This window comes from Dietzia alimentaria 72 (assembly GCF_000226215.1).
In the GTDB taxonomy this organism is placed as follows: Bacteria; Actinomycetota; Actinomycetes; order Mycobacteriales; family Mycobacteriaceae; genus Dietzia; species Dietzia alimentaria.
The window spans coordinates 56,528-171,870 of the sequence record NZ_AGFF01000024.1 but is presented as its reverse complement, the minus strand read 5'-3'; the positions used below and the strand labels follow the sequence as shown (position 1 = coordinate 171,870).

At 67.4% G+C, this 115,343-nt stretch carries 104 protein-coding genes, 3 tRNA genes, 1 other RNA gene and 1 pseudogene (2 of these 109 running past the window's edge); 75 read left to right on the top strand and 34 right to left on the bottom strand.

The genetic code is table 11. The features are described 5' to 3' along the window. Window positions 1-748, top strand: partial view of an NAD(P)H-quinone dehydrogenase gene (locus ON04_RS12880; protein ID WP_010542039.1) — the 3' portion only. The gene continues 659 nt to the left of window position 1, outside the view; 748 of the gene's 1,407 nt are visible here — the last part of the coding sequence; its start codon lies beyond the left edge, outside the window; it ends in the stop codon at window positions 746-748. 37 nt (window positions 749-785) lie between these two features. On the opposite strand, the gene glpK is transcribed toward ON04_RS12880, so the two are convergent. Then, entirely contained in the window at window positions 786-2,345 is a 1,560-nt protein-coding gene (gene glpK / locus ON04_RS12875) for a glycerol kinase GlpK (protein ID WP_010542038.1), read from the bottom strand. A gap of 80 nt (window positions 2,346-2,425) precedes the next feature. Between glpK and ON04_RS12870 the strand changes: the two genes are divergently transcribed. Continuing rightward, window positions 2,426-4,210, top strand: coding sequence for a glycerol-3-phosphate dehydrogenase/oxidase (locus tag ON04_RS12870; RefSeq protein WP_010542037.1), 1,785 nt, complete (start codon window positions 2,426-2,428; stop codon window positions 4,208-4,210). Between the two features lie 123 nt (window positions 4,211-4,333). On the opposite strand, the gene ON04_RS12865 is transcribed toward ON04_RS12870, so the two are convergent. The 5 genes from ON04_RS12865 to ON04_RS12845 all read right to left on the bottom strand — a co-directional run bounded on the left by ON04_RS12865 (window position 4,334) and on the right by ON04_RS12845 (window position 9,525). Next, window positions 4,334-6,121 carry an acetyl/propionyl/methylcrotonyl-CoA carboxylase subunit alpha gene (locus ON04_RS12865; protein WP_010542036.1) on the bottom strand — a complete coding sequence of 596 codons (1,788 nt, stop codon included), beginning with the start codon at window positions 6,119-6,121 and terminating at the stop codon, window positions 4,334-4,336. 185 nt (window positions 6,122-6,306) lie between these two features. Beyond that, on the bottom strand, window positions 6,307-6,987 hold the full coding sequence (locus ON04_RS12860; RefSeq protein WP_010542035.1) for a Maf family protein: 681 nt from the start codon (window positions 6,985-6,987) through the stop codon (window positions 6,307-6,309). A 21-nt stretch (window positions 6,988-7,008) separates the two neighbouring features. Continuing rightward, a complete protein-coding gene (locus ON04_RS12855) occupies window positions 7,009-7,410 on the bottom strand; it encodes a cupin domain-containing protein (protein WP_010542034.1) in 402 nt (133 codons plus the stop codon). Window positions 7,411-7,621: 211 nt separating this feature from the next. After that, the gene (locus ON04_RS12850; protein ID WP_010542033.1) at window positions 7,622-7,879 is read right to left on the bottom strand and encodes an acyl-CoA carboxylase subunit epsilon; all 258 of its coding nucleotides are present in this window, start codon (window positions 7,877-7,879) and stop codon (window positions 7,622-7,624) included. Continuing rightward, complete coding sequence (locus tag ON04_RS12845) at window positions 7,876-9,525, bottom strand: acyl-CoA carboxylase subunit beta (RefSeq protein ID WP_010542032.1); 1,650 nt, start codon at window positions 9,523-9,525, stop codon at window positions 7,876-7,878. The genes ON04_RS12850 and ON04_RS12845 overlap by 4 nt, the downstream gene beginning before the upstream one ends. A gap of 76 nt (window positions 9,526-9,601) precedes the next feature. Here ON04_RS12845 and ON04_RS12840 point away from each other — a divergent pair, with 76 nt between their 5' ends. The 5 genes from ON04_RS12840 to ON04_RS12820 all read left to right on the top strand — a co-directional run bounded on the left by ON04_RS12840 (window position 9,602) and on the right by ON04_RS12820 (window position 14,299). After that, window positions 9,602-10,510 (top strand): biotin--[acetyl-CoA-carboxylase] ligase, encoded by a 909-nt coding sequence (locus ON04_RS12840; protein WP_050815353.1) that lies wholly within the window; start codon window positions 9,602-9,604, stop codon window positions 10,508-10,510. Between the two features lie 3 nt (window positions 10,511-10,513). Then, window positions 10,514-11,077 (top strand): PH domain-containing protein, encoded by a 564-nt coding sequence (locus ON04_RS12835; protein ID WP_010542030.1) that lies wholly within the window; start codon window positions 10,514-10,516, stop codon window positions 11,075-11,077. 22 nt (window positions 11,078-11,099) lie between these two features. Beyond that, window positions 11,100-12,386 (top strand): 5-(carboxyamino)imidazole ribonucleotide synthase, encoded by a 1,287-nt coding sequence (locus tag ON04_RS12830; protein ID WP_010542029.1) that lies wholly within the window; start codon window positions 11,100-11,102, stop codon window positions 12,384-12,386. Window positions 12,387-12,415: 29 nt separating this feature from the next. Next, window positions 12,416-12,928, top strand: a complete 513-nt coding sequence (purE, locus tag ON04_RS12825; protein ID WP_029458400.1) for a 5-(carboxyamino)imidazole ribonucleotide mutase — start codon at window positions 12,416-12,418, stop codon at window positions 12,926-12,928. A gap of 201 nt (window positions 12,929-13,129) precedes the next feature. After that, window positions 13,130-14,299: an acyl-CoA dehydrogenase family protein gene (locus tag ON04_RS12820; protein ID WP_010542027.1), complete on the top strand. Its 1,170-nt coding sequence runs from the start codon at window positions 13,130-13,132 to the stop codon at window positions 14,297-14,299. Window positions 14,300-14,303: 4 nt separating this feature from the next. On the opposite strand, the gene ON04_RS12815 is transcribed toward ON04_RS12820, so the two are convergent. Together ON04_RS12815 and ON04_RS12810 are read right to left on the bottom strand one after the other, a co-directional pair. Beyond that, complete coding sequence (locus tag ON04_RS12815) at window positions 14,304-14,993, bottom strand: TIGR03089 family protein (protein ID WP_010542026.1); 690 nt, start codon at window positions 14,991-14,993, stop codon at window positions 14,304-14,306. Window positions 14,994-15,020: 27 nt separating this feature from the next. Next, entirely contained in the window at window positions 15,021-16,580 is a 1,560-nt protein-coding gene (locus tag ON04_RS12810; RefSeq protein ID WP_029458398.1) for an LCP family protein, read from the bottom strand. 178 nt (window positions 16,581-16,758) lie between these two features. Here ON04_RS12810 and ON04_RS12805 point away from each other — a divergent pair, with 178 nt between their 5' ends. Then, a complete protein-coding gene (locus ON04_RS12805; RefSeq protein ID WP_010542024.1) occupies window positions 16,759-17,637 on the top strand; it encodes a glycosyltransferase family 2 protein in 879 nt (292 codons plus the stop codon). A 90-nt stretch (window positions 17,638-17,727) separates the two neighbouring features. Then, complete coding sequence (gene manB / locus ON04_RS12800) at window positions 17,728-18,843, top strand: mannose-1-phosphate guanylyltransferase (RefSeq protein WP_010542023.1); 1,116 nt, start codon at window positions 17,728-17,730, stop codon at window positions 18,841-18,843. Here manB and ON04_RS12795 read toward each other — a convergent pair. Continuing rightward, a complete protein-coding gene (locus ON04_RS12795; RefSeq protein ID WP_010542022.1) occupies window positions 18,825-20,249 on the bottom strand; it encodes a coenzyme F420-0:L-glutamate ligase in 1,425 nt (474 codons plus the stop codon). The genes manB and ON04_RS12795 overlap by 19 nt on opposite strands. Beyond that, window positions 20,246-21,337 carry a 2-phospho-L-lactate transferase gene (cofD, locus tag ON04_RS12790; RefSeq protein WP_010542021.1) on the bottom strand — a complete coding sequence of 364 codons (1,092 nt, stop codon included), beginning with the start codon at window positions 21,335-21,337 and terminating at the stop codon, window positions 20,246-20,248. Before cofD ends, ON04_RS12795 begins: the two co-directional genes overlap by 4 nt. Before the next feature lie 237 nt (window positions 21,338-21,574). On the opposite strand from cofD, the gene ON04_RS12785 reads away from it, so the two are divergent. Then, window positions 21,575-21,886, top strand: coding sequence for a WhiB family transcriptional regulator (locus ON04_RS12785; protein ID WP_029458394.1), 312 nt, complete (start codon window positions 21,575-21,577; stop codon window positions 21,884-21,886). A gap of 134 nt (window positions 21,887-22,020) precedes the next feature. On the opposite strand, the gene ON04_RS12780 is transcribed toward ON04_RS12785, so the two are convergent. Next, window positions 22,021-22,518 carry a metallopeptidase family protein gene (locus ON04_RS12780; RefSeq protein ID WP_050815363.1) on the bottom strand — a complete coding sequence of 166 codons (498 nt, stop codon included), beginning with the start codon at window positions 22,516-22,518 and terminating at the stop codon, window positions 22,021-22,023. Between the two features lie 139 nt (window positions 22,519-22,657). Here ON04_RS12780 and ON04_RS12775 point away from each other — a divergent pair, with 139 nt between their 5' ends. From ON04_RS12775 to secA, 12 genes are all read left to right on the top strand, one after another. Beyond that, the gene (locus tag ON04_RS12775) at window positions 22,658-23,185 is read left to right on the top strand and encodes a DUF3499 domain-containing protein (RefSeq protein WP_420795350.1); all 528 of its coding nucleotides are present in this window, start codon (window positions 22,658-22,660) and stop codon (window positions 23,183-23,185) included. 91 nt (window positions 23,186-23,276) lie between these two features. Next, window positions 23,277-24,653, top strand: a complete 1,377-nt coding sequence (locus ON04_RS12770; protein WP_010542017.1) for a phosphomannomutase/phosphoglucomutase — start codon at window positions 23,277-23,279, stop codon at window positions 24,651-24,653. Next, on the top strand, window positions 24,646-25,740 hold the full coding sequence (locus ON04_RS12765; RefSeq protein WP_010542016.1) for a hypothetical protein: 1,095 nt from the start codon (window positions 24,646-24,648) through the stop codon (window positions 25,738-25,740). The genes ON04_RS12770 and ON04_RS12765 overlap by 8 nt, the downstream gene beginning before the upstream one ends. A gap of 4 nt (window positions 25,741-25,744) precedes the next feature. Then, entirely contained in the window at window positions 25,745-26,965 is a 1,221-nt protein-coding gene (manA, locus tag ON04_RS12760) for a mannose-6-phosphate isomerase, class I (protein ID WP_010542015.1), read from the top strand. An 83-nt stretch (window positions 26,966-27,048) separates the two neighbouring features. Next, window positions 27,049-28,515: an adenosylhomocysteinase gene (ahcY, locus tag ON04_RS12755; RefSeq protein WP_010542014.1), complete on the top strand. Its 1,467-nt coding sequence runs from the start codon at window positions 27,049-27,051 to the stop codon at window positions 28,513-28,515. A gap of 9 nt (window positions 28,516-28,524) precedes the next feature. After that, window positions 28,525-29,163 (top strand): dTMP kinase, encoded by a 639-nt coding sequence (locus ON04_RS12750; protein ID WP_010542013.1) that lies wholly within the window; start codon window positions 28,525-28,527, stop codon window positions 29,161-29,163. A gap of 137 nt (window positions 29,164-29,300) precedes the next feature. Beyond that, window positions 29,301-29,981 carry an MtrAB system response regulator MtrA gene (mtrA, locus tag ON04_RS12745; protein ID WP_010542012.1) on the top strand — a complete coding sequence of 227 codons (681 nt, stop codon included), beginning with the start codon at window positions 29,301-29,303 and terminating at the stop codon, window positions 29,979-29,981. Then, window positions 29,978-31,705, top strand: a complete 1,728-nt coding sequence (mtrB, locus tag ON04_RS12740; protein WP_010542011.1) for an MtrAB system histidine kinase MtrB — start codon at window positions 29,978-29,980, stop codon at window positions 31,703-31,705. Before mtrA ends, mtrB begins: the two co-directional genes overlap by 4 nt. Beyond that, the gene (locus ON04_RS12735; protein WP_010542010.1) at window positions 31,702-33,438 is read left to right on the top strand and encodes an LpqB family beta-propeller domain-containing protein; all 1,737 of its coding nucleotides are present in this window, start codon (window positions 31,702-31,704) and stop codon (window positions 33,436-33,438) included. The genes mtrB and ON04_RS12735 overlap by 4 nt, the downstream gene beginning before the upstream one ends. A 4-nt stretch (window positions 33,439-33,442) precedes the next feature. Further along, window positions 33,443-34,213 (top strand): ComF family protein, encoded by a 771-nt coding sequence (locus ON04_RS12730; RefSeq protein WP_238529326.1) that lies wholly within the window; start codon window positions 33,443-33,445, stop codon window positions 34,211-34,213. A 225-nt stretch (window positions 34,214-34,438) separates the two neighbouring features. Beyond that, the gene (gene hpf, locus ON04_RS12725; RefSeq protein WP_010542008.1) at window positions 34,439-35,140 is read left to right on the top strand and encodes a ribosome hibernation-promoting factor, HPF/YfiA family; all 702 of its coding nucleotides are present in this window, start codon (window positions 34,439-34,441) and stop codon (window positions 35,138-35,140) included. 161 nt (window positions 35,141-35,301) lie between these two features. After that, complete coding sequence (gene secA, locus ON04_RS12720) at window positions 35,302-38,073, top strand: preprotein translocase subunit SecA (protein ID WP_029458390.1); 2,772 nt, start codon at window positions 35,302-35,304, stop codon at window positions 38,071-38,073. A 32-nt stretch (window positions 38,074-38,105) separates the two neighbouring features. Here the strand turns inward: secA and ON04_RS12715 are convergent, their stop codons facing one another. After that, on the bottom strand, window positions 38,106-38,648 hold the full coding sequence (locus ON04_RS12715; protein WP_193350631.1) for an Rv3235 family protein: 543 nt from the start codon (window positions 38,646-38,648) through the stop codon (window positions 38,106-38,108). Window positions 38,649-38,777: 129 nt separating this feature from the next. Here ON04_RS12715 and ON04_RS12710 point away from each other — a divergent pair, with 129 nt between their 5' ends. From ON04_RS12710 to ON04_RS12695, 4 genes are all read left to right on the top strand, one after another. Beyond that, entirely contained in the window at window positions 38,778-39,188 is a 411-nt protein-coding gene (locus tag ON04_RS12710; protein WP_010542005.1) for an HAD family hydrolase, read from the top strand. A gap of 3 nt (window positions 39,189-39,191) precedes the next feature. Beyond that, window positions 39,192-40,589, top strand: coding sequence for a wax ester/triacylglycerol synthase family O-acyltransferase (locus ON04_RS12705; RefSeq protein WP_010542004.1), 1,398 nt, complete (start codon window positions 39,192-39,194; stop codon window positions 40,587-40,589). 31 nt (window positions 40,590-40,620) lie between these two features. Then, a complete protein-coding gene (locus ON04_RS12700; protein ID WP_010542003.1) occupies window positions 40,621-41,142 on the top strand; it encodes a DUF6912 family protein in 522 nt (173 codons plus the stop codon). 161 nt (window positions 41,143-41,303) lie between these two features. Next, entirely contained in the window at window positions 41,304-42,422 is a 1,119-nt protein-coding gene (locus ON04_RS12695) for a ferredoxin reductase (RefSeq protein WP_010542002.1), read from the top strand. A gap of 10 nt (window positions 42,423-42,432) precedes the next feature. Here ON04_RS12695 and rsgA read toward each other — a convergent pair whose 3' ends face one another. Both rsgA and aroA read right to left on the bottom strand, forming a co-directional pair. Then, window positions 42,433-43,482 (bottom strand): ribosome small subunit-dependent GTPase A, encoded by a 1,050-nt coding sequence (gene rsgA / locus ON04_RS12690; protein WP_010542001.1) that lies wholly within the window; start codon window positions 43,480-43,482, stop codon window positions 42,433-42,435. Window positions 43,483-43,491: 9 nt separating this feature from the next. Beyond that, entirely contained in the window at window positions 43,492-44,811 is a 1,320-nt protein-coding gene (gene aroA / locus ON04_RS12685; protein ID WP_033444292.1) for a 3-phosphoshikimate 1-carboxyvinyltransferase, read from the bottom strand. Window positions 44,812-44,843: 32 nt separating this feature from the next. On the opposite strand from aroA, the gene ON04_RS12680 reads away from it, so the two are divergent. Then, window positions 44,844-45,647 carry an SOS response-associated peptidase gene (locus ON04_RS12680; RefSeq protein ID WP_238529325.1) on the top strand — a complete coding sequence of 268 codons (804 nt, stop codon included), beginning with the start codon at window positions 44,844-44,846 and terminating at the stop codon, window positions 45,645-45,647. 22 nt (window positions 45,648-45,669) lie between these two features. Here the strand turns inward: ON04_RS12680 and ON04_RS12675 are convergent, their stop codons facing one another. Further along, the gene (locus tag ON04_RS12675) at window positions 45,670-46,125 is read right to left on the bottom strand and encodes an aminoacyl-tRNA deacylase (RefSeq protein WP_010541998.1); all 456 of its coding nucleotides are present in this window, start codon (window positions 46,123-46,125) and stop codon (window positions 45,670-45,672) included. Window positions 46,126-46,328: 203 nt separating this feature from the next. Here ON04_RS12675 and ON04_RS12670 point away from each other — a divergent pair, with 203 nt between their 5' ends. Then, complete coding sequence (locus ON04_RS12670) at window positions 46,329-47,006, top strand: sigma-70 family RNA polymerase sigma factor (protein WP_010541997.1); 678 nt, start codon at window positions 46,329-46,331, stop codon at window positions 47,004-47,006. Further along, the gene (locus ON04_RS12665) at window positions 47,003-47,329 is read left to right on the top strand and encodes a zf-HC2 domain-containing protein (RefSeq protein WP_010541996.1); all 327 of its coding nucleotides are present in this window, start codon (window positions 47,003-47,005) and stop codon (window positions 47,327-47,329) included. The genes ON04_RS12670 and ON04_RS12665 overlap by 4 nt, the downstream gene beginning before the upstream one ends. A 93-nt stretch (window positions 47,330-47,422) precedes the next feature. Here ON04_RS12665 and ON04_RS17355 read toward each other — a convergent pair whose 3' ends face one another. Beyond that, window positions 47,423-47,497 carry a 50S ribosomal protein bL37 gene (locus ON04_RS17355; RefSeq protein ID WP_141564791.1) on the bottom strand — a complete coding sequence of 25 codons (75 nt, stop codon included), beginning with the start codon at window positions 47,495-47,497 and terminating at the stop codon, window positions 47,423-47,425. Window positions 47,498-47,601: 104 nt separating this feature from the next. Between ON04_RS17355 and ON04_RS12660 the strand changes: the two genes are divergently transcribed. Continuing rightward, the gene (locus tag ON04_RS12660; protein WP_010541995.1) at window positions 47,602-47,817 is read left to right on the top strand and encodes a biotin/lipoyl-binding carrier protein; all 216 of its coding nucleotides are present in this window, start codon (window positions 47,602-47,604) and stop codon (window positions 47,815-47,817) included. A gap of 87 nt (window positions 47,818-47,904) precedes the next feature. On the opposite strand, the gene ON04_RS12655 is transcribed toward ON04_RS12660, so the two are convergent. Then, window positions 47,905-48,153 carry a WhiB family transcriptional regulator gene (locus ON04_RS12655; protein WP_010541994.1) on the bottom strand — a complete coding sequence of 83 codons (249 nt, stop codon included), beginning with the start codon at window positions 48,151-48,153 and terminating at the stop codon, window positions 47,905-47,907. A 446-nt stretch (window positions 48,154-48,599) separates the two neighbouring features. Between ON04_RS12655 and ON04_RS12650 the strand changes: the two genes are divergently transcribed. Then, window positions 48,600-48,962, top strand: coding sequence for a hypothetical protein (locus ON04_RS12650; RefSeq protein ID WP_029458385.1), 363 nt, complete (start codon window positions 48,600-48,602; stop codon window positions 48,960-48,962). A gap of 22 nt (window positions 48,963-48,984) precedes the next feature. Here the strand turns inward: ON04_RS12650 and ON04_RS12645 are convergent, their stop codons facing one another. Then, window positions 48,985-50,280, bottom strand: coding sequence for an Rv3212 family protein (locus ON04_RS12645; RefSeq protein WP_010541992.1), 1,296 nt, complete (start codon window positions 50,278-50,280; stop codon window positions 48,985-48,987). A gap of 29 nt (window positions 50,281-50,309) precedes the next feature. After that, window positions 50,310-51,929, bottom strand: a complete 1,620-nt coding sequence (locus ON04_RS12640; RefSeq protein ID WP_010541991.1) for a DEAD/DEAH box helicase — start codon at window positions 51,927-51,929, stop codon at window positions 50,310-50,312. Between the two features lie 205 nt (window positions 51,930-52,134). On the opposite strand from ON04_RS12640, the gene ON04_RS12635 reads away from it, so the two are divergent. After that, window positions 52,135-52,362 carry a DUF3107 domain-containing protein gene (locus ON04_RS12635; protein WP_010541990.1) on the top strand — a complete coding sequence of 76 codons (228 nt, stop codon included), beginning with the start codon at window positions 52,135-52,137 and terminating at the stop codon, window positions 52,360-52,362. Between the two features lie 28 nt (window positions 52,363-52,390). Here ON04_RS12635 and ON04_RS12630 read toward each other — a convergent pair whose 3' ends face one another. Then, on the bottom strand, window positions 52,391-53,065 hold the full coding sequence (locus ON04_RS12630; protein WP_010541989.1) for a TetR/AcrR family transcriptional regulator: 675 nt from the start codon (window positions 53,063-53,065) through the stop codon (window positions 52,391-52,393). Window positions 53,066-53,211: 146 nt separating this feature from the next. On the opposite strand from ON04_RS12630, the gene ON04_RS12625 reads away from it, so the two are divergent. The 8 genes from ON04_RS12625 to nudC all read left to right on the top strand — a co-directional run bounded on the left by ON04_RS12625 (window position 53,212) and on the right by nudC (window position 66,542). Further along, window positions 53,212-54,285, top strand: a complete 1,074-nt coding sequence (locus tag ON04_RS12625; protein WP_010541988.1) for a DUF3152 domain-containing protein — start codon at window positions 53,212-53,214, stop codon at window positions 54,283-54,285. Between the two features lie 5 nt (window positions 54,286-54,290). Beyond that, window positions 54,291-55,505 (top strand): ThiF family adenylyltransferase, encoded by a 1,215-nt coding sequence (locus tag ON04_RS12620; RefSeq protein ID WP_010541987.1) that lies wholly within the window; start codon window positions 54,291-54,293, stop codon window positions 55,503-55,505. A gap of 35 nt (window positions 55,506-55,540) precedes the next feature. After that, a complete protein-coding gene (locus ON04_RS12615; protein WP_033444316.1) occupies window positions 55,541-56,422 on the top strand; it encodes a TIGR02569 family protein in 882 nt (293 codons plus the stop codon). Then, the gene (locus ON04_RS12610; protein ID WP_010541985.1) at window positions 56,419-57,654 is read left to right on the top strand and encodes an MFS transporter; all 1,236 of its coding nucleotides are present in this window, start codon (window positions 56,419-56,421) and stop codon (window positions 57,652-57,654) included. The genes ON04_RS12615 and ON04_RS12610 overlap by 4 nt, the downstream gene beginning before the upstream one ends. Window positions 57,655-57,700: 46 nt before the next feature. After that, entirely contained in the window at window positions 57,701-61,060 is a 3,360-nt protein-coding gene (locus tag ON04_RS12605) for an ATP-dependent DNA helicase (protein ID WP_238529324.1), read from the top strand. Beyond that, window positions 61,057-64,344: an ATP-dependent DNA helicase gene (locus ON04_RS12600; RefSeq protein ID WP_010541983.1), complete on the top strand. Its 3,288-nt coding sequence runs from the start codon at window positions 61,057-61,059 to the stop codon at window positions 64,342-64,344. Before ON04_RS12605 ends, ON04_RS12600 begins: the two co-directional genes overlap by 4 nt. 107 nt (window positions 64,345-64,451) lie before the next feature. Beyond that, complete coding sequence (locus ON04_RS12595) at window positions 64,452-65,531, top strand: potassium channel family protein (protein ID WP_010541982.1); 1,080 nt, start codon at window positions 64,452-64,454, stop codon at window positions 65,529-65,531. A gap of 84 nt (window positions 65,532-65,615) precedes the next feature. Next, window positions 65,616-66,542, top strand: a complete 927-nt coding sequence (nudC, locus tag ON04_RS12590; RefSeq protein ID WP_010541981.1) for an NAD(+) diphosphatase — start codon at window positions 65,616-65,618, stop codon at window positions 66,540-66,542. A 9-nt stretch (window positions 66,543-66,551) separates the two neighbouring features. Here the strand turns inward: nudC and ON04_RS12585 are convergent, their stop codons facing one another. Beyond that, the gene (locus ON04_RS12585) at window positions 66,552-66,827 is read right to left on the bottom strand and encodes a mycoredoxin (RefSeq protein ID WP_029458384.1); all 276 of its coding nucleotides are present in this window, start codon (window positions 66,825-66,827) and stop codon (window positions 66,552-66,554) included. A 188-nt stretch (window positions 66,828-67,015) separates the two neighbouring features. Between ON04_RS12585 and ON04_RS12580 the strand changes: the two genes are divergently transcribed. Then, a complete protein-coding gene (locus tag ON04_RS12580) occupies window positions 67,016-69,094 on the top strand; it encodes an ATP-dependent DNA helicase UvrD2 (RefSeq protein ID WP_029458383.1) in 2,079 nt (692 codons plus the stop codon). 13 nt (window positions 69,095-69,107) lie between these two features. Here the strand turns inward: ON04_RS12580 and ON04_RS12575 are convergent, their stop codons facing one another. Then, a complete protein-coding gene (locus tag ON04_RS12575) occupies window positions 69,108-70,424 on the bottom strand; it encodes an ABC1 kinase family protein (RefSeq protein WP_010541978.1) in 1,317 nt (438 codons plus the stop codon). Between the two features lie 8 nt (window positions 70,425-70,432). Then, window positions 70,433-71,410, bottom strand: coding sequence for a hypothetical protein (locus tag ON04_RS12570; RefSeq protein WP_010541977.1), 978 nt, complete (start codon window positions 71,408-71,410; stop codon window positions 70,433-70,435). Window positions 71,411-71,524: 114 nt separating this feature from the next. Between ON04_RS12570 and ON04_RS12565 the strand changes: the two genes are divergently transcribed. Next, entirely contained in the window at window positions 71,525-72,193 is a 669-nt protein-coding gene (locus tag ON04_RS12565; protein ID WP_238529323.1) for a M48 metallopeptidase family protein, read from the top strand. 29 nt (window positions 72,194-72,222) lie between these two features. Here the strand turns inward: ON04_RS12565 and ON04_RS12560 are convergent, their stop codons facing one another. Next, window positions 72,223-73,605, bottom strand: coding sequence for a zinc-dependent metalloprotease (locus ON04_RS12560; RefSeq protein WP_010541975.1), 1,383 nt, complete (start codon window positions 73,603-73,605; stop codon window positions 72,223-72,225). A 79-nt stretch (window positions 73,606-73,684) separates the two neighbouring features. Here ON04_RS12560 and ON04_RS12555 point away from each other — a divergent pair, with 79 nt between their 5' ends. From ON04_RS12555 to ON04_RS12535, 5 genes are all read left to right on the top strand, one after another. After that, window positions 73,685-74,746, top strand: a complete 1,062-nt coding sequence (locus tag ON04_RS12555; RefSeq protein ID WP_010541974.1) for a YlbL family protein — start codon at window positions 73,685-73,687, stop codon at window positions 74,744-74,746. A 66-nt stretch (window positions 74,747-74,812) separates the two neighbouring features. Next, complete coding sequence (locus ON04_RS12550; protein ID WP_010541973.1) at window positions 74,813-77,881, top strand: UPF0182 family protein; 3,069 nt, start codon at window positions 74,813-74,815, stop codon at window positions 77,879-77,881. Between the two features lie 208 nt (window positions 77,882-78,089). Next, a tRNA-Met gene (locus ON04_RS12545) sits at window positions 78,090-78,166 on the top strand. Window positions 78,167-78,386: 220 nt separating this feature from the next. Then, a tRNA-Met gene (locus tag ON04_RS12540) sits at window positions 78,387-78,460 on the top strand. Between the two features lie 416 nt (window positions 78,461-78,876). Further along, window positions 78,877-80,091 carry an NAD(P)-binding domain-containing protein gene (locus ON04_RS12535; protein WP_010541972.1) on the top strand — a complete coding sequence of 405 codons (1,215 nt, stop codon included), beginning with the start codon at window positions 78,877-78,879 and terminating at the stop codon, window positions 80,089-80,091. 43 nt (window positions 80,092-80,134) lie between these two features. Here ON04_RS12535 and ON04_RS12530 read toward each other — a convergent pair whose 3' ends face one another. Continuing rightward, on the bottom strand, window positions 80,135-81,262 hold the full coding sequence (locus tag ON04_RS12530) for an acyl-CoA dehydrogenase family protein (RefSeq protein ID WP_050815358.1): 1,128 nt from the start codon (window positions 81,260-81,262) through the stop codon (window positions 80,135-80,137). A gap of 165 nt (window positions 81,263-81,427) precedes the next feature. Here ON04_RS12530 and ON04_RS12525 point away from each other — a divergent pair, with 165 nt between their 5' ends. Both ON04_RS12525 and ON04_RS12520 read left to right on the top strand, forming a co-directional pair. Further along, window positions 81,428-82,042: a TetR/AcrR family transcriptional regulator gene (locus ON04_RS12525; protein WP_010541970.1), complete on the top strand. Its 615-nt coding sequence runs from the start codon at window positions 81,428-81,430 to the stop codon at window positions 82,040-82,042. A 114-nt stretch (window positions 82,043-82,156) separates the two neighbouring features. Continuing rightward, on the top strand, window positions 82,157-82,867 hold the full coding sequence (locus ON04_RS12520) for a chymotrypsin family serine protease (protein WP_010541969.1): 711 nt from the start codon (window positions 82,157-82,159) through the stop codon (window positions 82,865-82,867). 81 nt (window positions 82,868-82,948) lie between these two features. On the opposite strand, the gene ON04_RS12515 is transcribed toward ON04_RS12520, so the two are convergent. The 3 genes from ON04_RS12515 to ON04_RS12505 form a co-directional block, all read right to left on the bottom strand. Then, window positions 82,949-84,154, bottom strand: coding sequence for an acyl-CoA dehydrogenase family protein (locus ON04_RS12515; protein ID WP_010541968.1), 1,206 nt, complete (start codon window positions 84,152-84,154; stop codon window positions 82,949-82,951). 52 nt (window positions 84,155-84,206) lie between these two features. Next, window positions 84,207-85,613, bottom strand: coding sequence for an acyl-CoA dehydrogenase family protein (locus ON04_RS12510; protein WP_033444290.1), 1,407 nt, complete (start codon window positions 85,611-85,613; stop codon window positions 84,207-84,209). Window positions 85,614-85,734: 121 nt separating this feature from the next. Beyond that, window positions 85,735-86,541 (bottom strand): inositol monophosphatase family protein, encoded by an 807-nt coding sequence (locus tag ON04_RS12505; protein WP_010541966.1) that lies wholly within the window; start codon window positions 86,539-86,541, stop codon window positions 85,735-85,737. 163 nt (window positions 86,542-86,704) lie between these two features. On the opposite strand from ON04_RS12505, the gene prfB reads away from it, so the two are divergent. From prfB to ON04_RS12450, 12 genes and pseudogenes are all read left to right on the top strand, one after another. Continuing rightward, complete coding sequence (prfB, locus tag ON04_RS12500; protein ID WP_010541965.1) at window positions 86,705-87,814, top strand: peptide chain release factor 2; 1,110 nt, start codon at window positions 86,705-86,707, stop codon at window positions 87,812-87,814. Next, window positions 87,811-88,707, top strand: coding sequence for a mechanosensitive ion channel family protein (locus ON04_RS12495; protein ID WP_010541964.1), 897 nt, complete (start codon window positions 87,811-87,813; stop codon window positions 88,705-88,707). Before prfB ends, ON04_RS12495 begins: the two co-directional genes overlap by 4 nt. After that, on the top strand, window positions 88,707-89,315 hold the full coding sequence (locus tag ON04_RS12490; RefSeq protein WP_010541963.1) for a hypothetical protein: 609 nt from the start codon (window positions 88,707-88,709) through the stop codon (window positions 89,313-89,315). The genes ON04_RS12495 and ON04_RS12490 overlap by 1 nt, the downstream gene beginning before the upstream one ends. Before the next feature lie 184 nt (window positions 89,316-89,499). Next, window positions 89,500-90,561, top strand: a pseudogene (locus tag ON04_RS15780) (AMP-binding protein); the annotation flags it as partial. Beyond that, window positions 90,535-90,981 (top strand): class I adenylate-forming enzyme family protein, encoded by a 447-nt coding sequence (locus tag ON04_RS17120; RefSeq protein WP_337998994.1) that lies wholly within the window; start codon window positions 90,535-90,537, stop codon window positions 90,979-90,981. The pseudogene ON04_RS15780 and the gene ON04_RS17120, both read left to right, overlap by 27 nt. 49 nt (window positions 90,982-91,030) lie before the next feature. Beyond that, complete coding sequence (ftsE, locus tag ON04_RS12480) at window positions 91,031-91,720, top strand: cell division ATP-binding protein FtsE (protein WP_010541962.1); 690 nt, start codon at window positions 91,031-91,033, stop codon at window positions 91,718-91,720. Beyond that, window positions 91,720-92,622: a permease-like cell division protein FtsX gene (gene ftsX, locus ON04_RS12475; protein ID WP_010541961.1), complete on the top strand. Its 903-nt coding sequence runs from the start codon at window positions 91,720-91,722 to the stop codon at window positions 92,620-92,622. Before ftsE ends, ftsX begins: the two co-directional genes overlap by 1 nt. 59 nt (window positions 92,623-92,681) lie before the next feature. Continuing rightward, a complete protein-coding gene (gene smpB / locus ON04_RS12470; RefSeq protein WP_010541960.1) occupies window positions 92,682-93,191 on the top strand; it encodes an SsrA-binding protein SmpB in 510 nt (169 codons plus the stop codon). Then, window positions 93,188-94,036 (top strand): EamA family transporter, encoded by an 849-nt coding sequence (locus ON04_RS12465; protein ID WP_010541959.1) that lies wholly within the window; start codon window positions 93,188-93,190, stop codon window positions 94,034-94,036. Before smpB ends, ON04_RS12465 begins: the two co-directional genes overlap by 4 nt. A gap of 84 nt (window positions 94,037-94,120) precedes the next feature. Then, window positions 94,121-94,494: a transfer-messenger RNA gene (ssrA, locus tag ON04_RS16310) on the top strand. 184 nt (window positions 94,495-94,678) lie between these two features. Then, window positions 94,679-94,751: transfer RNA gene (locus ON04_RS12460), tRNA-Ala, on the top strand. Window positions 94,752-95,225: 474 nt separating this feature from the next. Beyond that, window positions 95,226-96,125, top strand: coding sequence for a serine hydrolase domain-containing protein (locus ON04_RS12450; RefSeq protein ID WP_010541958.1), 900 nt, complete (start codon window positions 95,226-95,228; stop codon window positions 96,123-96,125). A 7-nt stretch (window positions 96,126-96,132) separates the two neighbouring features. Here ON04_RS12450 and nadE read toward each other — a convergent pair whose 3' ends face one another. Next, a complete protein-coding gene (nadE, locus tag ON04_RS12445; RefSeq protein WP_029458375.1) occupies window positions 96,133-96,999 on the bottom strand; it encodes an ammonia-dependent NAD(+) synthetase in 867 nt (288 codons plus the stop codon). Window positions 97,000-97,212: 213 nt separating this feature from the next. Here nadE and ykgO point away from each other — a divergent pair, with 213 nt between their 5' ends. The 5 genes from ykgO (at window position 97,213) to nrdF (ending at window position 101,953) form a co-directional block, all read left to right on the top strand. After that, on the top strand, window positions 97,213-97,335 hold the full coding sequence (gene ykgO, locus ON04_RS12440) for a type B 50S ribosomal protein L36 (RefSeq protein ID WP_010541956.1): 123 nt from the start codon (window positions 97,213-97,215) through the stop codon (window positions 97,333-97,335). 671 nt (window positions 97,336-98,006) lie between these two features. Further along, on the top strand, window positions 98,007-98,237 hold the full coding sequence (gene nrdH, locus ON04_RS12435) for a glutaredoxin-like protein NrdH (RefSeq protein WP_010541955.1): 231 nt from the start codon (window positions 98,007-98,009) through the stop codon (window positions 98,235-98,237). A gap of 50 nt (window positions 98,238-98,287) precedes the next feature. Beyond that, entirely contained in the window at window positions 98,288-98,734 is a 447-nt protein-coding gene (gene nrdI, locus ON04_RS12430) for a class Ib ribonucleoside-diphosphate reductase assembly flavoprotein NrdI (protein ID WP_010541954.1), read from the top strand. A 20-nt stretch (window positions 98,735-98,754) separates the two neighbouring features. Continuing rightward, the gene (gene nrdE / locus ON04_RS12425) at window positions 98,755-100,881 is read left to right on the top strand and encodes a class 1b ribonucleoside-diphosphate reductase subunit alpha (RefSeq protein ID WP_141564783.1); all 2,127 of its coding nucleotides are present in this window, start codon (window positions 98,755-98,757) and stop codon (window positions 100,879-100,881) included. A gap of 55 nt (window positions 100,882-100,936) precedes the next feature. After that, window positions 100,937-101,953 (top strand): class 1b ribonucleoside-diphosphate reductase subunit beta, encoded by a 1,017-nt coding sequence (gene nrdF / locus ON04_RS12420; RefSeq protein WP_010541952.1) that lies wholly within the window; start codon window positions 100,937-100,939, stop codon window positions 101,951-101,953. 103 nt (window positions 101,954-102,056) lie between these two features. On the opposite strand, the gene ON04_RS12415 is transcribed toward nrdF, so the two are convergent. Continuing rightward, complete coding sequence (locus tag ON04_RS12415; RefSeq protein WP_238529322.1) at window positions 102,057-103,181, bottom strand: TroA family protein; 1,125 nt, start codon at window positions 103,179-103,181, stop codon at window positions 102,057-102,059. Between the two features lie 252 nt (window positions 103,182-103,433). Here ON04_RS12415 and ctaD point away from each other — a divergent pair, with 252 nt between their 5' ends. The 3 genes from ctaD to ON04_RS12400 all read left to right on the top strand — a co-directional run bounded on the left by ctaD (window position 103,434) and on the right by ON04_RS12400 (window position 107,331). Beyond that, window positions 103,434-105,194 (top strand): aa3-type cytochrome oxidase subunit I, encoded by a 1,761-nt coding sequence (ctaD, locus tag ON04_RS12410; RefSeq protein ID WP_010541950.1) that lies wholly within the window; start codon window positions 103,434-103,436, stop codon window positions 105,192-105,194. Window positions 105,195-105,334: 140 nt separating this feature from the next. Continuing rightward, entirely contained in the window at window positions 105,335-106,564 is a 1,230-nt protein-coding gene (gene serB, locus ON04_RS12405) for a phosphoserine phosphatase SerB (protein ID WP_010541949.1), read from the top strand. Then, entirely contained in the window at window positions 106,561-107,331 is a 771-nt protein-coding gene (locus tag ON04_RS12400) for an aminoacyl-tRNA hydrolase (protein WP_010541948.1), read from the top strand. Before serB ends, ON04_RS12400 begins: the two co-directional genes overlap by 4 nt. Before the next feature lie 20 nt (window positions 107,332-107,351). Here ON04_RS12400 and ON04_RS12395 read toward each other — a convergent pair whose 3' ends face one another. From ON04_RS12395 to ON04_RS12380, 4 genes are all read right to left on the bottom strand, one after another. After that, the gene (locus ON04_RS12395) at window positions 107,352-109,460 is read right to left on the bottom strand and encodes an ATP-dependent DNA helicase (RefSeq protein ID WP_010541947.1); all 2,109 of its coding nucleotides are present in this window, start codon (window positions 109,458-109,460) and stop codon (window positions 107,352-107,354) included. A gap of 73 nt (window positions 109,461-109,533) precedes the next feature. Then, entirely contained in the window at window positions 109,534-109,893 is a 360-nt protein-coding gene (locus tag ON04_RS12390; protein ID WP_033444309.1) for a DUF2752 domain-containing protein, read from the bottom strand. Window positions 109,894-110,012: 119 nt separating this feature from the next. Continuing rightward, on the bottom strand, window positions 110,013-110,360 hold the full coding sequence (locus tag ON04_RS12385) for a CD225/dispanin family protein (protein WP_029458369.1): 348 nt from the start codon (window positions 110,358-110,360) through the stop codon (window positions 110,013-110,015). Window positions 110,361-110,545: 185 nt separating this feature from the next. After that, window positions 110,546-111,895, bottom strand: a complete 1,350-nt coding sequence (locus tag ON04_RS12380; RefSeq protein WP_010541944.1) for a nicotinate phosphoribosyltransferase — start codon at window positions 111,893-111,895, stop codon at window positions 110,546-110,548. 52 nt (window positions 111,896-111,947) lie between these two features. Here ON04_RS12380 and clpS point away from each other — a divergent pair, with 52 nt between their 5' ends. The 6 genes from clpS to rph all read left to right on the top strand — a co-directional run. Beyond that, a complete protein-coding gene (gene clpS, locus ON04_RS12375) occupies window positions 111,948-112,292 on the top strand; it encodes an ATP-dependent Clp protease adapter ClpS (protein WP_420795349.1) in 345 nt (114 codons plus the stop codon). 4 nt (window positions 112,293-112,296) lie between these two features. Next, entirely contained in the window at window positions 112,297-112,947 is a 651-nt protein-coding gene (locus ON04_RS12370; protein ID WP_010541942.1) for a DUF2017 domain-containing protein, read from the top strand. A 10-nt stretch (window positions 112,948-112,957) separates the two neighbouring features. Then, the gene (locus ON04_RS12365; protein ID WP_010541941.1) at window positions 112,958-113,641 is read left to right on the top strand and encodes a rhomboid family intramembrane serine protease; all 684 of its coding nucleotides are present in this window, start codon (window positions 112,958-112,960) and stop codon (window positions 113,639-113,641) included. Continuing rightward, window positions 113,638-114,444 carry a glutamate racemase gene (gene murI, locus ON04_RS12360; RefSeq protein WP_010541940.1) on the top strand — a complete coding sequence of 269 codons (807 nt, stop codon included), beginning with the start codon at window positions 113,638-113,640 and terminating at the stop codon, window positions 114,442-114,444. Before ON04_RS12365 ends, murI begins: the two co-directional genes overlap by 4 nt. 76 nt (window positions 114,445-114,520) lie before the next feature. Then, entirely contained in the window at window positions 114,521-115,300 is a 780-nt protein-coding gene (locus ON04_RS12355; protein ID WP_010541939.1) for an MBL fold metallo-hydrolase, read from the top strand. 38 nt (window positions 115,301-115,338) lie between these two features. Then, window positions 115,339-115,343 carry the beginning of a ribonuclease PH gene (gene rph / locus ON04_RS12350; RefSeq protein WP_029458364.1) on the top strand. It continues 766 nt past the right edge of the window, so the window shows 5 of its 771 coding nt (coding positions 1-5); the start codon lies at window positions 115,339-115,341; the stop codon falls past the right edge of the window.

Genomic DNA, 115,343 nt, shown 5'->3' with positions numbered 1-115,343 from the left:
CGACGCCGCGCTGGTGCTGGAGGAGGCGCTCAGCGAACGCGGCGTCTCCCTGGTCAAGCACGCGCGCGCGGACGCAGTGGAGCATCATCAGGACGGAATCATCGTCCGGCTCGGGGACGGCCGCACGGTCACGGGCTCGCACGCACTGATCTGTGTGGGTTCGGTACCCAACACCGACGGCCTGGGTCTGCAGAGCGCCGGCGTCGAACTGCAGCGCAGCGGCCACATCAAGGTTGACCGCGTCTCCCGTTCCACCGCCCCCGGCATCTACGCCGCCGGTGACTGCACGGACCTGTTCCCCCTGGCCTCCGTGGCCGCCATGCAGGGACGCATCGCGATGTACCACGCGCTCGGTGAGGGCGTCAGTCCCATCAAACTGCGTACTGTCGCCTCCGCGGTGTTCACCCGCCCGGAGATCGCCACGGTAGGTATCTCCCACGCGCAGATCGAGTCCGGGGAGGTACCGGCCCGTGTCGAGGTGATGCCACTGGCCGGTAATCCGCGGGCCAAGATGCGCAGCTTGCGCCGCGGTTTCGTCAAACTGTTCTGTCGTCCCGCCTCAGGCGTGGTGATCGGTGGCGTGGTGGTGGCGCCCACCGCGTCGGAACTCATCCTGCCGATCTCGGTCGCGGTGCGTAACCAGCTCACGGTGGCCGACCTCGCGGGCTCGTTCTCCGTCTATCCGTCGATGACGGGCACGATCACCGAGGCGGCCCGCCAGCTCATCCGCCACGACGACCTCGACTGACCCGAAGCGCTCTCTCGGGGCGCATGCAGCTCGCCGGTCATCCCTCCGCGTCGGCCCAGCCCAGGGTTCGCTCGACCGCCGCGTTCCACCGACCCAGCAGTCGCTCACGCTCGGCCTCGGGCATCTGCGGCGTCCAGCGCCGGTCCTCCCGCCACAGCTCACGCAGCCGGTCCGCGGAATCCCATTGACCCACTGCCAGGCCGGCCGCGAACGCGGCCCCCAGCGCTGTGGTCTCAGTGACCTCGGGTCGAACCACGTCGATCCCCAGGATGTCGGCCTGGAACTGCATGAGGAAATCGTTGACGACCATGCCGCCATCTACTCGCAGCGACTCCGCCGCCTCACCCGCGTCAGCTGCCATCGCATCGGTCATTTCGCGGGTCTGGAATGCTGTGGCCTCGAGAGCCGCCCTGGCCAGGTGGGCCCGGGTGTGGAAGCGGGTCAGGCCCACCATCACGCCCCTGGCATCCGGCCGCCAACGCGGTGCGAGCAGTCCGGAGAACGCGGGCACCAGGTAGCAGTCCCCGTTGTCCTCGATAGACCGCGCCAACTCCTCGGTCTCGTCCGCTCGCGAGATCACCCCGAGGTTGTCCCGTAGCCACTGCACCAGCGACCCGGCCACGGCCACCGAACCCTCCAGTGCGTACACGGGGTCCTGTCCCTCGAGCTGGTAGCAGACCGTGGTGAGCAGTCCGTTCTCGCTGAACTGCGGGGTCGTACCAGTGTTGACCAGCAGGAATGCGCCCGTCCCGTAGGTGTTCTTGGCTTCGCCGGGCTGGAAGCAGGTCTGCCCGAACATCGCCGCCTGCTGATCGCCAAGGATCCCGGCAATGGGCGTGCCACCGAACATGCGGCGCTCGGTGACCCGGCCCAGCACCCCGGACGAGGGGACGATCTCCGGCAGCATGGCCCGCGGCACGCCGATCTCGTGACACAACTCGTCACTCCACTCCATCGACCGCAGATCCATCAGCAGAGTGCGCGAGGCGTTGGTGACGTCGGTGACGTGAAGAGCGCCCTCGCCGTCGTTCCCACCTCGGCGCCCCCCGGTGAGGTTCCACACCAGCCAGGAATCGATGGTGCCGGCCAACAGTTCGCCGGCCTGGGCCCGCTCTGTGCCGCGCTCACCACGGGAGTCCAGATGCTGGAGGATCCACCGGATCTTGGGGCCGGAGAAATAGGTCGACAGGGGCAGTCCGGTGATATCGCGGAACCGGTTGTCGCCGTCGGGGTGGTCCGAGGCCAGGCGGGCGCAGATCCCGGAGGTGCGGGTGTCCTGCCAGACAATAGCGTTGTACACCGGCTCGCCGGTCGCCCTGTCCCACACCACCACCGTCTCGCGCTGGTTGGTGATGCCGATCGCCGTGACCAGCGCGGGCTCTAGATCCACGTGCCCGGCGACCTGGGCCATGGCGGTGCGCACGTTCTCCCAGATCTCCAAGGGGTCGTGTTCCACCCACCCCGCCCGCGGCAGGATCTGGCGATGCTCGACCTGCGCGGTCGCCGCGGGGACAGGGAGGCCGTCGTGGTCGAAGAGAATGGCCCGTGACGATGCGGTGCCCTGATCGATCGCCAGAATGTATGTGTTGCGACTCACACGGCCAAGCTTACGTCCGCCCGGGCGTAGAGTCGGGCCCGACCGGCCGGAAAACCGACACGGCCGCGAAGGGAGCACCCATGCCCACGATCAGGTCCCGTTCAGTCCTGGGCCCGGAGCGCCGCGCACAGGCGTGGCGGCGGTTGTCCGAGGACACGTTCGACGTCGTGATCGTGGGCGGGGGCGTGGTGGGTACGGGGAGCGCCCTGGACGCCGCGACCCGCGGCCTCAACGTCGCAGTGGTCGAGGCCCGTGACTTCGCCGCGGGTACCTCGTCCCGCAGCTCCAAGATGTTCCACGGGGGCCTGCGCTACCTCGAACAACTCGATTTCGGTCTGGTGGCAGAGGCCCTGCACGAGCGCGAGCTGAGCATGACGCGGCTTGCTCCGCACCTGGTGACACCGCTCAAGTTCCTGTTCCCGCTCACGCGACGATTCTGGGAGCGTCCCTACATGGCCGCCGGCTTCGTCTTGTACGACGTCATGGGTGGCGCGAAAAGCGTTCCTCCGCAGAAGCACTACAGCCGCGCCGGTGCCCACCGCATCGCCCCGGGGCTCCGTGAAGGCGCTGTGGTGGGCGGGATCCGCTATTGGGACACCCTTGTGGACGACGCCCGGCATACCCTCACCCTGGCCCGCACCGCCGCCCACCACGGCGCGGTGGTGGCCAATTCGACGCAGGTGATCGGTTACCTCCGCGACGGTGACCGGGTAACGGGGGTGCGGGTCCGTGACGCCGAAACCGGGCTCGAGACCGACGTCCGGGCCGCGGTTGTTCTCAACGCCGCCGGCGTGTGGACCGACCACCTCCAGAAGATGCTCGGGGAGGAGGGCGGATTCACCGTTCGCGCGTCCAAGGGCGTCCACATCGTGGTGGACCGGGACAAGGTGGACTCCGAGGCGGCGCTCATCCTGCGCACCGAGAAATCCGTCCTCTTTGTTATCCCGTGGGGTGAGTACTGGATTATCGGCACCACGGACACCGACTGGCAGCTCGACCTCGCCCACCCGGCGGCGACCGGCGCGGATATCGACTACATCCTCGGCCACGTGAACTCGGTCCTCACAGAGCCGATCGGCCGTGAGGACGTTCGCGGTGTCTACGCCGGACTGCGTCCTCTGCTCTCGGGCGGGGCCGATACCACCGCCAAGCTCTCCCGCGAGCACGCCGTGATGACCGTGGCGCCCGGAGCAGTGGTAGTGGCGGGTGGGAAGTACACCACCTATCGGGTGATGGCAGCCGATGCCGTGGACGCGGCCGTCGCCGAACTGGGGGAGCGGGCCGCGGGTGTACCGTCCTCGACAACCGAACGCATCCCGCTGCTCGGGGCCGACGGCTATCCGGGAATGGTCAACCGGGCCGACAGGATCGCCGATCACTACGAGGTCCGCGAGGAGCAGGTCCTGCACCTGCTGGGGCGGTACGGCACGCTCACCGAGGACGTGCTCGAGCTCGCCGCCGGTCGTCCGGACCTGCTGGAGACGCTGGGGGGAGCCGACGGCTACCTGCGCGTGGAGGTCGTCTATGCCGCGGTCGCCGAGGCAGCCCTCCATCTCGAGGACGTCCTGGTCCGCCGCACAAGGATCTCCATGGAGTATCAGCACGGCGGTGTCGACTGCGCCCGCGAGGTCGCCGACCTCATGGCGGAGATTCTCGATTGGGACGCGGACCGTGTCGCGCGGGAGGTGGAACTGTTCGAGCGGCGGATCGACGCCGAGAAGGCGAGCCAGGTCACCGAGTCCGACGACGAGGCGGACGGATTCCTTCGACGTGTGCCGGATGTCCGGCAATTCCTGGCGGAAGCGGCGTTTGACCCCGCGCGAGCGCAGCCGGTGGTCGACAGTTCCGCGGCCCGGGGCCACTGACGACCCCGCACGGCCGCGGCGGGCCGGAACCATGTCGTCGTCCCGCGTGCCCCTTCATATGCGGGAGGGCCCCGGCGACCTCATGGTCACCGGGGCCCTCCCGTACCTGCTGTCAGGAACAGGTCACTTGATCTCGCAGAGCACCGTGCCCTGGGTGACGGCGGCGCCGGCATCGACGGCGAGGTCGGTGATCACACCGTCCTTGTGCGCGGTGACCGGGTTCTCCATCTTCATGGCCTCGAGTACGGCGACCATGTCGCCTGCCTTGACCTCCTGGCCCTCCTCGACGGCGACCTTGACGACGGTGCCCTGCATGGGGGCCGAGACGGCGTCACCGGATGCGGCCGCACCGGCGGCGCCGCCACGGGTGCGGGACTTAGCCTTGCGACGGACCGTGCCGCCGTCGTGCGAACCGCCGAAGGCGAGGTCGCCGGGCAGGGAGACCTCGACGCGACGTCCGTCCACCTCCACGACGACCTTCTTGCGCTCGACGGGCTCGTCGTCGTCAGCGGGTGCGCCGGTCGGGGTCCACGGCTCGAGCGGGTTGTCCCACTCCTCCTCGATCCACTTGGTGTAAACGTCAAAGTTCTTGCCGTTACCGACAAATGCGGGGTTGGTGACGATATGCGCGTGGAACGGCAGGACCGTGGCCATGCCCTCGATCTTGTACTCGGCGAGCGCGCGGGCCGAACGGGCGAGCGCCTGGTCGCGATCCTCGCCCCAGACGATCAGCTTGGCGAGCATCGAGTCGAACTGGCCGCCGATGGTGTCGCCCTGCTCGACACCGGACTCCATGCGGACGCCCGGGCCGTTCGGCTCGCGGTACCCGGTGATGGTGCCGGGGGCGGGCAGGAAGCCGCGGCCGGCGTCCTCGCCGTTGATGCGGAACTCGAACGCGTGGCCGCGCGGGGTCGGGTCCTCGGTGAACTCCAGGACCTCGCCCTCGGCGATCTTGAACTGCTGGAGGACGAGGTCGATGCCGGCGGTCTCTTCGGTGATGGGGTGCTCCACCTGGAGGCGGGTGTTGACCTCGAGGAACGAGATCGTGTCGCCCTGGACCATGTACTCGACGGTGCCGGCGCCGTAGTAGCCAGCCTCCTTGCAGATGGCCTTGGCGGAGTCGTGAATTCGCTTGCGCTGATCGTCGGTCAGGAACGGCGCGGGGGCCTCCTCGACCAGCTTCTGGAAGCGGCGCTGCAGGGTGCAGTCGCGAGTACCGGCGACGATCACGTTGCCGTGCTGGTCGGCGAGGACCTGGGCCTCGACGTGGCGGGCCTTGTCGAGGTACTGCTCGACAAAGCACTCGCCGCGACCGAAGGCGGCCACGGCCTCACGAGTGGCCGACTCGAAGAGCTCGGCGACCTCGTCCATCTTGTGGGCGACCTTCATGCCGCGGCCACCGCCACCGAAGGCGGCCTTGATCGCGATGGGCAGGCCGTACTCCTCGGCAAACTTGACGACCTCGGAGGCGTCCGAGACCGGGTCCTTGGTGCCGGCGGCCATCGGAGCGTTCACACGCTCGGCAATGTGGCGGGCGGTGACCTTGTCACCCAGGTCGCGGATGGCCTGCGGCGGCGGGCCGATCCAGATCAGTCCGGCATCGATGACGGCCTGCGCGAAGTCGGCGTTCTCGGACAGGAATCCGTAACCGGGGTGCACGGCGTCAGCACCGGACTTGGCGGCGGCGTCCAGGATCTTGTCAAAGACGAGGTACGACTCCGCGGACGTGGTGCCGCCCAAGGCGAAGGCCTCGTCGGCCAGCTTGACGAACAGTGCGTCGGCGTCGGGCTCGGCGTATACGGCCACGCTGGCCAGACCGGCATCCTTCGCCGCGCGGATCACTCGGACGGCGATCTCGCCGCGGTTGGCGACGAGGACCTTGGTGATGTGAGAGCTGGCATGACTGGGCACTCAGGGCCTCCTGGTGATGGACGTCTTGACGACGGTGTCCCCGATGGGCCCACCGATATTCTTCAGCAGTCTAATGAGAGGCACCCCTCATGTGTGCTGTTGGGGGTCCAAGGGCTGGTCCGCGGGGGCGGATCGGCGGGGGCGGCATCCCTCTGACCTGCAGCGCGCCCGAGAATGCGAAATTTTCACGGACGCAATTCAGGCCGCCACACGCGGTGGGCGTGCATTCCAGCGCCGGCGAGGAGGCGCCGGAGGAGAGGCAGACTGAGACCGATGACACTCGACGGGTCGCCGTCGATCCTGTCGATGAACCAGCCACCGAGGGATTCGATGGTGAAGGCGCCCGCGCACTCGAGCGGTTCCCCTGTGCGCAAATACACGTCGAGGTCCGCATCCGACGGGGCACCGAAGTGGACGGTCGTGTCCGAGGTGTCCGATTCCACGCTGGTGACCCTGGGTGGGCCGTCGCCGGTGAGGTCCGCGACGATCAGCGAGTGGCCGGTCAGCAGCACGCCGTGCCGGCCGCGCATCCGCTTCCAGCGCTCCATGGCCCGCTCGTAGGTGTGTGGCTTGCCCTCGAGCTGGCCGTCGACGAGCAACATCGAATCGCATCCCACGAGCGCGAGGGTGTCGGCGCCGGTCGCGCGGGCATCCGCGGCTAAAGAGTCCCCTTCGCGTTCGAGGACGTCGTGCGCCTTGGCTCTCGCCAGCTCCTCGACCACCCGGACGTGTGGGGTTTCCGCCGGCAGCGAGGCACGGAGTGCGTCCTCGTCGACTCGCGGGTGACGGACCAGCGGGTCCACCCCCGCCTGCTCGAGGATCCGGAGGCGGGACGGGGAGGCCGAGGCGAGGACGAACGCGATCATGTACTCAGCGTAGCCACGAGCTCAGCTGCGGGGCAGCAGCATCGTGACGGTCAACGTGGTGGGTTCGAGTGCTCGTACCCAGTGCCGCAACTTCGCCGTCAGATGCAGGATCTCACCGGTCTGTAATTCGAGCGTGCGGTCGGGCAGTCCGAACTCCACACGACCCCTGAGTAACTGGATGAGAACGGGGTGGAACGCCGCATGGTCGGGCAGTTCCTGACCCTCGCCGAACTCGAACGAGACGATCTTGGTGGTCTCGTCCTCGTGGACGATCGACGCCCCCGGACGCTTGGCGGAGGGCTCGACCCGGCCGATGACGTCGGTGTGGTGGGTCGCCTCGCCTTGGTCGGTCCCGGCGCGTCGCCCGTGATCTCGGTCCTCGCTACCGGGATCCCGGTCGGAGGTCGTGTGTGCCTGGCTCATGGGGGCCTCCTCGGTACGGGCTGTCCCGGACAGCCTAGTGAGCTGCGGCCGCCGAGCCGGAAGCGACCGATGGCTCGGCCCCGCCTAGGACAACGACAGCCGCCCCTGGCCCTGCTCTCCGGCGCGCGCATCGGCGGGGGCTGGAGTGCAGGGCCAGAGGCGGCTGTGGGGTGGTGCTAGACCGCTCGGGGGTGGTGCGAATCTGCTCGTGTCAGTACTGCCGGCGGTTGAGGAACGAACTCGGGTTGTAACCGAACGGCGGGCGCAGGCGGTCCTCGTAGGAACCCCAGTCATTCTTGATGCCTGTCCGACGCTCGCCCTGGTGGGCCGCGTTGCCCTGTGCCGTGGCGAAGACGGCCGACAGGATTCCCACCTCGGTCGGAGTGGGGTTGCCGCCTTCGATACGGAAGAACGGCGCCGTGGGCTTCTCCGTCCCGCCCGTGGACTCAGAGTTCTGCTCGGCGGTCACAGCGGGATGTTCCCGTGCTTCTTGGCCGGCACCTCGACGACCTTCCGGTCCAGAAGGCGAAGGGCCTGCGATACCTGCAGTCGGGTGTGCGAGGGCGGAATCACCGCGTCGACGTAACCACGCTCGGCGGCGACGTAGGGGTTGACGAGCGTGTCCTCGTACTCGGCCTGCAGCTTGAGACGCAGGGCGTCCACGTCCTCGCCGTTGGCGGCGGCTTCCTTGAGCTGCGGCCGGTAGACGAACCCGACGGCACCGGAGGCACCCATGACGGCGATCTCCGCGGTCGGCCAGGCGAGGTTGATGTCCGCACCCATGTGCTTGGAGCCCATGACGTCGTACGCGCCGCCGTACGCCTTGCGGGTGATGACGGTGACCTTGCCGACGGTGGCCTCACCGTAGGCGTACAGCAGCTTCGCGCCGCGACGGATGATGCCGTCGAACTCCTGGCCGGTGCCGGGCAGGAAGCCCGGGACGTCGACCAGGGTGAGGATCGGGATGTTGAACGCGTCGCAGGTGCGGACGAAGCGGGCGGCCTTCTCGGAGGCCTTGATGTCGAGGCAGCCGGCGAACTGGGTGGGCTGGTTGGCCACCACGCCGACACTGCGACCCTCGATCCGGCCGTAGCCGACGATCACGTTCATGGCGTACTGGCCCTGGATCTCCAGGAACTCACCGTCGTCGACGATGTGGGCGATGACCTCATGCATGTCGTACGGGCTGTTGGACGAGTCCGGGATGATGGTGTCGAGTTCGTGGTCCTCGAGTGTGAGGTTGTCCTCGATCGCTCCCTCCGCGATCGGGAACGGGAAGCGCGGAGCCTCAGCCCGGTTGTTACTGGGGAGGTAGGAAAGCAGATCCTTGACGAAGTCCAGGGCATCCTGTTCGTCGGAGGCGGTGTAGTGCGACACGCCCGATTTGGTCATGTGCGTATTGGCGCCGCCCAGTTCTTCCTGGGTGACCTCCTCGCCGGTGACCGTCTTGATGACGTCCGGTCCGGTGACGAACATCTGCGAGGTCTTGTCGACCATCACGGTGAAGTCGGTGAGGGCGGGGGAGTAGACGTGGCCTCCGGCCGACGGGCCCATGACCAGCGAGACCTGCGGGATGACGCCGGAGGAGAGCACGTTGCGGTGGAAGATCTCGCCGTAGAGGCCGAGCGAGACCACGCCCTCCTGAATGCGGGCGCCGGCGCCGTGGTTGATGCCGATCATCGGCCGGCCTGTCTTGAGGGCCAGGTCCATCACCTTGACGATCTTCTCGCCGTAGACCTCACCCAACGATCCACCGAAGACGGTGGCGTCCTGCGAGAAGATGCAGACGCTGCGACCGTCGATGGTGCCGTAGCCGGTGATCACGCCGTCACCCAGCGGACGACGCTCGGCGAGCCCGAAGGTGGTGGCGCGGTGTCGTGCGAGCGCGTCGATCTCGACGAACGAACCCGGATCGAGGAGATTCTCGATCCGTTCGCGGGCCGTCATCAGGCCCTTTTCGTGGGTCCGGTCGATCGCGGCCTGTCCCATCGGGGCGCGGGCCTCGTCGAGGCGGCGACGCAGTTCGGACAGCTTCCCGGCGGTCGTGTGGATGTCGGGTGTCGCGGAGTCCGTCTGGACGTCGACGCCGACATCCGGTTCTGAGGCAGTCGTCATGTTGCAAGACTCTAACGACTCTTCCCGCGTCGTGGCGATGTGACCCGGCGTACTCCCCCGACGTCGACCCCGCCAGATGTCGGGCCAGCGACCTACTCTGGACCTCGTGCACGCAGATCACGGAACCGATTTCCCGCCCGGGCTGGACGCCGAAGCGCTTCGTCACGCGCTGGTGGGAGCCTCGGGCGCGCCGTACACCTCGCTCGAGGTGGTGGACGAGATCGGCTCCACCAACGCGGAATTGATGGCGCGGGCGGCCGGGGGAGCGCCGGATCGGAGCGTTCTGCTGGCGGAATACCAGGCTGCCGGCCGCGGAAGGCTCGGGCGCTTATGGACGGCGCCACCGCGCACCCAGGTTGCATTGAGCGTCCTGCTTCGCCCGGGCGCCGTCTCGCCGACGCTCTTCGGGTGGTTGCCCCTGGCGACGGGGCTGGCGGTGCGTGACGGTCTCCGCGCGGCCGGCGGAGTGGACGCCACCCTCAAGTGGCCCAACGACGTCCTGGTCGGGGGGCGGAAGATAGCGGGGATCCTCGCCGAGATGACCACGGTCCCGGGGGGCGGGGATTTCTCGGTGCGACTGCCCGCCGTGGTGGTGGGCGTGGGGATCAACGTCTTGCTTACCGCAGAGCAACTGCCGGTGCCGCACGCCACCTCACTGGCACTCAGCGGTGGATCTGTAGACCGGGAAGCGGTGGCCCGTGCGGTGCTCGAATCTCTGGCCCTGCGCCACCAGCAGTGGCGGGAGTGCGAACGGGGGAGCGGATCAACGGTTTCCGACGAGTTGATGGCGGCGTACACCCGGTCCTGTTCCACCATCGGCGCCGATGTACGCGTCGAACTCCCCGGAGACATCGTGCGTACCGGGCGCGCCGACAGGATCGATCGGGAGGGCCGTCTCGTCGTCGTCGACACCGACGGCGAGTTCGCCGTGGCCGCGGGCGACGTCACCCACATCCGTGGCGCCGGCGGCCGCTGGGGCGGCTGAACGGTGGGGTTCGTCAGGTCGGTCCTCGCCCCGGGCGAGGCGCTCATCGTCCACACCCACCCGCACTGGCGGCGGCTGGTGCGGCCCGCGTTGGTCGGGATCATCGGGGCCGGCCTGGCCGGGATCGCCGGTGGGTTCATCGAGGTCCAGGTGGTGCACCCGGGCGACCGCACGGCCACCTGGAGCATGGTGGCGGGCCTGTACACACTCATCGTGCTGCGATTCGGGGTCTGGCCGGCAGTGCGCTGGGCCCGCACCGACCTGGTGGTGACCGACGAACGTGTCCTCTACCGTCCCGCGGGCTCCACTCGGAGATGTGTGGACGTGCCGCTACGACGGATAAGCGCCGTCCGGTTCCGCCACACGCTCGCCGACCGCGCGCTGGGCACGGGTTGCCTCATACTCGAGCTCGGGCACCTGCCACCGGTGGAGATCGATCACGTACCCGAGGTGGCTCGCGTGCACGCCGCCGTCTACGACGAACTGCTTCGACTGCCGCCCCCGCCGCCTCCCGCCCCGCTGTCGCCGGCGCCCCGCTTTCGCTGGGGCCTCCCGGGGCGTAGGTGAGGACACCGTCAGACGTGAGAACATGGACGGCGTGAACGACGACTCGCGCATTCGCCGCAATCCCCTCGGTACGCCCGTCGTGGCGATGATCGGTGGGGGACAACTCGCCCGTATGACCCACCAGGCGGCCGTGGCACTGGGGCAGAGTCTGCGCGTGCTCGCTGCGGACCCTCAGGACCCGGCCGCACAGGTCACACCGGACGTGGTGATTGGTGCTCATGACGACCCCGATGCCGTGCGCACCGCGGCGGAGGGTGCCGATGTCATGACCTTCGACCACGAACACGTGCCACCGCAGATCCTGTTGGAACTTGAGGCGAACGGCGTTGCCGTGCGACCCCGAGCGTCCGCGCTGATCCACGCGCAGGACAAGCTCGTGATGAGACGTGCCCTGGCGGAGATCGGGGCCCCGGTCCCGCCCTTCACCGGCATCGACTCACTGGAGGACGTGCGCCGGTTCCACGGCGAGCAGGAGGGGCGCATCGTCCTCAAATCGGCGCGCGGCGGCTACGACGGCCGCGGTGTGTGGATGCCGGATTCGCTTGAGGAGGCCGAGCGGATCGCCGGGGAACAACTCGCGGCGGGCGTGCCGATGATGGCGGAGGCCCGCGTGCCGTGGACCCGTGAACTGTCCGCGATGGTCGCACGGTCGCCCTACGGACAGGGCGCCGTGTGGCCAGTCGTGGAGACCGTCCAGCGCGACGGCATCTGCGCGGTCGTCGTGGCTCCCGCGACCGGCTTGGACGACGACCTGCGTTCGGCCGTGCAGGCCACCGCGCTGCGGCTCGCCGAGCACCTCGACGTGACCGGCGTTATGGCGGTGGAGTTGTTCGAGGTCATCGGTGCCGACGGCAGGCCCGGGGTGCTGGTCAACGAGCTCGCTATGCGCCCCCATAACTCCGGCCACTGGACCATGGACGGCGCCGTCACCAGCCAGTTCGAGCAACACCTGCGGGCCGTGCTCGATTACCCGCTGGGCTCCACGGTCGCGACGGCACCGGTCACGGTGATGGCCAATGTCCTCGGCGCGCCCGACGCTCCTGCGATGAGCATGGATGAGCGGGTCCACCATCTAGGCGCCCGGTTCCCCCACGCGCGGGTTCACCTCTACGGCAAGTCAGAGCGTCCGGGCCGCAAGCTCGGGCACGTCAACGTCCTCTCTGATCCCGGAGTGGATCCCGACGACTCCGACCGGGTCGCCACCGTCCGCGCTGTGGCCGAACTCGCCGCCCACTGGCTCTCGCACGGTGAGTGGGCCGACGGCTGGGACCCCCACACGGGGGCTGCCGTCGGGGACTACGAACGCTGAGCTAACCCACCACGACGAAAGGCATGAAGATGACCGCGCGACAGGGCGGGCCGCAGGTCGGTCTGATCATGGGTAGCGACTCCGACTGGCCCACCATGGAGGCGGCCGCGGAGGCGCTGGCCGAGTTCGGTGTCACGTTCGAGGTGGGTGTGGTCTCCGCGCACCGCACACCGCAGAAGATGCTCGACTATGCGCGCTCGGCCGCGGGCCGGGGCGTGCGGGTGGTGATCGCCGGGGCAGGCGGCGCCGCGCACCTGCCCGGGATGGTCGCCTCGGCGACGCCGTTGCCGGTCATCGGCGTCCCGGTGCCGCTCAAGTACCTGGACGGGATGGACTCACTTCTGTCGATCGTGCAGATGCCGGCAGGGGTCCCCGTGGCCACCGTGTCGATCGGGGGCGCACGTAACGCCGGACTCCTGGCGGTGCGGATCCTCGCGACGTCCGATCCCGATCTGCTCAAGCGGATGGAGACCTTCCAGGCGGAGCTCGAGGCGATGGTGGAGCGCAAGGATGCCGCGTTGCGGCAGACCCTGCTCGGCTGATCCGGCGGGCCACGTTCCGGGATGCGGAAAGCGTGACTCCGGCGGAGCGGGGAATCCGGTTAACTGTTGGTAACTTGAACGCCTGGGTGCCTACCCGGGGCCGAGCCGACGATAATGGCGTCAACGCGCAGTCATCACGGCGGACGACCCCGGTCCGGCGGCCCGCGCGAACCGCACCCTAATCCCCTTGGAGGCCCGCATATGTCCGGCAACCCCGACTTTGACCTGTACCGCCCGGCGGAGGAGCACGAGGAGCTCCGGGCCGCGATCCGCGCTCTCTCCGAGAAGGAGATCGAGCCGCACGCAGCCGATGTCGATGAGCAGGAGCGGTTCCCGCAGGAGGCTCTCGATGCGCTCAACGCCTCGGGCTTCAACGCCCTGCACGTCCCGGAAGAGTACGGCGGCCAGGGTGCCGACTCGGTAGCGGCCTGCATCGTCATCGAGGAGGTCGCCCGTGTCTGCGGTTCGTCCTCGCTGATCCCCGCGGTCAACAAGCTCGGCACAATGGGCCTGATCCTCTCCGGCGGCGAGGACCTCAAGAAGAAGGTTCTGCCCGAGATCGCCGAGGGCAAGATGGCCTCCTACGCGTTGTCGGAGCGTGAAGCCGGTTCGGACGCCGCCGCGATGCGCACCCGCGCACGTCAGGACGGCGACGACTGGATCCTCAACGGCAACAAGGCGTGGATCACGAACGGCGGCAAGTCCACCTGGTACACCGTGATGGCCGTCACGGACCCGGAGAAGGGTGCCAACGGCATCTCCGCGTTCATGGTGCACGCCGACGACGAGGGCTTCGGCGTCTCGAAGACCGAGAAGAAGCTCGGCATCAAGGGCTCGCCCACCGCGGAGCTGTACTTCGAGGACGTCCGCATTCCGGGTGACCGGATAATCGGCGCGCCGGGCACCGGCTTCAAGACCGCACTGCAGACGCTCGACCACACCCGTCCGACCATCGGTGCGCAGGCTATCGGCATCGCTCAGGGTGCGCTTGACGCAGCGGTGGCCTACACCAAGGAGCGCAAGCAGTTCGGCCGTGCAATCTCCGACTTCCAGAACACGCAGTTCATGCTGGCCGATATGGCCATGAAGGTGCAGGCCGCCCGTTTGATGGTCTACACGGCCGCGGCCAACGCCGAGCGCGGCAGCGCGCCCGGGGGCGAGAAGCTGGGTTTCATGGCGGCAGCGTCCAAAACCTTTGCCTCGGATGTGGCGATGGAGGTCACCACTAACGCGGTGCAGCTCTTCGGCGGTGCCGGTTACACGCGCGACTTCCCCGTTGAGCGAATGATGCGCGACGCCAAGATCACACAGATCTACGAGGGCACCAATCAGGTGTGCCGCATGGTCATGGCCCGGCAGGTCCTGTCCTGACGGTCTAGAGGGTGAGCGTCGTCCGCTCGGTCGCCGCCAGGTCGGCGACCGAGGGGTCGTCCGCGCTGGCACCGGTGACCAGTACCGCCGTGCCTCCGGAGGCGAAGACGCGCGCGAGAACGGACACCACGTCGCCGCGCTGACTGCCTGCCACGAGCGCCCGTCCCGCCAGCGCGGGATCCACGAGGTCCTGAAGGGTCTTCCCGTCGAGCGCGGCGGATCCACCTGTGCCGGAGGGAACGAACGAGTCGGGGTGGATCCGGCATGCCTCGGCGAGATCGGTGACACCGGGTGGCACGTCGACGCCGGCTGACGACAGTGGACGGCCCATGGGGTCGGTGGTCATGAGGAGTGCCTCGACGTCGGTCGAGTGGTGGTCCAACCGGTCGGCGACGGTGACGACGGCAACGGCGTCATCAGCCGGCTCGGTGAGGACCTCGGCCCCGGCCCACCAGGCGCCGGTCAGCACACCGGCGGTGAGCCAGTGGGCGGGCAGGTCGCACACAATCTTGTCGCCGGGCATCACCCCCAGCTCATCGCGGAACATGCCCGCGATCTTGGCCGCCCAGTTGGCGGTCGAAGTCACGGACAATTCGATCCGTGAGGGGGCCGCCTGGTCGTAATGGGTGATCATCGGCGCCCCCGGATCGATCGCGAGGAGCGGTTGGAACACGGTGTCTGCGGCGGTCTTCATTGGATCAGCCTCCGGGGGCGTGGTGGGTCAGTTGACGCAGGGTATGTCCGAGCCGCCCGCGTCGAAGGTGGGACGCTCCGCGATGGACGGCGGCAGCGGCGCGTAGGTGGTGGTGCCGGGGGAGGAGGACTCGCTGGCAATGGCCTCGCCGGTGGGGCCGCTGTAGTCGTCGGCCAGGACCACCCGTACCGATCCCGCAGGAAGGGCCGGATCGACCTGCACCGGCAGTCCGCCGAGCGCATCGGACACCGCCATGGCGTCCGCGTCAGAGGACGAACTGGCGGCGACGTGCGAGGTGTACGCCGCGGCGGGGTCGGTGAGCATGTCCCCCGAGGCGTAGCCGAGTTCCGTGAGTGCCCCGGACACCTGGGCCGCAAGCCCGTCGATCGCGGTGGTGTTGACCACGGATACCGTCACAGACGCCGGGTCGAAGCCTGGAGCGTCCGTGGGCGTCTGGTCAGCGCCCTCGTCCATGCCCTCGGTGCTGGCGAACCCGGCCACAAATTCGGCGACTTGATCGGGGTCCGCTGTCACGATGGACTCGCCCCACTCGGTGAACGAGTCGATGCTGGTCACCGGGATGGTCTCGAAGCGCACGTTGCCGCCGCTGATGTTCTGGAGCTTCATGGCGAAGTCCACGAAGTCCCAGTTCTCGTCGATCACGAAGGAGCGCTTGGCGGCGCCCGCGAGGGCGCTGAGCTTGCCCGGGTCCGAGAGGGTGCCCGCAGAAAGCATCTTCTTGACCAGTTGGGACATGAAGACCTGCTGGCGCACGATGCGGTCGAGGTCGCCCGCCGGCAGGTCGTGGCGCTGGCGAACGAAGCTCAGCGCGTCCGATCCGGACACGGTCTGCTCACCGGCGCGGAACTTCGCCCCGGACAGCGGCTCATCCACTTCGTCGGTCAGACAGACGGGCACGCCGCCCACGGCGTCGGTGAGCAAGACAAAGCCGAGCAGGCCGATCTCGGCGTAGTGGTCGACCTCCACCCCGGTGAGGTCGCGGACCGCGCCGATCAATCCGTTGCGGCCGGACTTGACCGCGTTCCGTTGGTCGTCCTCGGTGATCTCGCCATCGGGGCTCGAGGCCATCGCCCGCTCGAGGTAGGCCTCCTTGTTGGCGGAGTACACGCCGTTGATCTTGCTGCCACCGACCGTGTTGGTCTCCACGTAGACATCTCGAGGGATGGAAATGGCGGTGGCGGAGCTGCCGTCCTCGGGGATCCTGATGAGCAGGATCGTGTCCGTGTTCTCGCCCTCCTCGTCGCCGGTGCGGATGGTGGCCAGCTCTTCCTCGCTGAGCGGGTTGCCCTGGGCGTCGGTGCGGTTGTCGGTGCCCACCAGGAGGATGTCGACGGCACCGTCGAGGCCACCGTCGCCTACGTTGAGGCCGCCGGCCGACGACAGGTCCGAGTTGAGACCGTTGAAGAGTGTCCAACCGATGCCGGTGACCAGGAGACAGAACGCGGAGACGAGCGCCGCGATGATGCGGGCGATCCGGGAGGCCATCGGGCGTGTAGACGGTGCGTGGCGTCGACCCCGTGTCCGGCCGGGGGCGCGACGGGGTGTCGCGGGCTGCTCGGCGCTCATCCACCGTCCTTGTCGTCGAATCTGGGCGGCCGGTCCGCTCCGACGAGGGAGGGGCGAGCCCACGGGGTGCTACCGCCGGGGCGGCCCGCGGGCCTAGAGGACCGCCGATAATGATCCCACGGTACCGCGCCGCGTGCCGGGCGTCGGAATCGGACGCGCGCGTCGTAGGGTGTTTCGCGTGACGACCCGACTCCCCGTCGTGACGGTGACCTACTCGCCGGGCGACCACCTTCGCGCCCTCATCGGATCACTGCCCGCGGCAACCACGCGGCACGTCGGTCTGGTGATGGCGGACAACGGGTCGACCGACGGCGCTCCCGAGGCGGCCGCGGCCGAGCACCGGTTCGTCGAGTTCCTCCCGACCGGCGGGAACCTCGGTTACGGAACAGCCATCAACCGCGCGGTGACCGAGATCTCCGGACGCCCCGATGATTTCGACCAGCGCTACGTCCTGGTGGTCAACCCGGATGTGAGCTTCGAACCGGGATCGATCGACGCGCTGCTGGCAGCCGCCGAGCGATGGCCCCGGGGAGCCGCGTTCGGCCCGCGCATCGCCGAGGCCGACGGGTCGGTGTACCCGTCCGCGCGCGCGATCCCGCGTCTGCGCGCGGGGATCGGCCACGCGGTGCTGGGCCCCGTGTGGCGGGGCAATCCCTGGACAGCGCGGTATCTCGACGACGATGACATGGACTCGGAGAGGGCCGCCGGGTGGCTCTCGGGGTCGTGCCTGCTCCTGCGTCGCGACGCCTTTGACGCCGTCGGCGGGTTCGACGAGCGCTACTTCATGTATCTGGAGGACGTGGACCTGGGCGACCGGCTCGGTCGCGCGGGTTGGCAGAACGTGTACGTCCCTTCGTCGGTGATCCGTCATGACCAGGGGCACGCGGCCAGGACGGTGCCGGAGTTCACGCTGAGGGCGCACCATCGGAGCGCCTACCTGTTCCAGGCGGACAGGCACCCGCACGCATGGCAGGCCCCGATACGCTGGGCCCTCAGAGCGGGTCTCGAGCTCAGGTGCCGTCTCGCGATCCGATCCGCCGAGCGCGCACTGCGCTGAGTCCGGCTGACGAGAAAAGTCCTACCACCGGCCCGACGGTCCGCGCGAGTGTGCGGGTCGGAACGGCCCCTGACAGCGGGAGCGAACAACGTGACCTCGACGACCCCCGACAATGCCGCGAACGGCCACGATCTGCTCGCGGATACCGAAGCGGTGGTGTTGGTGGGGGGCAAGGGCACCCGCCTGCGACCCCTGACCATCTCGGCGCCCAAGCCGATGCTGCCCACCGCGGGACTGCCGTTCCTGACCCACCTGTTGTCCAGGATCCGGGCCGCCGGCATCCGCCGCGTCGTGTTGGGGACGTCCTTCAAGGCGGAGGTCTTCGAGGAGTACTTCGGCGACGGCTCGGACCTGGATCTCGAGCTTTCCTACGTGGTCGAGACCGAGCCCCTGGGCACCGGTGGCGGGATCCGGAACGTGTTGGACCAGCTCACCGCGTCGACGGTCCTGGTGTTCAACGGCGACGTGTTGGGTGGCACCGACCTCCGGCAGGTCATCAATATGCATCACGCCAAGAACGCGGACCTGACCATGCATCTGGTGCGGGTGTCGGATCCTCGAGCCTTCGGTTGTGTGACCACCGACGACGACGGCCGAGTGCAGGAATTCCTGGAGAAGACGCAAGACCCGCCGACGGACCAGATCAATGCCGGCTGCTACGTCTTTCGACGTGAGCTCATCGAGCAGATCCCCGCTGGTGTCCCCGTCTCCGTCGAGCGCGAGACGTTTCCCCAACTGCTGGCCGAGGACAAGCGGGTCTACGGTTTCGTGGACTCGGCGTATTGGCGCGACATGGGCACCCCGGAGGATTTTGTCCGGGGGTCGTCGGATCTGGTGCGCGGGATCGCGCCCTCACCGGCGTTGGAAGGCCACGCGGGGGAGGCCCTGGTGCACGAGGGCGCGGGTATCGGGGCCGGTGCGGTCCTGGTGGGCGGCACGGTCGTCGGTCGGGGTGCCGAGATCGGGGCCGGGGCCCGACTCGACGGTGCGGTCGTGTTCGACGGCGCCCGCATCGAGGCCGGGGCGACGGTCGAGCGGTCGATCGTCGGCTTCGGAGCCGTCATCGGCCACCGCGCACTGGTCCGCGACGGGGTGATCGGCGACGGCGCCGTGGTGGGTGCCCGTTGTGAGCTGCTCCGCGGCGCCCGCGTGTGGCCGGGCGTGGAGATCCCCGACGGCGGGATCCGCTACTCCACCGATATGTAGGCGTCCCCGGCGGACCGGGACGCGCGCGGCGGGACCGGGGCGGCCGGAACCCCCACGGCCACGGCACCCAGTGGCCGCCACGAGCTCGGTAGGTCGAGTTCGCGGCGGGTGGTGTCGGCGGCGAAGATCGTCGAGCCCACCCAGCACGAACCGAGACCGCGCGCGGCGAGGGCCACCAGGAGCGACTGCACCGCGGCACCGCCCGCGACGGTGAACATGGTCTCCTCGCAGGAGTTGCGGCGATCGTCGGGGTAGTCGTGCGCTCCGGCGGCGTCGTCGACGAACGGCAGGATCAACTCCGGGCAGGTGCGCAGCAGGTCGCCTCGGCCCAGCCGTCGACGCAGGACCTCACCGGTGTGTCCGTCGGCCCGCAGATCGCGTTCCCACTCAGTGCGCAGGGCGTCGAGCAGACGCCTCCGCGCGTCACCGGACACCCGGACGAACCGGATCGGCGTGCTGTGGTGCGGCGCCGGCGAGGTCAGGGCGTCGGCGACGGACTCGGCCAGCGCCTCCGCCGGCACGGGCTCGTCGGAGAATATCCGTACGGAGCGGCGCCCGGGAACGGCCTCGCGGCGGCCCTGCGCCAGCGCCTCGACGGTGCCCAGGCGGAAGAGGTCCGACGAGCCGTCCCTGACCAGGTCGCGGGCCCGCCGGGGGACGTCGTTCTCGTCGTCGTCCCGGGCCTCGCCGAGCAACAGGTGGCCCAGGCCCCGCACCACCGCGACCGGCCGGGCACCGAGTTTGCCCTTGACCAGATCTGCGGCTGAGGCGATCTCGTCGGCCACGGCCACGTCGGTGACCAGTAGTTCGTTGCCCTGGCGGTCCACGGCACCGTCGTAGCCCACCGAGACGCGCAGGCCGGCGGCTCCGATCGCCATGTCGATCTGGCCGGTGCGCCACGCCCGACCCATGGTGTCGGTCACGACCACAGCGACGCGCGCACCCGTGAGTTTGTGTAGTTGCCGCACGAGGGCGTCGGCGGAGGCGTCGGGGTCTTCGGGTAGCAGCGCGAGTTCACCGGTCTCCACGTTGGAGCCGTCCACACCCGCGGCGGCCTGCACGATCCCCAACCGGTTCTCGGTGATCAGCGTCCGGTTGACCCGGGCCACAACGCGCACGGATTCGTCGTCGACGAGACGTCGTCGCAGAGCATCGCGCTCAACCGGGTCGGTGGGCGCGGTCACTATCCGCCCCTCTGTCTTGGACAGCACCTTGGAGGTCACCACCACCACGTCGCCGTCGGCGAGACCGTGTGGATCCGCGGTGAGCGCGGCGGCGAGGGATCCCGCTAGATCGTCGCCGGGCCGGAACTCGGGGAGACCATCGGGGGCCCACATCGTCACGTCCGACGGGGCGGCGTGCTCGGCGGTCCAGCGGCGGATCTCGGGGAGTGCGCCGTCGGTCATCCGACGTCCCGGGCGGGAACCGTGAGGCCGGCGAGTCCGATGGCGGCGGCCACCATCTCGGCCGTGGCGTCGGGGTCGGTCATGAGCAGCGGTGCCTCGCGTACGGCGACTCCGTCGATCATGTTGGTGCCGTCGGTGGGGCCGTCGCCGGGGGCGACCAGCCAGCCGTCGAGCAGGCCGGTGCCGGACCGGGCTCCGAAGTGTCGGGCCACGGCGAGCGCGTCGGTCTCCACACCGATCGCGGTGAGGCACGCGTCGGCCATGCCACGCAGGACCGCACCGCCGATCACGGGGCTGACGCCGACCACTGGCGCGGGTGTGGACCGCAGCGCGGCGCGGATACCGGGCACCGCGAGGATCGCCCCGACGGAGACCACAGGGTTGGAAGGGGCGACGACGACGAGGTCGGCCGACGCGATCGCCTCGAGGGCTTCGGGTGTGGGTTTGGCGGAATCTGCCCCGACCTGCACGAAGCCGGTGGCGGGCAACTGGCCCTTGTGTCGCACCCACCACTCCTGGAAGTGGATGGCGCGCGGGCCGGGACCGGAGTCGTCCCCGGCGATCTCCGGGTTGATGGTGGCGGTCGGGGGATCGGTAACGATGACGTGCGTCTCGCAGCGTTCGTCGGTCACGGGCAGCAGGCCGACCCCGGGGGACCAGCGCGTGCACAGGGCGGCGGTGACGTCGGTGAGGCGGTAGCCGGCATCGAGCATCTGCGTGCGGACCAGGTGTGTGGCCAGGTCCTTGTCTCCCAGGCCGAACCAGTCCGGCTGCACGCCGTACGCGGCCAGTTCGTCGCGGGCGTTCCAGGTCTCGTCTGCATGGCCCCAGCCGCGCTCCGGGTCGATCCCGCCGCCGAGCGTGTACATGCAGGTGTCGAGGTCGGGGCAGATGCGGACGCCGTGCATCCATGCGTCGTCGCCCACGTTGACCACCGCGTCGATCTGATGCGGGGAGTCGGCGGTGTTTCGGGTGCCCCCGTTCGCGGCGGCACCGTCCGAGGTGGTGGGGTCGAGCCCGAGAAGGCGGCGGGCGCCGAGAAGGAAGCGGGCGCCACCGACGCCACCGGCCAGAACACAGATCTTCACGGTCCCCAAGAGTAGTGATGAAGGGTGTGGCGCGGCCCGAGAGGCCTACCCCCAGGTGTCGCACGCCACATTTTCCTCAGCGTGTCACGGGCATTCCTGTCATAGGGAAATGCTAGGTATCTTCGATTTCGCTTGACCTGCGCGAGTTGCATGTGTGTAATCACAGGTGTGTCATTCCCAGGGGGGTGGCCCGTTGAGGCCCGGGATGGCCGAGCGACGAGTACGCACTACGAAGGGATGACCGTGGATCGACAGTCACGCACTGTGGCGGGACCGGAACTGGCCTTGGTCGACCTCGGCGCTGGCGCGTTCTTCGACGAGGTCGAGGAGGAGAGCTGGCAGGACCGCGCTCTGTGTGCGCAGACCGATCCGGAGGCGTTCTTCCCGGAAAAGGGTGGCTCGACCCGCGAAGCCAAGAAGATCTGCACCGGTTGCGAGGTCAAGGCCGAATGTCTGGAGTACGCGTTGGCCAACGACGAGCGCTTCGGCATCTGGGGCGGCCTCTCCGAGCGCGAGCGACGTCGCATCAAACGCGAAGCCGTCATGTGACCCGCGGCCGTCCCGCGCGGGCGGCTCAGCGGACCGGGCGGTCTCCAGCCCGTTCCCCGAATCCCCAGACCATCATCTCGCCCAGACTGACCGTCCTTATCCGGGGCGGTCAATGCTCGTCAAAGGGGCCCCGGTCAGTGCTCGTCCGGGCCGGACTCGACCTCCTCAGGGGAGATCTCCAGGTGTTGGGAGACCAACTCAACGAATACGGAATACACCAGATCGCGCAGGTCATCGCCGTCCGGTGCCCGCCGGATGAGGGGCTGACGGAACAGCACAAGCCGGGCTCGTGTGGGCTGTCCGGAACGGTCCACCCCGGCGGGCACGAGGCGCGCGAGTGGGACGTCACCGTCGGCCACGACCTCCTCGGGCCACGTCTCGCCCGGTCGCAGACGCATTCGCGGCACCATGTCCACGGCGAGATCGAGATGCACGAGACGCGAGTGCCAGAACTGGTCGATCTCCGCGAAGGCTTCCAGGGAAGCGGCGTCGAACTCGGCCGAGCGGCTGCGCCAGCGCGGTACCTCCGGCGGGAGGATGGGGCCACGGGGTCCGTGCCCGCGCCGCTCGGCGCGGCGCGAGGTGACGATCCGCGGCCCGCGGCGACCGGGATCACCGGGGAACTCGCGCACGGAGATCCGACTGCCTGCCGCCACGTCGGTCTGACCTGCACCGGGGATCGAGGTCCCTGAGGGCGGCCGTCCTGGAACCGGGGCGATCGGAGTCATGGCGCGAGGATAGCCCCGCTGAGGCAGGCGGCGTCGCACCGGAGTGGGCGGGTCGCGGGGCATTCTCACGGGCGGCGGGCTACGCTGGGGCATCGTGAGTGAGAACCGTCGTTGCTGCCGCCCGGGATGTCCTAATCGTGCGGTGGCCACGCTCACCTATGTATATGCGGATTCAACGGCCGTCATCGGCCCGTTGCCCGCCGTCCGGGAGCCGCATGCGTGGGATCTCTGCGCAGCTCATGCCTTGCGCATCACCGCCCCACGGGGATGGGACATGGTCCGCCATCCGGATATCGACACCTCCGCGCAGGATTCGGACCTGACCGCCCTACTCGACGCCGTAGCCGGGGGCCCCATCGGCGGCCGTAGAACAGGTGCCGCGCTCGTGGACGCCGACCGGTTGCGCCGCCTGGGCGTCTCCGACCCCGGCCCCGTCATGGAACACGCCGCGGCAGACACCTCCACCGGGCGCCCTCACCTTCGAGTCGTGCCGAAATCGCAGGAGAGCGAAGGGCCCGGCGCCGGAGCTTCCGGTGTCCGCAATGGTGATTCGGGTCCCACCGGCCGCTGAACTCACCGGCGAAGATGTCCGCCATGCCACGGGCGCAGGTAGTGTCACGAGAGATCATGACCGACCCCGTCTCACATCCCTGGAGCAGCACGTGGCACGCAGCGCCGAGTCCGTCCGAGCAGTCATCAAGGCCTACGACGTCCGTGGGATCGTCGGTGAACAGATCGACGAGGACTTCGTACGCGAGGTCGGCGCGTCGTTCGCACGCCTCATGCGCTCGGAGGGCGCCGACACCGTGGTGATCGGCCACGACATGCGCGACTCCTCTCCGCCGCTGTCGGCGGCGTTCGCCGAGGGCGTCACCGCACAGGGTCTGGACGTGGTCACGATTGGTCTGGCGTCCACCGATCAGCTCTATTTCGCCTCGGGTCTGCTCGATTGCCCAGGCGCCATGTTCACCGCCAGCCACAACCCGGCCCAGTACAACGGCATCAAACTGTGCCGCGCCGGGGCGAAACCGGTGGGCCAGGAGTCCGGACTGCAGGTGATCGCAGACGAAGTCGCCGGGGGGGTCCCCGAGCACCCGGGGACGGCCGGAACGGCCACCGAGCGCGACGTCCTCACCGGATACGGCGAGTATCTGCGCGAGCTGGTGGACCTGTCTGACATCCGTCCGCTCAAGGTGGCTGTGGACGCCGGCAACGGCATGGGTGGGCACACGGTCCCCGCGGTTCTCGGTGAACTCCCGCTGGAGATCGTGCCCCTGTACTTCGAGCTCGACGGCACCTTCCCCAATCACGAGGCGAACCCACTGGAGCCGGCCAACCTCGTTGACCTGCAGGCGCTCGTCCGGGAGAGCGGGGCCGACATCGGTCTGGCGTTCGACGGCGACGCCGACCGGTGCTTCGTGGTCGACGAGCGAGGCGAGCCCGTGGCGCCGTCGGCCATCACCGCACTGGTGGCCGAGCGTGAACTGGCCAAGGAGCCGGGAGCCTCAATCATCTATAACCTCATCACCTCCCGGTCCGTGCCGGAGCTCGTCGAGGAGAAGGGTGGGGTCGCCCTCCGCACGCGCGTGGGCCACAGCTTCATCAAGGCGCAGATGGCGGACACCGGTGCCATCTTCGGCGGCGAGCACTCCGCCCACTATTACTTCCGTGACTTCTGGGGTGCCGACTCGGGCATGCTCGCGGCGATGCACGTGCTCGGCGCGCTCGGCGGACAGGATGGCACGCTGTCGCAGTTGATGGACCAGTACACCCGCTACGCCGCGTCCGGCGAGATCAACTCCACCCTGGACTCGGCCGACGCGCAGGCCGACCGCGTGGAGGCCGTATTGACGGCGTTCACGGACCGCAGTGACTCCATCGACCGCCTTGACGGCGTGACGGTGGACCTGGGCGGCGGATCGTGGTTCAACCTCCGGGCCTCGAACACCGAGCCGCTGCTGCGCCTCAACGTCGAGGCCCCGACAAAGCAGGACGTCGACGAGATCGTCGACGAGGTCCTCTCGATCGTCCGTGCCTGATTTGTTTAGCGAGGCTACGGCTGGCCGGGTCGATCTGGACGACGCGGATGCCCTCCGCGCCGCCGACGCGACCGGGGCACTCCTTCACGCGTCCATGGCGGGAGCACAGCTGCGTGCCGTCGCCACGGCCGCCGGCGCGGGAGTCCTCGACTCACTCACGGGATTTCGCCCGCGCGTGATGGTGTGGGTGACCGGTCGTTCGACGAGGGCCCGACAAGCCGCCGCGGTGGTCTCGGCGCTGATGGAGTCCGTGGACGGTCCCGCCGCCCCGCCCCTGGTGCTCTCCCACACACTTCCGTCATGGGTCGGCGCTCTTGACGTCGTACTGGTGTCGGGTGACGACGCCGGTGATCCGGCACTGTCCAGGGCGATCGATGCGGCGGCCGGTAGAGGTTCGGCCGTGATCGTGGACGTCCCCCGGGAGGGGCCCGTCGGCGAGTCCGGTCGAGGCCTCGCCTCGTGGCTCGAGCCCCTTCCGTATCTGCCACCGCACCGCGGAGTGCTCCGTCACCTCGCTTCCGGGATGGCGGTGTTGTCCGCACTGGGAGTTCGTGGTCTGGATGTGGGCCGGGCCGCCGACGCCGTGGACCTGGAACTGGAGAGCCTCGGGCCTGATCTGGCGACCCCGGTCAACCCCGCGAAGCTGCTCGCCACCTCGGTAGCGGGCTCGGATCCCCTCGTGTGGATCCACTCGGACCCGGTGTCCGCGGCCTATTGTGACCGCGCCGTGGCCGCGTTCTGCGATGCCGGCAGAATCACCGCCGCGGCCTCCATCACCGACGCGGTGCGATCCGGCGCCGAACGCGCCCAGGGACGGTCGCCGGTGGATCCGCTGGCGGGTCTGTTCCACGACGAGGAGCTGGACGGACCGCGGCAGGACCAGCCTGTTCGACATCTAGGTATGGTGCTGGGCGCGGACGAGGAGCTCGTCCGGCTGGCCGCGGGCCCGCTCCCGGACGTCGAGTGGATCACTGACCGTGGTCGGGACCCTGTCGGCGATGCCCCGACACCGTTGAGCGGAAAGGTGGCCGCCCTCATGGCCCGCACGGAACTGGCCGCTGCCTATCTCCTCGTCGGGGGGCTGTAGTTTCGTGGTCGCGCTTTCCCCGGTGGTCCAGTCCTATGCCTGGGGCTCCAGGACCGCCCTTCCGGAGCTGTGCGGCTCCACCTCTCCGGCACCGCACCCAGTGGCCGAGCACTGGTTCGGTGCTCACGACTCGGGTTCGTCACTTTGCTCCGACGGCCGGGGTCTCGACGAGAGGATCGCGGAAGATCCCGAGGGTGAACTTGGTGCCCGGGTACTGACCGAGTACGGCGGCGGACTGCCATTCCTGGTCAAGTTGCTCTCCGCCGAACAGGCGCTGTCACTGCAGGCCCATCCGTCACCGGAGAACGCCCGGGAGGGTTTTGCCGCAGAGGACGCGCGAGGGATCGCACTGGACGCCGCCGATAGGAACTACCGGGACGTCAACCACAAGCCCGAGATCCTCGTGGCCCTGACCGAGTTCCACGCCCTGGTGGGATTCCGTCCGGTGGATAGGACCATCGCCCTGTTCGATGCCCTGGATGTGGATTCGCTGCGTCTCTACCGGGACATGTTGACCTGCCAGCCGGATGCGGAGGGACTCCGAGCGGTATTCACGACCTTCGTCACGATGCCGCACGTCGCGCTGGAGTCAGTGGTGTCCGATCTCGTGACCGGGGTGGTCGGATACCTGACCGGGCACGGGGTCGACGGCGAGTGGTCTCCGGTGGCCACCACCATCGCGGAGCTTGCCGAGCGCTACCCGTCTGATCCGGGAGTCCTGGCAGCACTGCTGCTCAACCGGGTCATCTTGTGCCCCGGCGAAGCCGTCTACCTGGGGCCCGGCCAGCTCCACGCCTACCTCCGCGGAGTGGGCGTGGAGGTCATGGCGAATTCGGACAACGTGTTGCGTGGGGGCCTGACGCCGAAGCATGTGGACGTTCCCGAACTGATGCGAGTGCTCGAGTTCTCACCTCTCGTCGACCCCACCGTGCAGGCCGTGGAAGCTGAACGGGGCCTGCGGTACGAGATCGACTTCCCCACACCCGAACCAGACTTCGCACTCTCGCGTATCGAACTCCCCGACTCCTCCGGACCGGTGACCTGGCGGCCGGAGGGCCCTGAGGTTCTGCTCTGCACCTCCGGTGAGGCGTGGGTTGGCCAGGACGGCCAGAGCACGGTCGTGTCACCGGGGTGCGCCGTGTGGGTGCCCGCCTCCACCCAGGAGGTCGCTCTTCGCAGCATCAGCGGAGCCACGATGTTTCGCACCCGGGTCGGCGATAGGTGACGGGCGCGCCGCGTTCGTGAGACCTGCCGCTAGTGTGGTGCCCGAGTCCTATCGAATAAATCTACGAGGAGCTGGTCGCACATATGTCTGCTGATCTGCAGGTTCAGTCCGTCAACGGGGTCGAGTTCAAGGTGGCGGATCTGTCGCTGGCGGAGGCGGGCCGCAAGCAGATCCGTCTCGCCGAGCATGAGATGCCTGGTCTGATGGCGCTGCGCGAGGAGTACGCGGCCGAGCAGCCTCTGGCCGGTGCCCGTATCGCGGGTTCCATCCACATGACCGTGCAGACGGCTGTGCTCATCGAGACGCTCACCGCGCTGGGCGCTGAGGTCCGCTGGGCTTCCTGCAACATCTTCTCCACTCAGGACGAGGCCGCCGCGGCCGTCGTCGTGGGCAAGGAGGGCACCCCGGAGGCGCCCGTCGGCGTGCCGGTGTTCGCGTGGAAGGGCGAGACGCTCGCCGAGTACTGGTGGTGCACCGAGCAGATCATGACGTGGGAGGGCGGCGAGCCCAACATGATCCTCGACGACGGTGGCGACGCCACGATGCTCGTCATCAAGGGCACCGAGTTCGAGGCCGCGGGTGCGGTCCCGTCGGATGACGAGGCCTGGTCCGCCGAGGAGAAGGTCTTCCACGCGCTGCTGCGGGCATCCGTGCCGGCCAACCCCGGCAAGTACACGGCCATCGCCAAATCCATCAAGGGGGTCACCGAGGAGACCACCACTGGTGTCCACCGTCTGTACCACTTCCACGCCGAGGGTGTTCTGCCGTTCCCGGCGATGAACGTCAACGACGCGGTCACCAAGAGCAAGTTCGATAACAAGTACGGCACGCGCCATTCGCTGCTCGACGGCATCAACCGCGGCACCGACGCCCTCATCGGCGGTAAGAAGGCCCTCGTGTGCGGCTACGGTGACGTGGGTAAGGGCAGCGCAGAGGCACTGGCCGGGCAGGGTGCGCGGGTCCAGGTGACCGAGGTCGACCCGATCAACGCTCTGCAGGCGTTGATGGATGGCTTTGACGTGGTGACCGTGGACCAGGCGATCGCTGATGCCGACATCGTCATCACCTCGACGGGCAACAAGGACATCATCACGTTTGAGCACATGACGCGGATGAAGAACAAGGCGATCCTGGGCAACATCGGTCACTTCGACAACGAGATCGACATGGCCGGACTCGAGAGCGCGGAGAACGTGACGCGGATCAACATCAAGCCGCAGGTCGACGAGTTCGTGTTCGACGACGACGGTCGGTCGATCATCGTGCTGTCCGAGGGGCGCCTGTTGAACCTGGGTAACGCGACGGGCCACCCGTCGTTCGTCATGTCCAACAGTTTCTCCGATCAGGTGATCGCCCAGATCGAGCTGTTCACCAAGGCCGATCAATACCCGGTCGGTGTGCACCTGTTGCCCAAGATCCTCGACGAGAAGGTCGCACGTCTGCACGTCGAGGCTCTCGGTGGCAACCTGACCAAGCTCTCCAAGGACCAGGCCGACTACATCGGTGTGGACGTGGAGGGCCCGTACAAGCCCGAGCACTACCGCTACTGAGCCGGCGGGATGGTCGCGCGGTTGGTCGTCGTCGAGGGGCTCGACGGCGCAGGCAAGAACACGCTCACCACCGCACTCGTCGGTGAACTGTCCGCACGAGGACTCTCGGTGGGCCGCCTGGCCTTCCCCCGGTACGGAACCCTGCACGCCGACCTGGCCTCCGATGCACTGCACGGGGGCCAGGCGGGTGCTGCGGAGTCGCCTCACGCCATGGCCCTGCTGTTCGCCATGGATCGGCAGGCCTCGCTCGGCGACCTCACGGGGCTGCGGGCCGCGCACGACATCGTGCTGCTGGACAGGTACGTGGCGTCAAACGCCGCTTACACGGCCGCCAGGCTAGGGCCCGCCCGCCAAGACGAGGCGATCGACTGGATCGGCGAGCTCGAGTTCGGTCGGCTCGGCCTTCCGCTCCCGGATCTGCAGATTTTGCTCGACACCCCCACCGCGGTCGCCGCCGAGCGCGCGGGAACCCGGGAAGCCGCCGATCTGGGAAGGGCCCGCGATCGCTACGAGCGCGACTCGCGGCTGCAGGAGGACACCGGACGGGCATACCGTCGGCTCGCCTCCATGGAATGGCGGTCGCCCTGGTGCGTGCTGGGACTGGACCCCGATGTCCGCGGGTTGGCCGACCTCGTGATGGTCGACTGAGCGGACGCGTGAGCCGCGCCCCGTTTCGCTGGGGTGGCCGGGTAAGGTTTGGTTACGCAGGAGTCCGGAGACGGGGAGCGTCCCCGCGAGCCGCGCGACTGATGATGCCGACATATTCGCCGACACAAGTGGTGACAATGACCCCGAAGATCCTCGTCGTCGATGACGACGCCGCACTGGCAGAGATGCTCACCATCGTCCTGCGGGGCGAGGGGTTCGAAACCGATACCGTGGGCGACGGCGTCCAGGCCATCGAGACATTCCGGGCGGTCCAGCCCGACCTCGTGCTGCTAGACCTCATGCTTCCCGGGAAGAGCGGCATCGATGTCTGTCGCGAGATCCGGGCGGAGTCCAGGGTCCCTATCGTGATGCTCACCGCCAAAACCGACACCGTCGACGTGGTGCTCGGGCTGGAGTCCGGTGCGGACGACTACATCATGAAGCCGTTCAAGCCCAAAGAGCTCGTCGCCCGTATTCGCGCGCGCCTGCGGCGTGGCGAGGACGAGCCGAGCGAGTTGCTCCACATCGGCGACGTGACGATCGACGTGCCCGCGCACACGGTCACCCGTGACGGCAACCCGATTCCGCTGACCCCCCTGGAGTTCGACCTCCTTGTGGAGCTCGCCCGTAAGCCCCGCCAGGTGTTCACGCGTGAGGTTCTCCTCGAGCACGTGTGGGGCTACCGCCACTCGGCGGACACACGGCTGGTGAACGTGCACGTCCAGCGTCTACGCGCGAAGATCGAGAAGGACCCGGAAAACCCCGAGGTCGTCCTGACCGTGCGTGGAGTCGGCTATAAGGCGGGCCCGGTCTCGTGACGATCGCGCGTCCGGACGACGCGGTGGCGTCCTCCGGGGGCGAGCGCGACCCCGCGGACCCGACGGATTCGTCGCCGACGCTGCGCGAGCGGCTGTCGAACCTGGATCCGACGGTCCTCGGGCATCGGATCGCCCAGCTGTGGCGACGGTCCCTCCAGCTCAGGGTGGTCACCTCCACGCTCGCGCTGTCGATGGGCGTGATTCTCACCATCGCGTTCATGCTGCAGAGCCAGATGACCGCCCAGTTGCTCTCGACCAAGCTGGACGCTGCCACCGAGCAGGTCAGTCGGCTGCGCCTCACCGTCGAGGCACAGATCGCCGCCACCGACGAGGGCACGAGTGATCAGTCCCGGCTCGACCAGGCCAGAAGTGCGCTGGGGGAGCGGGGGATCGCCTCCGGCGGGGACTCCGTGCACGCGGGGACATTCGACCCGATCATCGTGGTGCCTGACCAGACCGGTCGTGGACAGGTGGTCAGCCCTGCCGGTGCGCAGGTTCCGCCCGAGCTGCAGTCGCTGGTCCGGCGGGGCCGGATCGCCTCGCAGTACGTCACCGTCGACTTTCGTGGCGAATCCACCGTGGCGCTCATCATCGGTACGCCCACCGACTCGTCGATTCCCGGCCTCGAGCTGTACCTGGTCTATCCGCTGATAACCGAGGAACAAACACTCGGGATCATGCGCGGCATCGTCGCCACCGCGGGGTTGGCGATCGTGGTGCTATCCGCGGCCATCGCATGGATGGTCGCCAGACAAGTAGTGCTGCCCGTCCGACAGGCGGCGTCGATCGCACAGCGGTTCGCCAACGGTCATCTCAAGGAGCGGATGGTTATCCGGGGTGAAGATGACGTTGCGCGGCTGGCGATGGCGTTCAACGACATGGCCCAGAGCCTGTCCGACCAGATCACTCAACTCGAAGAGTTCGGTGACCTGCAAAAACGCTTCACCTCCGACGTCTCGCACGAGTTGCGGACACCGCTCACGACCGTGCGCATGGCCGCCGACATCATCTCGGACTCCGCGGAGCACCTCGACGCCCCCACGAAACGGGCCGTGGAACTCCTAATATCCGAACTCGACCGCTTCGAGAGCCTCCTGACCGACCTGCTTGAGGTCTCGCGCCACGATGCCGGGATGGCGGAGCTCTCGGACTCGGCGATGGACGTACGCGGTGCTGTCATGGACGCCGTGGGTACGGTCGCTCACATCGCTGAATCCGCGGGCGTCGAGGTCGAGGTGGACATGCCGGACGAAGCGGTCATCGCCGACGTCGACCCGCGCCGAGTGGAGAGGATCCTGCGCAACCTCATCGCCAACGCGCTCGACCACTCGGAGTCCAAGCCGGTCAAGGTAACACTTCGGGCGTCGGACACGGCGCTGGCCGTGTCGGTCCGCGACCACGGAGTCGGGCTCAAGCCGGGGGAGGACGCGCTCGTCTTCAACCGCTTCTGGCGAGCGGATCCCTCGCGAGTCCGTCGCTCCGGAGGGACAGGGCTCGGACTGGCGATCGCACTCGAAGACGCCAAGCTGCACGGCGGACGGCTCGACTGCTGGGGTCGCCCCGGCGAGGGCTCGTGCTTCCGCCTGACGATTCCGCGTCGACACGGCGGGACGCTCACCTCGAGCCCGCTCCCGCTGACCCCCGAGGACGAGGCGCGTCTCGTACAGACCGGCTCGCCGACGCTGATCGAGCGGGCGCCGGGGGTAGAGGAGAACCGTCCATGAGCCGGGCACGGATTCTGGTGGCCTCGGTTCTGATGGCCTGCGCCACCGGGCTGGTCGCGGCCGGTTGCGCGACGTTGCCGTCGTCGTCGTCGCCCCAGGTCATCGACACCTTCTCGCCGTCGGCAACGGAACTGTCCGTCCCCACCCCTGTCCCGGACCAGGAGCCAGACCTCCTGGTCCGGGATTTCCTCAAAGCAGCCGCCATGGCCGATCAACGCCACGCCGCCGCCCGCCAGTTCCTCACACCCGAGGCGGCGCAGAAGTGGGACGACTCCGCCCAGACCGTCATCGTGCTGCGGGCTGACCTCAGCGCGGAGGGTAGCCGCGAGGCTGACCGGGCCGAGTACACGCTCCGCGCCGAGAAGGTCGGGTCGCTCGACCCCGGAGGCATCTTCCGAGAAGACGTCGGGCAACTCGAGGAGACCATCGGGTTGACCCGAACCGACGGGCAGTGGCGGATCGATGAACTACCGCCCGGTGTGATCATCGAGAAGTCGGAGTTCTTCTCGACCTACGCTCAACGCGACCTGTTCTTCCTGTCCGGGGGCGGCGAAGCCCTGGTCCCGGACCCGCGCTGGACCGCCGCGGACCGGACCGACCTGGGCTATTCGCTCGTCAACCTCCTCGCCACCGGACCCAGGCGCGGCCTGTCCGAAGCGGTGCTCTCCCGCGTGCCGGTCTCGGTCTCGGTACGACCCGGAGACCAGGACGACGACGACCGCGACGGCACGACCATCGACTTCACCGGGTTACCGGTCTTGAGCAGTCAGGCCACGACACAGTTCGCCGCACAGGTGGTCTGGACGCTCGCCCGCGCAGACGTGCCGGGTCCGTACCGGCTCGAGCGCGACGGGGCTCCGCTGGACGAACGCTATGCCGAGGGCTGGGTCACCGAGGATGTCCGCGAGTTCAACCCGTACCCGCCGGTGGCACCCATGCGTCACGCTCTCACGGCAGCCGACGGGCTGGTCCGGATAGAGCCGGGAGGTGCCCGGCCGGCGGAGGGTCCCTGGTCTTCGGTCCGCGGTGGACGTGACGCCGCGATGTCCTACGACGGTCGCGCTCTGGCGGTGGTGGCCGGTGACGCGGACGGCGGCGCCCGGAGGCTGCTCGTGGGTGCGATCGACGAGGAGCCCGCGGAGGCGTTCACCGGGCAGCGGGTGGCCGGGCCGACCTTCCATCCCGTGGACGGTCGCGTGTGGGCGATGGTCGACGACTCGCAGTTGCTACGGATCACACCCGGTGGCGACAGTCCCGAGGTTCAGGAGATGGACGCCGCTCCAATCCTCTCTCTTGGGTCGCGGGTGAGCAGTCTCCGGCTGGACTCGTCCGGCACCCAGCTCGCGGTGGTGGTCGACGGCAAGGTGTTTATCGGTGCGATGTCCGCCGAGACCGGCCAGCCGCTCTCCGGGACGTTCCGGCAGATCGGCAGGGCGCTGGGGGAGACCGCCGAGGACGTGGCATGGCGGGACCGGTCCACGATCGTCGTGGGACGGGAGACCAGCGAGGTGCCGGTGGTCACCATTTCGGTGGACGGCGCGAGCACGGAGCCGCTCTCTCAGCGCAACATCTCCGGACCGGTCACCGCCGTGGGCGCGGCCGGCAGGGAGGTCTATGTCGTGGACCAGAGGTCGCTACTACGCCTGGACACGGGTGCGGAGACCGGCGAGAGGTACTGGCGGGAGATCAACGGGTTGGCGGCGATCCGGGCCGTCCCGGTCGTCGCGGGCTGAGGTGGTGTACCCCGAACCCCGGTCGGGGCGGACAACAGGGAGCGAGGGGCCGTCGTGGGCCGCCGCGCTCGCCGATCTGGTGGTGCCGCTCGAATGCGCAGGCTGTGGACGCCCCGGGCATCGGTGGTGCGCGGGGTGCGACGCAACCCTGGCGGGGCCGCCGCTCGTGGTCCGCACCCGCGCAGACCTCCGGGTACCGGTGTGGGCACTGACCGGCCATTCCGGTCCGGCATCCCGCGCGGTGTCCGCGTACAAGGACCGGGGTCGATCGGACCTAGCCCGGCCATTCGGTGCGGCGCTCGCCGCGGGACTTGACGAGCTTCGTGCCGAGGGAGAACTCCCCGAGCCCGGTGAGCGTCCCACGGTGTTCATCCCCGCGCCCGCCGCCGCCCGCGCCCGCCGCCGTAGAGGCTTCGACCACGTCCGCGAGATCGTGGACGCCCTGGCCGCGGACCTCGCCGGGTCGCGCCCCGCCGGGCCGGTCGCGGTGGCCCCGTTGCTCGCAGTACGTGGACGTGTCCGAGACGCCTCCGGGCTCGGCGCCCAGGCCAGGTCCGACAATCTGAACGGACGGATCCGCAGACGTTCGGAGCGCACTCCCGTCAGGGCGTCCGACGGGGCGCCCTCCACCGTCGGTGAGTTGCTCTGCGCGCCGTCGACGGTGCTGCTCGTCGACGACGTGGTTACCACCGGGGCGACCGCCGCGGAGTGCGTCAAAATCCTGGAAGCAGGGGGGCTGCGGGTGGCCGGGGTACTCTGCCTGACGGCCGCCTGAGGGGCCTCTCCGGTGACTTGTGGTGGACTGGAGACCGACGCGCACATGACCGGGTAGTGTGAGCATCGGACGGGGTTCACCAGCACGTTCGCCGAAATTGGCCCCCGGTGACCGCGTCCTGAGAGTGTCCACTCAGCCATGTGGTTGACCTTCTTGACCGGGTATCCGGGCGGTTACCGGACCGGTCGTCCAGGTCCGCCGCAGGCCCGATGAGGAGGAGCTTCGATGGCGAAGACTTCCGCAGTCCTGCTCGACCCCGCCACCTTCGACGGTCCGTTGACCGAAGATCCCGGTATCCCCGACGCCCAGGTCACCATCAGGGGCCGAAATGTCGAGGTCCCCGAGCACTTCGCGAGCCGAATTAACACCAAGCTCGCGAAGATTGAAAAGATGTCGCCGGCGATACAGCGGTTCGACGTGATCCTGTTGCACGAGAACAACCCGCGACTGTCCAAGGTCAGTCAACGCATCGAGATCACCATCAAGGGCAAGTCCGGTGTGGCCCGTGCCGAGGCCGCAGAGGACACGTTCTACGCGGCACTGGAATCCGCCGTCGCCAAGCTCGAGCGGCAGATGCGCAAGGCGCGCACCCGGCGCAAGATCAGCCAATCCGGGCACCGCCGTCCGCAGTCCGTGGCCGAGGCGACCGCGGAGCTCGCGGCCACCGCCGCACCGGCGGAAGCACTGGACCGGCAGGGCGACGCGGACAGCTACAGCGGCGATGTCGACGACCAGTTGCCCGGTCAGATCGTGCGCCGCAAGGAGCACGACGGCACCCCGATGACGGTCGACGAGGCGCTCGAGAAGATGGAATTGGTGGGCCACGACTTCTACCTCTTCCGCGACTCCGAAAGCGGAGCCGCCACGGTCGTCTACCGCCGGCACGCGTTCGACTACGGGCTCCTGACCCTGAGCGACGGCGCCTGACGAACAACTTCTTTCAGCCGAGGGCGGTCCGACCCGAGAGGGGGCAGACCGCCCTCGACGTGTCCCCGGCGACCGTAAGCCCCTAGGATGTGCGGTGGACCCGCGTGTCATCGCGCTGGTCGCCAGATTCCCCGACCACGAGGACGTTCGAGACTGTGTCCATCCTTTCCAAGCTGCTCCGGGTAGGCGAGGGGCGAAAGCTCAAGAAGTACACCGCTCTCGCCGACTATGTGGACTCCCTCTCCGATCAGACGGAGAAGTTGAGCGACGACGAACTGCGCGCGAAGACCGACGAGTTCAAGACCCGTGTGGCCGAGGGTGAGACGCTCGACGACCTCTTGCCGGAGGCCTTCGCCGTGGCCCGCGAGGCGGCCCTGCGTGTCCTCGGCCAAAAGCCGTACACGGTGCAGATCATCGGCGCGATCGTGTTGCACACCGGCGCGGTCGCCGAGATGAAGACAGGTGAGGGCAAGACCCTGACCTGTGTCCTCCCCGCCTACCTCAATGCTCTGTCTGGCAACGGCGTCCACGTGGTCACCGTGAACGACTACCTGGCCAAGCGTGACGCCGAGTGGATGGGTCGCGTCCACCGTTTTCTCGGTCTGTCGGTCGGCTCGATCCTCAGCGGGATGACCCCTGCGCAGCGTCGCGAGGCCTATCACTCCGACATCACCTACGGCACGAACAACGAGTTCGGCTTCGACTACCTGCGCGACAACATGGCTCACGACACCGCGGAACTGGTCCAGCGTGGTCACAACTTCGCGATCGTCGACGAGGTCGACTCGATCCTTATCGACGAGGCGCGGACCCCGCTGATCATCTCGGGGCCCGCTGACGGATCCAGCAAGTGGTACGGCGAGTTCGCCCGCATGGCCCCGCTGCTCGAAGAGGGCACCCACTACGAGGTGGACCGCAAGAAGCGCACCATCGGCGTCACCGAGCTCGGTGTGGAGTTCGTCGAGGACCAGCTGGGGATCGACAACCTCTACGAAGCGGCGAACTCGCCGCTGGTGAGCTACCTGAACAACTCCATCAAGGCCAAGGAGTTGTTCACGGCGGACAAGGATTACATCGTCCGCGACGGCGACGTGATCATCGTTGACGAGTTCACGGGCCGGGTCCTCGACGGCCGCCGCTACAACGAGGGCATGCACCAGGCCATCGAGGCCAAGGAGGGCGTCGAGATCAAGGCTGAGAACCAGACGCTCGCCACCATCACCCTCCAGAACTTCTTCCGTCTCTACGAGAAGCTGTCTGGTATGACCGGTACGGCCGAGACCGAAGCCGCCGAGTTGTACTCGATCTACAAGCTCGAGGTCATGCCGATCCCGACCAACCGTCCGATGGCGCGTCAGGACCAGGCCGACCTCATCTACAAGACGGAGGAGGCTAAGTTCGCCGCCGTCGTGGACGACATCGCGGAGCGGGTGGACAAAAAGCAGCCGGTGCTCGTGGGCACCGCGTCGGTCGAGCGCAGTGAGCACCTGTCCAAGCTCCTCACCCGCAAGGGCGTCAAGCACCACGTCCTCAACGCGAAGTTTCACGCGTCAGAGGCGCAGATCGTCGCCCAGGCCGGTCGACCCGGATCCGTCACCGTGGCCACCAACATGGCGGGCCGCGGTACCGACATCGTGCTCGGGGGCAACGCCGACATCATCGCCGACCTCAATCTCCGCGAGCGTGGTCTCAATCCGGTGGACACCCCGGAGGAGTACGAGGAGGCGTGGGACGTCGAGATCGAGCGGATGCGCGACCTCACCAAGCAGGAGGCGGAGAGCGTCCGCGACGCGGGCGGCCTCTACGTGCTGGGAACCGAGCGTCACGACTCGCGACGGATCGACAACCAGCTGCGCGGTCGCTCCGGTCGCCAGGGTGACCCCGGCGAGTCCCGCTTCTACCTGTCCCTCGGCGACGAGCTCATGAGGCGATTCAATGGTGCGGCGGTCGAGGCCATCATGAACCGTCTGAACCTGCCCGATGACGTTCCGATCGAGGCAGGCATGGTCTCGCGCGCGGTCAAGAACGCGCAGACCCAGGTCGAGTCGCAGAACTTCGAGATCCGTAAGGACGTCCTCAAGTACGACGAGGTGATGAACCAGCAGCGCACGGTCATCTACGGCGAGCGCAAGCGGATCCTGGAAGGTGAGGACATCACCGACCAGGTCGAGTCGATGATCTACCAGGTTGTCAGCGCCTACGTCGAGGGCGCGACCGCGGAGGGCTACGTCGAGGACTGGGACCTGGAAAAGCTGTGGGACGCGCTGCGTCAGCTATACCCGGTCTCGATCGACGCCCAGGACGTGATCGACGGTGACGAATACGGTTCCACCGGCGACCTCTCCGCGAAGAACCTCAAGGACGCTGTCCTCGACGACGTGTTCGCCCGCTACGACGAGCGCGAGGCCGAGATCGAGGGCGTCGGTGGCGAGGGGGCGATGCGCCAGCTGGAGCGGTCGATCATGTTGCAGGTCCTCGACCGGAAGTGGCGTGAGCACCTCTACGAGATGGACTATCTCAAAGAGGGCATCGGTCTTCGGGCCATGGCGCAGCGCGATCCGCTGGTCGAGTACCAGCGCGAGGGCTACGACATGTTCTCCGCGATGATGGACGGTGTCCGCGAGGAGACCGTGGCGTTCCTGTTCAACGTCAAGGTCGAGGCCACGCCGCAGCAGAAGGCGATGGCCGCGCCGTCTGCACAGCAGGCGGCTGCCCTGGCCGGCGGCAGCTCGATCCTGCAGGCCGCGGGAACCGGGCGGGACATCAAGGATGACCAGATGCAGTTCTCCGGCCCGTCGGAATCCGGCGAAGCCCAACTCGTCGATGAGGGCGCCGGGGCCAACCGCGCCCAGCGGCGTTCGCAGGACCGGCAGGAGCGTGCCGATCGGCGCGAACGGGCCGCCCGGTCCGCCGCACGCGGACGTAAGAACTGAGCCGTAGGAACCGACGGGGTGCCCCGTCGTAATCAGACCAGCCTGAGGGCCGTACACGCGGCTCCGGTGGTGGTCACCCGGATGCGGGCCGCGACTGCGAACAGTCGCGGCCCGCGGGCGTAGGTGGCACAGACCTCGTAGTCCTCCGCGGGCTCGGTGCCCGGCCCCTCCGTGTGCGGGCCAGCAGGGCTGACTGCGTGGATGTGAACTCGGTGGATGCGTGCGGGGCCGAATTGTCGGCCCGGTACGCCTTCGCGGGCCAGAGTGCGCAGCATCTCCGTCAGGTGGGGCGGAAACGCTCCCCGCATGTTCTGGGGTGCCCGTTTGCGGTCGACCACCTCCAACGCCATGAGAATCAAACCGTGCGCGGCGCGGCGGGCCGGAACGGGGACCGCCGGTTCGGAGTTGCGCCCGGGCTCCCGGGTGGCGCGGCCGGTGCGCCCGGAGGGCGACTCCTCGCGCCGTGGGCCGGGCGCGGGTTCGGTGGAGGGCAGGGGGCGCACCCCGTGGTCGAGCTCATCCGTTGTGGACCGATGGCGATTCACCAGGGGTGGTGGTAGGGGTGTGCGCGTCATGTGGATCTGCTCCGTCCTGTGGTGACCGGGGTCGGTATTTCGTCCTGTACCCGGTATGACGCGCCGACATGGGCGATCGGTTCCACCTCCGGTACTGCGCGCTCGGCGGGCGTTGCCTAGGCTGTCCCCATGCGAGGACTGATAGTCGACTACTTCGGGGTGCTGGACGGCACAGAGGAGGACCGCGAGAACTGGCGGTTGATCCTCAGCGGTGCGAGGACGAACGATGTCCGGCTCGCCGTGCTCAGCAACGAGCCCGAGGGGCCGGGTGCGGATCGCGTGCGTCAGGACGCTCGCGAATTCGGCATCGAACACGTGGTCCTGAGCGGAGTGACGGGCGTGGAGAAGCCGGACCCCGAGGCGTTCCTCGAGGCGGCGCGGCGGCTCGAGCTCCAGCCGCGGGAGTGCGTGATGGTGGATGACGCTATCGAGAACGTCCTGGGCGCGGTGCAGACCGGCATGATCGGCGTCTTCTATCAGGTATTCGACCGTGCGGCCGTGGAGATCCGGGGACTTCTCGGGCTGGACGAGGCGGTCTGACACGTGGCGACCAGGCTGGCTACGGCTGACGCGGATCTGATTCTCGGCGACGCCTCGAAATCTCGGAGCCGACACTCATGTTCCCTGGCGCTGGTCTCCAGGGACGAGCCGTGGGACATCGATCGGGTTCTGGAGTTCGTCGATGCCCGCCTGGCGGACGCGCCGCGGTTCCGGCAGCGGATCCGCCAGGTCCCCTTCGGCCTCGCCCGCGCGGTGTGGGTCGACGATCCGGACTTCGATCTGAGTTTCCACGTGCGTCGCTCTGCGCTGCCGGCGCCGGGTGGGATGCGTCAGCTCGCCGACCTGGTCGCCAGGTTGGTCGACCGCCCTCTGGAGGCCGGCCGGCCTCAGTGGGAGCTGTACCTCATCGAGGGTTTGGCAGATGGTCGACTGGCGGTGCTCACCAAGACCCATCACGTCCTGCTGGGCGGGCCCAACGCGGTGGACCTGGCGCAGGTGCTCATGTCGGACGAGCGCGCGTCGGCGGAGCTCGACGAGGTCGCCACTTGGACGCCGGTCCCGTCCCCGGGTGACGGGGTGCTCATCCTGGACGCGCTGATGACTCTCGCCACCGAGCCCCTGGAACTGGTGCGACGGTCGACCAGGCTGGTCCACGCGCTCGAGCGCGCCAGCAGGGGACTGGTCGGCGCGGCCAGTCTCGCGATCCTGCGTCCCGGCGGGGGTCTGGCCGAGATGTTTCGTACCTCGCGTCCCAGGGGCAGTCGCGTAGGGCTGGCGTCGTTCCAGCTATCCGAGGCGAGGGAGATCGCCCGGTCCCACGACTGCAAGGTCAACGATGTGGTGCTGGCCGTCCTGTGCGGGGCGCTGCGGTCCTGGATCCTGTCGTGTGGCCATCCGCTCTCCACTGCGGATGTCCTTCGGGTGATCGTGCCGATGGCCGTGACCGCGGAGACCGATGGGACTGACCCGACGGGCGAGGCCAGGTCCGCGGAGATCGCGTCGGCACTCATCGCGATGCCGGTGGGGGAGCCCAACCCTCGGATGCGCCTGGCGCAGATCGCGCGTGAGACCGCCACCCAACGACACCCGCGGGAGGCTGTGGGGGCCAAGTCGCTGGCTCGGCTGTCCGGCTTCGCCCCGCCTACCCTGCATGCGCTGGGCTCCCGCGCGGCGATTATGTTGCCGTCGGACAGTTACGACCTGGTGGTCACCAACGCCCCCGGCCCCCAACACCGGATGTACTGGGGTGACGGTGAACTCACGGAGGTCTTCCCCGTGCCGGCCCTGCTCGACGGGCAGGCGCTGGCGGTCTCGATGAGCAGCTACTCCGGGACCGTGTACTGCGGCTTCACCTCCGACCGTCAGGCCGTACCGGACGTCGAGGAGATCGGTGAGCTCATTTCGTCCGCGTTGAGCGAGCTCGCCGGCGCCGCACGCTGACCGTCACCCCAGACCCGAGGGAGTTCCCACGATGCGACTGTTCATTCCCGCCACCCTGGCGATGCTCGAGACCCTGCTCGACGGCGGGGAGATGCCCGTGCGGAGCGCGACGGCGTTCGCCGCGACTCCCGCGCTGGTCGAGTCATACGCGGAGGGCGACACAGAAGAGATCGAGCACGTCGCCTTTCTCGAGGCTGCGCGTGCGTCGCTGCGACTTCTCGGTGGCGAGGTCGACGCGGGCGCCGCCCACGATGCGCACCCGTACCGCCGGGTCGTGGTGAGCGTCGACGTCCCCGATGAGGAGACGACTCTTCGTCCGGACCTGGACACTGCGGTGGTGCGACTGACCCGGGGAGTTGTCACGATGGCCGAGGTGGCCGCGGTTCACGTGGACCTGGCGGGGGCCGTGGACCTCGTCCGGGCGGCCGTGGACGCCGTCGATCGCGCGGACCTGGGGGACGAGGACGCGGAACTCACCGTGGGCGACGCTTTGGACGTTGATCTGGCCTGGTACGACGCCGTGGAATTGCCGTTCCTTTTGACACTTCTCTGACTGTTCTCCGCATCTTCAGAGTGCGGGGTCCCGACCCGGCTGATGACGGGCGAGGTCGCCAGCGGCTCCCGCCGGAAGGTAACCTACGCTACCGTAGGTTGATCTCCGGCACCGTCGGTCCGAAAGTCGGACGGCGGCGGGCCGGTCTCTAGGAGGCACCAGTGTCCGAGTCGAAGAACGGGCTCAGCCGCGTCCTGCGGGCGGCGGCCGCCCGGGTTCCCGAGCCGCGTAGCGCGCATAGACTCCTGAACCGGCTCACACACCCGCTGCGGGTGGACGACTACTCGTCGCTCATCTACCCGCTGTGGTCCTCGCGCGAGTTGCGTGGCGAGGTCGTCACGGTGCGTCGCGAGGCGGATGACGCGGTGACGCTGGTCATCAAGCCCGGTTGGGGCGCCACACCGACGTACCGGCCCGGCCAGTACCTCGGCATCGGCGTCCTGGTGGACGGACGCTGGACGTGGCGGTCCTACTCGTTGACGTCGGCGCCCACCAGTGGCCGCGGCGAATACTCGGTCACCGTCAAAGCCATGCCCGAGGGGCTGCTGAGCAATCACATAGTCGGCACGGTCGAGCCCGGCACCATCGTGCGACTGCAGGCGCCGGCGGGCGACTTCCACCTGCCCTCGCCGACACCGGACAAGTTGATGTTCGTCTCGGCCGGATCGGGCATCACACCGGTCATGGGCATGCTCCGGTCGCTGGACCGACGCTCGGTAGACGAACGGTTCCCCGATGTGGTGCACGTGCATTCCATCCGTACGCGCGAGGACGCCCTGTTCTACGACGAACTGCTCGCCCTCGAGCGCACGCAGCCCGGGTACACGTTGCATGTGCGCGTGACCGCGGACGAGGGCAGGATCAACGCGAAGCAGATGTTGGCTCTTGTTCCGGACTGGTCGGAGCGTCCCACGTGGGCGTGCGGTCCGTCAGCGATGCTCGACGAGCTATCCGAGCACTTTGATGCCACAGGGCGGGATGACCTGTACGTGGAGCGATTCACGGTCAACCGTGACGCGGGGGCATCGGGTGGCACGGTCACGTACGGCGCCAACGGCAAGACCGTCGAACTAGACGGTGCGACCACCATCCTCGAGGGTGGCGAAAGCGTGGGCGTGCAGATGCCATTCGGTTGCCGGATGGGGATCTGTCAGACCTGTGTGGTGCCGTTGGAGGACGGGCACGTCCGCGATCTGCGCAACGGAACCGACCACGGCCCCGGGGAGCGGATCCAAACCTGTGTGTCGGTCGCGCTGGGGGACGTCGAGGTCAAGCTCTGAGATGGCGGCGTCAGTCGTGGTCAGTCGTCATGTCCCAGTGATCGTTGGATTGCAGTGCACCCAACAGTTCGCGCACTGCTAACGCGCGACGGTGCACGGCCGGGTCCGTGATGCTGTCCCAGGCGCACTCGGGATCCGCTGGCGGCCCCTGATGGGTGCAGCCCCGGGGACAGTCCTGGGAGACCTCGTCGAGGTCGGAGAAGGCGGCCACCACGTCGTCGGGGGAGACGTGGGCCAGGCCGAAGCTCCGGATGCCGGGAGTGTCCACCACCCATCCGTCGGTGCCGAGCTCGAGGGCGACCGACTGGGTTGAGGTGTGGCGGCCCTTACCGACGCCTGAGACCACCCCTGTCGCTCGGTGGGCGTCGGGTACCAAGCGGTTGACCAGCGTTGATTTTCCGACGCCCGAGTGCCCGATCATCGCGGAGATCCGCCCGTCGATCAGCTCGTGCAGATCGCCCAGGTCGTCGTCGATCCCCACCCGGAGGACTGGCACGTCCAGCGCGGTGAACTCGGCGGCGAATACCGAGGGGTCGTCGAGGTCGCCCTTGGTCAGGCACAACACCGGCTGGAGTCCGCCGGTGTACGCGGCCACCAGCGCGCGGGCCACGAAGCCGGCACGCGGCGGGGGGTCGGCCACGGCCACCACGATGAGCAGCAGCTCGGCATTGGCCACCACCACCCGCTCGTACGGGTCGGAGTCGTCGGCGGTGCGGCGCAGGACCGTGGAGCGGTCCTCGACGCGCACGATGCGGGCGAGGGTGTCGCGCGCGCCGGTGAGGTCCCCGACCACGCCCACGTGGTCGCCCACCACGATCGGGGTGCGGCCCAGTTCGCGGGCCCGCATCGTCACTACGGGAGTGCCTGCGGTGTGGTCGGGGCCGTCGTCGAGTAACACGCACCCCCAGCGGCCGCGGTCCACGCTCACGACCATCGCGGCCGCGGCATCAGCGTGACTGGGCCGACGTTTGGTGCGGGGCCGTGTGCCCTTGCCGGGCCGGATCCGGATGTCGGACTCGTCCCATCCACGTGCGCCGCCGGTGCCCCGTCCGCCTGCCATGGCGGCCCGTCAGCCCCGCCCGGCCAGCATGGTCGACCACATGCCGGTGAACCCGGGCATTGTCTTGGAGGTGGAGTCGACGTCGTCGATCTCCACGCCGTCCACGACTAATCCGATAATGGCGCCGGCGGTGGCCATGCGGTGGTCTGCGTAGGCGCGCCACGGTGCTCCGTGCAGTGGGCCGGGGTTGATCTCCAGCCCGTCGGCGAGTTCGGTGACCCCGCAACCCACGGCCCCGAGTTCGGCGGCCAGTGCGGCCAGTCGGTCGGTCTCGTGCCCACGCAGGTGCGCTATACCGGTGAGTCTCGACGGGCCGTCGGCGACCGCGCACATCGCCGCGACCGTTGGTGTCAGCTCGCCGATGGCGGACAGGTCCAGGTCAACGGGGGACAGGCGTTCGGGGCCGACGACGACGAGAGTCCCGTGGCCCGCACCGTCGGCGATCTCGAGCGTCACGGACGCGCCCATGGTGCGCAGGATGTCGCGAATAGCATCCCCGGGCTGGGTGGTGGTGTGCGGCCAATGGGGGACGCGGATCGTCCCGCCAGTGACGGCCGCCGCGGCGAGGAAGGGGGTCGCGTTGGACAGGTCGGGCTCCACCACGCGGTCCACGGCCCTGATCTCTCCGGGGGAGACCCGCCACGACGTCGCGGTGGGCTGATCCACCGCGACGCCGGATTCGTTGAGCATCTCGATGGTCATCTCGATGTGGGGGCCTGATGGGACGGGTCCGGATCCCACGTGAACCAGCTCCACGCCGTCGCTGAAGCGCGCAGCGGATAGCAGTAGGCCGGAGACGAACTGGGACGAGGCGGAGGCGTCCAACTCCACGCGGCCACCACGGAGCGAGCCGGCACCGGTCACGGTGAACGGCATACTGTCGCCCGCTATTTCCGCACCGAGGGTCCGCAGGGCGTCGAGCATCGTGGCCTGCGGGCGGACGCGAGCAGCTGGGTCACCGTCGAACGTGGACAGCCCCGTCGCTAGGGCGGCCACCGGCGGGACGAAGCGCATGACCGTCCCGGCGAGACCGCAGTCGACGTGGGCCCCGTGCAGGTCGCCCGGGGTGATGAGCAGATCGGTGTCCTCCGGGCGCAGCGCTCCCGAGGGGCCCTCTACGCGGGTTCCCAACGCCTCGAGCGCGGCGATCATGAGGTCGGTGTCCCGGCTACGCAGTGTCCCGGCCAGGCGGGAAGGCGCGTCGGCCAGGGCGGCGAGAACGAGGGCGCGGTTGGTCAGCGACTTGGATCCGGGCACCGGAACGTCAGCGTGCAGGGGCGCGGCGGCTACAGGGGCGTTCCAATGACTCACCTGGCCATTGTCTCCCATCCGGGCCGCTGATGGCTGAGCAGGGTGCGAGGATGTCTGCCATGTGTGGACGCTTCTCGCTCTCCTCCGACCCCGCCCGACTGGCGGTGGAACTCGACGCGGTCGACGAGGCGTCTTCGCCGCCGCCGGGGCTGTGGCCGGATGAGGCACCGCGTTCGCCCCGGTTCAACATCGCCCCCACGACCACCATCCCCGTGCTGACCCTGGACGTTCCCCGCGAGAGGCTGGAGTCCGGGGACGACCCTGTGCGGGTGCTGCGTGCCATGAGGTGGGGGCTCGTTCCCTCATGGGTCAAGGACTCTCCGCGGCTTCCGAACCTGTTCAACGCCCGGGTGGAGACGGCATTCGAGAAGCCGTCCTTCCGCGCCGCGGTGGCACGCAGGCACTGCGTGATCCCAATGGACGGGTGGTACGAGTGGGTGCCTGGTGAGCCCGCGGTCCCCGGTCGGAAGACCGGGCCGAAGCAGCCGTTCCACATGGTCCTCCCCGAAGGTCAGGGCCTGCTCATGGCCGGGTTGTGGGAAGCACGGAAGGATCCGGAGGACGAGTCGGTCACCCAGCTCTCATGCACGGTGCTCACCACCGAGGCCCTCGGGCCACTGCGGCGGGTGCACGACCGGATGCCGCTGCCCGTGCACCCGGACGTACTAACGGACTGGTTGGACCCGTCCGTTATGCGAGATCCGCGTGCCCTGGTCGACGGGGCGGGTGGCGATCTGGGGGAGTGGGCCGAGACCGTGCAGATCCGGCCGGTCTCGCGGGCGGTTTCCGCTGTACGCAATGACGGCCCGGAGCTGACCAGGCCGATCGACCCCGACGAAGGCAGGCTGTTCTGACGTCGGCCGGCCGCGGTAGCGGTTAGCTGCCGTGACCGGCGCTGATCGGGGCCGTGAGGGCGCGGGTGAGTCTCACCAGATCCGGGCCCGGTAGCTCGATCTCCCATCCGCGTCGCCCGGCACTGCACAGAACTGTGGGGTGCTCGAGTGCGGAACTGTCCACCACGGTGGCGAGCTGCCGCTTCTGTCCGAGGGGTGAGACGCCCCCGATCACGTAGCCGGTGGTTTTCTCAGCCACGTCCACCGGGGCGAGCGTGACTTTGCCGCAGTCGAGTGCGGCGGCTGCGGCCTTGAGATCCAGGGTCGACGTGACGGGAAGGACTGCTACCGCCAAATCCGCCCTCGACCCGGCCGGCGGTCGGGCGGTAGCCAGGACCAGTGTCTTGAAGACGCGGGCGGCGTCCACGCCCAGACGCTCACCCATGATCCGTGCCGCCTCGTCTCCGAAATCGCGACCCGAGGCGTTGTAGGTGTGCACCGTGTGCTCGATCCCGGCTGCCCCTAGTGCGGCTATAGCGGGGGTCGCGGCGGCGCCACGACCACCTTTGCCGGCTCGGGCGCGTTTGTGATTAGCCACAGGGTCGAGCTTAGTTCGACGGGGCGACGGAATACCGCGCGTAGGGGATGCGTTGTCTATGAACGAGATCCCGGGGCGGAGCCCGGGACCGAAAGGAGCGTGTGATGCGGACCGCGGTCCTTGACGCACCCGGCATGCGGTTAGACTTCGGGACATCGACAGGTGAGGAGTTCCGGTTGCCGACCGAGTTGCAGTCCGGCGAGGCTGACCAGCGCGCCGAGCAGTTCGAGGAGCTGGCTATGCCACTCCTCGACCAGTTGTACGGTGCCGCGCTACGGATGACACGGAATCCGGCGGACGCGGAAGACCTGGTCCAAGAGGCCTACGCCAAGGCGTACGCCGGCTTCCATTCGTTCAAGCCGGGCACCAATTTCCGGGCCTGGATACACCGGATCCTCACGAACGCCTACATCAACCATTATCGGAAGCGGCAGCGGCAGCCTGCGCAGTACCCGACCGACGAGATCATGGACTGGCAGCTGGCCGCTGCTGCCGAGCACACGTCCACGGGCCTGCGCTCGGCTGAGGTCGAGGCGATGGAACTGCTGCCGGACGACGAGATCCGTTCGGCACTCGCACAGTTGCCGGAGGAGTTCCGGATGGCGGTGTACTACGCCGACGTCCAGGATCTCCCGTACAAGGAGATCGCCGAGATCATGGATACCCCGCTGGGGACCGTGATGTCGCGGCTACACCGCGGCCGTAAGCAACTGCGCGAGCTGCTCCGTGATGTGGCCACCGAGCGCGGTTACGGCCGGGACCGTCAGGAGGGATCGAAGTGAGGGAACACGATCCACGCCTCCACGAGATCGACTGTCAGGCGGCTAAGCGTGACCTGTCGCTCCTCGTTGACCTGGAGTGCGACGACGCCTGCCGTTCGCGGCTCGAGCACCACCTCGCTGGGTGCCCGGACTGCCGCGAACTCTTCCTGTCGGAGCGGCGGCTCAAGGCCAAGCTTTCCAGCTCGTGTTGCGAGAAGGCCCCGTCGGGCCTTCGCGAGCGGCTGATGGTCGAGATCCGTCGGACCACGGTCACCACGACGGACGTCGATGGCACGACCGTTGTGCATCAGCGGACCACGGTCGAGCGACGCGACGTCCACTGACACGTGTGCCCCCACCGGGGGTTGGAAACGGCGTAGGGGCGGGCACCGGTCAGGTGCCCGCCCCTACGCCGTTTCCGGTGGGCAGGTCCGAACTCAGGCGTTCGGACGCTTGCCGTGGTTTGCCTTCTTCTTGCGGCGATCCCGCCTCTTGCGGCCACGCTTGCTCATGGTCGCCTCCTTTCGTCGAGGTACAAGTCTCCCATGAGAGTGTTCATGTGGTTGCATTGGAGGTGTCCGGGGGCTGTCGTGAAGGAAAGTGGAGGAACATCCGTATGGCTGAACAGGTCCGTGCCGAGATGGTTGCGAACGTCATGGAAGTTGTCGCGGCAGTCGGCGCCGAGGTCGCCGAGGGCGACACGATCGTGCTCCTGGAATCGATGAAAATGGAGATCCCAGTGCTCTGCGAGACCGCGGGCACCATCACCGAGGTGGCCGTGGCCCCTGGGGACGTGATCCAGGCCGGCGACCTCATCGCCGTCATCAGCTGACGCAATCCACACCAGACACGAGTGAGGCCGGTCCACTCCCGCCGGGGGAGAGTGGACCGGCCTCGGTCGTGTATCCGGGGTCAGATATCAGACAGTGGTGCGCGTGCGGGTACGACGACGCTTGAGTGCGCGACGCTCGTCCTCGCTCATGCCGCCCCACACACCGGCATCCTGGCCGGACTCGAGAGCCCAGGCGAGGCACTCGGCCGTGACAGGGCAGCGGTTGCAGACGATCTTCGCCTCTGCGATCTGGGCGAGTGCGGGGCCGGAATTGCCGACGGGGAAGAACAGCTCGGGATCCTCGTCGCGACAGATGGCCTTATGGCGCCAGTCCATGGGAACTCCTTTGTTGAGACCGTGATCGGGTGCGCCGGGCAGCACAAAGACAGCCGTCAATTGCGCAGACGGTAAGATCTACGAGAAAGGCGGGCGTAATCATGAAGACTCGGCGGTTGCTGGGGTACCCGCACCGCGGACTCGCTCCCGAGGGAACGGCTCCCGGTTAAGGCAAGGCAAACACTTCGTGTCTGCGCTGTTAAAAACGATCGTGCCACGATTTGCTGGCAAGTCAACCCTCTTGAGCGCCGATGTGGCAAAGGTCACCTCACTTGTCAAATCGGGAAGAAAGCGCACCGCAGCGGCTATAGCGCACAAAACGGATCGGACTCCATCCGGCTGGTTCGAGTCCGCGAGGTGCCGCGACATAGGCTGGAGAGGTGAACGCGAGCCGACCAGAAGATCATCGACCGCCAGCGAATCCCCGGGTCGCCATTCCCACTCCGGTGCGTATCGCCGGGTGGATCTCCTCGATACAGGGACTGTGCGGAGTGGGCGCCGCGGTAGTGCTTTTTATCCGTGCCGTGGGCGGCCATCACGAGCAGACAGTGGTCATCAGTGGCTACGGGACGGCGGTGTGGTTCGCAATCCTCGGCGGTGGTCTCCTCGCTGCCGGTGTGGGGCTGCTGCGCGGCAAGCGGTGGGGGCGCGGTCTGGTGGTCATCGCTGAACTGCTGTTGCTGTTCGTGGCCTGGTACGCGGCCGTCGGCTCCGGCCGCGTCCTCGCTGGCGTCGCTCTGGCCGCGGCGTGCCTACTCGCGTTGGTCTCGCTGTTCCGTCGCGAGGCGATCGAGTGGTACGCGGCCTAGCGGTGTGATGCCCGCGGGCGGATCAGTTCTTGATCTTGTACGCGTGAACAGCGCCCGCTCGGCCCTCGTAGAGGATGTCGCCGATCTGGGCGAGTCCGGTCACGCCGTCCCCCTCTACGGAGGTGGCGTCGAACCGGGAGATCTCCTGACCATTGTCGGGGTCGACGGTGGCGAAGCCCCCGGGGTAGGGCACCATCACCCAGTCGCGCGCGGCGCGTGCTTCGGGGTCTGGCGACCATCCGCCGGACAGGCCGGGCCCACTGGTCCCGTTGATCGTCCACTTGTAGCGCCCGGTTTTACTGTCGAAAGCGTGGGTGCTTCGGCCGTCGAACCAGCGCGACTGCTCGTTGTCGCCGGACAGGGCCGCCGACTCGGGCTTGAATTCGGGCTCGCCGTCGATGGGCATCACCACGGTGTGCTCTGTCGGTCCGGTGAACCACTCCACGGCCCAGGTGCCACGGCGTTCCGCCAGTGCCAGCACGCCCTCGTCATGGACGTCGATGATCCAGAGTTCGTCGGCGCCGGTGGGCGCGGAGGCGATCTCCTCTGGCTTTCTGTTGTCCTCGGGGACGGTCTTGGAGAGCGTCAGTCGCGCCGAGTCGTCGTCGGCGCACCGTTCGGAGACGGCGAAGCGCTCGTCGGTGAGGTCGGCGGTGCCGAGCACGCAGGCGGTGCGCGGTTGCATCTCGGCCTCCTGGGGGGCCGGTACGGCCCCGTACTCGACCGTGCGGACCAGATCGTCACGCCAGATCTCCATTCGCTCGGGGCTGAAGGCGAGGGCGTGCCGCCACGTGCTGGTCAGCTGCATCTGGTCGGGGAACGCACTCTGACGGGTGCTGGCGTACTGCTGGGTGGTGGTGTCGATCGAGGTGACATCACTGCACCCTGAGGCGCCGTCGAACGCGACCGCTAGGACGTCGGAGTAGAACGTGGCCGCGCAGGGGTGACCGGCATGCGAGTAAGACCACCGCTGCTCCCCGGAGCCGGCATCGCGGCCCACGAATGCCCCGTCGGAGTCCACCGTGACGAGGTTGCCCTTGGTGGTCAGCGGAGCACCGGTTCCCGAAGACTCGTGGGACCACAGGGGTTCCAGCGCGGTCGGGACCTCGACTGCCGGGCCGTAGACGGGCTGTTCGACATCGGCGGACCGAAAATCGGACCGTGCGGCGCTACCGGAGAGCAGCACCGCAGCGGCCGCCACCGCCATCACGGTGGTGATGATTGCGACGGTCAGCAGATCGCGTCGGGTTCTGCGCTCTGGCGGGCCGCCGAGGAAGCGGCGGGCCCGCCCGCCGGAGCCGCTCGTTTGTGTGCGCACGTGCCCTTCCCTGGGACGAGGCGAGACCGTCAGTCTCGACCAGCCTGATCCGAAGAGGAGGGCCGACGGCGACGACGACGCCGTGCCGGGGCATCTCCGGTCGCGGCGGGGCCCTCGTCGGAGCCGGACGTGGAAGCGCGTTCCGTCGAGGTGTCGGGCGACGATGAGCCATCTCCGCTACCGCTGCGGGTGCGATGGCGGCGCTGTCGCGAGCCCGAGCCCGAGCCCGAATCCTGTCCGGAACCCCGGGAGTTGCGGGTCTGCGGTTGGCGGCCGGATCCGGTGCCGGTAGCGGCGCCGATGCGTCCGCCGGCGCTCTCGGGGATTCCGAGGTCACTGCGCAGGTGTGGAGAAGTGGAGTAGGTCTCGGCGGGCTCTCCGGCGTTCAGTCCGAGGGCCTTGTCGATCAGCCCCCACCGGGGGAGATCGTCCCAGTCGACGAGGGTCACAGCCACGCCTTTGCGGCCAGCGCGGCCGGTGCGACCGATGCGGTGGACGTAGGTCTTCTCGTCCTCAGGGCACTGGTAGTTGATCACGTGGGTCACATCGTCCACGTCGATGCCGCGGGCCGCGACGTCGGTGGCGACCAGAACGTCCACCTCGCCGGTCCGGAAAGCCTTGAGAGACTTCTCCCTGGCACCCTGACCGAGGTCGCCGTGGATGGCGCCCACACTGTAGCCGCGCTCGGCCAGGTCATCAGCCAACTTCTGGGCGGTCCGCTTGGTCCGCGTGAAGATCATCGTGGCGCCGCGACCGTCGGCCTGCAGGATGCGGGATACGACCTCGGGCTTGTCCATCGAGTGGGCCCGGTAAACATACTGGGTGGTGTTCTCGTGGGTCGCGCCGGAATCGGCGGCCTCTGCCCGGATATGAGTGGGCTTGGTGAGGAACGTGCGGGCCAGGGTGATGATCGGCCCCGGCATGGTGGCGGAGAACAGCATCGTCTGCCGCTTCTCGGGGACCATTCGCAGGATCTTCTCGATGTCCGGCAGAAAGCCGAGGTCGAGCATCTCGTCGGCCTCGTCCAGGACCAGAACCTCGACCTTGCCGAGAACCAGCTTGGACTGGTTTGCCAGGTCGAGCAGTCGTCCGGGGGTTCCCACCACCACGTCGACGCCCTTCTCGAGGGCGTCGACCTGCTGCTCGTAAGGGGTGCCCCCGTAGATCGACAGGACCTTCAGCGGTCGGGTGCGGTTCTCTGTGGAGGCGGTGAGGCCGGTGGCGGCGATCTTGAGGTCCTGGGTGACCTGCACGCAGAGTTCGCGGGTGGGGACGATCACGAGCGCCCGTGGGGTTCCGTCGAGGGACCGGGTAGCTTCGCCGGTCGCTATTCGATGCAGCAGGGGGACGCCGAAGCCGTAGGTCTTGCCCATGCCGGTACGCGCCTGGCCAATGAGGTCTGACCCGGCCAGAGCCAGCGGGAGCGTGAGCTCCTGGATCGCGAAGGTGTGGGTGATGCCGCGCTCGGCGAGGGCGGTGACGATCTCGGGACGTACGCCGAGTTCGGCGAAGCTGGGGGAGGAGTCGGAGGACGGGGCGTCGACGACGGCAGTCGTCGTGGCCATGCCGTCTACTTCACTGGTGGTCACATCTGTGGTGGACAGGGCGGTGCCTTTCTCGTCTCGCGCGCGGAGGAATCGGGCTGTCATGGGACGGCCTCGGCGAGAGGGGCGCGCGCACATTTCCACGCGGATCTATGAGTTCCGCGTCCGCGGGGTACCCGGGGACGCGTTGTGATCCACGTCCTGTCATCCTATCCCGTCACGCTGCCGGACACGGGCGCCGGGCTAGCCTGGGGTATAGAGGTATCACTGATGACGACGTGGATGCGTCGACGACGAGAGGGCAAGCACTGTGGAGGTCAAGATCGGCATCGCCGACAGCAATCGTGAGCTCGTGTTCAAGACCGGGATGACCCCCGAGGACGTGCGGGGTCGCGTCGAGGCGGCTCTCACCGCCGAGACCAAGGCGGTACTGGAGCTCGAGGACGAGAAGGGGCGCACTTACCTGGTGTCCACCGATCGTGTGGCCTACGTGGAGATCGGGGAGTCTGCGCGTCGTCCCGTCGGTTTCCTCTCCTGAGGGCCTGAAATCCTGGGGTCTGCGGGGTCTAGACCCCGCAGACCCGACTGCCGGAATCCGGACGGTCGCCCGCCTGACGCGGAATCTTCGATAGTCCACCCCAGCAGAGCGTGACAGTCGTGGAGACGGCGTCGGCTCGCGGGATCGGCCGTCCAGCGTCGAGCCAGTGGCCAGCGCTGACGCGGCTCGCACCGACCAGGCCTACAGCAAGCAGTCGCGAGCGGTGGGCGTCGAGTCCCGAGTCGCCGCGTACGAGGTCGTGGACGGCCTCGATGCAGCCGTTGGTAGCCCTGTCGAGTTCGCGACGGATGTCCTCGTCGCCGGACTCCGAGGCGAAGACCAGACGAAAACCGCGAATGTCAGAGTCGGCGTAGGCGAAGAACGTGTCGACGGCCGCTTCGACCCTGCGTCGGTTGTCCGAGGTGGAGTCGAGGGCAGCGCGGATACGGGCGAGCAGTTCGTCCACGTGGTGCCGGAGCACCTCGATGTACAGGTCGCGTTTCGAGTCGAAGTGTTGGTACAGAACGGGTTTTGAGACCCCCGCCAGCACGGCGATGTCGTCCATTCCGGACGCGTGGAACCCCTGGTCCACGAACACTGTTCCGGCCGCGTCGATCAGTTGTCGACGGCGCGCGCCGCGTGGGAGCCGGGTCGCCCTGGCTCGACCCGGCGCCGCCGGGGACGGTCCGTCCGGGCTTATCATCAACTTGCTCCTGTCCACCCGGGCGGGAGTCGACAGACGCCCGGGCGAGACGGACAATACCCGCACCGGCGGAGTGCCGGGGCGGGCGGTCATCCCGTGTGTGGGATCGTGGACGTCTTGATCAGAGCAGACGTGGAGGTGCGCGGATGAGCGACGGCCGTCGCCGGACATCGGATGGCGAGGACAATGGTCCCGCCATGGGAGATGTCGCGCGAGGTGGTCGTGCGGAGCGCCCCCGCCCCAAGAGTGATCATCGGGAGCCGGAGCGGTCGCCGTACTACCCACCGCAGAGCGAACCACTGCGTGCTCCGTGGGACCCGGAAGAGACAGGCCCGGGGCGCCGGCGGTCGGTTCCGGGTGCGCGCGACCACCTGCCCAAGCAGACTCCCGTGGGTCGGTTCTTTTCCACGTGGGGCTGGCGCGCGTACGCGATCCCCGTGCTCGTGGTGGTCACCGGTCTGGTGATCGCCGATGCGGTCGCCTCGCCCGGCCTGTCGGACGAGGTCGCGGTGGAGCCGGAGGAGACGCAGGTGATCGTGGGTGCGCCGTCTGCGGGGAAGATGCCACCGAGCGGGAAGCTGCCGGAGGGCGGGTCGTTCACCGACGCAGGCGCCGGGACGTTCCGGACCGTGCCCGGGGGGACCGACCTCGTCGGTGGGTCGACCGCGGAGCGTTTCAGTTACACCGTCGAGATCGAGGACGGAGTGGACGCGGTCGAGTTCGGCGGAGACGACTCGGTGGCACGAATGGTCGACGCGACCTTATCCGACCCCAGGAGCTGGACCGCCGACGGAGCAGTGGCGTTCGAGCGGATCGAGCAGGGCGAACCGACCTTCAGGGTCTCGCTTGCCAGCCCGATGACGGTCCGCGAGAACTGCGGGTACGACATCCAGCTCGAGTCGAGCTGCTACAACTCGTCCACCGGTCGGGTCTATCTCAACCTGGCGCGGTGGGTGCGTGGTGCCCGGTCCTTCCAGGGCGACATCGGTTCGTATCGGCAGTACCTTGTCAACCACGAGGTGGGCCACGCGGTCGGATATCCCGCGCACGCGCCGTGCCCGGAGAACGGGGTGTTGGCGCCGATCATGATGCAGCAGACCTTCGGTGTAACCAACGGGGACATCTTCCGGTTGGATCCCGAGGGCGTGGTGCCGGACAATCGGGACACGTGCCGGTACAACGCCTGGCCGTTTCCGGACGGCCCGCAGGCGCAAAGGTGAGTGTCGTGGACGGCCAGGCAGATCGGGGATTACCACCGCTGGTGGATCCGGTCCCGGAGCTGACCGCGCGCGAGCGGGCCACCTACTCGCGACACCTGTTGTTGGGCGCGATCGGCGACGAGGGGCAGCGCCGCCTGCGCGGCGCGTCAGTGTTCGTGGTGGGTGCGGGAGGCCTGGGTGCACCGGTCCTGATGTATCTCGCCGCCGCGGGGGTCGGACGGATCACGGTGATCGACGACGACGACGTCGACCTCGGCAATCTCCACCGGCAGGTGATCCACTCCGTCGAGGCGGTGGGCAGACCGAAAGTGGACTCGGCCCGCGACAGGTTGGCCGGGTTGGCGCCCGGGGTCAGGGTCGACGCGCTCCATTGCCGCCTCGATGCGCTGAACATCATGTCTTTGCTCGAGGGGCATCACCTGGTGGTGGACGGTAGCGACAACTTCGCCACCCGCTACCTGGTCTCCGACGCCTGCGAGATCGCGGGGATTCCGCTGATCTGGGGCACCATCGACCGCTCCCGGGCACAGCTAGCCGTGTTCTGGTCGCGGCCGCCGGCTCCGGTCGAGCCGGTCGGCCTGCGTGATCTGTACCCGGCGCCGCCGCCGGCCGGCTCTGTCCCGAGCTGTGCCGAAGCGGGCGTGGTCGGTGCATTATGCGGCACGGTCGGCTCGATGATGGCCATGGAGGCGGTCAAGTTGATCACCGGGGCCGGTCGACCTCTGCTCGGCAGACTGGTGCTGATGGACTTGCTCGAGTCCACCAATCGGACGGTATCGATCCGTCCCGATCCCTCGAGGGTGCCCGTCACCGACCTGCCGGACGGGGCCGACGACGTCTCGTGCGATGTCCCGGGGGCGGAGGCGACCGATGTGCCGACCGTCCCCGCGACGGTCCTGGCTGCGGAGTTGGAGATGGCAGGTCCTTCCGTGGTGCCGGTGCTGGTGGACGTCCGCGGCGCCGGCGAGCGGTCGATCGCGTCGATCGAACCCTCGGTGTGGGTGCCGTTGGATTCGGTCGCGGACGACGCCGCCGACCCGACGGGTGTTCTGGGCCGCGCAGCGGCACGAGGCCCCCTGGTCGTCTACTGCAAGTCCGGGGTGCGTTCGGCCCGCGCGGTGGAGACGATGTCCGCGGCGGGGCTCGCCGGTGTGCGCTCGCTGGAGGGCGGGATCGAAGCGTGGACCCGTGATGTCGATCCGTCCCTGCCGGGGTATTGACAGATGGTGTGGGTACGGTGGTCGGCGTGAACGACATGACGGTCCCCGACCACGTCCGCGGCGCATTCGGCGCGGCCGACGGCCCGGCTGTGCCCGTGGGTGCCGGCTCCGGCTCCGGGTGGCTCGTGACCGCGTCCGGATCGCCGGTGGTGTTGCGACCTGTGGCCGACACGGGGCTGGCCAACTGGTCCGCCCGCGTGCGCGAGGAACTGAATGTCACCGGGTTGCGTGTGGCGACGCCCGTTCGATCCCACGACGGCCGGCATGTGGTCAGCGGATGGCGCGCCGACCGGGCGGTCTCCGGACGTCCCGAGGCGCGCGCGGACGAGACCATCGCGTGGTCGGGCAGGATCAACGCCTCCCTCGCCGCTGTCGAACGCCCGCGGTACGTGCGGCGCCCCGCAGCGCGGCCATGGTCGGAGACCGACCTCTTCGCTTTTGCTGAATCTGCAGCGTGGGACGGCGATCCCGAACGTGACCTGGCGCCGGGAATGGAGGACCATGGCACGTCGTTCGCCACGCACCGCGCGGCCGCCCTGCTCGGTGCCAAGGGACTCATCCGGCATCGGCGGCCGGTGGAGGCCCCGGTGAGCGGGGTGGTCCACGGGGATCTCGCCCGCGGTCTGCTGTTCGACTCCTCGTCCGAGCCCGCTCTGACCGAGGTCGTCCCGTACCTCCGCCCCGCATCGTGGTCGGCGGCCGTCGTCGCAGTCGATCACCTCTCGTGGGGCACCGTCGACTCAGGTGTCCTGTACCGCTGGCGCCATCTCGACGACTGGCCGCAGATGGTCCTGCGAGCAGCGGTGTTCCGTCTGGCCGTCCACGCACTACATTCAGGGTCGCGTCCGGCGGCCATGGACGGACTTCAGTCCATGGCGAGGCAGGTCGGCGACTTCGTCGGAGAACCGGACGCATGACCCCCCGTGCCGAGCGCACGGATTCCTCTAGGGGGGCCGTCTCTTTTCCCGTTGTGGCGCTGGTCGGCGTTATCCTCGTCTCGCTCAACCTCCGCACCGCCGTCACTTCACTGAGCCCGCTGCTCGGGGTGATCGACGCCGAGGTCGGGCTCGGCACCGCAGGCATGGGGCTGTTGGGAATGGTCCCCACCGTCATGTTCGCCGCGTGGGGTGTTCTCACCCCGCTCGTGGTGCGCAGATGGAGCCTGGAGACGGTCACCGTTGCCGCCATGGGCGCAGCCGCCGCCGGACAGGTGGTCCGGGCGCTCGCCAACGAGCCCGGGGTCATGGTCGGGGGTTCGCTCATCGCTCTCGCGGGGATGGGGATCGGCAATGTGGTCGCCCCGCCGCTGGTCAAGAAATACTTTCCCCGGCACGTGGCCGCCGTCAGCATGGTTTACATCACCGGCCTGCAATTGGGCACGGTCGTGCCAGCACTGGTGGCCGTGCCCGTGGAGGAGGCCGCGGGGTGGCGGGTGTCCATAGGCTGGTGGGCGGTGCTTGCCGTGATCGCCGCCATGCCGTGGGTAGTTCAGATCCTGCGCCCGGGAGTGCCGACGGGGACGCCCGACGCCGAAGCTGGACCCACGGACACCCGGACCCCGGCCCAGAAGATCCGCCCGTGGCGTTCGCCCGTCGGCGTGGCACTGGCCCTGTTCTTCGGAACGAACTCCCTGTGTACGTACGCATTTTTCACCTGGCTCCCGGCCGTCGCCGAGTCCATCGGGATGACCCGCGCGGAAGGCGGTCTGGCACTCGCGGTCTACTCGGCGATCGGACTCGTCGCCGCATTGGTCGTGCCCTGGGCCGCGGGTCGATTCGAGGATCCGTACCCAGTCGTCGTCATCTCCGTCCTGGCCTACCTGGCCGGGTTCGCCGGCCTGCTCTGGGCCCCGGAGATCGCACCGTGGGTGTGGATCTGTCTGCTCGGCGTCGGGCCCAGTACGTTCCCGCTATGTCTGACCCTGATCAACCTCCGCACCCGCACGCAGGCGGGTTCGGCGGCACTATCGGGCTTTGCACAGGGCGTCGGTTACACGGCGGCATCCTTGGGCCCGATCGTGTTCGGCATCCTGTTGGACGGCCCCGGCCTGGCCGCGGGGATCGGATTCCTCACGGCGGTGCTCGCGGTGATGATGGTTGTGGCGCGAACCGCGTGTCGACCGGTCATGCTCGAGGACACCCTGCGCTGACGACGGTGGCCGGAGGGATGTCGGAGTCGTGTGGTCTGATCGAGCCGTGACAGAGCCCGCCGCCACCCCGAACACGCCACCCAGCACGCCACCCAGCACGCAACTGAGCCCGCCGCCGAGTACGTCACTGGGCGCTGGCCGGTCCGCCCCCGCGGACGGTGGCGCTCCCGCCGCGGACGGCACGCGTTCGTGGCCGGCGGACCTCACCGATCTCCTCGGCCGCGACTGGAGTACCACCCGGCTGGGCGGGCAGGAGCGCTGGGTCGTGCGCGGCGGCCCAGGTAGCGGCAAGACGTCACTGGTCGTTGACGCGGTTCGGTCCGCGATTCTGCGTGGCGTCGGACTGGACGGCGTGCTCGTGCTCACAGGGTCCGCGACGGCTGCTGCGGCGTTGGTCGAGGAGATCACCTGCGGGCTGGCCCCCGAGCTCGTGGTCGGTACCGACGCGCCGGTTCGCACGGTCCACTCGTTAGCACACGCTGTGGTGCGGTTGGCAGCGGCCAGAGCTGACGCCCCACCACCGCGACTCCGCACGGGTGCGGAGCACGACGCCGTGGTTCGCGAGACCCTGCTCGGTGAGTTGGCGGACGGCGCACCTCTGTGGCCGGAATCTATGCGGCCTGCGTTGTCGACGGTCGGATTCGCGCGCGAGCTACGCGACCTGCTGTTGCGGTCGCTCGAACGGGGGATAGGTCCGCGCGAGCTCGCCCGGCTGGGCCGTTCGGCGGGCAGACCGGCGTGGGTGGCAGCCGCGGGGTTCTTCCGCCGCCACGAGGAACAGATGGCGTTGCGCTCGGGTATCCGCGGCGGCGAAACCGACGTCCCCGAGGCGCTCAACGCCGCGGAACTGGTCGGTGCGGCATTGGACGCGCTCACCGCTGATCCCGAGCTGCGTGAGACCTTCCGGTCGCGGCGACTGGTCGCGGTCGACGACGCCCAGCATCTCGACCCGTTGTCGGCCGAGTTCGTGGCCACCATCGGCGGCGGTGCCGACGTCCTCCTGGTGGTCGAAGACGGTGATCAGTCGGTGTTTCGTTTCCGCGGCGCCGACGGCGGGCTCGCCAGGGCCGTGATCGACCAGGGCGGACGAGCCGTCGACCTGCAGGTCGGCCACCGGATGGCTCCCGAGATCGCCGCTGTAGCCGCGCGGGTCGGCTATAGACTCCCCGGCGCCGCACTTCACCGGCCGCGCGAATCAGGGACTGCGGACGGGGCATCGCGATCCTCGGTGGCGGACGGTCGGATGGCAAACGGCTCGGTGGGGGTCGTCGTGGCGGGTACTCCCTCCGGTGAAGCAGCCGTCGTCGCCGATTTCCTCCGGCGTCGACACGTCCTGGACGGAATCGACTACGGCGAGATGGCCGTAGTGACCCGGTCCCTGCCGAGAGTGGCGGACTCACTGTTGGCGGCCCTCGACGCCGCAGGTATCCCCGTGGTGGACGCGGGCGCGGAATTGCCACCCGCACGGGATCCGGTGGCAGCGGCGCTTCTGTTGCTCCTGAGGTCGGTGGTCGAACGAGAGGACGCCACCGACGCGGAACGCGTCCTGACGATGTTGTCCGGGCCGGTGGGGCGCGCAGACGCCGTCGCCATGCGCCGGTTGCGGCGAGGACTGCGCCGCTCCGGAATCGGAGGGACGGACACCAGTGCGGAAACGCTTCGCAGACTCGTGTTAGCGGACGAGGATCAAATCCCGCAGGGGCTCACCGCGGTTGAACTGGCCCCGGTCACGCGGATCCGTCGGGCTCGCGCGGCCGTCCTGGACTCGCTGCGTCACGGAGGCACCGTCGAAGAGGTTCTCTGGGCCGCGTGGTCGGCCTCGAGACTGGAGCGACGACTCGTGCGCCAGGCGGTGGCCGCGGATCCGTGGTCCCGGTCCGCGGATCGCTCGCTGGATGCAGTGGTGTCGTTGTTCGATCATGCGGCGGACTACGTCGACCGCGTCCCGGGCGGGTCGGTTGCGCTTTTCTGCGGAGTGGTCTCCGGCGAGGACCTGCCAGCGCCCCGTCGCGCGGACATGCGCGCCAGGGGAGGTGCGGTCAGCCTGTTGTCCGCCCACGCCTCGGTCGGTCGCGAGTGGAGGGCGGTGGCGGTGTGCGGGGTCCAGGATGGTGTCTGGCCCGCACCCCGCCGAAGGTCCGGACTTCTCGGCGTGGACGAACTCGTCGACATCACCGAATCGACCGGCGACGGACCGTTGCCCTCGGAGTCGGAGCGCGCGGTCTCGTCCGCTATGGCCCGCTCGGCCGAGGAACGCCGACTGTTCTACGTGGCCTGCTCTCGTGCGCGCGAACACCTCCTCGTGACTGCCGTCGAATCCGCGGAGGACGGTGACGTGGCCGCCTCCAGGTTCGTTGACGAGGTCGCCGAACTGGCCACCGTCCCGGCCTCTGCCAGCCCGTCCCTCGGCTCGGTCCGCTACGCGCCGACCGTGTTCACGCTGCAACACCTGGCTGTGGACCTGCGCGCGGCGCTGCTCGATCCGACGACCGATCCTGGCGATGTCGCCTACGCCGCGGGATTACTTGCCGGACTCCGCGACGCTGGCGTTCAGGAAGCCGATCCGAATACCTGGTTCGGTGCGGCTCAGCCCTCGACGGCGGAGCCCGCCTTCACCCCGGGACCGGGGGAGCCGATCGCGGTCCTCTCGCCGTCCGGGTTCGGTGCACTCGAGGAGTGTCCGCTCAGATGGTTCCTCCAGAAGATCCGAGGGGACTCCTCCGACTCCGGGTCGGCTGCGCCGCTCCTGCGCGGATCCACCGTCCACGCACTCGCCCAGGCTGTCGAGGGAGGAGTAACCGAGGACGAGCTTCGGGGGGCGGTGCAGCGTCGAGCGGAGGCATTAACCGTCGCCCGCGGCTGGTTCGCCCAACGTGGAGTCGAATCGATGGTCGGGATGGCCGAGACCTTTCGTACGTGGCGTAGCGCCACTCGGGCGGAGTACACCACCGTGGGCGTCGAGGAGTCATTCGAGTTCGACGTGCCGGGCAATGTGCGCGTGAGGGGCCGTATCGACAGGCTCGAGGCCACCGAGGCAGGGCACGTCGTGCCTGTGGACCTGAAAACCTCCTCTGCGCCCGTCAGCCGTGCAGTTGCGGCCGCACACCCCCAGTTGGCGCTGTACCAATTGGCCGTGTCCCGCGACGCGGTGGAATCCGCGGTGAACCGGGAGCCGGGGGGTGGGCTCTTGCTGTACCTGGCGGGCCGGGAGGGGAAACTGCCGATCGACCGCGCCCAGGACCCGCTCGGCGAGCAGTCTGCCGAAGCACTGACGGATCGCATCGTCGGCGCCGGAGCGGCGACCGTCGGACCGCGGTACACCGCTCGTGTGGGCCCCTGGTGCTCCCACTGCGACGTGCGGTCGAGTTGCCCCGCGCAGCCCGAAGGACAGCAGGTGATCGAGTGAAGGGGAGCATCGACCCCGGCGCCATTGCCGACGCTCTCGGTATCCATCGACCCACGCCCGAACAGGCGGAGGTCATCGCCGGTCCGACCGAGCCGACACTGGTACTCGCCGGAGCCGGCGCGGGCAAGACCGAGACCATGGCGGCCCGCGTGGTCTGGCTGGTCGCCAACGGCTACGCTCGCCCCGGAGAAATTCTCGGGCTGACCTTTACGCGCAAGGCAGCACAACAATTGTCGAGGCGGATCCGCCGGCGTCTCGACGCACTGGCCAGAAGTGAGGTGTGCACCGGGCCCGGCGCGGATCCGGCTATCGGCGAGGCGATCCGAACAGAGGACCCGCAGATCTCGACCTACCACGCGTTCGCAGGAACGATGCTCGGGACTTACGGACTACTGGTGCCGGTCGAGCCGGACTCCCGGCTGCTCACCCCGACGGCTGCGTTCCAGCTCGCTCACGACGTCGTCTCGCGATGGGAGAGCCCCCTGACGACCGGTTCCAATCCGGGAAGGGTAACGCGGGACGTCCTCGCGCTGGCAGGACAGCTGTCGGACCATCTCGTCACTACAGACGACTTGCGATCCCACCCGGACCTGCTCACCACACTCATCGCGACGCTTCCCCCCGGCCCGCGACAGAAGGACACGCCCACCGCCTGGCTCGAGTCGACGGCCGACGTGCAGGGGCACCGCGATGAACTCGCCGACCTGGTGGATGCCGTCGCCGAGCGGATGCGCGCCGAGTCCGCACTCGACCACAGCTCACAGATGGCGTTGGCGGCCACCGTCGCCCGAGATCATCCTCAGGTCGGCCAGTCCGAGCGTCGGTCGTCCCGGGTGGTCTTGCTCGACGAGTACCAGGACACCGGACACTCCCAGCGTGTGCTGCTCTCGTCGTTGTTCGGCGGGGGCGCGGGACCCGTGCCGGCGGTCACCGCCGTCGGCGATCCGATGCAGTCCATCTACGGATGGCGCGGGGCATCCGCATCCAATCTCGACAGGTTCGGCGATGACTTCCCACTGGAGGACGGGAGCGAAGCCCACCAACGGGAACTCACCACTTCCTGGCGGAACCCGCCCGAGGTCCTCTCGTTGGCCAACCAGATCACCGAACCTCTGCGTGATCGTCCGGGCTCCGTCCCGGTCCCCGAACTCAATGCAAGAACGGGAGCGGACGCGGCCGATCTGCGGGTCGCGGTCTTCGATACCGCCGATGACGAGCGCGATTGGCTCGCAGACTCCCTCACCGAGAGGTATCGGGCCGCCGAGGCCGCCGGGCGCGTGCCCACCGCCGCGGTACTGGTCCGCCGAAATGGGGACTCCGCGCCCATCGCCGAGGCACTTGAGGCCCGAGGTCTGCCCGTCGAGATCGTAGGGGTCGGTGGGCTGCTCGATGTCCCGGAGGTCGCCGACGTGGTGGCGCTACTGACCGTGGTCGCTCGACCCGGTGCCGGCGCGGCGCTCCTGAGACTCCTCAGTGGCTCGCGCTTCATGCTCGGGGCATCCGATCTCGCGGTGCTCTCGCGGCGTGCAGCCAGGCTTTCGCTCCACCGAAGCGGGTCGACGACCGGGGCCATCACGGACATCGTCCAACTCGACGTGGTGCTCGACGAGATCGCCAGGGGAGAGGAGGTAGATTCGGCGGGTCTGGCGGATGCCCTCGCGGACCCCGGCCCGGCTCGGGACTACAGCCCCGCCGGCTCGGCCCGGATCACCGAACTCGCCGGGATCATCTCTGGTCTGCGTGCCCGAGCGTCCGCACCCCCGGGCCGTCTCGTCGCCGCGGCCGAACAGGCGCTCGGACTCGACGCGGAAGTGAGGTTACGGCAGCGCACAGGCGGTGGACATGCCCGCGAGCAGCTGGACACCCTGCAGGAGGTCGCAGCCGGGTTCCGCCCGGACAGGGGGACGGGGCTCGACGCATTCCTGGCCTACCTCGACCTCGCACGATCGGTCGACAGCGGACTCGCACGCGGTGAGGTCGCCTCTACCCCGGGGCGCGTGCAGATTCTGACCGTGCATTCCGCAAAAGGGCTGGAATGGGAGATCGTGGCTGTTCCGCATCTGTGCGCCGGGGTGTTCCCATCCGGTCAGGCACCGCAGACCTCCATACGAACTGCCACGCAGCTCCCGGAACAGCTCCGCGGAGACCGTGAATCCGACAACAACCCCGGAGGGGTCCCGGTGCCGCGTCTGGAGGAGGTTACCGATCGCAAACTTCTCGAGGCCGCATTGCAGGCTCACATCATGCGTGTCGGCCGGCGATCACTGGACGAGGACCGGCGACTTTTCTATGTGGCTGTCACCCGTGCTGAACGGTCCCTCCTGTTGTCGGCGTCGCACTGGATCGGGACGGGCTCCAAGGCCCGTGGGCCGTCCGAATTCCTCGACGAGGTGATCGAGGCGTGTTCGGGCGAGCATCCCATCGGTGTGATCGACCACCTCGACATCACTCCGTCACCGACGAATCCGGCGACCGACACCGTCACGGAGGCGACCTGGCCCAGGTCCGCGGCCCCGGAACGGTATGCGAGCGCGCGCGCCGTGGAGTCAGCGGTGCCGATAGACGCGGAGACGGACGCGGCCCCGATCACGGGTGCGGCGAGGCGATGGCACCTCGCCGCGGCACCGTTGCTCGCCGATGCCCGCCGTGCCGCAGAACGGCACAACGAGGTCATCCTGCCGCGCAGACTCACCGCCGGCGAGATCGTGGCGATGGCATCCGATCCGCAGGAATTTGCCGATCGCCTGCGCAGGCCGGTGCCCTACAGGCCCGACAGGTTCGCCCGGAGAGGGACCCGGTTCCACGCCTGGTTGGAGCACAGGTTCGGCGCGACTCACCTACTGGACATCGACGACCTGCCTGGCGCGGGTGACCAGGGCGCGATCGACGGCTTGTCCGAGGCGGATCTCGTCGCACTGCAGGAGGCGTTCGAAGCATCCAGGTGGGCCACGAAGACCCCCGAGGCGGTTGAGGTTCCGTTCGAAGTGGGGTTGGGCGCGCACCTCCTCCGGGGCCGAATGGACGCGGTCTTCGCTGACGGGGACCGCTGGATCGTCGTGGACTGGAAGACCGGTCGGGTGCCCGCCGCCCGCGACATGTCCGCGGTGGCCCTCCAACTCGCCGTCTACCGGTACGCATGGGCGAAGATTGTGTCCAGCCGCGTCGGCAGACCTGTGCCCCTCGACAGCGTCAGGGCGGTATTCCACTACGTCAGGCCCAACAGAACCATCGAGCCCGACGATCTGCCGGATGCCGAGGACCTGCAGCAGATGCTCGGTGGCTGACCCGGCCGGGGGCGGTTGTTGTACGGGGACGGCCGATAGGCGACGATGACTTCTCTACGACGACACTGGGCCGCCACCGGCCCCGTCCCCGCGGAACGGAGTGGACAATGGCGAAAAAACGCGCACTAGCGTCCAGGTTCCGCGGCAGTGACCCGTTGGACGAGAGCCCCGATCACGTTCTCGTGGGCGTGGTGAGCATCCCCGAGAGCTCCGAAAGCCCGTGGTGGCTGATCGGTAAGCGCGTAGCGATGGCTGTGACGGCGTTGCTGATGGCCGTGATCGTGGTGTGGTTCGACCGCGGGGGATACACCGGCGGTGGTGGACCAGCCGGCGAGATGACGCTGATCGATTGTTTCTACTACGCCACGGTTTCGCTCTCCACCACCGGTTACGGCGATGTCACGCCGATCACCCAGCAGGCGCGACTGATCAATACGCTCGTCGTCACCCCGCTCCGCGTGGTGTTCCTGATCCTGCTGGTCGGCACCACCCTGGCGGTGCTGACCGAACAATCCCGACAAGCGCTGAAGATCCAGCGCTGGAGGAGTCTCGTGCGCAATCACACCGTCGTCGTCGGCTACGGCACCAAGGGCAGGTCCGCCGTCGCGGCGATGCTCGCCGACGACATCGCCCCGGACGACATCGTCGTCGTGGACACCGATCCCCAGGCGCTCAAGTCCGCCGCCACTCGCGGTCTCGTCACCGTCCACGGGTCCGCGACCCGATCAGACGTTCTCAAACTGGCGGGCGTCACCCGCGCCGCCGCGGTCGTCGTGGCCACGAACTCCGACGACACAGCAGTACTGGTCACGCTCACGGCGAGAGAGCTCGCACCCAATGCCAAGATCGTCGCCACTGTGCGTGAGAGCGACAACAAACACCTGCTCAAACAATCCGGTGCTGACTCCGTGGTGGTGTCCGCCGAGACTGCGGGTCGACTGCTCGGCCTGGCCACCATCACCCCCACAGTCGTAGGGATGATGGAGGACCTGCTCACCCCGGACGAGGGATTCTCGATCGCCGAGCGTCGCGTCGAGGAGAGCGAGGTCGGCGGGTCACCCCGTCATATGTCCGAACTGGTCCTGGGGGTGGTCCGCAAGGGCCAACTCATCAAGGTCAACGAGCCCCACGCCGACGCGCTCGAATCGGGGGACCGTCTGCTGTACATCCGAATGGTCGCCAGCTGAGTCACGGAATTCGCCAAAACTGCCCGGATCACCCGGGCCTACGCTGGCCCACTACCCGGACGACCCGCCTCAAAGGACCCCATCTTGCCGCTGGACTTCACCCTGGACTCAGACCCGGTTCTCTCAGTCGCTGCGCCTGACCGGGCCGCACCGCTACGACAGGACGTCGACGGACTCGCGGAGGGGTGGGCCGAGGCGCGGGTGATGCGAGTGGATCGCCGCAACCGGTTCGCCACCGAAGCCAGCCCGTTCGGTCGACGACGGATCAGACTCGAGCAGGCCACCGGTTTCGCCGACCGGTTACCCGATGACGCGGTGTTCCTCGGCCGGGCCGAGGATGAGCGCCACATCTGGGCCGTGCCGGTCGACGAGTTGTCCGATGACCCGGCGGTCTCCAACCTTCGACAATGCGGCGCTGAACTCGTCGAGGGGGACGGATCACTCGCGTCGCAGGCCATCGCGCTACTCGGATGGCACCGCGACAACGTCCGCGGGCGGGACCCCGAGTATCACCCCCGCCGGACGGACGCCGGGTGGGCGATCGAAGACCCCTTCCACGGTGGCCCCGAATACCCGCGCACGGACCCGGCGGTGATCTGCCTCGTGCACGACGGCGGACGCCGTGTGCTCCTCGCACACCAGCCGATCTGGCCCGCCGGGATGTACTCGCACGTGGCCGGGTTCGTCGAGGCGGGTGAATCCCTCGAGGGCTGCGTCAGGCGTGAGGTAGCCGAGGAGGTCGGGGTCGAGGTCGACCGCATCCGCTACCTCGGTAGCCAACCCTGGCCGTTCCCGCGCTCACTGATGGTCGGTTTCCACGCCATCGGTGATCCGGACGCGCCGATCATCCTCGAGGACGACGAGATCAGTGAAGCCGCATGGTTCGACGTCGATGAGGTCCGTGCAGCCCTCGACCACCGCGGGGAGCTGATCGTGGCGCCACCGGTCTCCATCGCACACGTGATGCTGCGCTCATGGGTCGCGGCGGTTGATCGCGGCGGCGCTGACTGACCGCCCCTGTCAGGCCCCTGCGAGCTCTCCGAGCTTTTTCCGCACATCGGACGCCGGCGGGTTGGTGGCCGTGGTGCCGTCTGAGTACAGCGCGGTGGGTACGACCCGGTTGCCGTTGTTGACACTCTCGACAAACGCGGCGGCCTCGGCGTCCGCCTCCACGTCGACCTCGGTGTAACCAATCTCCTTTTCGTCCAGCAGCTTCTTCAGTCGCGAGCAATACGGGCACCACGTGGTCGTGTAAAGAGTCAGAGCCGCGGCATCGTCATTCGTCAGTTCACTCATGACGAGATGCAACGCATGCGAGGCCCTTAATCATCCCCGGGGGAGGCCCGCGGCGGGATGTCAGACCCGGATGCCACGATGGGGACGTGACTGACATTCGGCGTGGTGGGCAGGAAGGCGTAGAGAGCGGCCGGTTCGTCGACGGGCACGGCGGCAAGCGAGCAACTAGCGACTCTGCGCTCACGGGGCTGGATCCGCAGCAACGTCGCGCCGTGCTGGCCCCGCGGGGCCCCGTCTGTATTCTCGCCGGAGCCGGCACCGGAAAAACTAGGACGATCACCAGGCGGATCGCGCACCTCGTGAACACAGGTCACGTTCGCGGGGACCAGGTCCTCGCGGTGACCTTCACGGCCCGCGCGGCCGGAGAGCTCCGTATGCGCCTCGCGAGCCTCGGCGTCGCGGACGCAGGAACCGGACCCGTCCAGGCACGGACCTTCCACTCCGCGGCGTTGCGCAACCTGTCCTACTTTTGGCCCCGTGTGTACGGCGAGGAGCCATGGCAGCTTCTCGACGGGCAGTTCCGGGCTGTCGCGCAAGCCGTCCGACGAGTCGGGTTGGACCCGTCCACTGAGACGATCCGAGACGTGTTGTCAGAGATCGGTTGGGCCAAGTCGAGTCTGCTCACCCCGGACACCTACGTCGAGAAGGCGATTGCGCTCGGGCGGGACCTGCCGGTACCGGGGCCCGACGTCGCACGCGCGTTCCGTGCATACGAGGATCTCAAGGTCTCCGGCCCGGTCCGGATGCTCGACTTCGATGACCTGCTGGGGCACATGGCGGACCTCGTGGAGGAGGTCCCGGCCATCGCGGAGGAGTTCAGGGACCGCTACCGCTGCTTCGTCGTCGACGAGTTTCAGGACGTCACCCCGGCCCAACAGCGACTCCTGTCCGCATGGTTGGGGAACCGCGACGACCTCACCGTGGTGGGGGACGTCAATCAGACCATCTACTCGTTCGCAGGCGCCGAACCGGACTTTCTCCTCGGATTTGCCGACAGGTATCCGGAGGCCACCGTTGTACGCCTGGAGTCCGACTATCGCTCGACCCCGCAGGTGGTTGAGCTGGCCAATGCCGTCATCGGGGGTGGAGTCGGGAAGTTCCGCGGCGCCGGCCTCACGCTCAAGGGGATGAGAGCGCCGGGCCCCGAGCCGGTGCTCACCGAGCACCCGGACGAGGACGCGGAGGCAGAGGCCGTGGCTGCGGCGATCGCCGACCTGGTCCACGGGGGTCTCGACCCGTCCGAGGTGGCCGTCCTCTATCGGATCAACGCGCAATCCGAACGCATCGAGTCCGCACTAGACGAGGTGGGGATCGGGTATCGACTCAAGGGTGGCGAGGGCTTCTTCGAGAGGTCAGTTGTACGCCGCGCGATGTCGGCGATCGATCGCCTGGTCGACGGGTCTGACGAGGCGCAGACGCAGGCACACGCCGCGCTGACCGATCCGACGGACGCGGTGAGCGTCATCCGTCAGACGCTCGAACCACTGGGATTGACCGCCGCAGAACCGTCCGGCACGCAGGCGAGGGAGAGTTGGGACTCGCTGACCGCTCTCGTCGGGCTGGCGGAAGAGATCGCCACCACTGAGACCACCCCCGGCCTTCTACCCGTGGTCGCCGGGCTGCGAGCGCGAGCCGCGGCACGCCACGCTCCGGACGAACGTGGTGTCACGCTCGCGTCGTTCCACGCTGCCAAGGGACTCGAGTGGGACGCTGTTTTCCTCGTCGGAGTGCACGAGGGCAGCCTGCCCATCAGTCACGCCATCAACTCCGGCCCCGACGCCATCGAGGAGGAACGACGCCTGTTGTACGTGGGCATCACACGCGCCCGTGAACACTTATCGCTCACGTGGAGTCGTAGTCGTCGGGCCGGTGGACGTGCGACCCGCCGACCGAGCCGGTTCCTCGACCCCGTCAGGCCGGCGCAGGTACCGGCGAGTCCTCGCGTCACGCGCGACCAGACCGACAAAGGTCACTGTCGCGGGTGCGGTGAAAAGCTGGCCGGGCCCATGCATCGCGCCCTCGGTCTGTGCCCTGAGTGTTCTATAGAAGTCGACACGGGCCTGTTCGAACGGCTACGTGACTGGCGCAAGGAGACGTCGGAACGGATCGGGAAACCCGCGTACACGGTGTTCACCAACGACACGCTCGCCCAGATCGCACGCGAGCGACCCACCGACACCAGAGCGCTCAGTCGGATCGGCGGAATCGGTGCACACAAGTTGGACGAGTACGGAGACGACGTGTTGAGGCTGGTGCGCACGAGCTGAGCGCTGGGCTTGGTTAGTCCTGCTCGTCGAATATCTCCGGGATCCACTTGTGGACGATTCCCCGGTACGGCGCCGAAGACTGTAGCTGGCAGAGCATTCCGACCGAAGCCGACAGCACACGATGAATGAGGGCATACTCCCGCGGGAGCGTGAACGAGCGCGAAGTCCGGAACTCCCGGCTCGACACGTCCCCGTAGACGGTCACGATTTCCTGCATCCAGGCGCGGCTGAAGTGGAAGACCGGCTCGCGCATCGGCTCGATGAACGGCCCAAGGAATGCCATCGCATCGGCGCTTGTCATTCCACTGCGGCCCACATATCCGGCGCGCGTCATCACAGCCAGCAACTCGTCGGCTCTTCCCGCCAGTGCCAGCCGCATCATCGAGGTCAACACCTCGGGGATGCCGTTAGGGAGCTGGACAGACGCACCGAAGTCGAGGACGACCATCCGCCCATCGTCGGTCAGCAGGAAGTTTCCGGGGTGCGGGTCCCCGTGCATCATCCGAGCGCGGATCGGGGAACTGAACTGGAATTCGGTGAGCAGTTCGCCGGCCAGGTTGCGTTCATCCTGCGTGCCGCCGGTCGAGATCTTGGACAGAGCGCGGCCGTCGGCCCATTCAGTGACGAGCACCTTGGGGGAGGACGCGAGCACCCCCGGCACCCGGATCAGCGGGTCGTCGCGATACGCGGCAGCGAAGACGCGTTGGGTGTCGGCCTCAGCTCTGTAGTCGAGTTCTCCGACCGCACTCTCGTAAAGTTCGTCGATCACGCCCTTGACGTTGGTGCCGGGGCTCAGAGGCTTGAAGAGCGGTGCGAGCCGTCGGAGTTGCCGCAGGTCGGAGCGTAGGGCCTCGTCCGCGCCCGGGTACTGCACCTTGACGGCGACCTCCCGTCCGTCCGACCAGACCGCACGGTGGACCTGACCGATCGACGCGGCGGCGGCCGCATTGCTGTCAAAGTCGGCGAAGCGTTCCCGCCAACGCAGGCCGAGTTGGGCATCGAGGACTTTCTCGACGTCGGCCGGCGGCAGGGGAGGGGCCTCGGACTGCAACTTGGTGAGGGCTTCACGAAACGGCTCGGCGTACTTGTCGGGCATGCCGGCCTCGAACACGCTGAGCGCCTGGCCCACCTTCATCGCGCCGCCTTTGAGTTCGCCGAGGACGGCGAACACCTGCTCCGCGGCCTGGTCGGCGAGTTCTTCCGTTAGGTCGCCCTCCCCGCGGCCGAGTGCGCGACGCCCGAGCGACCCAGCGGCGCGGCCGGCAATGCCCAGTGGGAGTCCCGCGAGGCGTGCGGCGCGGCTGGAAGAGGTGCGGGGGAGATCGGACACGCCACCAATCATGACAGAGGTCGGCGTTTTGCCGCGGCCCCGCAATTGCAATCGGGAACAGCCGGCCATTCGAGCCGGCGCCACAGACCCTCGGCCGGATTGATTTCGACGGTGGCGCCGATCGTCTGGAGAGTGCCCCCGTGGACGCGGGTAGCCGCGATTTCGGCGAGCACCAGGGCGGCACCCGCGGTGAGGGCGGGGACGCCGGCGTCTGGTGCGCGGTCGATGAGTTGAGCGGCGACGAACGGCCACCGAGGATCACGTCTGGCGCGGAAGAGGTCAGTGCAGCGAAGGCATGGCGTGACTCCCGGGACCACGGTGGGGCCCACCACTACGCGGCCGTCGCGAGAGTGCACGTGGAGGTGGGCCTGTCTGGTACGTGTTAACGCTGCGGTGACCACAGGGTCGACCGCCACCGTTCCGGCGAGGATCACCAGGTCGTTGGCGGGGCCATTCCGGTGCCAGGGTGGGCGGTCCGGATCGAGGGTCAGGCCGCGGTGGGGTCCGGTGGTGACCCTGCACCCGTTGACGGTGAGCGGTCCGCGGAGCACATCGGAAATCTGTCCGGACCCGAGGACATAGACGCGGCGTACGGGGTCAAGACTCGGCGTCGGTGCGGTGTCGGCGATGTCGGAGCCCGGTGTGTCGAGTTCAATGTGGCCGAGGTCGGCCAGTCGGATGAGGATCCGCGCCACCTGCGCCAATTCACCGGTGCTGACGCCAGCGCGCGCTGCGGCCCGGTCGAGGACGGCGCCCCCTTCGAGTCCGCTGAGAAGCGCGGCCAGACGATGCGGACCGCACGCTGCTGGAGCAGTAACCACTACGGCGCGGTCCGGTGCAAGTCCCACCTGCACCGATCGGCGGTCGCGGACCACCACCACGGTGCCCGGGCGAAGCGCCGCGCGAACCGACGGTGCCTGCGCGGCGACGGCGATACGGGGTTGTGGGACGGCGGGCGTCGTGGTGACTGGATTCACGATGCTCATATTGACATGCGGAATGTACTGGATCTGCCCCGTAATGCGGGTTATCCACAGGCGGTCGAGCCGCGCGGGTCCTGTGGAAAACCACTGTCGTCGCGGTCGTCTACGGTGGTCGACGTGCCGTCTTCTCCGCGACCTTCCGATGCTGCCGGATCGGGGCCCGATACCGTCTCCGACCTGCCCTCGAGTCCTGACGATCCACGGATCGAGGTGCGCCGTTCCCGACGCCGTAAGCGCACAGTGTCCGCGCGTCTGGAGGGGGAGACCGTAGTGGTGCTCATGCCGGCGGGGCTGCCGCGGGCCGAGGAGCGCCGCCTCATCGGCGACATGCTCACCCGTCTGGCGCGCTCGGGTCGTCGGACGAAGCGGGGGGCCTCCGACGACGACCTGATGCGTTTGGCCGACCAGTTGTCGAGGCGGTGGTTGGAGGGTCGGCCCCGACCGTCGTCAGTGCGGTGGGTGCCAGCTATGACCACCCGTTGGGCCTCGTGCTCGCCCGGCTCGGGGGAAATCCGGATCAGCGAGACGCTGCAGGAGGTTCCTGCCTACGTGCTGAACTACGTGCTGGTGCACGAGTTGGCGCACCTGATGGTACCGGGCGGGCATCCCCCCGAGTTCTGGGACGTTGTGCGCCGCTATCCGCGGACCGAGCGCGCAGTGGGCTACCTGGAGGCGTACTCACGCGTGCTGCGAAATGGTGCCGGTGAGCAGACTGGTGGTGGCGAGGGGCTCGGGGACCTGGTTCCGGGTTACGACGACAACGACGACGAGCCCGCTCAGCAATAGTCGGGCCCGCCGTCGCGGGGTATAGCGGATCAGGCGTCGTTGCTCGGGGTCCCGGATCCGCCTGTGTCACTGTCTCCTCCGGATTCGCGGAGGAACTTCTCGATCTCGTCAACGCCGCTGGAGTCGCCGGTCGATTCGTCCAGCAGTCGGTCGATCACGGCTGCGGGGTTCTCGAGGTCCTCTCCCACGGGGAGGAGGTCCGGGTGCTGCCACAGGCCGTCGCGGCCCTCTGCACCCACGGCTTCGCCGACACGGCGCCAGAGCTCGGAGGCTTCGCGGGCGAGGCGCGGACGTAGCTCGAGTCCGACCAGTGATGCGAAGGCCTGCTCGGCGGCACCACCTGCGGCGCGGCGTCGGAGCCACGTCTCGCGGAGTTTGTCGGCGCTGGGAAGTCGGTCCCCGACGGCAGCGGTGACCACGCAGTCGACCCAGCCCTCGACCAGTGCCAGCAGGGTTTCGAGGCGGCCGAGTGCGGCCTCGTTGACGTTGGTGACCTTGGGGCCGATCGCGCCGGCTCCGCCGGAGAGCATCTCCTGGAGTTTGGCGGGATCCTGCAGCACCGACGGATCGATCCCAACGGCGAACTCGTCCAGTCCCGACGTGTCCACGCGAATGCCGCGTGCGTACTCGTCGACGGTGGCCAGGAACCGTGCCCGCAGCCACGGAGCGCCAGCGAAGAGTCGTAGGTGAGCGGCCTCGCGTGCAGCGAGGAACACCACCACCTCCTGACGGGGTAGCTCCAGCTCGTCGGCGAATTCGTCGACCGCGGCCGGGGACAGGGCGGCCACGCCGTCGTCGCCGAACGGCAGTCCGACCTCGGAGGAGAACAAGACGGCTGGTGCGAGTTTGGCGAGGCCCTGCCCGAGCTGCAGGCCAAAACCCATGCCGCCCATCTGGCCGAGCATGCCCAGTAGTGGCCCGGCGAGCTGACGGGCCTCGTCGGGCATGGCGTCCATCGTGGCCGAGTTCATCTGCTCGGCCACCGGGTTGCAGAGCTTCTCCCAGGTGGGCAGCGATTGCTCGACCCACTGCTGGGGCGTCCAGACCTCGGTCCGGTGGACGCCACTGGGGAACACGGTGGTCTCGTCAAGCCAGAGTTCGGCGAGCCGAACGGACTCGACGGCGGCGGTGCGCGAAGAGTCGGTGATCACTGGGGTCCGGCCGAGTGACCGCAGTGCGATGGTCTTGGCCAACTGATAATTGACGGGACCCGAGGCGCCCGGGCCGGACATGGCGGACCCCATCGATCCGATCATCTGGCCGAACTGGGAGAGCATCTCGCCGAACTGCGAGGGGTCGAAGCCGCCGGCGCCGCCGAAGCCGCCGGGACCACCCGGGCCGCCCTGGCCACGGTCCCGGTCGTCATCGCGCCCGTCGTCGTCGGATGCGGAGAAACCGAAGGGCTGGTTCATGCCACAACGGTACAGCGTGCCGGGGTGTGGGGTCCGGCCGTGATCTCGTGCCTCGGGTGCGGCGACTACCCTTGCCTGCGTGAGTCGTCGCCTGGTCACCCTCATCGCCGCATTGGTCCCGGCCGTGCTGCTGCTCGTCCTGACGACAGCGGCCACCGTCCCGCTGGTGGCGATGGGCCCCGGGCCGACGTACGACACCCTCGGCGAGGTGGAGGTCGAGTCGGAGGAGGGGATCCCGGAGATCGTTCCAGTGATCGAAGTGACCGGCAGGGAAGCCGGCGAGACCACGGGTTCGCTGCGGATGACCACGGTGGCCGTCCGCGATCGGTTGACCTTGCTCGACGCCATGCGGTTCTGGCTGGATCCAGCGCAGGTGGTGATCCCCCGAGACCAGGTGTTCCCACCGGATCGCTCCCGCGACGAGGTGCAGGAATCCAATGCCGCCCAGATGGTGGGGTCGGAGAACTCGGCGGAAGCCGCGGCCTACCGCCATCTGGGAATTCCCATGCACGCCCGCGTTGAAGGTGTGGACCGCGACGGGGCCGCGGCGGGTCTGCTGCGCGTCGGCGACATCCTGAACTCCATTGACGGTACGGCGGTGGCTGATTCCACCGGGGTCGTAGAGCAGGTGGGCGAGCATCGGCCCGGCGACGAGGTCCGGATCGGATTCACCCGGGACGGCCGCGAGGAGACGGCGACCGCGACGTTGCGCTCCGCGGGACCGGACGGCGATCCTGAGCAAGGTCGACTGGGCATCCTGGTCGGCGACACCCCAGCGGACGGCACCGACGTTGAAATTCACGTCGACCCCGATGTGGGTGGTCCCTCCGCCGGACTCGTCCTTGCCATCGCGATCGTCGACACACTCTCGCCGGGCGAGGTGACGGGAGGGGCGGACGTGGCCGGTTCCGGCACGATCAGCGCGGACGGTACGGTCGGCCCCATCGGTGGGATTCGTCACAAGATACGGGCTGCCGGAGAGGTGGGGGCCGCGGAGTTTCTGGTCCCGTCGGCGAACTGTGCGGAGGCTGTGCAGGATCCTCCGGAGGGTCTCAGGCTCATCGAGGTCTCCACACTGGACGACGCGCTGGAGTCCCTGGAAACGGTCGCTTCAGGGGGCGAGCCACCGACCTGCGGCTGAGACGGAGCTTTTCCGTAAGGTGGAGCCCACGAGCATGTCCGCCCCAGCAGTGCAGGAGCTTCCCCGGTGTCCGTCCGCCCACCCGGCAATCCCCCCGGTTCGCCGATCGCGATCTCGCGTCGCGGTCGTGCCGTCGCCGCCGTCGTCGTCATCCTCATCGTTCTCATCCAGGTCGTGCCGAGGCTGAATTCGGCCTACACGGACTGGTTGTGGTTCCGAAGCGTCGATGCATCCAGCGTGTTCCGGACGGAGGTGTTGACGCGCCTCGGCCTCTTCTTCTTGGTAGCGGTCCTTGTAGGACTGGCGGTAGCCGCCGGTGTCCTGCTCGCCTACCGCTATCGACCGGTCTTCCTGACTCAACCGGGGGTATCGGACGCTCTCGCCCGTTACCGGGCCGCGATGGGTTCCTCTCCGATCCGAACCGTGATCTGGATACCTATCGTGCTGGGTATCCTCGCCGGATCGATCGCCCAGACCGGCTGGCGGCAGGTCCTGGCCTTCTTCAACTCCACTCCGTTCGGACAATCAGATCCGCAGTTCGGTCTGGATATCTCCTTCTACGCGTTCGACCTGCCACTGTGGCGCTCCGTCGTCACCTGGACGATGGTGGCGATTGTGCTGGCGTTCATTGCCAACCTGGTCACCCACTACCTGTTCGGCGGGCTGCGCCCCGGTGCGCGGGAGGGTGCGCTGACGCGCGCCGCAAGGATTCAGCTGGTCAGCCTCGCCGGGCTGTTCGTGCTGGCCAAGGCCGCCGCCTACTGGCTGGATCGATACGAGCTCCTCTTTCGGGAGAACGCCACGTTCACGGGCGCTAGCTACACCGATGTCAATGCGGTCATCCCCGCCAAGATTTTCATGTTCTCGGTGGCCCTGGTGTGCGCGGTGGCGTTCTTCTCCGCGATCGTCATCAAGGACCTGCGGATTCCCGCCCTGGCCACCGTGCTGCTGCTGTTCTCGGCCCTTGTGGTGGGCTCGGCGTGGCCACTCGCCGTGGAGCAGTTCTCGGTCAAGCCCAACCGTGCGGAGAAAGAGCGCGAGTACATCGCCCGCAATATCGAGGCGACGCGTGCTGCGTACGACATCGGCGACGACAGGGTGACCTATATCGACAACTGGGGCGCCGCCAGCCCTACACCCAAGGAAGCCGCGACCGACACCACAACGTTGTCGAACGTCCGGATCCTGGACCCCAACGTCCTGTCGCCCACGTTCACGCAGCTGCAACAGCTGCGCAACTTCTACGGGTTCCCCGAGACACTGAGCCTCGACCGCTACACGATCGACGGCGAGATGCAGGACTTCCTGGTCGCTGCCCGCGAACTCAACCCGCAGTCATTGCAGGCCAATCAGCGTGACTGGATCAACCGTCACACCGTCTACACGCACGGAAACGGTTTCGTGGCGGCACCGGCCAACCGGGTCAACGAGATCGCCGACGACGCGGGCTCGGACCGTGGCGGTCTGCCTAATTTCCAGGTGTCGGATCTAGAGGCGATCAAGACCGACCAGGAGATGATGATTCCGGTTACCGAGCCGCGCGTGTACTTCGGTGAGCTCATCGCACAGTCGGACCCTGACTACGCGATCGTCGGGGAGAACGGCGACGGGCCGCGCGAGTACGACACCGACACGACCCAGTACACGTACGCGGGCGATGGAGGTGTGCCTATCGGTGGGTGGGTCAACCGCACTGCCTATGCGCTCAAATTTGCCGAGCGCAACATCCTGCTCTCGGGATTGATCGGTGACGACTCCAAGATCCTCTACGACCGCGACCCGCGTGACCGCGTGCAGAAGGTAGCGCCGTGGCTGACCACGGACACCACCACGTACCCGGCCGTGATCGACGGGCGTATCAAATGGATCGTGGACGGCTACACCACGCTGAAGACCTACCCGTACGCCGAGCTCAGCTCTCTGGAGGCCACCACCGCGGACTCGACGGACGAGCTCGGCGGCCGAGTGCAGGTGGATGAGGAGGTCTCGTACATCCGTAACTCCGTCAAGGCGACCGTGGATGCCTACGACGGCACAGTGGACCTCTACGCCTTCGACGAGTCGGACCCTGTGTTGCAGACGTGGATGAAGGCCCTGCCAGGCATCGTGCAGCCGCGTGACGCGATCTCGGAAGAGCTCGAGGAGCACCTGCGGTACCCGGAGGACTTGTTCAAGGTGCAGCGTGAGTTGCTTGCCAAGTACCAGGTCGACGATCCTGGCCAGTTCTTCACCAACGACGCGTTCTGGTCGGTGCCGTCCGACCCCACCGTCACCTCGCCGATCCAGACCCGGCAGGCTCCGCCCGCGGGTGGACCGGCTGGTGGGCCGGCCGGGGGTCCCGCAGGACCGCAGACTGCGAACCGTGCTCCGGTGGACGGCCCCAGCCAACCGCCCTACTACGTGATCGCTTCGGACCCGACTGATCCGGAGTCGGACACCCCGACGTTCCAGCTCATCTCTGCGTTCCGCGGGTACGAGCGGGAGTTCCTGTCGGCGCACATGTCGGCGAGCTCGGACCCGGATTCCTACGGCGACATCACGGTCCGTGTCCAGCGGCCGACAGAGCCGCTCTCACAGGGGCCGAACCAGGCGCAGGACGTCATGATTGCCTCCCCGGCGATCGCCGAGGACCGCCGACTCTGGGGTGAAACAGCGGAGATCACCGAGGGCAACCTGCTCGCCCTGCCATTGGCCGATGATTCGGTGCTTTACGTGGAGCCCATCTATACCCAGCGAAAGGACAACGAGTCGGCGTACCCCAGGCTGCTGCGGGTCATGGTGAGCTACGACCGCGCTGTCGGCTACGCCCCGACCCTGTACGAGGCGCTGCAACAGGTGGGCATCGAGACTGATCCCGACCTCGTCCGCATCGACGAAAGCGGCGAGGCCGAGACCAAGGCCAAGCAGGGGGTGGATCGACCGAGTTCCCAGGGGAGTTCCCCCCGGCCGTCCACGCCCGTAACCGGCGGAGGCGGCAGGAGCGAGGCGGAGCGTGGTGCAGCCATTGACGACATCAATTCTGCGCTGAACGCGGTTCGGTCTGCCCAGTCCGGGGATCTGGGCCAACTCGGAAAGGCACTCGAGGACCTGCAGTCCGCGGTCGACGCGTACCAGGCCCTCGGCGACGGCAACTGACGTCGCGTAACGGCTAGCCCGGGTCTGCCCTCCTCAAGTGGGCCGGCCCGGGTTTCGTCGTTGCGGACCCGAGGTTTTTGCTTCGATTTAACTGGGTTCAACTGGGGCATTTCGTCTTGCTGGGTGTCCGGGATCACATATCGAGTGTGTGGCGTCCACCGATTTGCATCGCCCGGCGTGCGGGCCGTAGTGTCATAGACGCAATCGACGCGGGGTGGAGCAGCTCGGTAGCTCGCTGGGCTCATAACCCAGAGGTCGCAGGTTCAAATCCTGTCCCCGCTACCACGCAACCAGGCTCGGTTCCCGCAGGGGGATCGAGCCTGAGTTGTTTTTGTCCGACCTGATTCGTCCATCGCTGCCGGGTGCCACGATCCGCAGGTGGTCGATTAGTGATGCGTCGCAGGCTTTGGTAACCTCGTAATCCCAAGGGCGATTGCGAAAGTGGTTAATTCTGCTGGCGTCCGGTGGTTCTTGGGATGATTGTCGTATTGCGACGGTCAGGCGACGCGGGGTGGAGCAGCTCGGTAGCTCGCTGGGCTCATAACCCAGAGGTCGCAGGTTCAAATCCTGTCCCCGCTACTACGCACCCAGGCCCGGTTCCCGAGAGGGAGTCGGGCCTGAGGTTATTCAGAGCGCGCCCGCCACCACGGCTATAGCCTGCTGCCCCCGCCCCGCAGACGACCCCCGCAGCTGCCACCCCATCCGCGCCGCCTGGAATCATCCTGCATCGATATATGCCGGCCGAATGACTTTGGGGGGCGCGGCTGCGGAAGCGGGCCGCTGCGGGGGCGGTGCGGCTGCGCGGCACGAGGGGCCTGCGAAACGGGCAACTACGCGGTAGACACGTACTCTGCGGACTGCGCGGCACCGGTCGGTGAATTCATGGCCCCGGGTGTGGGTCGCGAGTTCAGCCCGGACGTGTGGATCAGTGCATCGCACACGGTCCGTATGCCCCCAAGAGCCCGCCGCGGGCGCTGACAGCTGAGGAGCCCGCAGTGACCGATCGTTCCGAAAGCCGCGAGGTGAACGACGCAGACCGCGCCCGCACCCCCGTCCGCCAGGTCGACGTGCTGGTGATCGGCGCGGGCCAGGCGGGATTGTCGGCGGCCTACCACCTGCAACGGCGTGGCTTCGTTCCCGTTGACCGAGCTGAGGCGGGGGAGCGGACCTTCGTGGTACTCGACGGCGAGGATGGGCCCGGCGGTGCGTGGAGGCACCGCTGGGAGTCGCTCACCATGGCCACCGTCAACGGGATCTTCGAACTCCCCGGGATGGAGGTCCCGGACGTCGACCGCACCGCGCCCAGCCGTGAGGCACTGCCGAACTACTTTGCCAGCTACGAGGACCACTTCGACCTCGACGTCCACAGGCCGGTGCGGGTGAGATCGGTCAGCCACGCCGGGCACGGGCGGGCCGGATCGGTGCGGGAGCCCCTCGTCGTCGTCGCCGATTCCCGGCCCGGGGCCGCTACGGGCGGGGACGCCGACACCGACGGGGGCGAACGCGGCGAGACCGCGACGACAACGTGGGAGGCCGGGCACGTCATCAACGCCACCGGAACCTGGACCAGGCCGTTCTGGCCGTATTACCCGGGGCAGGAGACGTTCCGGGGCAGGCAGCTCCACGTGCACGACTACGTCCGCGCGGAGGACTTCGCGGGACAGCGGGTGGTGATCGTGGGCGCCGGCATTTCTGCGACCCAGTTGCTCGAGGAGATCTCACTCGTGGCCGACACATTCTGGGTGACCCGGCGTGAGATCAGATGGCGGACGGGGCCGGCGCCGGCCAACTTCTCCGCTGCGATCGACCGCGTGGCCGAGCGGACCCGGCAGGGGTTGCCGCCGGCGAGCGTCATCAGCGTGACCGGGCAGTTCCGCGGGCCCTGGATCGAACGGGCTGACGCGCGTGGAGTTCTGGTGCGCCACCCCATGTTCAGCAGCATCGAACCGGGTGGCGTCCGCATGCCCGATGGGCGGTTTGAACCCGCCGACGTGATCGTGTGGGCGACCGGCTTCCGGCCCGCCGTCGCCCACCTCGCGCCGCTCGGTCTGCGCACGCCCGAGGGCGGGATCCGGGTTGACGAGGGGCGGGCGCTCGACGAGCCGAGGTTGTTCCTGATCGGCTACGGTCCGTCCCAGTCGACAATCGGGGCAAACCGGGCCGGCCGTGCCGCCGTGATCGCGATCGTCGCCGACCTCAAGAAGAGTTAGAGGTCGACGACGACAACGTCATTGCCCGGAGCAGCGGTCAGGCTCAGAGGGTGCGCGAGATCAGTTCCTTCATGATCTCGTTGGTGCCGCCGTAGATTTTCTGCACCCGCGCTGAGGCGTACATGCGGGCGATCGGGTATTCGGTCATGAAGCCGTAACCACCGAAGACCTGCAGGCAGCGGTCGATGATCTCGCACTGCTTGTCGGTGCAGTAGTACTTGGCCATCGATGCGGTGGCGGGATCCAGCTCGCCCTCGAGGTGCAGGCCGATGCAGTGATCGAGCAGGGTGCGGGCTGCCAGCGTCTCGGTCTTGCACTCGGCCATCTCGAATCGCAGGTTCTGGAACTTGAGGATCGGCTTGCCGAACGCCTCGCGCTCCTTGGCGTAGTCGATCGCCAGCTGGACAGCGGTCTCGGCGGCGGCCACGGCGGTCACCGCGATGATGAGCCGCTCCTGGGGGAGTTGCTGCATGAGCTGGATGAAGCCCTGGTTCTCGCCTTCGGCGCCGCCGAGGATGTTGGCGGCGGGTACGCGCATGTCGTCGAAGAACAGCTCCATCGTGTCCTGGTACTTCAGACCGATCTTGTCGAGTTTGCGCCCGCGGTCGAAGCCCGGCAGGTCGGCGGTCTCGGCGACCAGCAGCGACAGGCCGGCCGCACCCTCGCCGCCCGTGCGGGCCACGATGACGAGCAGGTCGGCGTGCATGCCATTGGAGATGAAGGTTTTGGCGCCGTTGACCACGAAGTCGTCGCCGTCGCGGGCCGCGGTGGTCCGCAGGGCCTGCAGGTCGGAACCGGCACCCGGCTCGGTCATGGCGATCGCGCCGACCATCGCGCCGCTGGCCAGTTTGGGCAGCCAGCGCTGCTTCTGCTCTTCTGTCCCGTACTGCAGGATGTAGTGCGCCACGATCGTGCTGTGCACGGAGTTGCCCCAGCCGTCGTCCATCGCGCGGGTTTGCTCCTCTGCGATCACGGCCTCGTGGGCGAACGTTCCGCCACCGCCGCCGTACTCCTCGGGGATCGAGATGCACAGCAGGCCGGCGTCGCCCGCCTTGTTCCAGAACTCGCGGTCCACGGCGCCCTGCTCGGCCCACTTCTCAAGGTTGGGCTCGAGCTCCTTGGTCATGAACGCGCGGCTGTGCTCGCGGAGCGAGTCGAGATCTTCGGTCATCCAGGGTGACCGGAAGGGTGCGGTGTCGAACACGTGGCGACTCCAATGAAAGGGATTCGGGGCCGGTGAGGCCTTGACTCCGCCACTATACAACTGCATGGCATACGGTTGTATAGTGCGTGTGTAAACGGTGGCTGTCAGGCGTCTAACGAAGGAGTGGTGCCGGTGGATGGATCAGAAGCAGGGTCGGACGAGGCTGAACTCCGTCCTGCCGAGATCGATCTCACGGCCCGCGAGAGGATTCGCCGCGCCGCATTGCGGCTGTATGCCGAAGACGGCGAGGCCAGGGTCTCCATGCGGCGCGTGGCGGCCGAGGTCGGGGTGACCGTCGGACTCATCCAGCACCACTTCGGCACCAAGGAGGGACTGCGTCGCGCCGTTGACGCCATAGTCGTGGAGCAGGTGGTGGCAGCCCTGGCCACCGTCGGCCACGAAGGGAGCCCCGCCGAGGTGGTGGCGGCTCGTGACGCCGCCGTACGCCGGATGCTCGGTGAGAATCCCGTGATCGTGCGCTACCTCAACCGTTCCCTGATCGAACCGGACGGCAGAGGTGGCCCGCTACTCGACGCCATCGTGGATCTCACCGCCCGCGTGGTGGAGGGGCTGCGCACAGAGGGGCTGGCCTCCACGCGTACTTCGGAGAAGGTCCAGGTGGTCCGCACACTCATGGGGCAGGTGGGGGAGCTGTTTCTCGAACCGGTCGTCTCGGCCATCTGGGCAAAGGTCGACGGCGATCCCGAACAGCGTCCCATCATCCGGATCTCGGTGGAGAGTCGCTGAAACCCCGTGTAGGACTCACCGGGCCCGCACGTGGTGAGTGGTGCGTATCGGGCCCTACCGCTACGCTGGCGGTGCGTAAACTCGGGCACCGCCGTCCGGGTGGGAAGGACGCGCATGAGGTTCACCCGTTCGGCGAGGATCGTGGCAGCGGCCATCATGGCCGGTGCCACAGCACTCGTGGCACCCGCAGCGGCCCAGGCTGCAGTACCCGTCGGAGGGGGGACTGGAGTCCTCGTGGCGGGAGTGGCGGGATGCACCATCACGGCCGCTGGTCACGACTCGTCCGGCGCTCCTGTCGCGTTCACCGCGGCTCACTGTAGTGAAGCCGTAAACGCCCCGGTCGTTCTGCGCGGCAACGAGCGCGCTGGCGTGATCGGCACCATCGCCACCCGCAACGAGATCCTCGACTATTCGGTCATCCGCTTGGACCCGCGTGTCGCCGTGCCGGTCCGTCAGGCCGGCGTCACCGGCACCGGACCCGCTCCGCAGTTCGGAGACGTCGCCTGCAAAGACGGGCTCTCGACCGGACACACCTGCGGCGTCACCTGGCAGCGCGAAGGTCCTCGGTTCTGGATCCACGCATGCGCTGGCTACGGCGACTCCGGTGGTCCCGTGACCCGCGACGGCCGCCTGGTGGGGCTGCTCTCCGGAGGTCACATGCCGCCCGCCGCGGGCCCCGCCGGAAGCCTCGGGACGGTACTGCCGTCCTGCGTCCACCCCGCACAGGCGCCGGTGTTCCTGCCCGCGGTCAGCTACTCGTTCGACTCGATCGTGGACGACGCCACGGCGCGAAACTGGCCCGGACGCGGTTTCCAGATGGCCTGACCGTCCCATACGTCCTCAGTGGAAGAAGGGGCCCGGTACCGAATTCGGTACCGGGCCCCTTCTGCTGTGGGCGGAGTCAGCTCACTTGAGCTCCGCGCTCGACAGGTCCAGTACGCGACGGGCGATCACCAGCTGCTGGATCTGCTGGGTGCCCTCGAAAATGTCGAGGATCTTGGAGTCGCGCGACCACTTCTCGAGGAAGCTGCGCTCCGAGTAGCCGAGCGAGCCCGCGAGCTCGACGGCGCCGAGGGTGATGGCCGAACCGGAACGACCGGCCTTGGCCTTACACATCGACGCCTCCTTGGTGTTGGGCATCTTGTTGTCCGCCATCCAGGCGGCCTGGAGGGTCAGCAGGTAGGCGGACTCCCAGTCGGCCTCGAGCTCGAGGTATTTGGCCACCGCGGCTGACTGAGCGGTCGCGGGACGATCGTAGTCGATCTCCAAACCTGCCTCTTCGAGGAGTGCCCGGATCTCTTCGAGCGCGGCCCGGGCCACGCCCACGGCCATACCCGCCACGAGCGGACGCGTGTTGTCGAAGGTCTGCATGGCGCCGGCGAAGCCCTTGTCCACGCGGATCTCCGGATCACCCAGAAGGTTCTCCTTGGGTACGCGGCAGTCGTCAAACGTGATCTGTGCTGTGTCAGACGCGCGGATGCCGAGCTTGTGCTCGAGCCGGTCCACCGAGACTCCGGGGTGGTCCCGCGGTACGACGAATGACTTGATGGCCGCCCGTCCCTGGCTCTTGTCGAGGGTGGCCCACACGACGATGTGGTCGGCGCGCTGACCGGAGGTGACGTAGATCTTGGTGCCATTGAGCACGTACTCGTCGCCGTCGAGACGAGCGGTGGTCGACACGGCCGCAGAGTCGGAACCGAACTCCGGCTCGGTGATGGCCATCGAGGCCCACACCCGACTGAACCGCTCCATCTGCTCGTCGTTTGCCACGGCGGCGATCGCCGAGTTGCCCAGGCCCTGACGGGGGATCGAGAGGGTCAGGCCGACGTCGCCCCAGCAGGTCTCGATGATGTTGAGCAGCGACTTCATGTTGCCGCCGTTCTGGATGCCCTGGTGCTTGGAATCCTTACCGCGGCCCGTGGTGGCTCCGGAGGCCGCCTGGCCCGCGTCCTCCATGGCCTCGATCATGGCCTTGAGCGTGTCCAACTCGACGGGATACTCGTGCTCCGCGAGGTCGTACTTTCGGGAGACTGGGCGGAAGATCTGGGTGGCGACCTGACGGGCCTGGTTGGCGCCCGCCTGCAGTCGCTTGGGAAGTTCGAGATTGATCATGGTCAGTGGTCCTTTGATCCGAAGGCGGCGTGGCTGGCTCGGTGGATGTCGATCACAGGACCACCACACCCTCGGCCACTCCGACGGCGCGGAGATCGCGGTACCAGCGCTCGACCGGGTGCTCCTTGGTGAAGCCGTGGCCACCGAGCAGCTGCACACCGTCAAGGCCGATTTTCATGCCCTTGTCCGCCGCGAGCTTTCGCGCCAGGGCGGCCTCGCGGGCGAAGGACAGGCCCTGCTCGGCGCGAGCGGCGCCACGCCAGGTCACCAGGCGCAGACCGTCTAGCTCGGTGGCGATGTCGGCAACCATGAACGCCACGGCCTGACGGTGGGCGATGGGCTCGCCGAACGCTTGACGCTCCTTGACATAGGGGATCACGTAGTCCAGAACCGCGTGCGAGGTGCCCACTGCCAGCGAGGCCCAGCCGAGGCGGGCGAGCCGGATGATGTCGGCGTACGAGGTGGCGCGGTCCTCTTCGGAGGCCTCCGGGCCACCGAGAACGGCATCAGCCGGCACGGAGACATTGTTGAGCAGGATCCGGCCGAGGCCCGCGGCGCGTAGCCCCATGGACGGGTCGGCCTCCACCACGAGTCCCTCGGTGTCGGACTCCACGACGAAGAAGGTGGGCTTGCCGTCGAGGCTGGCGGCCACCACAAAGAGCTCGGCGCTGCCAGCGGTCGGAACCATTGACTTGACACCGTTGAGCGTGAAGCCTCCGGGGCCGCGAGTGGCGGTGGTCTTGAGCTCGAAGGGATCGAACAGCGGGCGTGGCTCCGTCACCACCACGGCAGCGGCTGGGACGCTCTCCGTCGCGAACGCGGGGAGGTAGGACTTCTGCTGCGCGTCCGAGCCGAACTGGGTGAGGGTGGTGGCCACGCCGGACGGTGCGAGGATCGGCAGGGCCAGTCCCATGTCACCGTAAGCGAGCGCCTCGGCGACGAGAGAGTTGGTGACGACGCCGCGTTCGGAGGCGATGCCCTCGAATTCCTCGGGCACGTTGAGCATGGTCGCGCCGATTTCGGCGGATCTCTCTAGCAGCGACGCGGGTGCCTTCGCAGCGGCGTCCGCGTCGTGGGCTGCCGGGCGGATGACCTCCGTGGCGAAGTCGCGTACCGTCTCGACGATCATCTTCTGCTCGTCGTCGAGGGTCAGGTCGAACGCGTCCGACCTGACCTCGGCATCGGCGTCGGGCAGCCGCTTGGGGGTGCCCCCTCCGGAAACCTTCTTGAAGGACTCTGTGGCGGCACCCAGTGTCTTGAAGCCGGTCTTGGTGGCCTCGTAGGTCACTCGGTCGACCTTCTGCCGGAGGTTGAAACGCTCGGCGAACTCGGACCCTGTGATGGTCGTGAGGGCGCGCATGGCGGCACCGATCGCGTCGATCCGCGTGGGATTTTTGCCCGGTGTGGAGGTTTCCGCGCGTCCGGTTGTGGACGGGGTCGTGGGATTCTTGCTCATCATCACCAGCTGTTCTCGTAACGGAGTGGACGATGTGGTCCCCATTACCTTACTTCGGAGTAAGTTCCGAGCGCCAGGCCTTTCCCAGAACGCGGACGCGCCGCAGGTGGCAAGGGGTGCTGAATCAACCCAGCAGGAGACCGACGGCCTGTTCCACTGCGCCGGGGCGGCCTGCGACGAACCAGTCGTAGCCGTTGACCTCGACCGTCGCGCACACCCCGCCGGCGCCCTCGACGAGCGCACGTCCGGGCAGCCAATCCCACTCCGGGCAAGAGTGCTGGCACCAGACAGTGTGAATTCCACACGCCACCGACGCCAGGTCCACCGAACCCGAGCCGAACATCCGGATGGTCGCGGCGCCCCGACTCACGCGGTGGAAGGGGTCGGCGAGGTCCGGGTCGTCGAAGAAGGGCGGGTGCAGGTAGGTGGCCAGGCTCCCGTCGGCGAGATCCCCGGGTTCGAGACGGGGCACAGGGACGCCATTCCTGCGGGTTGGTACCCCTGAGCCGCCCACGAAGGTCTCCCCTGTCACCGGTCGATGGACGGCGCCCACGAGGCGGTCGTCCGGGCCGGCCAGGGCGACCGCCGAGCACCAGTAGTCGGAACCGGAGACGAAGTTGTAGGTGCCGTCGACCGGGTCCACGACCCATCGACGTTCGCGGTCGCCGTTGACCAGGGTGCCTTCCTCGCCTAGTACCCCGTCGGCGGGCCGGTGCGCGGCCAGGACGGAGGTGATGTGCCGCTCGGCTGCCTTGTCGGCCTGGGTGACAACGTCGGAAACCGAGGTTTTGTGGCGAACTGACAGTCCGTCCTCGCGCAGTCGGCGAGCGAGGTTTCCGGCGTCGACGACGAGATGGGCAGCGAGATCGGCGTCATTCATCTCCGCCGCGGCCCCGCCGCGCAGCCCCGCTTGGCGGGTGTCGATCGACATGCAGTTCCTCCCAGGCGCCGGGGGCCCGCTCACCTTCGGTGGTGGACGGTCCGTGACCGTGACGCTACCTCTGGCGGGTGGCCGGCGGAGAAGCGATCGGCCACGCGCGGAAGAAGGGTGTGCAAACGCGAGAAGACGCCCAACCCGCGTAGAGTTGGATTCTGTGCACCCTGACGTATCCGCCGACATCGCAGCCCTCGACGCCACCATGACCACGGTCGAGAAGGTCCTTGACATCGAGGAACTCGCCCGCCGCGTCGACGAACTCGAGCAGATGGCCGCCGACCCGGATCTGTGGAACGACCAGGAACGGGCGCAGAAGGTCACCAGCGAGCTCTCCTACGTCCAGGCGGACCTCCGGCGTTGTCGTGCCCTCCGCCAACGGGTCGAAGACCTCCCGCTGATGTATGAACTGGCGGAAGAGGAAGGCGAGGATGCCGTCGCCGAGGCCGACCTGGAGCGGGCGAACCTGCGTGAGGACGTCGAGGCCATGGAGGTCAAGACGATGCTCAGCGGTGAGTATGACCAACGTGAGGCCGTGGTCAATATCCGCGCTGGTGCCGGCGGTATCGATGCCGCGGACTTTGCCGACATGCTCATGCGGATGTACATCCGCTGGGCGGAGAAGGCCGGCCACAAGGTCGAGGTCTACGACACCTCGTACGCGGAGGAGGCGGGGATCAAGTCCGCCACGTTCGTCGTCAGGGATCCGTACATGTACGGGACCCTCTCGGTGGAGCAGGGGACCCACCGCCTCGTCCGTATCTCCCCGTTCGATAACCAGGGCCGTCGCCAGACCTCGTTCGCCGAGGTCGAAGTGCTGCCCGTTGTGGAGACGGTGGACTCGATCGACATTCCAGAGAACGACGTCCGTGTGGACGTTTACCGGTCCTCCGGGCCCGGTGGTCAGTCGGTTAACACGACCGACTCGGCGGTGCGGTTGACGCACGTTCCCACTGGAATCGTTGTGACCTGTCAGAACGAGAAGTCGCAGCTGCAGAACAAAGTCGCGGCCATGAAGGTGCTGCAGGCCAAACTCCTGGAGCGCAAGCGTCAGGAGGAGCGCGCTGCGATGGACGCGCTAGGCGCCGGCGGCAACGCCTCCTGGGGTAATCAGATGCGCTCCTATGTGCTGCATCCGTACCAGATGGTCAAGGACCTGCGGACGGACTACGAGGTAAACAACCCCTCCGCGGTCCTTGACGGTGACATCAGCGGCTTCATCGAAGCTGGCATCCGTTGGCGGATGAGGGAAGGGGCCGACGCGGAGTGACCCTGCACGGAGATTTCGGACCCATTCTGGCCTGGCTTAGAAATGATGGGCTGGAGGTCGTCCTCCTCATTCTCGGCGCCGCGTTGATCACCCGGGCGATCGGCAAGATCAGCCGCATGTGGACCGGTCGGATCGATGCGAGGCACAGTGAGGACGAGTTCTGGTCGGAGGAGTCCAAGCACCTCCATTCATTGATCCAGGTGATCTCGTACGTCGTGATCGGGATCGTGTACATAATTTTCGGTATCCAGGTGCTACTGCGCTTCGGGGTCAATCTCGTCACGCTGGTTGCCCCCGCGACCGTGCTCGGTGCCGCGCTGGGTTTTGGCGCCCAGAAGATCGTCCAGGATTTTCTCGCCGGGTTCTTCATCCTCGCCGAGCGGCAGTACGGCTACGGCGACATCGTCGAACTGACGACCTCTACCGGTGTCAGCGGAGGCACCATCGAGGACGTCACGTTGCGCGTCACCCGTCTCCGGACCCTCGACGGCGAGGCCGTGATCGTCCCCAACGGTCAGATCATCACCGCGATCAACCAGTCGCAGGACTGGGCGCGGGCGATCATTGATGTCCCGGTGCCGAACAACGCGGACATGGACAAGGCCAACGAGGTGCTGCTCGGCGTCTGCCGGGACATCGTCGATGACGAGTATGTGGGCACCTACATCCTCGACGAGCCCTCTGTGATGGGCGTGCAGTCGATTCGCCTCGAGCAGACGGTCATGCGGTTGCTCGCCCGGACCAAGCCCGGGATGCAATGGCAGGTCGGTCGCCGGATGCGCGCCGTGATCCTGCGGCGCTTCCGTGCCGAGGGAATTGTGCTCGAGCCGGAGGCACTCGCGGCGATCCGTGCGGGCATGGTGCGGCCGGAGCCCGGAGAGGAGAACATCTGATGGCTGGATCACAGGACGACGACACCGCCCGCTTTGAGGTGGACCCCGCCGGTGACGAGCAGTCATCCCCTTCTGCGGTGACCGGCGAAGAGCCACGGATCACCGGCGATCCTCTTGGGCCGGGCAAGGTACCGCCACCGGACGCGCCCTCCCGAAAAGCCCGGCCGAAGATCGTGGCGCTTCTCGGTGAGTTCTTTCGGATGTCCCGAACCACGGCGATCCTCCTCATCGCGTTTGTCTTGGTGGGCGCGTTATACCTGGTGGTACGCGAGAATCCGGTCCTCCAGGTGCGGGCCCCGTCCGGCCCGTCGACGAGCGAGTCGACAGGGACCACATCTGCCACCCCGTCCGGAGCGGGCCAGACGCCGACCGAGGAGACGTCCGTCTCGGCATCGAGCGAGGAGGACTTTGACGAGCCCACGCAGTCCGATGCCACGGATGACACAACTGCCTCGTCGGCGACGCCGCAGGGCGGGCAGACTGCCACCGTTGTCCCGACGCCGGGCGATGCCGGGCAGCAGCAGGCGCCGGCGCAGCAGCAGGCGCCAGCGCAGCAGCAACAGCAGGTAGCCCCCGCCGAGGCCCCTGCGGGGACGGGCTCCCCGTAGCGCCCAGGGCCTCGCGGGCAGGCTGGATGGGCGGGCACCATCACACGCGAGTGCGCACCTTGACGAATGAGTGAGAGCATGATGTGACGTAGGCAACAGAGTTTGCGATCACGGAGGTTTCGTCGTGCCCCTTCAAGGAACAACACGCACACCCACCATCGAGAGCGCGCTGCGCTCCACGGCCATGCGGGTACCGGAGCGAGAAGCGCTGGTGTATAACGAGCGGCGGTACACCTACGCCGAGTTGAACCGCGCTGTCGATCGCGCGGCGCACGTGCTGCGAGACCGGGGGATGCGCAAAGGGGATCGCCTGGCGTTGATGTCCACCAATACCGACTGGTTCGTGATCGCGTTCTACGCGGCGCAACGCGTCGGCGCGGTGGTGGTACCCGTGAACCCGGCGTCGGCGGGGCCGGAGATCGACTACCTGGTGCGGGACTCTGGTGCGTCCGTCCTCCTGTTCGCACCTAAGGTCGCCGCCGCGGTACGAGATGCGACCGGGTCGGGGCTTCCGGATGAATTGGCGATCATGTGTCTGGGAGATGACGAGAATCACCCCGACCTGATCGCGCTGGCCGACGAGGCGCCCTCGACGCCGGTCGATGTGGGTGTGGCCGCGGACGACGACGCGGAGATCCTCTACACGTCGGGCACCACGGGCAAGCCGAAGGGTGCCCTCTTCGACCAATAACAACTCATGTGGCACACGGCGGCGTTCATCGCCTGCGTGGGGTTGAAGGATCGCGACCGCCTGTTGCACGTGGCGCCCCTGTACCACTCCGCGGAACTGAACCTGATGCTGCTACCGGGCACGTTCTGCGGTGCCACCCATATAGTCCACGACGGCTTCGACCCTTCGGCGGTCCTGGACACACTGGAGAACGAGCGCGTCACCATGATGTTCGGCGTGCCCACGATGTTCCAGTTCCTCTTGCGCGTCCCCGGAGTCGAGAACCGTGACGTGTCCGCCTGGCGTACGGGCATGTTCGGGGCCGCGCCCATGGCCGCGACAGCGGTGGAGAAGCTTGTCGCGACTTTCCCCGGCGTGGAGTTCATGCAGCTGTGCGGGCAGACCGAGGCCGGACCCGGCGGCATTTTTGCCAGCCACGACGAGGTTGTGGCGCGCCCCGACGCGTCCGGACGCAGTGCGTTGATCAATCTTGAGGTCAGGGTGGTCGGCGAGGATGGCGAGGACGTGGCCCCCGGGGAGGTCGGTGAGATGGTTCTGCGGGGGCTCAGTGTCATGAAGGGGTATTGGAACAAGCCAGAGCAGACGGCGGAGACGATCGTCGACGGTTGGTTGCACACCGGTGACCTGACCCTTCTCGACGCCGATGGATACATGACCGTCGTGGACAGACTCAAGGACATGATCATCACCGGCGGTCGCAATGTGTACTCGGTCGAGGTCGAGGGTGCGGTAGCTGCACACCCCGCGGTCCTGGATTGCGCGGTAGTGGCCCGTCCGCATCCTGATTTCGGTGAATCGATCGTCGCCGTCGTCACTCTCAACGACGGAGCAGAGCTCAGCATCGACGATTTGCGCGAGTTCTGCGGGGAGCGGATAGCCCACTACAAACTTCCGCACGATCTCGTGATCCTCGACGAGATCCCCCGCAACGCGTCCGGGAAAATACTCAAGCGCGAGGTCCGGAAGGTGGTGTGAAGGACCCCGACCGTCCTGTGTCGGGCGTGGCTGCGGTTAACCTGTCGGAGTGATCAGTGCCTCCCATGTGACCAAGTCGTACGCGTCAGGCACGCGCCCGGCTCTGTCCGACGTAAGCGTAAAGATCGAGGAGGGCGAGTTCGCCTTCCTGATCGGAGCGTCCGGTTCGGGCAAGTCCACGTTCCTCCGGTTGCTCCTGCGAGAGGAGAGGCCGGACTCAGGCACCCTCACGGTGGCGGGGCACGACCTGACGCGGATGAAGCGCGGTGACGTTCCAGCGCTCAGGCGCACCCTCGGCTGCGTGTTCCAGGACTTCCGGCTCCTGCAGGAGAAGACCGTCGCGGAGAACGTGGCGTTCGCGCTACGCGTGATCGGTAGGTCCCGACGAGCTATCGACAAGGTGGTCCCGGAGACGCTCGACATGGTGGGTCTCGGGAACAAGGCCAACCGCCGTCCGCATGAACTCTCCGGCGGGGAGCAGCAGCGTGTCGCGATCGCGCGCGCATTCGTCAACCGCCCGGTTCTGTTGCTCGCCGACGAACCCACAGGCAATCTCGATCCCGAGACCAGCGAGGACATCATGCTCCTGTTGGACAGGATCAATCGGACGGGCACCACGGTGCTCATGGCCACGCACGACCGCCATATCGTGGACCGGTCCCGGCGGCGAGTGGTGGAACTGGTCGACGGCTCGGTCGTGCGGGACGACGCCCGCGGCACCTACGGGGTTGATCGCTGATGTCCGCGTCATTCATCGCCTCAGAGGTTTCGCAGGGGCTGCGTCGCAATCTGTCCATGACGGTGGCCATGATCATCACCACCGCCGTCGCACTGGGGATGCTCGGGGCCGGGCTGCTCGTGGCGATGACCGCGTCGGCAAGTCAGGACAAGTACGACTTCCTCAACGAGATGCGCGTCTTCGTGGACCTGTCGATCTCGGAAGCCGACCCGGACTGCTCCGCGGAGTGCGCGACGATCCGCGAGCGGCTCGAGGGCACCGATGGTGTCGAGGCCGTCGAATACAAGAACCCGGACGAGGTCTACGAGGAGTTCGTGGATCTGTTCGCCTCGACTGATCCGGTGCTGGTGGAGGAGACCTCCGAGGACGCCTTCGGGTCGAGGTTCACCCTGGTGCTCACCGATCCCACCCAGGCTGAGGCCGTGGCGGGGGAACTCGAGGATGTCGAGGGAATCGAGATGGTGGAGGGGCAGGACGAGCTGGTAGCGCGGGTGTTCTCCGTGCTGGACGGCGTCCGAAACGCCGCCTTTGCGATCGCGGCCGTTCAACTCGTGGCGACTGTCCTGCTTATCGCGAACATGACCCAGATCGCGGCGTTCACCCGGCGGACGGCGGTGGGGATCATGCGGCTGGTCGGTGCGAGCCGCCGGTACACCGAGATGCCGTTCGTCCTGGAGGCGGTGATCACTGCGGTCACCGGGGCCGTGCTCGCGGTGGGCGGTTTGCTCGGCGCTAAGGCACTCTTTCTCGACCGCGTGCTCGAAGAGGCGTATCGGGCGAACATCGTCGAGAGGATCACCACCGTGGACGTACTGGTCCTTGCCCCGGTTCTCGTGGTGGCCGGCGGGGTGGTGTCGGCGCTGACCGCGTGGGCCACTCTGCGCCTTCGGGTTCGGTACTGACCGGCTCCTGATCTACACTCAGGGGTCTGCCCGACCACGAAACCAGGAGGTGAATCGACGTGGCCAAGAAGAATAAGAAAAAAGGTGCGTCGTCCCTCGGTACCGACGGGAGCGTAGTCGCCAGCAACCGTAAGGCCAGGCACGAATACCAGATCCTCGACACTCACGAGGCGGGCATCGCCTTGGTGGGGACCGAGATCAAGAGCATGCGCGAGGGAAAGGCCTCGTTGGTCGACGCGTTTGCCACGGTTGACGACGGCGAAGTATGGCTCCGCGGGCTCCACATCCCAGAGTATTCACACGGGAGCTGGACCAACCATGCTCCGAAGCGTGCGCGAAAACTACTTCTCCACCGCCGCGAGATCGATTCACTCATCGGCAAGGTGCGGGAGGGAAACGCGACCCTCGTCCCGTTGTCCCTGTACTTCGTCAACGGGCGGGTGAAAGTCGAGTTGGCAGTCGCGCGCGGCAAGCAGGCGCACGATAAGCGTCAGGACATAGCCCGCCGGACAGCCGAGCGCGAAGCGATTCGCGAACTGGGCAGGAAGATCAAGGGCATGAAGGCATGATGCCGGTTGCGCTGGCGTCGACTTCGGCGGTGGCGTACGGCATCAGTGACTACCTCGGTGGGGTCGCCTCCCGCCGCGCCCGCGTGCTCCGCGTGGTCAGCATCTCCTACCCGGCGTCGATTCTCTTGGTGGGTATCGCGGCCTTCGTGGCGGGAGGTTCCCCCACTTCGGTCGGAATCGCGTGGGGCCTCGCGTCTGGCCTGGCCTCTGGTGTCGCCGTTTGGACGTTCTACGGCGCCCTCTCCAGGGGCCCGATGAGCGTGATCTCGCCGATCACGGCGATCCTCGCTGCGGCGGGACCGCTGGCTTTCGGGCTCGCCGCGGGGGAGAGGCCCTCGGTCGGGGTGGCTGTGGGGATGCTCGTGGCGCTGGTGGCCACCATGCTGGTGTCTCTGGAGGGAGAGGCGGGCTCGTCAGTGCAGCACGGTCGTCTGACCGGAAGACTGCTGGGGCTCAGCGTGTTCTCCGGGCTGGCGTTCGCCGCGTTCTTCGTTCTCCTGTCCCGGGTGCCTGCTGGCGAGGGACTCTGGCCGGTCGCCGCATCACGGATCGGTGCCACCGCGATCCTGGTGACCGTGGCGGTGCTGGCACGGGAATCGTTCCGATTCTCCGGGCGGCTCATCGCGATCGGTGTGGCGATCGCGATCTTCGATGCCGTCGCCAATGGGGCTTTCTACTTCGCTTCGCAGGCCGGCATGCTCTCCCTGGTCAGTGTGATCGCAGCCCTCTACCCGGCCTTCACCGTGGCACTCGCCGTCTCCCACGGCGGTGAGCGTATGCGCCCTGTCCAGGTGGTCGGCCTGATGCTGGCGTTGGTCGCGATTGCCCTGCTCGCCCTCGGCTGAGCACGAGACGAAGGTCACCCTGGCCGCAGCGGTGCTTCCGGGGTATGGTTAGCAGTCCGTCGTCGAGAGTCGGCGGAACCTGACGGGGCTGATGTGGTTTCGACTACGTGAGTTGACGCAGGGGAAGCGTGCCGGTGCAGGCCAGAGACCACCGTAAGCGTCGCGGCAACCAATTACGCGCCGATACTAATCAGCGCGACTACGCCCTCGCTGCCTGATAGCGAGCTCGTAGTCTGTCGGCCCGGGGTAGCCCTCGCCCCGGTCACCGGCATCATCTAGAGGGATCACCGGCTCATCCGGTCACGGGATGGGTCGGGACAACAAACAGTGACTGGGATCGTCATCGCCGAGGTGTCCGCGCCAGGGCGAGATCCAAGTAGAGACCACAGCGGACTGCGCACGGAGAAGCCCTGCCGATGCTGCGGAGGACCCGGGTTCAATTCCCGGCAGCTCCACAACTCGGGCCGCGCCCCCAGTCGATAACAGACTGGGGGCGCGGTGCATTTCGGGGGTTGCGCCGAGAGACCGCTTCTCCGTGCCCGCCGTCGACGGGTGGGGCGGAGTCGATTTGGAGGCCGCTGCCGCGGTGGTGTAACTTAGGTCGGGCCGGTCACCCAAGGGTGAGCGGAGAGAAATGCATACGGGGCTATGGCGCAGCTGGTAGCGCACCACACTGGCAGTGTGGGGGTCAGGGGTTCGAGTCCCCTTAGCTCCACCGAATAAATGGCAGCCCGTCCGGTAGATACCGGACGGGCTGCACCTCTTGAGGCGTACTGTAAGACGCCGCACGGGTGTCCAACGGACGCGAACCGAGTGGTCGGTGGCGGACACGTCCTCAGAATGGTCCCGATCCGAGACTGTCTCCCAGCCTGCGATCCGGTAGCCCGTAGACCGTGCAAGTCGACGGCGTATGCGTGTTCCCGAGAACGACCGATTGCGGTCCTACTAAGGGCGGTCAGCTGAGAAGCTGGAAATCGGAGCCTGACCGGAGGAGACATGGACGCCGTAGACAAGGTGGTAGACGCACTGGACCAGATTGTCGCCACCGGGAGATTGGTCGGTTTCGCGGCTGGGATCCACGAGAACGGCAGGACCCGGATCGTGACGGGGGTGCGTCCGCGCTTGAGGGGCCACCGTTACTCGCCGACGCGATATTCCCCTGTCTTCCAACAGTAAGCCGATCGGTGGGGTGCTCACACTGCTGATGGTGGAACTCGGGATCCTCAGGCTCGACGATCCAGTCGCGGAATATCTCCCAGAATTGTCCGAGCCACGGGTCCTCACCCGCCCGGACGGTCCACTTGACCAGTTCGGCCCCGCCGAACGCGCCATCACCTTGCGGCATCTACTGACGATGACCGCGGGTTTCGGATGGGCCGGACAGGGAACTCCGCTCGCCGAGGCGATGGCCGCGCAGCAGATAGCGCCGGGCCCGTTCGCCCCACAGATGTTCGCAGACGACTATATGGGGCGACTGGGGTCACTTCCGCTGTCGAACCAACCCGGCCGTGGGTGGAATTACCACAACTGCAGTGATGTCCTCGGAGTGCTGCTGGCGCGGGCCACCGGTCGTTCCCTGTCCGAACTCTTAGAGGAGCACGTTTGCGACCCTCTCGGGCTCCAGGACATCGGCTTCACCGCCGCCCCGGGGCGACTGCCGATTTCTTATGCGGCCGATCCGAACGGCGGGATTCGCGCCCTTGATACCGTGACGAGATTCAGCGCGCCGCCTACCTTTGCCTCGCTAGCGTGCGGCTTGACCTCGACGATCGAGGGCTACCTGCGTTTCCTGGATGTCCTGGTCGTGGGAAGCCCGGTCCTCTCCGCTGACACCGCTCAACAGATGTGCACCGACCACCTGACGTCCGAACAGGTCGCTCTCTCCGCCGGCTTCGTCGAGCCAGGTAATGGTTACGGCTACCAGGTCGAGGTCCGTTCACACGAGGTAGTGGGATGGGCGGGAGGCCTTGGGACTATCGGCTACGTGAACAGACGCACCGGTCGCTCCGCAGCAGTGTTCGTCCCGCAGTCTGTTGACGTGCCCGGCACGACCGATGCTCTCGAGCAGGTCTGGACACTTCTACGTTGACTCCTGCTCACCGCCACCACGTGTCGTGTGGCGCCGTCGGCATCGCGCGCTTGTGGCGCGAATTGAGATAAAGCTGCTCGATCCGAGCTATAGCCGCGTCCTCAAGTCCGTCGCATCCCTCCAGGTAGTCGTCGATCTGGGAATAAGTCACACCGAGCGCTACTTCGTCGGGAATGCCGGGCCGATCATCCTCGAGGTCGGCCGTGGGGATCTTCCGCCATGTGGACTCCGGTGCCTCGAGGTCGCGCAGTAGTGCGGCGCCCTGTCGTTTACTCAGGCCGGCCAGCGGAGTCAGATCGGCACCGCCGTCGCCATACTTGGTGTAAAACCCTGTGACAGCCTCGGCTGCGTGGTCGGTTCCCACGACGAGTAAGCCCAACTGTCCCGCCACGGCATACTGCGCGATCATGCGCTCCCGCGCCTTCACGTTGCCTCGCACGAAGTCGCGGAGCGGGCCACTGTGTTGGGGGATCTCGGAGAGTGCCGTAGCGGCCGCTGCGGAGGAGGCGTCTGAGGCTGGACGGACATCCACCGTGAGGCACGCGTCAGGGCGAATGAAGTCCAGGGCCGTCCGTGCATCAGCCTCGTCCGCCTGCTCACCGTACGGCAGACGCATGGCCACAAACCGGGCCTGTGACATTCCTTCCTCGCGTAGGCGCTGTGCTGCGAGCTGGCATAGCTTGCCCGCGAGGGTGGAGTCCTGCCCACCGCTGATGCCGAGGACGAAGCCCGTGGCAGGCGTTGAACGTAGATAGTCGACGAGAAACCTGACCCTTGAGTCGATCTCCTTCAGAGGGTCGATCTCGGGACGGACGCCGAGTTCGGCGATGATGGCGGCGCGGAGGTGGCCGTGGTCTGCCGGGGTCTCGGTCATGGCGCCCAGCATAGGAACCTCATGTGATGTCTGCGAAGCATCTCAGGGGGGACGGGGTGCGGCCGGGCGCCGGTTGGAGTTCCGGCCGGGCATTCCGCTACGATTGACCAGTTGTGTGTCGTGCATCCGTCTCTAGAGTCGGACGTGTCGCACAGTGAATCCCAGTCGTGTCGGCGGCCGTAGCGGCCGCCCCGAGAGCCTAAGGAGCGCCACATGAAGGTCCGCAAGTCCCTTCGGTCGCTGAAGAACAAGCCGGGCGCCCAGGTTGTCCGCCGCCGCGGCAAGGTCTACGTGATCAACCGCAAGGACCCCAGGTTCAAGGCCCGCCAGGGCTGATCAGTGTCCGCGTGAGTTCTCACGCACCCACGAGGGCCCGCTACCGGTTCGCCGGCGGCGGGCCCTCGTCATTTGTGGGCGTTTTTGAGGCGGATCACCGGGGCTGCCGCGCGATCAAGCTCATCCCCCCGTTACGGCGGCCGGTCGGTTCGGTCAGCGCCTCCCCGGGCAGCCACCTGGCCAGTGTGGGCGAGCACCGGATGGTGTCGGGCCCTACCCCGGGTGGGGTGGGCCGGGCAGCCATTAGCAGGCAAATTCTGTGGAGCTTATGGGGACAACTTGTGAGGCGTCTGGGGGCGACTTGTGTGTTGCCGGAAGTGGTCGCCAGGGGCGCTCTGGAGAGGGCAGAGTAGTGGCGGGAGGACATCGCGTCGTGATCCGGCGCGGCGTCCCGAACAGGGGCACACGGTGTCCCACAAGGCGGGATCGCGACCTGGGAATTCCAGCGTTGTAAGACCAAAATGTTGTGGTTGATTGACTCGTTGGCCACTAGGGGTAGTGTCTAGAGCATTGCGGCACCAACGAATGCCATCAGTGGGATTCGGTCCGCGAACCCCGACAGACACCGTGGTCGTCCACAGGCGGGGAGCAATCCTCGGTCGCGATACCCGAACACAGAAGAGCCCCTCCGCGCCATCCGGCGCACGTGCTGAAAGAGGTCCCGAGTACTCATGGTCACCGTCTACACCAAGCCCGCCTGCGTCCAGTGCAATGCCACCTACAAGGCGCTCGACAAGCAGGGCATCGAGTACGAGATCGTCGACATCTCGGTGGAGGACGAGGCTCGCGAGTACGTCATGGCGCTCGGCTACCTCCAGGCGCCGGTTGTCGTGGCCGGTTCGGACCACTGGTCCGGATTCCGTCCCGACCGCATCAAGGCGCTCGCGTCGGTCGCGGCCTGATCGTAGAAAGACACAGATTCACCAGAGTTCATAGCGACTAGGGGGCAGCCATGGCGGCTCCGATGCCGGCCGACGAGCCGGTGAGGATCGTCTACTTCTCCAACGTGTCCGAGTACACGAAGAAATTCGTTGATCGGCTCGGCCTTCCCGCGGTGCGTATACCGGTGCGGAAGACCGAATCGATGCCCGTCGTGTCGGACCCATATGTTCTGATCGTCCCGACCTACGGGGGAAGCCTCGAGATCACCGGGAAGAACGGAGCCGCGGTCCCGCGTCAGGTGGTCGCGTTTCTGAACAACACGCACAACAGAAATCTCTGCCGGGGAGTCATCGCCGGCGGTAACACCAACTTCGGAGCCGATTTCGGACGCTCAGGAAACGTGATCTCCACAAAGCTGGAGATCCCGTATCTCTATCGGTTCGAGTTGATGGGCACACAGGAGGACGTAATCCGCGTCCGAGAGGGATTGGAAGAGTTTTGGCAGCACCAACAGTGACCCCCGAGAGCACCGGCACCATGGCGACCGAGGGGCAGCGTATGGACTACCACGCGCTCAACGCCATGCTCAATCTGTACGACGCGGATGGGAACATCCAGTTCGACAAGGACCGCGAAGCCGCTCGCGAGTATTTCCTCCAGCACGTCAACCAGAACACGGTCTTCTTCCACAACCTGGACGAGAAGCTCGATTACCTGGTGGAGAAGGACTATTACGAGCGCGAGGTGCTCGACCAGTACACGCGGGACTATGTTCGCGAACTGTTCGACTACGCCTACGCCAAGAAGTTCCGTTTCCAGACCTTCTTGGGGGCGTTCAAGTACTACACCTCGTACACGCTCAAGACCTTCGACGGTAAGCGCTACCTCGAGCGCTACGAGGACCGGGTCTGCATGGTCGCGCTCACCCTCGCCGCCGGCGACGAGGCGCTGGCCCGGCAGTTGGTCGACGAGATCATCGACGGCCGATTCCAGCCGGCCACGCCCACCTTCCTCAACTCCGGCAAGAAGCAGCGCGGCGAGCCCGTTTCCTGCTTCCTGTTGCGTATTGAGGACAACATGGAGTCGATCGGCCGCGGCATCAACTCGGCGCTGCAGCTGTCCAAGCGCGGCGGCGGCGTAGCCCTTCTCCTGTCGAATCTCCGTGAGCACGGTGCGCCCATCAAGCACATCGAGAACCAGTCCTCGGGCGTCATCCCCGTGATGAAGCTCCTGGAGGATTCCTTCTCCTACGCCAACCAGCTCGGTGCCCGTCAGGGCGCTGGCGCCGTGTACCTGCACGCCCACCACCCGGACATCTTCAAGTTCCTCGATACCAAGCGTGAGAACGCGGACGAGAAGATCCGCATCAAGACTCTCTCGCTGGGCGTGGTGATACCAGACATCACATTCGAGCTGGCCAAGCGCAACGACGACATGTACTTGTTCTCGCCGTACGACGTCGAGCGCATCTACGGCAAGCCGTTCGCCGACGTGGACATCTCGAAGCACTACCACGACATGGTCGAGGACAGCCGGATCAAGAAGACCAAAATCAACGCACGGCACTTCTTCCAGACCGTCGCGGAGCTGCAATTCGAGTCCGGGTACCCGTACATCATGTACGAGGACACGGTGAACCGCGCCAACCCAATCGCCGGGCGGATCACGCATTCCAATCTGTGCTCGGAGATCCTCCAGGTCTCCACGCCGTCGACCTATAACGATGACCTCACCTACTCCCACGTGGGTAAGGACATCTCCTGCAACCTCGGATCGATGAACATCGCCAAGGCCATGGACTCTCCCGACTTCGGACGGACGATTGAGACCGCGATCCGCGGCCTCTCAGCAGTGTCAGACCAGACGTCGATTGATTCTGTGCCCTCGATCGAGCGGGGCAACTCGGAGTCACACGCGATCGGACTCGGCCAGATGAACCTGCACGGGTACCTGGCGCGTGAACGTATCTACTACGGGTCAGAGGAAGGTGTGGACTTCACGAACATCTACTTCTACACCGTGCTGTATCACGCGCTGCGCTCGTCGAACGCCATCGCGCGTGAGCGGGGTAGCTGGTTCGCGGGCTTCCCGGACTCGAAGTACGCCTCGGGCGAGTTCTTTGACAAGTACACCGATCAGGTGTGGGAGCCGGCCACTGAGCGGGTTCGTGAGCTCTTCACCGAGTCCGAGGTCGCGATCCCGACTCAGGACGACTGGCGTGCGCTCAAGGACGACGTGCAGAAGTACGGCATCTACAACCAGAACCTGCAGGCCGTTCCGCCCACCGGCTCGATCAGCTACATCAACAACTCCACCTCGTCGATCCACCCGGTTGCGTCCAAGATCGAGATCCGTAAGGAAGGCAAGATCGGGCGCGTCTACTACCCGGCGCCATACCTGACCAACGACAATCTGGACTACTACCAGGACGCGTACGAGATCGGCTACGAGAAGATCATCGACACGTACGCCGCCGCCACCCAGCACGTCGACCAGGGACTCTCGCTGACCCTGTTCTTCAAGGACACCGCGGACACTCGCGAGGTCAACCGCGCGCAGATCTACGCCTGGCGAAAGGGCATCAAGACGCTGTACTACATCCGCGTCCGTCAGCTCGCGCTCGAAGGCACCGAGGTTGAGGGCTGCGTCTCGTGCATGCTCTGACAACCGGGCTGCAGACCCTCAACACGCACACCACCCGCCACCAGGAGGAGATCCGATGACCGCCGAGCTCCACGCTCCGGGATCCCACAGTCCCGCCGCCGGCATTCAGCCCAAGCTCGTCGATCGCGTCTCGGCGATCAACTGGAACCGCATCCCCGATGAGGTCGACGACCAGGTCTGGGGCCGGCTCACGACCAACTTCTGGCTGCCGGAGAAGGTTCCTGTCTCCAACGACATCCCGTCGTGGCAGACGCTCACCGAGTACGAGCAGACGCTCACGACCCGCGTCTTTGCAGGCCTGACTCTCCTGGACACCCTCCAGGGCACCGTCGGCGCGGTCAGCATGATCCCCGATGCCTCGACCCCGCACGAGGAGGCGGTGCTCACCAACATCGCCTTCATGGAGTCGGTTCACGCGAAGAGCTACTCGACCATCTTCTCGACGCTGTGCTCGACCCCGCAGGTCGACGATGCGTTCCGCTGGGCCGAGGAGAATCCGTACCTCCAGCGCAAGGCAAAGATCGTCCTCGGCTACTACGCCGGCGACGACCCGCTCAAGCGCAAGATCGCCTCGGTAATGCTCGAGTCGTTCATGTTCTACTCGGGCTTCTACCTGCCCATGCGCTGGTCGTCACGGGCCAAGCTCACCAACACGGCTGACGTCATCAGGCTCATCATCCGCGACGAGGCCGTGCACGGTTACTACATCGGCTACAAGTACCAGCGAGCCCTCGAGCAGGTCGACCAGAAGACGCGCGACGAGCTCAAGGACTACACGTTTGAGTTGTTGTTCGAATTGTACGACAACGAGGCTGACTACACCGAGGACCTCTACGACCCGGTGGGATGGACCGAGGACGTGAAGAAGTTCCTGCGCTACAACGGCAACAAGGCGCTGATGAACATGGGTTACGAGGGAATGTTCCCGAAGGACGAGACCGACGTCGACCCGGCCATCCTCGCGGCACTGAGCCCGAACGCCGACGAGAATCACGACTTCTTCTCCGGCTCCGGCAGCTCATACGTCATGGGCAAGGCCGTGGCCACCGAAGACGAAGACTGGGACTTCTGACCCGCCCCGCTGACCAACGACGCCCCTGCGACCGGTAACCGGTCGCAGGGGCGTCGTTGTCGTCGTATGGGCTGGCGACAGCCCGTCGGGTGCGGGCGCGAAGCTATCCGTCGGGTGCGATCCCATTGATCGACTTCCTGATGTCTGTCAGCACGGCCTTTGCAGCCACTGGGCCGGCTCCCTCCCACACGGCGCGGTCCACCACGAACATACGGCGGGCGCCCACCGCGTCGAGATCTGTCCACCGCGTCGTGGTGAACACCTGGCGGGCCGCGTCCTCCGAATCCGGGCCACCTCCGACGACAGCGAAGATCACGTCGCCGTCTAGTTCATCGCCGAGATGAGGCGACTGGGGGAGCGGCGGGATCCGCTCCCCGTCCCTTGTCCGTTGCGCGGGCGGGCGTCCGGCGTTCACGGCTTCCAGCATCAGCGAGCCGAGGGTGTCCGGATACTGCAAGATCACGTCGTCTCCGTTGACCGAGACGAGCGAGACCTGCGTGTCCGACGGGGTGGCCGCGCTCTCGGTGGACTGTGCCACGTCGATCACCTGCAGGAGGAGGTCCCCTCCTGCGCGGGGTCGACCGTAGGCATCCGAGATCGCCTCGGTTGCGTCAGTCCACTTCAGGATGTCAGCGTCATAAATAACTGTCGGCGCCACGTCCTCCAGAGCTTCGACGACGTCGGGATCCAGGTGGGCGGACCCCGCGAGGACGATGAGGTCGGGTTTGAGTTCGCGCGCGGAGGCCGTGGCGTCAACGGCAGCCGAGCTTTCCACGTCGATGACGGGAAGGTTGACCAAGGAGTCGGGAAGGAAGACATCGGCGTCAAAGGAGAGGCCGGAGGTCCCGACGACGAGGTCCTGCAGTCCCAGGCCGCAAGCCACGTCTACAGCGCCCGCACCTAGTGCCAGGATCCGCTCCGGTGCTCGCGGAACGCGGACGGTCGCCTTCCCGGGCTCCTCGGATGCGACCCCGCGGTCGCCCACACCGGCGAATTCGGTGGGTACGGGTTTCGCGGCACACGATTCTTCGGGGTCCGCCGATCGCTGCAATTCTTCGCCGGCCATCCTGGAGGGGGTGGTCGTGACGGGGTGCTCGACCATATCGACAGGTGACGGCCCGCACGCAGCGAGCACCAATCCGGCAGCCAGTGACGTCCCGACGCGGGCGGTGAGGCGCGCGCCCCCCCGCGTGGAGCGTCGGCGAGGGAGCGGCACGTTAGCGGTCATGAGAACACAGCCTAGGAGATCGACCCGGACGCGTTGTTCAGTGCAGCTTTCGAGCGGTGTCGTCGGTCGAACCGTGCGTGTCGCATAGTGGTGCGAATCACCCATATGACCTCTGATGAGTCGTTCCCCGGGGTGATTGGTGCGTGCTCTCAGGCGGGGGTTAGGATTGTGCTCACGCACTATTCCTTTGCGTTCGACGTCGGGTCGGTGGTTCGGCCCGCGATGTCGGGTGAGGCGTTCAGGAGGACCCTTATGACCGCAGTGGCCCCCAAGCCGGTCCACGAGCTCGACCATCCACCGGGCGAACCCACGGGAAACTCCCGGCCGGGATCGTTCGTATGGAAAATGCTGACGACGACTGACCACAAGATGCTCGGCATCATGTACATCGTCTCGTGCTTCATCTTCTTCTTCATCGGCGGGCTCATGGCCCTGCTCATCCGTGCCGAACTGTTCTTCCCGGGAATGCAGTTCCTGTCGAACGAGCAGTTCAACCAGATGTTCACCATGCACGGCACAGTGATGCTGCTGCTCTTCGGCACCCCGATCGTGGTCGGGTTCGCTAACTACGTCATGCCGCTGCAGATCGGTGCCCCCGACGTTGCCTTCCCGCGTCTGAACGCGTTCGGTTTCTGGCTGTTCTCCGCCGGTGGCGTGATCATGCTCTCGGGCTTCCTGACCCCGGGTGGTGCAGCGTCCTTCGGTTGGACCATGTACATGCCGCTGGCGGACAAGATCCACTCGCCGTACGTCGGCGCGGATCTGTGGATCCTCGGCGTCGGAATCGGTGGCATCGGCACGATCCTGGGTGCGGTCAACTTCGTCACCACGATCATCTGCCTCCGCGCGCCGGGGATGACCATGTTCCGGATGCCGATCTTCACGTGGAACATCCTCGTGGCGTCGATCCTGATCCTGCTGATCTTCCCGCTGCTCACCGCGGCCGCGATGGGTGTGTTCTACGACCGCACGTTCGGCGGCCGCATCTACGATCCGTCCAACGGTGGCGCGATCCTCTGGCAGCACCTGTTCTGGTTCTTCGGTCACCCTGAGGTCTACGTCCTCGCGCTGCCGTTCTTCGGCATCGTCTCCGAGGTCTTCCCGGTCTTCTCCCGCAAGCCGCTGTTCGGCTACGCCGGCCTGGTCTTCGCGACCCTGGCGATCGCGGCCTTGTCGATGGCGGTGTGGGCGCACCATATGTTCGTCACCGGCGCGGTCCTGCTGCCGTTCTTCTCCTTCATGACGTTCCTCATCGCAGTTCCGACCGGTGTGAAATTCTTCAACTGGATCGGAACCATGTGGAAGGGAAAGATGACGTTCGAGACGCCGATGGTCTTCGCGCTCGGTTTCATCGTCACCTTCCTCTTCGGTGGTCTTACCGGCATCATGATGGCCTCGGCTCCGATCGACTTCCACATCTCGGACACCTACTTCATCGTGGCGCACTTCCACTACACGCTCTTCGGCACGATCGTGTTCGCCACGTTCTCCGGCGTGTACTTCTGGTTCCCCAAGATGACGGGACGGATGTACGACGAGCGTCTCGGCAAGCTGCACTTCTGGCTGATGTTCATCGGCTTCCACATGACGTTCCTGGTTCAGCACTGGCTGGGTAACCAGGGAATGCCGCGTCGGTACGCCGACTACCTGGCCACGGACAACTTCGTCGTCCTCAACCAGATCTCGACCATCGGTTCCTTCATCCTCGGTATCGCGATGCTGCCGTTCATCTGGAACGTCATCAAGAGCTGGCGTTACGGCGAGATTGTCACCGTCGACGACCCGTGGGGCGGAGGCAACTCGCTCGAATGGGCCACCTCCTGCCCGCCGCCGCGCCACAACTTCGTGACGCTGCCGCGGATTCGTTCGGAGCGTCCCGCGTTCGAACTGCACTACCCGCATATGAGTGAGCGGATGCGGGCCGAGGCCCATGTCGGCGGACGCGCTAAGGCTCACGACCCAGACTCCGCAAAGGACGTGGCCGACCGCGGAATCTCGCCCCAGAGGGGCTGATCCGCACGCCCGTACTCACCCGCGGGCTTCGGTCTGAGGAAACCCCGTCGGTAGGCTCGTCCTCCGGCGGGGTTTCCGCGTGTCAGCGGCTTCAACGCTTCGCGGTCAGTAGTCACCCCCATCACCTGTCAGGAGCACACGTGAGCACCCCCGGTACCCCGGCACTTCTCACCGTCACCGGTCCAGACCGTCCCGGCGTCACAGCGGCGATTATGTCCGTCCTCGCCGCGCACCACGCCCACCTGGTCGACGTCGAGCAGGTCGTAGTTAATGGACACCTCTCGCTCGGACTCATGGTCCGCGTGGATGCCGGGGCCGACATCGTGAGAGTTGTGCGCGAACTGACCGAGACGGCAAGCAATCTGGGCATGCACCTCGAGGTCCAATTCGATGACATCGCCCCACCGCCCTCGCCCTCGACCCACGCGGTGGTGATTCTGGGCAGTCCCGTCACCGCTTCCGCGTTCTCGGCTGTTGCCGGATCCCTCGCGACGATCGGCGCAAACATTGATGTAATCCGGGGTATCGCCGACTACCCGGTGACCGGACTTGAACTGCTTGTGTCCACCGCCGGTCGCGACGCGGCCGATGATTCTCGGCTCCGTGAGACCCTCGCTCCGCTATCCGACGCCCACGGTGTCGATATCGCGATCGATCAGGCGGGACTGGGGCGCCGGTCCAAACGCCTCGTCGTGTTCGATGTCGACTCCACGCTCGTCCAGGGCGAGGTAATCGAGATGCTGGCCGCCCACGCGGGCAAGGAAGATGAGGTTCGTGCGGTCACCGAACGCGCGATGCGCGGTGAGCTCGACTTCGCGCAATCACTCCACGAGCGGGTGGCGACCCTGGCAGGACTGCCCGCGACCGTGCTGGACGAAGTCGCCTCGAGCATCGTTCTCACGCCCGGCGCCCGCACCACCATTCGTACTCTCAAGCGGCTGGGGATCCGGTGTGGTGTGGTGTCCGGTGGCTTCATCCAGGTCATCGCCGGTCTCGTCGAGGAATTGGGTCTCGACTTCGCGCGCGCGAACACCCTGGAGATCGCTGAGGGCAAACTCACCGGCCGGGTGATCGGCGAGGTCGTCGATCGCGAAGCCAAGGCAGAGTACCTGCGGCAGTTCGCCGACGAACTCGGCATCACGTTGAGTCAGACCGTTGCTGTGGGCGACGGTGCCAATGACATCGACATGCTCACCACGGCCGGGCTCGGTATCGCGTTCTGCGCGAAGCCCGCCCTGCGGGAGGTTGCGGACGCGACCCTATCGAAGCCCTTCCTCGATACCGTCTTGTACATTCTCGGGATCACCCGCGATGAGATCGAAGCGGCGGACACTGCCGCCGGCACGTACCGTCGCGTACCCCTGGCGTGAACGTCCCGAAAGAGACCGACTCCGGGATCGCCACCGGCGAGGCACTGGACTGGTGCCACGCCAGGCTGCGGGCGGGGTCGGCGGGCACGGAGGATCCGGAACGCCGGGGAACCGTTCGCTCGATGCCCATAGTTCTGCACCTGCCCAAGGCAGATCCACCGTCTCGCACACCTTTGCTCGAGTCCGTGGCCGGCGCGGTCATTGAGTTGTGCCTGGATGCCCGGGTCGCGCCGGGCGGGCTGTGGCACGAACCGTATGCCGCATGGTTGGACGCCCGGATGCGCAAGATCGCCCGCCGGGCCAGGGGAGCACAGTGGCGAACAGCACTCGAGGTCCCTGGCGTGACCCGGGAGATCGACGGGAGCGCTGCCCGGGCGTTCGTACCCGGGCCGGTCGATGAAGTGGACCCCCGTCTGGGCAGGTTGCAGATCGGAGGCACAGACCTGGATCGTGACGAGCCCGGACCACCTCCCCCCGGCGTGCCCGTGCTGTGGATTGACCGTGCACTGGGCATATCGATGGGGAAGGCTGCCGCCCAGGTCGGGCACGGGGTCATGGCGCTCCTTGCCGCGATGGGACGCGACCGGCTGGATGAATGGATCGCCCAAGGTCTGCCTGTGGCCGTGCGGGAAGCCGACGCCGTGCAATGGAGACGATTGTCGGAGTGCGCGGAAGCCGGGGTGGCCGGGATCGCAGCGGTGGTGGACGCGGGCTATACCGAGGTGGAGCCGGGGTCGATGACCGTCATCGCAGTGGACCGACGCTGAAGCGCGTTGTGTCTCGACCCTCAGGTGTCGCGCAGACGCTCGAGTGCACCGAGTACCACATCGCGGTCGGTGGTCTGCCAGAACGGCGGCAGCGAGGCGCGCAGGTATCCGCCATAGCGCGCCGTGACCAAGCGGGAATCGAGCACGGCCACGACACCTCGGTCCTCCGTGCGGCGCAACAGGCGACCCACCCCCTGGGCGAGCAGCAGGGCGGCATGGTTGCCCGCGACGGAAAGGAATCCGTTTCCGCCACGGGCCGCGACCGCCCGTTGACGGGCCGAGAGTAGAGGATCGTCGGGCCGCGGGAAGGGGATACGGTCGATCACCACGAGTGACAGCGACCGGCCTGGTACGTCGACGCCCTGCCATAGGGAAAGAGTTCCCACGAGGGTGGTTTCCTCGTCCGCGGCGAACTGTGCCACCAGATTCGCCGTGGAGTCTTCACCCTGGCACAGCACGGGGGTGTCCAGTGTCCCTCGGAGCAGTTCGGCCGCGGCCTTGGCCCCACGCATCGACGAGAAAAGCCCCAGCGTCCGTCCTCCGGCCGCCGTGATCAGGTCAACCAGTTCTTCCTCCGCCTGTGGAGAGGGGCCTTCCCGCCCTGGGGACGGCAGATGTTTGGCCACGTAGAGAATGCCGTTTCGGCGGTAGTCGAAAGGCGATCCCGCATCCAGCCCCGTCCACCTGAGTGTGCTCATGTCGTCGTCGGAGGGCGGTTCGAGTGCCACGGCGGTTGATGAATCGGGCCGTGCGGAGGAGGCCGGTGGGAGGCCCCACGTGGCGGCGAGGCCGTCGAATTTGCCACCCGTGGTCAGTGTGGCGGAGGTCAGGATCACGGTGGACTCCGCGAAAAGGCGTGTCCGCAACAGGCCGGCCACAGAGAGCGGTGCGACCCGCAGGATGCGTCCTCGCCGCTCCTCCACGCTCATCCAGACGATCTCGACACGCTCGGTGACCCCCTTCTCGAAGGAGGAAAGCATACGGTCGGCCGCGTCGGCGATCTCGTCAAGCGCTGCGAGAGTTTTCTGCCGGTCTGAAGCCCCCTGCGGGTCACCCGCGGCTTCGCCGGGCTTGGGGCCGGGTACTGCGGTGCGGCAGTTCTCGGCGGTGTGCCTTACCGCAGCCAGGCCGAGGTCCGCACCCTCAGGCATCAGGTCCCACCGCCCTTCGGGACAGAGTTCGAGTAGGGCGGCGAAGCCTTCTCCTGCTGCGACCATGCGGTCGACTGTCTGTTGGTCGATCAGCTTCGCCGCACGGCGCGCCGCCTGGATCACAGCGGCACCGGTGAGCTCGGCTGTGGTCACACCCGTCACCCGGTCAGACAGTTCGTGAGCCTCGTCGATCACGACCGCGTCGTGTTCGGGCAGTACCGAGACGTCTGTCATGGCGTCGATTGCGAGTAGCGCGTGATTGGTCACCACCACGTCCGCCCGCCCGGCTTCCTGCCGGGCGAGCTCGGCAAAACATTCGGAAAACTCCGGGCACAGCTGCCCCAGACACTCGCGGCTGGTCACCGAAACCTGCCTCCACGCGGCATCGGAGACACCCTTCGGAAGGTCGTCGCGATCGCCGGTTTCCGTGTCCTGCGCCCAATCATGCAGGCGCGCAATCTCACGCCCCAGCCAGGAGTTCGGGCCGGTGTCCCGGGGTGCGGACTCCCGCGGAATCCTGCCGGAGGTGGACTCTCCGCCGATAGGAAGGTCGAACAACTCCTCTGCCATGACCTCGTCGGGATCCGCTTCGTCGACGGGACCGGAACTCACTCGGTGTAAGCAGAGGTAATTCCCGCGACCCTTGAGGATCGCGTGGGAGGGGCTGACACCCAGTTCCGGCCGGAGGGCGGCGGACAGTCGCGGCAGATCACGGTCTACGAGCTGATTCTGCAGTGCGATGGTGGCAGTGGACACGACAACGGTGCCGCCGGTTTCCACTGCGTGGCGAAGGGAAGGAACCAGGTACGCCAGGGACTTCCCGGTACCGGTTCCGGCCTGAACGGCAAGATGTTCGCCTGTTGACAGAGCGTTACTGACCGCTTCTGCCATCGCCACCTGCCCGGAGCGCTCGCTTCCGCCCAGACTCTCGACCGCGGTGGCGAGGAGTTCTGAGACGGAAGGGAGCGAGTCAGTCACGCGGCAACCCTAGCGGGCCGGTCGGACAACCCTGTCACGCACCGGAGTCGCACCGGCGACGTGGGCGAGTCGCTCAGACGGCAAGGGCGTTGAACGGGGCGAAGGGCAGATTGCGTACGACCAACCACACGGCGGACAGCCCCCCAAGAGCCACCGGGGCCCAGCGCAGGGTCTCCCACCGAGGGACCCGACGCCCGGTGATCCGGCGCATCGACCACGCAATGTAGGACCATGCCAGCAGTACGAGCAACGCGACCCCGACGGCGTTGTAGCTCAGCGCCGAACGAAGATCGCCATGGAGGAGCGAATAGATCATCCTCGCAGACCCGCAACCGGGACAGACGATCCCGAGCAGGCTCTTGGTCGGGCAGGGCGGGCTCACTCCGCCTGGCGTCGTGGGATCGGCCGCGGCTACGAACACGCAGGCCCCCATGGCGCCCCCCAGGGTGATCAGGGGTGCGACGGCCCCACGCCAGCCGCCCGCCCACACAGGGGTGGGGGCGGGCGGGAGCGTTCCGGAGACGGGTGGCACGGGTCGGGTGAAGGTAGGCCCTACATGGAGCCGGCTGCCGCGACCATGACAAATGCGAAGTAGATGACACCTAGGACGACGCCGGCGATGGCGGCCCACAACGCGAACTTCCTGGCGTCCTGGGACGCCTGCTGTGCCTGCTGGAATTGACCCGCGGCCCAGAGCGAGTTGACGTTGGCAGCCTTGACGATCGACACGATGCCGAGTGGCAGGCAGCAGAAAAGCGTAGAAAGGATCGCCCACACGAGGTTGTTCTCCGGAGGCGGCCCGGGAGGGCCACCGAAGCCGCCGCCGTACTGTCCGCCGCCGTACTGCCCTCCGCCGTACTGACCGCCGTAGGGGTCCTCGCCGGAATTGGGGTAGCTCATTTTCACACTCCAGGTCGTGTGCGGTCGGACCATCCGGTCTGCCGCGATCAGCCTGTCGCCCTCGATGGGCCACACGTCACTGAGAACGGAGAATTTACCCTAATGCGGTTCTTGGCAGGGGGTGAATCATCCGGACGGATGCGAGAGGCGGGGCGATGTGGCGCCACGCTCATCAGCGGGTGGAGTCAGTCGGCGTTCGGCGGGATCACGCGCATCGGGATCGCGGGATCGCCTTGGCTCAGCGCGAGCCCCTCCCACGGCAGGGACACCATCACGGCGGCGTGGTGGGCTCGGGATTCATCGAGTGTGGGGAGGTCGGGAGCGGCTTCGCCTCCGCGGATCAGTGGCACGAGCAATTCGCGGGCCTCGAGCCCGGGCACGGTGGGAGCGGTGGCGTTCCGGGGGAACAGCACTTCCTCGACCGCGGTGCCGGTTGGGCGGTGGAGGCGGACCGAACGCTTGGCCCCGGGCAGCGACTCCTTCTGCGCGGAGCGCTTGGCCACAGGGATGCCGTCCACCTCAACGAGCTTGTAGACCATCCCTGCCGTAGGCGCCCCAGACCCGGTGACGAGCCGGGTGCCGACCCCGTACATGTCGACGGGCTCGGCGCGCAGCGCCGCGATCGCGTACTCGTCGAGGTCGCCGGAGACCACGATGCGGGTGCCGTGAGCGCCCATGGAGTCGAGTTGGCGGCGGACCTGACGGGCCATAACACCCAGGTCGCCGGAGTCGATCCGTACACCGCCCAGTTCGGGGCCCGCGACCTCGATTGCAGTGGCGACGCCCCGGGTGATGTCGTAGGTATCGACGAGGAGAGTGGTCTCCACCCCGAGTGTTGCGACCTGTGAGCGGAACGCCGCGGCCTCATCGGGCCCGTCGGGGCCGGTATGCAGGAGCGTGAAGGAGTGGGCGGACGTTCCCGCCGAGGGGACCCCGTGTCGACGGGTCGCCTCGACATTGGAGGTGTAGTCGACGCCGGTCAGGTAGGCGGCCCGGGCCGCGGCTACCGCGGCCTCCTCATGGGTACGACGAGACCCCATCTCGATGATGGGGCGACCGCCAGCTGCGGACGTCATCCGCGCCGCAGCCGCGGCTATCGCGCTGTCGTGGTTGAGAACTGACAGAACCAGCGTCTCCAGGATCACGCCTTCGGCGAAACCCGCGCGGATGCTCAACACCGGGGATCCGGGAAAGAACAGCTCGCCCTCACGGTAACCGTCGATGTCCCCGGTGAAACGGAAGTTGCGGAGCCAGTCGATGGTCCGTTGATCGAGCGAGTCGGCGACCACCTCGATCTCCTCGTCGGTGAATCGGAAGTCCGCCACGCGGTCCAGGAGCCGCCCGGTTCCCGCGACCACGCCGTACCGCCGGCCGGCCGGTAGTCGTCGGGCGAACACCTCGAAGACACACGGACGGTCGGCGGTACCGTCAGCCAGTGCCGCCCGGATCATCGTGAGTTCGTACTTGTCGGTGAACAACGCGGTGGAGGGGCGACCGTGCGCGGTCGTGGCGTGAGGGGGTGGCGTCGAGGTCACGTGGGCGACTCTACGGCGTGGCCGAGTGGCCGGTAATCCGTATCCTGGGTTCATGCATCCCGTGACAACACCGCTCTCGGCGGTTCGGAGCGCAGCCAGGGGGATGGCGATGCCCTCGGCCGCGCCCGTGGAGTCCACGGACACCGCTTCGGACGGTGGTGTCGACAGCCCCTGGCTCACCGTCGTGTGGGACGACCCGGTCAACCTGATGAGCTACGTGACCTTCGTATTCCAACGAGTCTTCGGTTACAGCCGCGAGCAGGCCCACGATCTGATGCTCAAAGTCCACAACGAAGGTCGCGCGGTGGTGTCCTCCGGCAGTCGCGACAAGGTGGAGAACGACGTTCGCAAGCTCCAGGAGGCCGGGTTGTGGGCCACGATGCAGCGGGAGGCGTAAGTCTGTGAAGGCATGGCAGCGAAAGCCCGCGCTCGGGGGTACGCGCATCAAGTCGGCGATGGAGGCCCACGAGGTGCAGATCCTCCACGCGCTGGTATCCAACATCGTGGACATGCTCGAGCAGCGTCGTGATTCGGCGCCGCGCGACGAATTGGCGGAGATCACCGGAATGCGGAGCGGGCATTCACAGTTGCCTTCCGACGCCCCGCTGGCCCGGTTGCTCCCCGATTTCCACCGCCTCGAGACCACCCGTGGTGAAGCCGGTGAACTCTATGATCGTGCTCCGGGAGGGGATGACGACGCGGACCGAGCGGCGGTGGTCCGGGCCCACAACTCGGGGATGCGGATGATCCATGAACCCGCGATCATCGACGCCAAGCTCGACAGCGCGGCCGTGGTGCTGCGCTCTCTTCCCGCCCGCGGTGGCACCGTCTCTCTGAACCAGGAGCAGGCGCAGGCCTGGATGCGGTGTCTGAACGACGTCCGGCTGGGTCTCGGCGCGGTCCTTCTCGAGGAGAGTTCAGCGGGCGGCACCCCGGCCACCGATATCCCCGAGTACGTGCCGGAGGACGATCCGCGTTCAGCCCAGCTCGACGTTTATCACTGGCTGACTTTCATGCAGGACTCCCTGTGTACCGCCCTTGTCGGGGAATGAGGAGAACATCGTGAATCGAAACTCTCACGCCTCGTGGGCGGCGGGGGCAGGTGCCGGGAAGCCGGCGAGCGTCGGCCCGCGTCGGTGGCCGGCGCTGGTCCTGCTCTTCTCGTTCGTGGCGCTGATGTGGGTAATCGAGGCGGCGGACCAGGTCCTGATGTGGGTTACCGGTGAACCCCAGGTCTTCGATGGGTACGGGGTCCGCCCCTGGTCGACTGACGGGCTCCTGGGCATCGTGTTCCAACCACTGCTGCACGGGGACTGGGCTCACCTCATCGGTAATTCGGTCGCGTTGCTGATCCTGGGCTCGATCATCGCGCTCTCCGGCATCAAGCCCCTGATCAGCGTCACGCTGATCTCGTGGTTGGCTTCGGGCGTGGTGTCCTGGCTCATAGGCGGCGCTGGGACCAACCACATCGGTGCCTCCGGCATCGTCTTCGGTTACGTGGCCTACGTGATAGTCCGCGGCTTCTTCACTCGCCGGGTCCTGCACCTGGTGGTCGGTCTGCTCATCGGGTTTTTCTACGGGCTCGATGCGCTGGCCGGGTTGTCGCCGATGGTGCAGGGGATCTCGTGGCAGGGCCATCTCGGTGGTGCGGTCGGTGGTGTGGCGTCCGCATGGGGGCTCAAGAAGAGCCAGCTACAACAGGCCGCGCCCGTGCAGCAGTTCCGGGCCCCCGGGCGCCCGAGGTGACGGGCCCGGATCCGGACGCACCTATCGGGGTGTTTGACTCCGGCGCCGGCGGATTGACGGTGGCGAGGGCGATCATGGACCAGCTGCCCGACGAATCAGTGGTCTACGTGGGCGACACGGCGAACGGGCCCTACGGACCTCTGCCGCTCGCGGACGTGCGAGCGCACGCGTTGGCGGTGGCAGACTCGCTCGTCGAGCGTGGAGTGAAGGTCCTGGTGATCGCGTGCAATACGGCATCCGCGGCGATGCTGCGGGATGCGCGGGACCGTTATCCGGTGCCGGTGGTGGAGGTGATCCAGCCGGCTGCGCGTCGTGCGGTGGCCACCACGAGGTCGGGCCGGATCGGGGTGATCGCCACGCGTGCGACGGTGGCGTCGCGCGCGTACGACGACGCGGTGGCCGCAGCTGCGGGGATCACGCTGACGTCTGTAGCGTGCCCGAAGTTCGTGGAATTCGTGGAGCGCGGTATTACCAGCGGTCGACAGGTGCTGGGCCTGGCCGAGGCGTACCTGGCCCCGATTCGGGATGCCGATGTGGACACGCTCGTGCTGGGCTGCACCCATTACCCGTTGTTGTCTGGTGTCGTGCAGTTGGCGGCGGGGGACCACGTGACGCTGGTTTCCAGTGCGGAGGAGACGGCCAAGGACGTGTTGCATGTCCTGACGGCCGAAGATCTGCTGCGGCCACACGACCCGGTAGTGCCGGCCTCCCGGGAGTTTCTCGTCACTGGGGACCCCGACTCGTTCCGTCGTGTCGCGTCTCGTTTCCTGGGGCCGGGGATGGTCGCGGTGGGGCAGGCATGAGTTGTCGGGGTGGCGCGCGTCGCGGCTAGGGGCGCACTCGCCCCCATGCGCGACCGGCCGTGGCACGATGGTGCCCATGTTTCTGACTGTCCTCGGTTGCTCGGGAAGTATCGGCGGACCCAACTCGCCGGCGTCCGGGTATCTCGTGGAGGTCGATGGCCTGGCTCCCCTGGTGATCGACATGGGGCCCGGTGTGCTCGGTGCACTACAGCGCCACGTGGCGCCGGAGAACGCGACGATCCTGCTGTCGCATCTCCACGCAGACCACTGTCTGGATGTGCCGAGCCTGATGGTGCTGCGTCGTTTCGGACCCGGGGCGCGGGGTGCGGGCCGTGTCCCTCTGGTCGGTCCCTCCGGGACGGCGTATCGGATCGGGGTGGCGTCGGCGGAGGAACCGGGCGTGGTCGACGATCTGTCCGACACGTTTGACGTAGCGACGTGGGACGTGACGCCGGAGATAGAGATAAGACACGACGACGGCGAGGTGGGCCTGCGCGTGCGGGCCGAGCGGGTGGATCACCCGCCGGAGTCGTACGGGATGCGTCTCACCACGGCGGACGGTCGCGTCCTGGTCTACAGCGGTGACACGGCGTACTGCGAGACTCTCGTCGAACTCGCGGCGGGCGCCGATGTCCTGCTCTGCGAGGCGTCCTGGACGCATGAGGAGGGCCGTCCCCCGGGCATCCATATGTCGGGTGTCGAGGCGGGCCGAACCGCGAACCGTGCCGGGGTGAGCCGTCTGGTTCTGACCCATATCCCGCCGTGGACGAATCTTGAGGCGGTCCGGGCGGAGGCTGCTACAGAGTTCTCCGGTGAGGTCCTGCTAGCCGAACCGGATCTGCGGATCACCATCTGAGCGCGAGGCCGCTAGGATCGGCGGGCGTGACTTCTTCGATCAA

Excerpts from the sequence above, each read along its gene's own strand:
- ON04_RS12870 (WP_010542037.1), top strand. The coding sequence starts at position 2,426 with ATGCCCACGATCAGGTCCCGTTCAGTCCTGGGCCCGGAGCGCCGCGCA.
- ON04_RS12860 (WP_010542035.1), bottom strand. The coding sequence starts at position 6,987 with ATGATCGCGTTCGTCCTCGCCTCGGCCTCCCCGTCCCGCCTCCGGATC.
- ON04_RS12855 (WP_010542034.1), bottom strand. The coding sequence starts at position 7,410 with ATGAGCCAGGCACACACGACCTCCGACCGGGATCCCGGTAGCGAGGAC.
- ON04_RS12845 (WP_010542032.1), bottom strand. The coding sequence starts at position 9,525 with ATGACGACTGCCTCAGAACCGGATGTCGGCGTCGACGTCCAGACGGAC.
- ON04_RS12840 (WP_050815353.1), top strand. The coding sequence starts at position 9,602 with ATGTCGGGCCAGCGACCTACTCTGGACCTCGTGCACGCAGATCACGGA.
- ON04_RS12830 (WP_010542029.1), top strand. The coding sequence starts at position 11,100 with ATGGACGGCGTGAACGACGACTCGCGCATTCGCCGCAATCCCCTCGGT.
- purE (WP_029458400.1), top strand. The coding sequence starts at position 12,416 with ATGACCGCGCGACAGGGCGGGCCGCAGGTCGGTCTGATCATGGGTAGC.
- ON04_RS12820 (WP_010542027.1), top strand. The coding sequence starts at position 13,130 with ATGTCCGGCAACCCCGACTTTGACCTGTACCGCCCGGCGGAGGAGCAC.
- ON04_RS12815 (WP_010542026.1), bottom strand. The coding sequence starts at position 14,993 with ATGAAGACCGCCGCAGACACCGTGTTCCAACCGCTCCTCGCGATCGAT.
- ON04_RS12810 (WP_029458398.1), bottom strand. The coding sequence starts at position 16,580 with ATGAGCGCCGAGCAGCCCGCGACACCCCGTCGCGCCCCCGGCCGGACA.
- ON04_RS12795 (WP_010542022.1), bottom strand. The coding sequence starts at position 20,249 with ATGACCGACGGCGCACTCCCCGAGATCCGCCGCTGGACCGCCGAGCAC.
- ON04_RS12785 (WP_029458394.1), top strand. The coding sequence starts at position 21,575 with ATGACCGTGGATCGACAGTCACGCACTGTGGCGGGACCGGAACTGGCC.
- ahcY (WP_010542014.1), top strand. The coding sequence starts at position 27,049 with ATGTCTGCTGATCTGCAGGTTCAGTCCGTCAACGGGGTCGAGTTCAAG.
- ON04_RS12750 (WP_010542013.1), top strand. The coding sequence starts at position 28,525 with ATGGTCGCGCGGTTGGTCGTCGTCGAGGGGCTCGACGGCGCAGGCAAG.
- mtrA (WP_010542012.1), top strand. The coding sequence starts at position 29,301 with ATGACCCCGAAGATCCTCGTCGTCGATGACGACGCCGCACTGGCAGAG.
- ON04_RS12735 (WP_010542010.1), top strand. The coding sequence starts at position 31,702 with ATGAGCCGGGCACGGATTCTGGTGGCCTCGGTTCTGATGGCCTGCGCC.
- hpf (WP_010542008.1), top strand. The coding sequence starts at position 34,439 with ATGGCGAAGACTTCCGCAGTCCTGCTCGACCCCGCCACCTTCGACGGT.
- ON04_RS12715 (WP_193350631.1), bottom strand. The coding sequence starts at position 38,648 with ATGACGCGCACACCCCTACCACCACCCCTGGTGAATCGCCATCGGTCC.
- ON04_RS12710 (WP_010542005.1), top strand. The coding sequence starts at position 38,778 with ATGCGAGGACTGATAGTCGACTACTTCGGGGTGCTGGACGGCACAGAG.
- ON04_RS12700 (WP_010542003.1), top strand. The coding sequence starts at position 40,621 with ATGCGACTGTTCATTCCCGCCACCCTGGCGATGCTCGAGACCCTGCTC.
- rsgA (WP_010542001.1), bottom strand. The coding sequence starts at position 43,482 with ATGGCAGGCGGACGGGGCACCGGCGGCGCACGTGGATGGGACGAGTCC.
- aroA (WP_033444292.1), bottom strand. The coding sequence starts at position 44,811 with ATGGGAGACAATGGCCAGGTGAGTCATTGGAACGCCCCTGTAGCCGCC.
- ON04_RS12680 (WP_238529325.1), top strand. The coding sequence starts at position 44,844 with ATGTCTGCCATGTGTGGACGCTTCTCGCTCTCCTCCGACCCCGCCCGA.
- ON04_RS12670 (WP_010541997.1), top strand. The coding sequence starts at position 46,329 with ATGCGGACCGCGGTCCTTGACGCACCCGGCATGCGGTTAGACTTCGGG.
- ON04_RS12660 (WP_010541995.1), top strand. The coding sequence starts at position 47,602 with ATGGCTGAACAGGTCCGTGCCGAGATGGTTGCGAACGTCATGGAAGTT.
- ON04_RS12655 (WP_010541994.1), bottom strand. The coding sequence starts at position 48,153 with ATGGACTGGCGCCATAAGGCCATCTGTCGCGACGAGGATCCCGAGCTG.
- ON04_RS12640 (WP_010541991.1), bottom strand. The coding sequence starts at position 51,929 with ATGACAGCCCGATTCCTCCGCGCGCGAGACGAGAAAGGCACCGCCCTG.
- ON04_RS12630 (WP_010541989.1), bottom strand. The coding sequence starts at position 53,065 with ATGATAAGCCCGGACGGACCGTCCCCGGCGGCGCCGGGTCGAGCCAGG.
- ON04_RS12625 (WP_010541988.1), top strand. The coding sequence starts at position 53,212 with ATGAGCGACGGCCGTCGCCGGACATCGGATGGCGAGGACAATGGTCCC.
- ON04_RS12615 (WP_033444316.1), top strand. The coding sequence starts at position 55,541 with ATGACGGTCCCCGACCACGTCCGCGGCGCATTCGGCGCGGCCGACGGC.
- ON04_RS12610 (WP_010541985.1), top strand. The coding sequence starts at position 56,419 with ATGACCCCCCGTGCCGAGCGCACGGATTCCTCTAGGGGGGCCGTCTCT.
- ON04_RS12595 (WP_010541982.1), top strand. The coding sequence starts at position 64,452 with ATGGCGAAAAAACGCGCACTAGCGTCCAGGTTCCGCGGCAGTGACCCG.
- ON04_RS12585 (WP_029458384.1), bottom strand. The coding sequence starts at position 66,827 with ATGAGTGAACTGACGAATGACGATGCCGCGGCTCTGACTCTTTACACG.
- ON04_RS12570 (WP_010541977.1), bottom strand. The coding sequence starts at position 71,410 with ATGAGCATCGTGAATCCAGTCACCACGACGCCCGCCGTCCCACAACCC.
- ON04_RS12560 (WP_010541975.1), bottom strand. The coding sequence starts at position 73,605 with ATGAACCAGCCCTTCGGTTTCTCCGCATCCGACGACGACGGGCGCGAT.
- ON04_RS12530 (WP_050815358.1), bottom strand. The coding sequence starts at position 81,262 with ATGACCGAAGATCTCGACTCGCTCCGCGAGCACAGCCGCGCGTTCATG.
- ON04_RS12520 (WP_010541969.1), top strand. The coding sequence starts at position 82,157 with ATGAGGTTCACCCGTTCGGCGAGGATCGTGGCAGCGGCCATCATGGCC.
- ON04_RS12515 (WP_010541968.1), bottom strand. The coding sequence starts at position 84,154 with ATGATCAATCTCGAACTTCCCAAGCGACTGCAGGCGGGCGCCAACCAG.
- ON04_RS12510 (WP_033444290.1), bottom strand. The coding sequence starts at position 85,613 with ATGATGAGCAAGAATCCCACGACCCCGTCCACAACCGGACGCGCGGAA.
- ON04_RS12505 (WP_010541966.1), bottom strand. The coding sequence starts at position 86,541 with ATGTCGATCGACACCCGCCAAGCGGGGCTGCGCGGCGGGGCCGCGGCG.
- ON04_RS12490 (WP_010541963.1), top strand. The coding sequence starts at position 88,707 with ATGGCTGGATCACAGGACGACGACACCGCCCGCTTTGAGGTGGACCCC.
- ON04_RS17120 (WP_337998994.1), top strand. The coding sequence starts at position 90,535 with ATGGTTCTGCGGGGGCTCAGTGTCATGAAGGGGTATTGGAACAAGCCA.
- ftsX (WP_010541961.1), top strand. The coding sequence starts at position 91,720 with ATGTCCGCGTCATTCATCGCCTCAGAGGTTTCGCAGGGGCTGCGTCGC.
- ON04_RS12465 (WP_010541959.1), top strand. The coding sequence starts at position 93,188 with ATGATGCCGGTTGCGCTGGCGTCGACTTCGGCGGTGGCGTACGGCATC.
- nadE (WP_029458375.1), bottom strand. The coding sequence starts at position 96,999 with ATGACCGAGACCCCGGCAGACCACGGCCACCTCCGCGCCGCCATCATC.
- ykgO (WP_010541956.1), top strand. The coding sequence starts at position 97,213 with ATGAAGGTCCGCAAGTCCCTTCGGTCGCTGAAGAACAAGCCGGGCGCC.
- nrdH (WP_010541955.1), top strand. The coding sequence starts at position 98,007 with ATGGTCACCGTCTACACCAAGCCCGCCTGCGTCCAGTGCAATGCCACC.
- nrdI (WP_010541954.1), top strand. The coding sequence starts at position 98,288 with ATGGCGGCTCCGATGCCGGCCGACGAGCCGGTGAGGATCGTCTACTTC.
- nrdE (WP_141564783.1), top strand. The coding sequence starts at position 98,755 with ATGGCGACCGAGGGGCAGCGTATGGACTACCACGCGCTCAACGCCATG.
- nrdF (WP_010541952.1), top strand. The coding sequence starts at position 100,937 with ATGACCGCCGAGCTCCACGCTCCGGGATCCCACAGTCCCGCCGCCGGC.
- ON04_RS12415 (WP_238529322.1), bottom strand. The coding sequence starts at position 103,181 with ATGACCGCTAACGTGCCGCTCCCTCGCCGACGCTCCACGCGGGGGGGC.
- ctaD (WP_010541950.1), top strand. The coding sequence starts at position 103,434 with ATGACCGCAGTGGCCCCCAAGCCGGTCCACGAGCTCGACCATCCACCG.
- ON04_RS12390 (WP_033444309.1), bottom strand. The coding sequence starts at position 109,893 with ATGGGGGCCTGCGTGTTCGTAGCCGCGGCCGATCCCACGACGCCAGGC.
- ON04_RS12385 (WP_029458369.1), bottom strand. The coding sequence starts at position 110,360 with ATGAGCTACCCCAATTCCGGCGAGGACCCCTACGGCGGTCAGTACGGC.
- clpS (WP_420795349.1), top strand. The coding sequence starts at position 111,948 with ATGCATCCCGTGACAACACCGCTCTCGGCGGTTCGGAGCGCAGCCAGG.
- ON04_RS12355 (WP_010541939.1), top strand. The coding sequence starts at position 114,521 with ATGTTTCTGACTGTCCTCGGTTGCTCGGGAAGTATCGGCGGACCCAAC.